At 57.7% G+C, this 86,413-nt stretch carries 78 protein-coding genes, 2 tRNA genes and 5 pseudogenes; 49 read left to right on the forward strand and 36 right to left on the reverse strand.

Features of this window, described 5'->3' with window-relative positions:
- Positions 1–62: 62 nt before the first annotated feature.
- The 9 genes from hutH (K5E40_RS25050) to hutC form a co-directional block, all read right to left on the reverse strand.
- Positions 63–1,595 (reverse strand): histidine ammonia-lyase, encoded by a 1,533-nt coding sequence (hutH, locus tag K5E40_RS25050; protein ID WP_221733117.1) that lies wholly within the window; start codon positions 1,593–1,595, stop codon positions 63–65.
- Positions 1,596–1,712: 117 nt separating this feature from the next.
- A complete protein-coding gene (hutH, locus tag K5E40_RS25055; RefSeq protein WP_221733118.1) occupies positions 1,713–3,236 on the reverse strand; it encodes a histidine ammonia-lyase in 1,524 nt (507 codons plus the stop codon).
- Positions 3,237–3,370: 134 nt separating this feature from the next.
- On the reverse strand, positions 3,371–4,201 hold the full coding sequence (locus tag K5E40_RS25060) for a glycine betaine/L-proline ABC transporter ATP-binding protein (protein ID WP_221733119.1): 831 nt from the start codon (positions 4,199–4,201) through the stop codon (positions 3,371–3,373).
- Positions 4,198–5,049 (reverse strand): proline/glycine betaine ABC transporter permease, encoded by an 852-nt coding sequence (locus tag K5E40_RS25065; RefSeq protein WP_221733120.1) that lies wholly within the window; start codon positions 5,047–5,049, stop codon positions 4,198–4,200. Before K5E40_RS25065 ends, K5E40_RS25060 begins: the two co-directional genes overlap by 4 nt.
- 70 nt (positions 5,050–5,119) lie before the next feature.
- On the reverse strand, positions 5,120–6,088 hold the full coding sequence (locus K5E40_RS25070; RefSeq protein ID WP_221733121.1) for an ABC transporter substrate-binding protein: 969 nt from the start codon (positions 6,086–6,088) through the stop codon (positions 5,120–5,122).
- Between the two features lie 70 nt (positions 6,089–6,158).
- Positions 6,159–7,631, reverse strand: coding sequence for a cytosine permease (locus K5E40_RS25075; RefSeq protein WP_221733122.1), 1,473 nt, complete (start codon positions 7,629–7,631; stop codon positions 6,159–6,161).
- Between the two features lie 174 nt (positions 7,632–7,805).
- Complete coding sequence (hutU, locus tag K5E40_RS25080; RefSeq protein WP_221733184.1) at positions 7,806–9,488, reverse strand: urocanate hydratase; 1,683 nt, start codon at positions 9,486–9,488, stop codon at positions 7,806–7,808.
- 429 nt (positions 9,489–9,917) lie between these two features.
- Positions 9,918–10,487 (reverse strand): HutD family protein, encoded by a 570-nt coding sequence (locus K5E40_RS25085; RefSeq protein ID WP_221733123.1) that lies wholly within the window; start codon positions 10,485–10,487, stop codon positions 9,918–9,920.
- Positions 10,484–11,194, reverse strand: a complete 711-nt coding sequence (gene hutC / locus K5E40_RS25090; RefSeq protein ID WP_221733185.1) for a histidine utilization repressor — start codon at positions 11,192–11,194, stop codon at positions 10,484–10,486. Before hutC ends, K5E40_RS25085 begins: the two co-directional genes overlap by 4 nt.
- Before the next feature lie 145 nt (positions 11,195–11,339).
- On the opposite strand from hutC, the gene K5E40_RS25095 reads away from it, so the two are divergent.
- Complete coding sequence (locus K5E40_RS25095) at positions 11,340–12,704, forward strand: formimidoylglutamate deiminase (RefSeq protein WP_221733124.1); 1,365 nt, start codon at positions 11,340–11,342, stop codon at positions 12,702–12,704.
- 122 nt (positions 12,705–12,826) lie between these two features.
- On the opposite strand, the gene K5E40_RS25100 is transcribed toward K5E40_RS25095, so the two are convergent.
- Entirely contained in the window at positions 12,827–13,396 is a 570-nt protein-coding gene (locus K5E40_RS25100; RefSeq protein ID WP_221733125.1) for a lipocalin family protein, read from the reverse strand.
- Between the two features lie 30 nt (positions 13,397–13,426).
- Entirely contained in the window at positions 13,427–13,681 is a 255-nt protein-coding gene (locus tag K5E40_RS25105) for a lipoprotein (protein WP_042557222.1), read from the reverse strand.
- Positions 13,682–13,963: 282 nt separating this feature from the next.
- On the opposite strand from K5E40_RS25105, the pseudogene K5E40_RS35740 reads away from it, so the two are divergent.
- Together K5E40_RS35740 and K5E40_RS35745 are read left to right on the forward strand one after the other, a co-directional pair.
- Positions 13,964–14,998: pseudogene (locus K5E40_RS35740) on the forward strand (cache domain-containing protein); the annotation flags it as partial.
- 93 nt (positions 14,999–15,091) lie between these two features.
- Positions 15,092–15,856: a methyl-accepting chemotaxis protein gene (locus K5E40_RS35745; protein WP_401139223.1), complete on the forward strand. Its 765-nt coding sequence runs from the start codon at positions 15,092–15,094 to the stop codon at positions 15,854–15,856.
- Between the two features lie 107 nt (positions 15,857–15,963).
- Here K5E40_RS35745 and K5E40_RS25115 read toward each other — a convergent pair whose 3' ends face one another.
- From K5E40_RS25115 to K5E40_RS25135, 5 genes are all read right to left on the reverse strand, one after another.
- Positions 15,964–16,566: a DUF924 family protein gene (locus K5E40_RS25115; RefSeq protein ID WP_221733127.1), complete on the reverse strand. Its 603-nt coding sequence runs from the start codon at positions 16,564–16,566 to the stop codon at positions 15,964–15,966.
- 3 nt (positions 16,567–16,569) lie between these two features.
- Positions 16,570–17,580, reverse strand: coding sequence for a class 1 fructose-bisphosphatase (locus K5E40_RS25120; protein ID WP_221733128.1), 1,011 nt, complete (start codon positions 17,578–17,580; stop codon positions 16,570–16,572).
- 323 nt (positions 17,581–17,903) lie between these two features.
- A complete protein-coding gene (locus K5E40_RS25125) occupies positions 17,904–19,268 on the reverse strand; it encodes a DUF3999 domain-containing protein (RefSeq protein ID WP_221733129.1) in 1,365 nt (454 codons plus the stop codon).
- Positions 19,265–22,849, reverse strand: coding sequence for a DUF2339 domain-containing protein (locus K5E40_RS25130; RefSeq protein WP_221733130.1), 3,585 nt, complete (start codon positions 22,847–22,849; stop codon positions 19,265–19,267). Before K5E40_RS25130 ends, K5E40_RS25125 begins: the two co-directional genes overlap by 4 nt.
- 254 nt (positions 22,850–23,103) lie before the next feature.
- Positions 23,104–25,554: a glycogen/starch/alpha-glucan phosphorylase gene (locus K5E40_RS25135; RefSeq protein WP_221733131.1), complete on the reverse strand. Its 2,451-nt coding sequence runs from the start codon at positions 25,552–25,554 to the stop codon at positions 23,104–23,106.
- A 258-nt stretch (positions 25,555–25,812) separates the two neighbouring features.
- Here K5E40_RS25135 and K5E40_RS25140 point away from each other — a divergent pair, with 258 nt between their 5' ends.
- Positions 25,813–26,250 carry a YkgJ family cysteine cluster protein gene (locus K5E40_RS25140; RefSeq protein WP_038359983.1) on the forward strand — a complete coding sequence of 146 codons (438 nt, stop codon included), beginning with the start codon at positions 25,813–25,815 and terminating at the stop codon, positions 26,248–26,250.
- Between the two features lie 193 nt (positions 26,251–26,443).
- On the opposite strand, the gene typA is transcribed toward K5E40_RS25140, so the two are convergent.
- Entirely contained in the window at positions 26,444–28,264 is a 1,821-nt protein-coding gene (gene typA / locus K5E40_RS25145; protein WP_221733132.1) for a translational GTPase TypA, read from the reverse strand.
- Positions 28,265–28,403: 139 nt separating this feature from the next.
- On the reverse strand, positions 28,404–29,858 hold the full coding sequence (gene thiI, locus K5E40_RS25150; protein WP_221733133.1) for a tRNA uracil 4-sulfurtransferase ThiI: 1,455 nt from the start codon (positions 29,856–29,858) through the stop codon (positions 28,404–28,406).
- Positions 29,859–30,185: 327 nt separating this feature from the next.
- On the opposite strand from thiI, the gene glnA reads away from it, so the two are divergent.
- The 5 genes from glnA (at position 30,186) to ntrC (ending at position 35,761) form a co-directional block, all read left to right on the forward strand.
- Complete coding sequence (gene glnA / locus K5E40_RS25155) at positions 30,186–31,592, forward strand: glutamate--ammonia ligase (protein ID WP_016985745.1); 1,407 nt, start codon at positions 30,186–30,188, stop codon at positions 31,590–31,592.
- A 286-nt stretch (positions 31,593–31,878) separates the two neighbouring features.
- The gene (locus K5E40_RS25160) at positions 31,879–32,391 is read left to right on the forward strand and encodes a DUF4124 domain-containing protein (RefSeq protein WP_221733134.1); all 513 of its coding nucleotides are present in this window, start codon (positions 31,879–31,881) and stop codon (positions 32,389–32,391) included.
- Positions 32,388–33,011, forward strand: a complete 624-nt coding sequence (locus K5E40_RS25165) for a DUF4124 domain-containing protein (RefSeq protein ID WP_221733135.1) — start codon at positions 32,388–32,390, stop codon at positions 33,009–33,011. Before K5E40_RS25160 ends, K5E40_RS25165 begins: the two co-directional genes overlap by 4 nt.
- A 231-nt stretch (positions 33,012–33,242) precedes the next feature.
- Positions 33,243–34,328, forward strand: coding sequence for a nitrogen regulation protein NR(II) (gene glnL / locus K5E40_RS25170; RefSeq protein WP_221733136.1), 1,086 nt, complete (start codon positions 33,243–33,245; stop codon positions 34,326–34,328).
- Positions 34,325–35,761 carry a nitrogen regulation protein NR(I) gene (gene ntrC, locus K5E40_RS25175; RefSeq protein WP_103485265.1) on the forward strand — a complete coding sequence of 479 codons (1,437 nt, stop codon included), beginning with the start codon at positions 34,325–34,327 and terminating at the stop codon, positions 35,759–35,761. The genes glnL and ntrC overlap by 4 nt, the downstream gene beginning before the upstream one ends.
- Positions 35,762–36,281: 520 nt before the next feature.
- Here the strand turns inward: ntrC and K5E40_RS25180 are convergent.
- Positions 36,282–36,722, reverse strand: coding sequence for a hypothetical protein (locus K5E40_RS25180; protein ID WP_221733137.1), 441 nt, complete (start codon positions 36,720–36,722; stop codon positions 36,282–36,284).
- Here K5E40_RS25180 and K5E40_RS25185 point away from each other — a divergent pair.
- On the forward strand, positions 36,721–37,176 hold the full coding sequence (locus K5E40_RS25185) for a tRNA (cytidine(34)-2'-O)-methyltransferase (protein ID WP_221733138.1): 456 nt from the start codon (positions 36,721–36,723) through the stop codon (positions 37,174–37,176). The two genes, K5E40_RS25180 and K5E40_RS25185, sit on opposite strands and share 2 nt — an antisense overlap.
- A 122-nt stretch (positions 37,177–37,298) precedes the next feature.
- Here the strand turns inward: K5E40_RS25185 and secB are convergent, their stop codons facing one another.
- Genes secB through K5E40_RS25200 form a run of 3 tightly spaced genes read right to left on the reverse strand, consistent with a single transcriptional unit; the run spans position 37,299 to position 38,510 of the window.
- Complete coding sequence (gene secB, locus K5E40_RS25190; protein ID WP_221733139.1) at positions 37,299–37,784, reverse strand: protein-export chaperone SecB; 486 nt, start codon at positions 37,782–37,784, stop codon at positions 37,299–37,301.
- A gap of 56 nt (positions 37,785–37,840) precedes the next feature.
- Positions 37,841–38,095: a glutaredoxin 3 gene (grxC, locus tag K5E40_RS25195; RefSeq protein WP_221733140.1), complete on the reverse strand. Its 255-nt coding sequence runs from the start codon at positions 38,093–38,095 to the stop codon at positions 37,841–37,843.
- A 1-nt stretch (position 38,096) separates the two neighbouring features.
- The gene (locus tag K5E40_RS25200; protein WP_221733141.1) at positions 38,097–38,510 is read right to left on the reverse strand and encodes a rhodanese-like domain-containing protein; all 414 of its coding nucleotides are present in this window, start codon (positions 38,508–38,510) and stop codon (positions 38,097–38,099) included.
- Positions 38,511–38,663: 153 nt separating this feature from the next.
- Between K5E40_RS25200 and gpmI the strand changes: the two genes are divergently transcribed.
- The 5 genes from gpmI to K5E40_RS25225 all read left to right on the forward strand — a co-directional run bounded on the left by gpmI (position 38,664) and on the right by K5E40_RS25225 (position 45,348).
- Positions 38,664–40,193, forward strand: coding sequence for a 2,3-bisphosphoglycerate-independent phosphoglycerate mutase (gene gpmI / locus K5E40_RS25205; protein ID WP_221733142.1), 1,530 nt, complete (start codon positions 38,664–38,666; stop codon positions 40,191–40,193).
- A 243-nt stretch (positions 40,194–40,436) separates the two neighbouring features.
- Positions 40,437–41,723: a murein hydrolase activator EnvC gene (locus K5E40_RS25210; protein ID WP_221733143.1), complete on the forward strand. Its 1,287-nt coding sequence runs from the start codon at positions 40,437–40,439 to the stop codon at positions 41,721–41,723.
- 34 nt (positions 41,724–41,757) lie between these two features.
- Positions 41,758–43,077: a S41 family peptidase gene (locus tag K5E40_RS25215; RefSeq protein ID WP_221733144.1), complete on the forward strand. Its 1,320-nt coding sequence runs from the start codon at positions 41,758–41,760 to the stop codon at positions 43,075–43,077.
- A 2-nt stretch (positions 43,078–43,079) separates the two neighbouring features.
- Positions 43,080–43,856 carry a divergent polysaccharide deacetylase family protein gene (locus tag K5E40_RS25220; protein ID WP_221733145.1) on the forward strand — a complete coding sequence of 259 codons (777 nt, stop codon included), beginning with the start codon at positions 43,080–43,082 and terminating at the stop codon, positions 43,854–43,856.
- 118 nt (positions 43,857–43,974) lie between these two features.
- The gene (locus K5E40_RS25225; protein WP_221733146.1) at positions 43,975–45,348 is read left to right on the forward strand and encodes a Vps62-related protein; all 1,374 of its coding nucleotides are present in this window, start codon (positions 43,975–43,977) and stop codon (positions 45,346–45,348) included.
- Here the strand turns inward: K5E40_RS25225 and K5E40_RS25230 are convergent.
- From K5E40_RS25230 to K5E40_RS25260, 7 genes are all read right to left on the reverse strand, one after another.
- A complete protein-coding gene (locus K5E40_RS25230; RefSeq protein WP_221733147.1) occupies positions 45,329–46,084 on the reverse strand; it encodes an ABC transporter substrate-binding protein in 756 nt (251 codons plus the stop codon). The two genes, K5E40_RS25225 and K5E40_RS25230, sit on opposite strands and share 20 nt — an antisense overlap.
- 73 nt (positions 46,085–46,157) lie before the next feature.
- Positions 46,158–46,928, reverse strand: coding sequence for an imidazole glycerol phosphate synthase subunit HisF (gene hisF, locus K5E40_RS25235; protein WP_090452593.1), 771 nt, complete (start codon positions 46,926–46,928; stop codon positions 46,158–46,160).
- A 9-nt stretch (positions 46,929–46,937) separates the two neighbouring features.
- Positions 46,938–47,675: a 1-(5-phosphoribosyl)-5-[(5-phosphoribosylamino)methylideneamino]imidazole-4-carboxamide isomerase gene (hisA, locus tag K5E40_RS25240; RefSeq protein ID WP_221733148.1), complete on the reverse strand. Its 738-nt coding sequence runs from the start codon at positions 47,673–47,675 to the stop codon at positions 46,938–46,940.
- Positions 47,676–47,717: 42 nt separating this feature from the next.
- Positions 47,718–47,978 (reverse strand): DUF2164 domain-containing protein, encoded by a 261-nt coding sequence (locus tag K5E40_RS25245; RefSeq protein WP_221733149.1) that lies wholly within the window; start codon positions 47,976–47,978, stop codon positions 47,718–47,720.
- A complete protein-coding gene (gene hisH / locus K5E40_RS25250; protein WP_025110934.1) occupies positions 47,979–48,617 on the reverse strand; it encodes an imidazole glycerol phosphate synthase subunit HisH in 639 nt (212 codons plus the stop codon). It lies immediately after the preceding gene.
- Positions 48,617–49,210 (reverse strand): imidazoleglycerol-phosphate dehydratase HisB, encoded by a 594-nt coding sequence (gene hisB, locus K5E40_RS25255; RefSeq protein WP_016772125.1) that lies wholly within the window; start codon positions 49,208–49,210, stop codon positions 48,617–48,619. Before hisB ends, hisH begins: the two co-directional genes overlap by 1 nt.
- 284 nt (positions 49,211–49,494) lie before the next feature.
- Positions 49,495–51,159, reverse strand: coding sequence for an OFA family MFS transporter (locus K5E40_RS25260; RefSeq protein WP_221733150.1), 1,665 nt, complete (start codon positions 51,157–51,159; stop codon positions 49,495–49,497).
- Positions 51,160–51,391: 232 nt separating this feature from the next.
- Here K5E40_RS25260 and K5E40_RS25265 point away from each other — a divergent pair.
- The 12 genes and pseudogenes from K5E40_RS25265 to K5E40_RS35165 all read left to right on the forward strand — a co-directional run bounded on the left by K5E40_RS25265 (position 51,392) and on the right by K5E40_RS35165 (position 59,879).
- Positions 51,392–51,741 (forward strand): annotated as a pseudogene (locus K5E40_RS25265) (acetyl-CoA sensor PanZ family protein).
- A gap of 132 nt (positions 51,742–51,873) precedes the next feature.
- Positions 51,874–54,099: an AsmA family protein gene (locus K5E40_RS25270; RefSeq protein ID WP_221733151.1), complete on the forward strand. Its 2,226-nt coding sequence runs from the start codon at positions 51,874–51,876 to the stop codon at positions 54,097–54,099.
- Positions 54,096–55,163: an A/G-specific adenine glycosylase gene (gene mutY / locus K5E40_RS25275; RefSeq protein ID WP_221733152.1), complete on the forward strand. Its 1,068-nt coding sequence runs from the start codon at positions 54,096–54,098 to the stop codon at positions 55,161–55,163. Before K5E40_RS25270 ends, mutY begins: the two co-directional genes overlap by 4 nt.
- Complete coding sequence (locus K5E40_RS25280) at positions 55,160–55,432, forward strand: oxidative damage protection protein (protein WP_221733153.1); 273 nt, start codon at positions 55,160–55,162, stop codon at positions 55,430–55,432. The genes mutY and K5E40_RS25280 overlap by 4 nt, the downstream gene beginning before the upstream one ends.
- A gap of 103 nt (positions 55,433–55,535) precedes the next feature.
- Positions 55,536–55,611, forward strand: a tRNA-Phe gene (locus tag K5E40_RS25285).
- A gap of 208 nt (positions 55,612–55,819) precedes the next feature.
- Complete coding sequence (locus K5E40_RS25290; protein ID WP_221733154.1) at positions 55,820–57,028, forward strand: integrase arm-type DNA-binding domain-containing protein; 1,209 nt, start codon at positions 55,820–55,822, stop codon at positions 57,026–57,028.
- Positions 57,025–57,546: a hypothetical protein gene (locus K5E40_RS25295; RefSeq protein ID WP_221733155.1), complete on the forward strand. Its 522-nt coding sequence runs from the start codon at positions 57,025–57,027 to the stop codon at positions 57,544–57,546. Before K5E40_RS25290 ends, K5E40_RS25295 begins: the two co-directional genes overlap by 4 nt.
- 70 nt (positions 57,547–57,616) lie before the next feature.
- The gene (locus K5E40_RS25300; RefSeq protein WP_221733156.1) at positions 57,617–57,847 is read left to right on the forward strand and encodes an AlpA family transcriptional regulator; all 231 of its coding nucleotides are present in this window, start codon (positions 57,617–57,619) and stop codon (positions 57,845–57,847) included.
- Positions 57,848–58,153 carry a helix-turn-helix domain-containing protein gene (locus K5E40_RS25305; protein ID WP_221733157.1) on the forward strand — a complete coding sequence of 102 codons (306 nt, stop codon included), beginning with the start codon at positions 57,848–57,850 and terminating at the stop codon, positions 58,151–58,153.
- A gap of 3 nt (positions 58,154–58,156) precedes the next feature.
- Entirely contained in the window at positions 58,157–58,297 is a 141-nt protein-coding gene (locus K5E40_RS25310) for a hypothetical protein (RefSeq protein WP_221733158.1), read from the forward strand.
- A gap of 223 nt (positions 58,298–58,520) precedes the next feature.
- Positions 58,521–58,946, forward strand: a complete 426-nt coding sequence (locus K5E40_RS25315) for a hypothetical protein (protein WP_221733159.1) — start codon at positions 58,521–58,523, stop codon at positions 58,944–58,946.
- A gap of 312 nt (positions 58,947–59,258) precedes the next feature.
- Entirely contained in the window at positions 59,259–59,879 is a 621-nt protein-coding gene (locus K5E40_RS35165; RefSeq protein ID WP_260456030.1) for a hypothetical protein, read from the forward strand.
- Positions 59,880–59,940: 61 nt separating this feature from the next.
- Here K5E40_RS35165 and K5E40_RS25325 read toward each other — a convergent pair whose 3' ends face one another.
- Positions 59,941–60,600 (reverse strand): hypothetical protein, encoded by a 660-nt coding sequence (locus tag K5E40_RS25325; protein WP_221733160.1) that lies wholly within the window; start codon positions 60,598–60,600, stop codon positions 59,941–59,943.
- 213 nt (positions 60,601–60,813) lie between these two features.
- On the opposite strand from K5E40_RS25325, the gene K5E40_RS25330 reads away from it, so the two are divergent.
- Positions 60,814–61,050 (forward strand): helix-turn-helix domain-containing protein, encoded by a 237-nt coding sequence (locus K5E40_RS25330; protein ID WP_221733161.1) that lies wholly within the window; start codon positions 60,814–60,816, stop codon positions 61,048–61,050.
- 370 nt (positions 61,051–61,420) lie between these two features.
- Positions 61,421–61,765, forward strand: a complete 345-nt coding sequence (locus K5E40_RS25335) for a hypothetical protein (protein WP_221733162.1) — start codon at positions 61,421–61,423, stop codon at positions 61,763–61,765.
- A 13-nt stretch (positions 61,766–61,778) separates the two neighbouring features.
- On the opposite strand, the gene K5E40_RS25340 is transcribed toward K5E40_RS25335, so the two are convergent.
- Complete coding sequence (locus K5E40_RS25340; RefSeq protein WP_260456031.1) at positions 61,779–62,060, reverse strand: YceK/YidQ family lipoprotein; 282 nt, start codon at positions 62,058–62,060, stop codon at positions 61,779–61,781.
- Between the two features lie 126 nt (positions 62,061–62,186).
- Here K5E40_RS25340 and K5E40_RS35170 point away from each other — a divergent pair.
- From K5E40_RS35170 to K5E40_RS25350, 3 genes and pseudogenes are all read left to right on the forward strand, one after another.
- Positions 62,187–62,619: pseudogene (locus K5E40_RS35170) on the forward strand (alpha/beta hydrolase); the annotation flags it as partial.
- A 28-nt stretch (positions 62,620–62,647) separates the two neighbouring features.
- On the forward strand, positions 62,648–63,061 hold the full coding sequence (locus tag K5E40_RS25345) for a hypothetical protein (protein WP_221733163.1): 414 nt from the start codon (positions 62,648–62,650) through the stop codon (positions 63,059–63,061).
- Between the two features lie 6 nt (positions 63,062–63,067).
- Positions 63,068–63,526, forward strand: coding sequence for a hypothetical protein (locus tag K5E40_RS25350; protein WP_221733164.1), 459 nt, complete (start codon positions 63,068–63,070; stop codon positions 63,524–63,526).
- A gap of 83 nt (positions 63,527–63,609) precedes the next feature.
- Here the strand turns inward: K5E40_RS25350 and K5E40_RS25355 are convergent, their stop codons facing one another.
- Positions 63,610–63,936, reverse strand: a complete 327-nt coding sequence (locus tag K5E40_RS25355; protein ID WP_221733165.1) for a hypothetical protein — start codon at positions 63,934–63,936, stop codon at positions 63,610–63,612.
- 339 nt (positions 63,937–64,275) lie between these two features.
- On the reverse strand, positions 64,276–65,667 hold the full coding sequence (gene gabP, locus K5E40_RS25360) for a GABA permease (protein WP_221733166.1): 1,392 nt from the start codon (positions 65,665–65,667) through the stop codon (positions 64,276–64,278).
- Between the two features lie 554 nt (positions 65,668–66,221).
- Here gabP and K5E40_RS25365 point away from each other — a divergent pair.
- The 13 genes from K5E40_RS25365 (at position 66,222) to K5E40_RS25425 (ending at position 78,184) form a co-directional block, all read left to right on the forward strand.
- Entirely contained in the window at positions 66,222–66,995 is a 774-nt protein-coding gene (locus tag K5E40_RS25365) for an ABC transporter ATP-binding protein (RefSeq protein ID WP_221733167.1), read from the forward strand.
- Positions 66,996–67,008: 13 nt separating this feature from the next.
- Entirely contained in the window at positions 67,009–67,755 is a 747-nt protein-coding gene (locus K5E40_RS25370; RefSeq protein WP_221733168.1) for an ABC transporter substrate-binding protein, read from the forward strand.
- Between the two features lie 78 nt (positions 67,756–67,833).
- On the forward strand, positions 67,834–68,529 hold the full coding sequence (locus K5E40_RS25375) for an ABC transporter permease (protein ID WP_221733169.1): 696 nt from the start codon (positions 67,834–67,836) through the stop codon (positions 68,527–68,529).
- Positions 68,526–69,215: an ABC transporter permease gene (locus tag K5E40_RS25380; protein ID WP_221733170.1), complete on the forward strand. Its 690-nt coding sequence runs from the start codon at positions 68,526–68,528 to the stop codon at positions 69,213–69,215. Before K5E40_RS25375 ends, K5E40_RS25380 begins: the two co-directional genes overlap by 4 nt.
- Positions 69,196–70,431 (forward strand): methyltransferase, encoded by a 1,236-nt coding sequence (locus K5E40_RS25385; RefSeq protein WP_221733171.1) that lies wholly within the window; start codon positions 69,196–69,198, stop codon positions 70,429–70,431. The genes K5E40_RS25380 and K5E40_RS25385 overlap by 20 nt, the downstream gene beginning before the upstream one ends.
- Positions 70,432–70,776: 345 nt before the next feature.
- On the forward strand, positions 70,777–71,613 hold the full coding sequence (locus K5E40_RS25390; protein WP_221733172.1) for an FkbM family methyltransferase: 837 nt from the start codon (positions 70,777–70,779) through the stop codon (positions 71,611–71,613).
- 75 nt (positions 71,614–71,688) lie between these two features.
- Positions 71,689–71,764 (forward strand) — tRNA-Thr (locus tag K5E40_RS25395).
- Positions 71,765–71,928: 164 nt separating this feature from the next.
- Entirely contained in the window at positions 71,929–73,257 is a 1,329-nt protein-coding gene (locus K5E40_RS25400) for a phage integrase central domain-containing protein (protein WP_221733173.1), read from the forward strand.
- A 903-nt stretch (positions 73,258–74,160) separates the two neighbouring features.
- The gene (locus K5E40_RS25405; RefSeq protein ID WP_221733174.1) at positions 74,161–75,141 is read left to right on the forward strand and encodes an integrase domain-containing protein; all 981 of its coding nucleotides are present in this window, start codon (positions 74,161–74,163) and stop codon (positions 75,139–75,141) included.
- Entirely contained in the window at positions 75,138–75,413 is a 276-nt protein-coding gene (locus K5E40_RS25410) for a hypothetical protein (RefSeq protein ID WP_221733175.1), read from the forward strand. Before K5E40_RS25405 ends, K5E40_RS25410 begins: the two co-directional genes overlap by 4 nt.
- A gap of 216 nt (positions 75,414–75,629) precedes the next feature.
- Positions 75,630–76,154: a TIR domain-containing protein gene (locus K5E40_RS25415; protein WP_221733176.1), complete on the forward strand. Its 525-nt coding sequence runs from the start codon at positions 75,630–75,632 to the stop codon at positions 76,152–76,154.
- 6 nt (positions 76,155–76,160) lie between these two features.
- Positions 76,161–77,351 carry a toll/interleukin-1 receptor domain-containing protein gene (locus K5E40_RS25420; RefSeq protein ID WP_221733177.1) on the forward strand — a complete coding sequence of 397 codons (1,191 nt, stop codon included), beginning with the start codon at positions 76,161–76,163 and terminating at the stop codon, positions 77,349–77,351.
- Positions 77,348–78,184 (forward strand): hypothetical protein, encoded by an 837-nt coding sequence (locus tag K5E40_RS25425; protein WP_221733178.1) that lies wholly within the window; start codon positions 77,348–77,350, stop codon positions 78,182–78,184. The genes K5E40_RS25420 and K5E40_RS25425 overlap by 4 nt, the downstream gene beginning before the upstream one ends.
- 130 nt (positions 78,185–78,314) lie before the next feature.
- On the opposite strand, the gene K5E40_RS25430 is transcribed toward K5E40_RS25425, so the two are convergent.
- Positions 78,315–79,220: a toll/interleukin-1 receptor domain-containing protein gene (locus tag K5E40_RS25430; protein ID WP_221733179.1), complete on the reverse strand. Its 906-nt coding sequence runs from the start codon at positions 79,218–79,220 to the stop codon at positions 78,315–78,317.
- 283 nt (positions 79,221–79,503) lie between these two features.
- On the opposite strand from K5E40_RS25430, the pseudogene K5E40_RS25435 reads away from it, so the two are divergent.
- The 4 genes and pseudogenes from K5E40_RS25435 to K5E40_RS25450 form a co-directional block, all read left to right on the forward strand.
- Positions 79,504–79,900, forward strand: a pseudogene (locus K5E40_RS25435) (integrase); the annotation flags it as partial.
- A gap of 115 nt (positions 79,901–80,015) precedes the next feature.
- The gene (locus K5E40_RS25440) at positions 80,016–81,458 is read left to right on the forward strand and encodes a caspase family protein (RefSeq protein ID WP_221733180.1); all 1,443 of its coding nucleotides are present in this window, start codon (positions 80,016–80,018) and stop codon (positions 81,456–81,458) included.
- A 108-nt stretch (positions 81,459–81,566) separates the two neighbouring features.
- A pseudogene (locus tag K5E40_RS25445) lies at positions 81,567–82,530 on the forward strand (caspase domain-containing protein).
- Positions 82,530–83,021, forward strand: a complete 492-nt coding sequence (locus K5E40_RS25450) for a toll/interleukin-1 receptor domain-containing protein (RefSeq protein WP_221733181.1) — start codon at positions 82,530–82,532, stop codon at positions 83,019–83,021. The pseudogene K5E40_RS25445 and the gene K5E40_RS25450 overlap by 1 nt, the downstream one beginning before the upstream one ends.
- A 1,182-nt stretch (positions 83,022–84,203) precedes the next feature.
- Here K5E40_RS25450 and K5E40_RS25455 read toward each other — a convergent pair.
- Positions 84,204–85,313, reverse strand: a complete 1,110-nt coding sequence (locus tag K5E40_RS25455) for a hypothetical protein (RefSeq protein WP_221733182.1) — start codon at positions 85,311–85,313, stop codon at positions 84,204–84,206.
- Positions 85,310–85,681: a DUF4365 domain-containing protein gene (locus K5E40_RS35750; protein ID WP_221733183.1), complete on the reverse strand. Its 372-nt coding sequence runs from the start codon at positions 85,679–85,681 to the stop codon at positions 85,310–85,312. The genes K5E40_RS25455 and K5E40_RS35750 overlap by 4 nt, the downstream gene beginning before the upstream one ends.
- Between the last annotated feature and the right edge of the window lie 732 nt (positions 85,682–86,413).

Genomic DNA, 86,413 nt, shown 5'->3' on the forward strand with positions numbered 1-86,413 from the left:
AGCCCGCTCCCACATTTGGAATGCGTTCCCCTGTGGGAGCGGGCTTGCTCGCGAAAAGGCCATCACAGGCTCGGCAAAAGCTTGGCTGGAACCAGCTCGCTCAAGCAACGCGATGCCAACAACTCAGTCGCGGCATTGATGTCCGGCGCAAAGAACCGATCTTTCTCATAGAACGGCACTTCCTTACGCAAAATCGCCCGGGCCTGTTCCAACTTCGCCGAGGTTTTCAGACCGTTACGCAAGTCCAGCCCCTGGGCCGCCGCCAGCCATTCCACCGCGAGAATCCCACGGGTATTCTCGGCCATTTCCCACAGACGCTTGCCGGCCGCCGGGGCCATCGAGACGTGGTCTTCCTGGTTGGCCGAAGTTGGCAGGCTGTCCACCGAGTGCGGATGGGACAGCGCCTTGTTTTCGCTGGCCAGTGCCGCCGCCGTCACTTGGGCGATCATGAAGCCAGAGTTCACGCCGCCATTGGCCACCAGGAACGGCGGCAGTTGCGACATGTGCTTGTCCATCATCAGCGAGATGCGGCGTTCGCTCAGCGAGCCGATTTCAGCGATGGCCAGGGCCATGTTGTCAGCGGCCATGGCCACCGGTTCGGCGTGGAAGTTACCGCCGGAAATCACATCGCCTTCAGCGGCGAACACCAACGGGTTATCCGACACGGCGTTGGCTTCGATCGCCAGCACTTCAGCCGCTTGACGGAACTGGGTCAGGCACGCGCCCATGACTTGCGGCTGGCAGCGCAGCGAGTAAGGGTCTTGAACCTTTTCACAGTTCTGGTGCGAGTCGGACACTTCGCTGCGCTCACCGAGCAGATCACGGTAAGCGGCAGCCGCGTCGATCTGGCCTTTCTGGCCACGGGCGGCGTGGATACGCGCGTCGAACGGCGAGCGCGAGCCGAGCACCGCTTCAACCGTCAAACCGCCCAGCGCCAGGGCGCCAGCGAACAGGTCTTCACCTTCAAACAGACCGCGCAACGCATACGCAGTAGACACCTGAGTACCGTTAAGCAGCGCCAGACCTTCCTTCGCCGCCAACGTAAGCGGTGTCAGACCGGCGACTTTCAGCGCTTCGGTCGCCTCCATCCACTCGCCCTTGTACCGTGCCTTGCCCTCGCCCAGCAGCACCAGCGACATGTGCGCCAATGGCGCCAGATCGCCTGAAGCCCCGACCGAACCTTTCAGCGGAATGTGCGGATAAACCTCGGCGTTGATCAGCGCGATCAGCGCATCGATCACCACACGGCGGATGCCGGAGAAACCACGGCTGAGGCTGTTGACCTTGAGCACCATAACCAGCCGCACCAGCGCATCGCTGATCGGCTCACCGACACCGGCGGCGTGGGACAACACCAGCGAACGCTGAAGGTTTTCCAGGTCTTCGCTGGCGATGCGGGTCGAGGCCAGCAGGCCGAAACCGGTGTTGATGCCGTAGGCCGTGCGGTTCTCGGCGAGGATCTGCTCGACGCAGGCGACGCTGGCTTCGATCTGTGCCGAGGCGCTGTTGTCGAGGCTCAGCTTGACCGGGTTTTGAAAAACGTCACGCAATTGGGCCAGGCTCAGTTGGCCGGGGATCAGGTTTAGCGCAGTCATTTAAATGCTCCTTTTGAGAGTTTGTTATTAACTACCAGTCGCTCCGGAGCATTCCGTTATCCGTCGTTTCTCGTCTTTTGGGCGATCCACGCCTTGGCACGCTGGTATGGGTAATGGTCAGTGCAAATTCGGTAATACGTTGTGCAGCAAATTCGTGTCCTTCAAAACGCTCGCAGCCGCGGCGATATCCGGCGCCAGCCAGCGGTCCTGATCGTAGGCCGGGACTTTCTCACGCAGCAGTCGCCACGCGATATCAGTGCCCGCGCCAAAGCGCTGCTCCTTGAGGAATTCAAACGCTTGCGCCGCCAGCAGATATTCGATGGCGAGGATCTGCGTGCAGTTTTCCAGGGCGCGATGCAGCTTCAGCGCAGCGTTGGTGCCCATGCTCAGGTGGTCTTCCTGCAAGCCTGAGGTGATGTAGTTGTCGAGCACCGCCGGTTGCGCCAATTGACGGTTTTCGGCGCACAGCGACGCGGCGACGTATTGCACGATCATCATCCCCGAGTTCACCCCCGGGTTGGCCACCAGAAACGCCGGCAAACCACTGACGTGCGGGTTGACCAGACGATCGAGACGACGCTCGGCAATCGAGCCGATTTCGGCCACGGCAATCGCCAGCAAATCCGCGGCCATCGCCACCGACTGACCGTGCGGGTTGGCCTGGGACATGACCCGGAAATCGTCCGGCGTACCCAGTAGCAGGGGGTTGTCGGTGCAGCCGTTGAGTTCGGCTTCGACCTGTTTGGTTGCGTGTTGCAACTGATCGCGAGCGGCGCCATGCACCTGCGGGATCGAACGGATGCTCAAGGCGTCCTGAGTGCGAATGCCTTTGTTTGAGGCGATCACTTCACTGCCATCCAGTAACGCGCGCAGATTGACGCCAACCTGCTGCATGCCCGGGTGCGGCTTGAGCGCGATGATCTCGGCATCGAACGCCGCAATCTGTCCGCGCTGGGCTTCGAAACTCATCGCGCCGATCACGTCGGCCCATTGCACCAGACGCGTGGCATCGGCAATCGCCAGGCAACTGAGGCCGGTCATGCACGGCGTGCCGTTGACCAGGCACAAACCGTCCTTCGCCCCCAGTTGCACCGGTTGCAGCCCCTCTTCAGCCAACGCCTGTTGCGCAGCAACGATCTGCCCTCGATAGCTGACATTGCCCACGCCCAGCAGCGCAATGCCGATGTGCGCCATGTGGGTCAGGTAACCCACCGAGCCTTGCGACGGCACTTGCGGGGTGATGCCGCGATTGAGCAGCGTCAGCAGTGCTTCGACCACCCGGCGATGCAGGCCGGACTTGCCTTGGCTGAAGTTGCGGACCGCCGCGCAGATGATCGCGCGGGTCTGTTCGTCAGGCAGTACCGGGCCAACGCCGCAGGCGTGGCTGAGCAAGGTGTTGCGCGACAACTGGCTGAGTTGTTCGTCTTTGAGCGAGACGTTGGACAACCCGCCCAGACCGGTATTGACGCCATAAGCGCGCTCACCGCTGACGACGATGCGCTGGACGATGGCCTGGGCGTTTTCGATGCGCGCCCAGGTCTCGCTCGACAGCTCAAGTTGTGCGCCGTGCCGGGCGACGGCGACCACGTCCTGCCAACTCAAAGGGGCGCCGGTGATAACGATTTTTTCAGCCTGGGACATCTAAAACCTCAACCGTAATATTGATGCAGCTTTACCGACGCCTTCGCGAGCAAGCCCGCTCCCACAGGGGACGCATTCCAAATGTGGGAGCGGGCTTGCTCGCGAAGGGGCCGGACCAGCCAACACAAAACTGCCTAAACCACCGCCGCCCGCCGCTGCACGAAGCGGTCGACATACTCGTCCGCCGGCGAGTGCAGGATCTCGCGTGGCGTGCCGACCTGAATCAGCTTGCCGTCCTTGAGAATTGCAATGCGATTCCCGATGCGCACGGCCTCGTCGAGGTCGTGGGTGATGAAGACGATGGTCTTGTGCAGGGTCTTTTGCAGCTCCAGCAACTGGTCCTGCATCTCGGCGCGGATCAGCGGATCGAGGGCGCTGAATGCTTCGTCCATGAGGATGATGTCGGTGTCCGCCGCCAACGCGCGGGCCAGGCCGACACGCTGACGCATGCCGCCGGAAAGCTGATGCGGGTATTTGTTTTCGTAGCCCTTGAGGCCCACGGTGTTGATCCAGTGCAGCGCGCGTTCAGAGCACATCTGCTTGCTCTCGCCGCGCACTTTCAGGCCGTAGGCGACGTTGTCGAGGACGGTCTTGTGCGGCAGCAGGCCGAAGCTCTGGAACACCATGCTGATCTTGTGCCGACGAAATTCGCGCAGGGCATCCATGTCGTATTGCAGGATGTCCACGCCGTCGACCAGGATCGCGCCACTGGTCGGGTCGATCAGGCGATTGAAGTGGCGCACCAGCGTCGATTTGCCGGAACCTGAGAGGCCCATGATCACGAAGATCTCGCCCGTGCCGATGCTCAGCGACAGGTCGTTGACCCCGACCACGCAACCGGTCTCGCTCAGCACCTGATCCTTGGTCTTGCCCTGGCCGACCATGGCCAGTGCATCCTTGGCGCGGTTGCCGAAAATCTTGAAGACGTTTTTGACTTCGATCTTGCTCACGGTTGCGTCGCTCATTTGCTCACCTCATGCCGTGGCCGCCCATACGCTTGGGTAATGCGGTCGATGACCACTGCGAGAATCACGATCGCCAGACCGGCCTCAAGACCGCGCCCGACGTTGAGGGTCTGAATGCCCACCAGTACATCTTCACCCAGACCACGGGCACCGATCATCGAGGCGATCACCACCATCGACAGGGCCATCATGGTGGTCTGGTTGATCCCGGCCATGATGCTCGGCAGGGCCAGCGGCAGTTGCACGCCGAACAGTTGCTGCCAGCGGTTGGCGCCGAAAGCATTGATGGCTTCCATCACCTCGCCGTCGACCTGGCGAATGCCCAGATCGGTCAGGCGAATCAGCGGCGGCGCGGCGTAGATGACGGTCGCGAAAATCGCCGGCACCTTGCCCAGGCCGAACAGCATCAGCACCGGGATCAGGTACACGAAGCTGGGCATGGTTTGCATGATGTCGAGCAGCGGCATCAACACCGAACGCAGGCGATTGCTGCGTGCCGAGAGAATCCCCAGCGGGATGCCGATCAGCACCGAAATGATCGTCGCGACCATCATCAGCGCCAGGGTTTGCATGAGCTTGTCCCACAGGCCGACAGCGCCCACCAGGAACAGCAAACCGACGATCACCGCGGTGGTCGCCACTTTGCGTGTTGCATGCCAGGCCACGGCACCGACGATCGCCAGCATCAACCACCACGGTGCCGCACGCAGCATGCCTTCGAGGTTGACGATGGCCCACAGCAGCGTGTCGGAGATGTGGCGGAACACATCGCCGTAATTGGTCACCAGCGAATCGACCCAACCGTTGACCCAGTCGGCGATGGAAAAGGTAAAGCTTTCGGGAAACATAAGAGACTCTCAATCAAGGGGTTGCGATCAAGCGTCCGACTGCCGATGCCGGCAGCCGGAGAAGCTCAACCTACAAGGCCGCGTCGATTTTCCTGGCGGCGTCGTCGCTCACCCACTTGTGCCAGACTTCAGGATGTTCCTTGAGGAAGATTTTCGCCAGTTTTGGCGACTCGATACGTTCCTTGGCCATGCGCCCCAGATTCTGGTTGAGCAGATCAATTGGCAGGTTGACCTTTTCCAGCACGGCCACCAGTTCCGGGGCTTCGTCGTGGAAGGTTTTCGACAGCCCGACCTTGATACTCACAGTCTTGTCGACACCCGGTTTTTCTTCGAGTTTGACCAGATCAACCTGGCCCATCAGCGGGGTGGGCGACCAGTAGTAGAACAGGATCGGCTCGCCACGCGAGTAGCTCGACAGCACCGCCGCATCCAGCGCCGGGCCGGTGCCCGGACGGAAGTTGGTGTAGCTGCTTTCCAGACCGTAGCTCTTGAGCATTTCGCTGTTGTCCAGCTCGCAGGTCCAGCCAGCCGGGCAGTTGTAGAAACGGCCTTTGGAAGGCTCTTCGGCGTCCTTGAACACGGCGGCGTATTTGCCCAGATCGGCAATGTTTTTCAGGTCAGGGGCTTTGGGCTCAAGCTTGCGCTTGGCATCGCCTTCGACCACATAGCGCGGCACGTACCAGCCTTCAACGGCGCCCACGATCGGCGCGCCGACACCGATGACCTTGCCGGCCTTCTCGGCCTTGTTCCAGACCTCGCTGCGGCCGACCCACTCTTCAGCGAACACTTGAATGTCGTTGCTGCTCAGAGCGTTTTCCATGGTGATGGAGTTGCCCGGCAAGCTATCGGTCTTGCAGTCGTAACCTTTCTCCAGCACCACTTGCAACACGTCGGTCAGCAGCATGCCGCTTTCCCAGTTCAGACCGGCGAATTTCACCGGTTTGCCCGATTCGCACCAGCCGGCCGCCTGGGTGGCGCCGGCACTGGCAAGCAGGCCCATCGAAAGCAGTGTGGTCAGCAGGGTCTTGTTCGATTTCATTGTCGTGACGCTCCTAATCATGAGTTGGGCTTACGGCAGTCAAGAGGCATCCAGCCCTGTTCACGTCCAATCAGGCCTGCGCCGCAGCGCGACTGGCCCTGTTTTTCTCAGGTTGTGCATCGCTGTCCTGCTCGACCGGCAGAATCAGGTGATCGGGCACCGTGCTGTGCCATTTTTTTGCGCACACGTAATAAACGGCGGCGGGCAGCACCAGGCCGATGATCCAGGAAATATCCACGTCGCCGAGGGCGGCCACCAGCGGGCCGGTGAAGAACTTGGTGGAAATGAACGGCAGTTGCACCAGCACACCGAACACATAGACGCTGATACCGAGGACGTTCCAGCGGCCATAGCGACCATTCGGATCGGCCAGCGCCGGCACGTCATAGCGCTCGCGAGTGATGCAGTAGTAGTCGACCAGGTTGATCGCGCTCCAAGGCGTGAAAAACGCCAGCAGGAACAGGATGAAGGACTTGAACGCACCGAGGAACGAGTGCTGACCGAGCAACGCGATCAGCGTTGCCGCACCGACGATGACCACCACGAAAACCAGACGTTGCAAGCGCGAGACCTGCAGATGACCTTTGAAACCACTGATGATGGTCGCGATGCACATGAAGCTGCCGTAGGAGTTCAGCGTCGAGATGGTGACCTTGCCGAACGCGATGCTGAAATACAGCAACGCAGCGGTGGCACCGGTTCCGCCCAGACCGACGATATAAGCCACTTCATGGCCGGCGAACTGGCCGTTGGCCGAAGCCGCAGCGAACACACCAAGGATCATCGCCACTTGTGCGCCAATCACCGAACCGGCGCCCGCAGCGAAAAAAGTTTTCACCGCTGACGTCTTGCTCGGCAGGTAGCGGGAATAGTCAGCCACATAAGGGCCGAAAGCGATCTGCCAGGACGCCGCGAGCGACACCGCCAGCAGAAAACTGCTCCAGCTAAAGTGACGGATTTGCAGGAGTGCACCGACGTCGGTCTGACTCATCAGACGCCAGAACAGAAAGACGAAAGCAATCACGCCAATGACGCTGGCGACACGGCCAATCCAGTGGATCACCCGATACCCCATCACCGTGACCAGCACGATGACACTGGCGAAGATCAGAATGCCGATGCTGTCGCTGACGCCAAACAACTGGCCCAGCGCCTGGCCGGAAAGCACCGTGCCCGTTGCGGTGAAACCCAAGTACATCAGGCACACCAGCACGATCGGGATGGCCGCACCATAAACGCCGAACTGCACGCGGCTGGAAATCATCTGCGGCAGACCCAGTTTCGGCCCTTGCGCCGCATGCAGCGCCATCACCCCGCCGCCCAGCAGTTGACCGATCAACAGACCGATCAACGACCAGAACACATCACCGCCCAGCACCACGGCCAACGCCCCGGTGACAATCGCGGTGATTTGCAGGTTGGCACCCATCCACAGGGTGAATTGGCTAAACAGACGACCGTGTCTTTCCGCTTCCGGGATGTAGTCGATCGAACGCCTTTCGATCAACGGTTTGTTGCCTGCACGATCGGGGTTAACAGCCATGATTCAACCTCTGTGGATTGTTATTCGAGTTCACTGAGCGTCTTGCGTGGGTTGCTTTTGGTGGGAACGGGCTTGCTCGCGAAGGGGTCGGCACATTCGAAACATGTGCTGATTGATCCACCGCATTCGTGAGCAAGCCCACTCCCACCCAAAGCATTTCCCACAGAGTTACGTTTATTGACCGGTAATCATCGGCAGGTTCAGCCCCTGCTCCTTCGCGCAGTCGATGGCGATCTGGTAACCGGCATCGGCATGACGCATGACACCGGTGGCCGGGTCGTTGTGCAGCACGCGGGCGATTCGCTCGGCCGCTTCGTCCGTACCGTCGCAGACAATCACCATGCCCGAGTGCTGCGAGAAGCCCATGCCGACGCCACCGCCGTGGTGCAGGGACACCCAGGTCGCGCCGCTCGCGGTGTTGAGCAGAGCGTTGAGCAGTGGCCAGTCGGACACAGCGTCGGAACCGTCCTGCATCGATTCGGTTTCGCGGTTCGGGCTGGCCACCGAGCCGGAATCGAGGTGGTCACGACCGATCACGATCGGCGCCGACAACTCACCGCTACGGACCATTTCGTTGAATGCCAGACCCAGCTTGGCGCGCAGGCCCAGGCCAACCCAGCAGATACGCGCCGGCAAGCCCTGAAAGCTGATGCGCTCGCGGGCCATGTCCAGCCAGTTGTGCAGGTGGGCGTCGTCCGGGATCAGCTCTTTGACCTTGGCGTCGGTTTTGTAGATGTCCTGCGGATCACCCGACAGGGCCGCCCAACGGAACGGGCCGATGCCACGGCAGAACAGCGGACGGATGTAGGCCGGTACGAAACCCGGGAAGTCGAACGCGTTCTCGACGCCTTCTTCCTGCGCCATCTGTCGGATGTTGTTGCCGTAGTCGAAGGTCGGGATGCCTTGCTTCTGGAATTCCAGCATCGCTTTGACGTGCACTGCCATCGACTGCTTGGCGGCTTTGATCACAGCGGCCGGTTCGGTCTTGGCGCGGGCGCGGTATTCGTCCCAGGTCCAGCCGGCCGGCAGATAGCCGTTGAGTGGATCGTGGGCGCTGGTCTGGTCAGTGACCATGTCTGGACGCACACCGCGTTTGACCAGTTCCGGCAAAATTTCAGCGGCGTTGCCCAGCAGCGCGATGGAGATTGCCTTGCCTTCTTTGGTGTACTTGGCGATGCGCGCCAGGGCGTCGTCGAGGTCAGTGGCTTGCTCGTCGACGTAACGGCTTTTCAGGCGGAAATCGATGCTGACCTGCTGGCATTCGATGTTCAGCGAGCAAGCGCCAGCCAGGGTTGCAGCCAGAGGCTGAGCGCCACCCATGCCGCCCAGACCGGCGGTCAGGACCCACTTGCCGGTGAGGTTGTCGTTGTAATGCTGACGACCGGCCTCAACGAAGGTTTCGTAGGTGCCTTGGACGATGCCTTGGCTGCCGATGTAGATCCAGCTGCCGGCGGTCATCTGGCCGTACATGGCCAGGCCTTTGGCGTCGAGTTCGTTGAAATGCTCCCAGCTCGCCCAGTGCGGGACGAGGTTGGAGTTGGCGATCAGTACGCGCGGGGCGTTGCTGTGAGTCTTGAACACGCCGACCGGCTTGCCGGATTGCACCAGCAGGGTCTCGTCGTCATTCAGGTTGGTCAGGCTCTCGACGATCTTGTCGTAGCACTCCCAGTTACGTGCCGCACGACCGATGCCACCGTAGACCACCAGTTCTTTCGGGTTTTCGGCCACTTGCGGATCAAGGTTGTTCATCAGCATGCGCAGCGGCGCTTCGGTCAGCCAGCTTTTGGCGGTCAGCTTGTTACCGCGTGCGGCACGAATTTCGACGTCACGGTGCTTTGTAAAAGGGGCAGTGGTCATTTTGTTGTCAGTCACGAAAAAGACTCCTCAGCGATCAATTCAAACCAACCCTGGTAGTGGGCAAGCAGCCTGTGCGCTTCAATGCGCGACAAGCGAATCAGTGGACGCTGCGGAGAGTCTCAAGCGACTCATACGCATACGTCTTTACTTGTACATACAAGCATATGCAATCAAGCGGCCAACTTGTTGAAGGGCCGTTCAAGAAACATAGCGGACGAGGTTGGAGGACGCCTGAATCAAGGGTTCTGGCGTGGTTTAAATTTTTTGCGGGGGGTGTTCAGGGCGTTGCGAGATTGTTACGAAAGCGTGGTTTTGCGCCACGCTGGGGCGTTCGGTAACAAGTTGGTGCGCCGGGGAAACAAGAAGTGTGAATACATGGGTGGCGAGGGGATTTATCCCCTCGCCACAGGATGTGTGACCCGATTCAGGTTAGCGTGCCGTCAGTTCGATTACGCAGCAACCGGCATTGACGGAGACTTCTACCAACCCGGTGTTACCGTCCAGTTGCAGGCAATCATGCCGGCCAAGTTGTGCCGTTTCCTCACCGACCGTCACGTGCAGCAACTCACTGACACTGAACACCAGCACCGTCCCCGCCGAGCTGAAAAACCGCTGCGCGCCGTCCAGCCATTGCAAGCGTGCGCTGTAGCGCTGCGGAGCATAGATCAGGTTGAAATCGCGAATCGCCCCACCAAGCAACGTGCAGGACACTTGGCTTTCCCCCCCGAAAGCGAACGGGTCGAGGGGTAACAGAGGCTGGGTGTCGTCACCGTCCACACACAAGGTCATGCCGTCACCCTGCAACACGGTGATCACCCGCTGATAACCGGCGAAGGTCGAAAAACCGCCCGACTCCGCGATATCGGCAATCGACAGGCGCCAGCCAAAACCATCCAGACCGGCACCCGCATCACGGGTGATTTCTTCAGTGCTGCCGCCGCCGTTCTTCCACGGCATGCGCGGGTAGCCTTCGGCGCGTAAAACTTTCAAACCATTCATTTATGAAAGCGTCCTTCCAGACGATGACGAGAACCTGGGTGAATCAGACGCGCAGCCGTCACCGGTTGACGCCCCGACCAGGTGCGGCGGCGAATCAGCAGGCACGGCTCGCCTTTTTCGATCTGCAGCAACTTGCACTCCGACGGTTCGGCAAGAATCGCTTCAACCACATGCTCGCCCTCGGTCAGCGGCGCGACCTGGTTGAGGTAGGCGTAAGGCGTTTGCAGGGTGAAGTCCTGCTTCAAGTATTGCGGGGCGACCAGCGCGTTGACGAAACGGTCTTCGATTTGCACCGGAATGTCGTTTTCGTAATGCACGATCAGCGAGTGAAAGACTTTCTGCCCTTCGCGCATGTCCAGCGCCAGCGCCCGCTCGGAACCGGCGGCCTCTTCTTCAAGGGTGATGACCTGGCAAGTATGGCGATGACCACGGGAGGCGATTTCATCAGCGATGTTGTGCACTTCGAACAGCGCGGACTGGCTCTTCGGTTCGGCGACAAAAGTGCCGACACCTTGCATGCGCACCAGCAGCCCGTCGGCGGTCATCTCGCGCAGCGCGCGGTTGATGGTCATGCGGCTGAAACCGAGCTGATTGACCAGTTCGCTTTCCGACGGCACGCGATAGTGCGGCGGCCAGTTACCGCTGTCGATTTGCTGGGTGATCATCTGTTTGACGCGGGCGTACAAGGGCGCCGGACTGTCGCCCATGTTCGCGGCCAACGGGGAAACTGGAGGCGGAGTCGGCACGGTGAATCCTTGTTCGTCGGTAGAAGTGGCTAGCTTGCCGGAGTTTACCGAGCAGGCAAACGTCTGTATATGTATATACAAATAACACACGATGGGGTGCTGAACCATGTCCGCTTTCTTTGCCGAACGCGCGCTGCTGCCTAACGGATGGGCCAATCATGTACGTCTTGAGGTCAGCGCCGATGGCGTGCTGACCCAAATCCAGGCCGATTCCACCGCAGAGGGCGCTGAACGGCTGAGCGGGCCGTTGCTGCCGGGCATGCCCAATCTGCATTCCCACGCGTTCCAGCGGGCGATGGCCGGACTGGCCGAAGTGGCGGGCAATCCCAACGACAGTTTCTGGACCTGGCGCGACCTGATGTATCGGCTCGTCGGAAAAATCAGCCCGGATCAACTCGGCGTGATCGCCCGCCAGTTGTACATCGAAATGCTCAAGGCCGGTTACACCTCGGTGGCCGAATTTCATTACGTACACCACGACAGCAAGGGTCAGCCGTACGCCGACCCGGCCGAACTGGCGTTGCGCATCAGTCAGGCCGCCAGTGACAGCGGCATCGGCCTGACGCTGCTGCCGGTGCTCTACAGCCATGCTGGTTTTGGCGGCCAGCCCCCGAATGACGGCCAACGCCGCTTCATCAACAGCACCGAAAACTACCTGAAGCTGCAATCGCGTTTGCAGCCGCTGTTGGCGCAGCAAAAGGCGCAATCGCTCGGCCTGTGCTTCCACTCGTTGCGCGCGGTCACCCCGCAGCAAATCAGCGAAGTGCTGGCAGCCAGTGACAAGCAGTGCCCGGTGCACATCCACATCGCCGAGCAGCAAAAGGAAGTCGATGACTGCCTGAGCTGGAGTGGTCGCCGCCCCCTGCAATGGCTCTATGAAAACACCGAAGTCGATCAGCGCTGGTGCCTGGTCCACGCCACTCACGCCAACCCGGAAGAAGTCACGCTGATGGCCAAGAGTCGCGCCATCGCCGGTTTGTGCCTGACCACCGAGGCCAACCTGGGCGACGGGATTTTCCCGGCCGTGGACTTCCTCGCTCAAGGTGGCCGCGTGGGTATCGGCTCTGACAGCCATGTGTCACTCAGCGTGGTGGAAGAATTGCGTTGGCTGGAATACGGTCAGCGTCTGCGTGATCAACGACGCAACCGCTTGTATGGCACGGATCAGCCGATGGTCGGGCGCACGTTGTATGACGCGGCACTGGATGGCGGTGCTCAAGCGCTGGGGCAACCGATCGGGGCGCTGGAAGTCGGTAAGCGGGCGGACTGGATTGTGCTTGATGGCAACGATCCGTACCTGGCGACGGCCAGTGGAGACGGGATTCTGAATCGCTGGTTGTTTGCCGGCGGTGATCGTCAGGTGCGTGACGTGCTGGTTAATGGCCAGTGGGTGGTGCGCGATGGACGGCATGCCGGGGAAGAGGACAGCAGTCGCGCCTTCACCCAGGTCCTGCGCGAACTCTTGGGCTGACACAACGCAAAAAATGTGGGAGCGGGCTTGCTCGCGAAAGCGATGTATCCGTCAACACTTCAGTCGACTGATACGCCCTCTTCGCGAGCAAGCCCGCTCCCACATTTGATAGACGGTGTTGGTTAATTCGAAGTCTTGGCCATCTGCCGGTCCGTGGTGCGCCAGATCAGTCGAGTGGTGTCGTAACCCTGCTGCCGCGCCTTGCTCAGCAGATCCTCACGCACCACGCCGTTGACAGTCGGCGTACGCGACAACAACCACATGTACTTGCGACTCGGGTCGCCGACGATGGCGGTCTTGTAGTCATCGCTGACGTACAACACCCAGTATTCGCCCTTCGCCACACCCGGTATCAGCCGTGAGAACCAGGTGTCGAACTCGACCCACAGCTTGTCGGTCTTGCCCGGCACCTGTGGATAAGCCGTACCCTTGACCTCTTGCCACTCCCAGTCTTTTGTCAGGCAGCGGTTGAACACCCCCATGTTGCCGTCGGGCTGAAGGGTGTAGCGAGCTTCGGATTGCGCGCAATGGCGCTGGAAATACATCGGCAAGCGCGCCAGTTCATACCAGGTGCCTTGGTAACGCTTGAGATTGACGCTGTTGACGGTTTTCGGCGCCAAAGGGTCCACGCCGGACGTGGCGCAGCCGGCCAGTACCAGGCCGGCAAAAAGGATTAGCAATAACCGCTTCATTCTTCTTCTCCGTGGGCGCGAAGCCCCGGTTTACTTCAGGCCTTGGCCGGAAAACATCAGCACTTTGTCACCGGCGTACTGCACGCTGATAAAGCTGTTCTTGTCGCCCCAGGTGCAACTGGACATGCCGAGCGCGCCCGAGCAATCGGTGGGTTTGCCGAGCAAGGTTTCAACCTCGGCCTTGGCCATGCCGGCCGAAAGCTTGGCATAGTTTTCCTGATTGACCTTGCTGCATGCGGCCAACAGCACGCAAAACGACAGCAGGGCGATAGATCGCAGCGACATGGTGTAACTCCTGAAACGAGGGGGGGATGGCAGGGTGCCAACCAGAAGCTTAGAAGAGAAAACCTGCTTCTGGTTCCGTGAGCGAACGGCTATTTATTAGCCCGCCCGTCTGGCTTTTGCCTTTAAATCAGAGACTTTGTAAGGCTATTGAGCATTTCGTCGCCTTTCATCAAAGCCGCCTAATCTTTGGCGCGCAGCGGTCGAAATAAGAGCAGCGCAAAGCCCCCAAGTGTGGCAAATTGCCGCCCTTTCTTGACCAGCCCCTTCGCGGTAGTTCATTCGATGACCAGAAACCTGAAATTCAGCCACAAAATCTTGTTGGCTGCCGCCCTCGTGGTGGCCATTGCGTTCGCCTGTTTCATCTTTTTCAATGACTATCGACAACGCGAAGCCCTGGGCAGCAGCACCGAAGCAACAATGCAGGAGCTGGGCAGCCTGACCACCAGCAACATCCAGACCTGGCTGGAAAGCCGCATTCAGTTGCTGCAATCGCTTTCCCAGCAAGTAGCCATCGACGGTAACGCCCCGGCCAGCCTGAAACGCATCATCGACCTGCCGGCCTACACCGGTAATTTCCAGCTCAGCTACTTTGGTGGTGCGGATGGCGTGATGTTCTCCGTGCCTGCCGGCAATCGCGCGCCGGATTACGACCCGCGCGCCCGTGGCTGGTACAAAGCGGCCGACAGTGCGCAGCAAACCATCGTCACCGAACCGTACATCGCCGCCTCGTCGGGCAAACTGGTCATCACTGTTGCCACCCCGGTGCAGCGCCAAGGCCAGATGATTGGCGTCGCCGGTGCCGATATCGATCTGAGCAGCGTCAGCGCAATCATCAACTCGCTGAATTTCGGCGGCCATGGTCACGCGTTTATCGTCAGCGCCGATGGCAAGATCCTGATCCACCCGGACAGCAAACTGGTGCTCAAGACCCTCGCCGAGGCCTATCCGAACGGTGCGCCAAACGTCAGCCCCGGTTTGAAGGAAGTCGAGTTCGGCGGCAAGACGCAGTTGATCTCCTTCACTCACGTCAATGGCGTGCCATCGGCTGACTGGTACGTGGCGCTGGTGCTGGATAAAGACACCGCGTTCGCGATGCTCAGCGAATTCCGCACCTCGGCACTGATCGCCATGGTCATCGCCGTGGTGATCATCATCGCGCTGCTTGGCATGCTGATCCGTGTACTGATGCAACCACTGCTGACCATGGGCCGCGCCATGCACGACATCGCCGAAGGCGAAGGCGACCTGACCAAACGTCTGGTGATCCACGGCAACGATGAGTTCGGCGCGCTGGGCACATCGTTCAACCGTTTCGTCGAACGTATCCATACTTCGATCCGCGAAGTGGCCTCCGCGACCGGCCAGGTCAATGAAGTCGCCCTGCGGGTGGTCGCCGCGTCGAACTCTTCGATGTACAACTCCGATCAGCAAGCGAGCCGTACCAACAGCGTCGCCGCCGCGATCAACCAACTCGGAGCCGCCGCCCAGGAAATCGCCCAGAATGCCGCCCTCGCCTCGCAGCACTCCAGCGATGCGCGCAGCCTGGCCGTCGACGGTCAGCAGGTGGTGGATAAAACCATCCACGCCATGCAGCAGTTGTCGGCGAAGATCAGCGACTCCTGCGGCAACATCGAAACCCTGAACAGCAATACGGTGAACATCGGCCAGATTCTGGAGGTGATCACCAGCATTTCGCAGCAGACCAACCTGCTCGCGCTCAACGCCGCGATCGAAGCGGCCCGTGCGGGTGAGGCCGGGCGTGGTTTCGCCGTGGTCGCGGATGAAGTGCGCAACCTCGCACACCGCACTCAGGATTCGGCGCAGCAAGTGCAGGGCATGATCGAAGAGCTGCAAGTCGGCGCCCGTCAGGCCGTCAACATCATGACCGAGAGCCAGCGAGAGAGCGAAAGCAGCGTCGGCATCGCCAACCAGGCCGGCGAGCGCCTGGGCAGCGTGACCCAACGCATTGGCGAGATCGACGGAATGAACCAGTCGGTGGCGACCGCGACTGAAGAGCAGACGGCTGTGGTCGAGTCGATCAACGTCGACATCAACGAGATCAACACGCTGAATCAGGAAGGAGTAGAGAACTTGCAGGCGACGTTGCGGGCGTGCTCGGATCTGGAACAGCAAGCGGCGCGTCTCAAGCAATTGGTCGGCAGCTTCCGCATTTAAAGCGCTGCCACTGGCCCCTTCGCGAGCAGGCTCGCTCCCACATTGGAATGCATTTCAACTGTGGGAGCGAGCCTGCTCGCGAAGAGGGATTGAGTCGCGATGAAGATTTAGAACCCTGACCCCGGCCCAGACAGAAACTCCAATTCTTCAGCCGTAGACGCCCTTCCCAACACCGCATTGCGATGCGGAAACCGTCCAAACCTTGCAATCACTTTCTGATGCCGCTCGGCATAATCCAGATTGTCGGCAAACACCGCACGCTCTGCCTCCGGCTGTTCAGCCACCAATTCGATAAGCCGCGAAACCGCTTCGTTCTGCACCGCGAGGTTTTCGCAGTGTTCGAACACCAGATAGATGAATACCCGTTGAATCGGCTTCAGTTGCCGGTCGAAATCCGCAGCAATGCCTTGCGCGACGAATTTCTGCGCGCGCAGATCACCAGAGAACGCTTTGGGAGAATCGCGATAGATCATTCGCGGCAGTTGATCGAGCAACAGCACCACCGCTAGCCAACCTTCGGGACATTGCGTCCACTCGGTCAGTTCGCCCGCCAGGGCCTGATCGACAAAGACCCCGAACCGCTCACGCGCTTCGAGGTCTTGACTGTCTTTCTTGCCGAACCACAGCTTGCTCTTGTCAGCCGAAACCTCGTCCGGTGATTCGGCGTGACCGAACCACCAATCGAGCAACGGCTGCCAAGGCGCGTTCATGGCTTAAGCCTTGTGGTAGGCCGTGGCGCGTGCGACTTCTTCTTTCGAACCGAGGAACACCGCAACACGCTGGTGCAGACCTTCCGGCTGAATGTCGAGGATACGCTGGTGGCCGTCGGTGGACGCGCCGCCCGCTTGTTCCACCAGGAACGACATCGGGTTGGCTTCGTACATCAGACGCAATTTGCCTGGTTTGGACGGCTCGCGGCTGTCACGCGGGTACATGAACAGACCGCCACGGGTCAGGATGCGGTGCACGTCGGCAACCATCGCCGCGACCCAACGCATGTTGTAGTTCTTTTTCAGTGGACCATCTTCGCCGGCCAGCAACTCGTCGACGTAGCGCTGCACCGGGGCTTCCCAGTGACGCTGGTTGGACATGTTGATGGCGAACTCCTGAGTAGACTCAGGAATGGTGATGTCTTCGTGGGTCAGGACGAAGCTGCCCATTTCGCGGTCCAGGGTGAAGCCTTTGACGCCGTCGCCCAGGGTCAGGACCAGCATGGTCTGCGGCCCGTAGATCGCGTAACCGGCAGCGACCTGCTCGGTGCCAGGCTGCAGGAAAGCTTTTTCGTTCAGCGCTTCGTTCTGGCTCAGGTATTCGTTCGGGCAACGCAATACCGAGAAAATGGTACCGACCGGGGCGTTGATGTCGATGTTCGACGAACCGTCCAGTGGGTCGAACACCAGCAGGTAGGCGCCTTTGGGGTACTTGCCCGGGATCTGGTAGGCGTTGTCCATTTCTTCGGACGCCATGCCGGCCAGGTGACCGCCCCATTCATTGGCTTCGAGCAGGATCTCGTTGGAGATCACATCGAGCTTCTTCTGCACTTCGCCTTGCACGTTTTCAGTGCCCATGCTGCCCAGAACACCGCCCAGGGCGCCTTTGGACACGGCGTGGCTGATTTCCTTACAGGCACGCGCCACCACTTCGATCAGGAAGCGCAGATCGGCAGGAGTGTTGTTGCTGCGGGTCTGCTCAATCAAATAGCGACTCAAGGTAACGCGGGACATGGACGGCTCCGGTGGAATGGTGGGCTGAAAACCCGCGCAGTTTACAGGGAGTCTGAAAACGTAGCGAGCAAAGACGCCCGGTAACGTGCGTTGGGGTTCAATTGCATCTATCAGACGTGATCGGGCCCGGAGAGTTCAGGCACCGGATTTAGCGTAGTTGGAAACGGGATGGATGGTAGCTCGGGATTCTTGTCGACCGATTGGCCGTCTTCGCGAGCCAGCTCGCTCCCACAAAAGATCTCCCTTGAATACGGACTTGTGTCCACTGAAGATCAACTGTGGGAGCGGGCTTGCTCGCGAATGGCGCGCAGCGCCAGCCATTCTCAGGAGTTGGCAGGAGGCTTGCGCAGCAAACTCGCCGCCATCACCCCGAGGAACACCACACTCAACAACAACACCGCCCACAGCCCCAACTTCTTCCAGTTGGTTTCAACGACTGCCGTAGTGGCTGTTGTCGAGGCGGGCGTGTTGATGGCTTCGCCCTCTACCGTCGCCTTACCCAACGTCGCCAGTTTCTGCGGTTTGAAATCGGGAATCAGCGTAGCCAGCGGCAGGTTCGCCGTTTTCACCGTCGGATTGCCCAGCGCCAGGCTGTAAGGCCCTGCGCCACGCGCCAGAAAGATCACCTGCGTCGCCCGCACTGCGTATTTCAAGCTCGGCGCCTGCTCTCCCAAGCCGCCGCCGCGCTCATCTACGGTCAGTTTCAACTGCTGAACGGTCTGCCCGTAAAGCGACATTTCGTTCTGCACCACGTCCTGATCATTCTGTGTCAGGCGATACAGCAAGCCACTGCTCAACGTCTGCCACGGCAGGCTACTCTCGCGCCGTCCCGCCAACGTCACCGGTGCCAGGCTGTTCGGCTCTTTGAGTTCAACCTGCACCCGTTCGACGTTCAGCCCCATCGGCAACTGCCAGGTGTATTCCCCGGCCTTGGTGCTGCTGCCAGCCAATGCCTGAGACCAGACCAACGGCAGCGGTAGATTGCGCGGGTCGCTGCTTTTCACTTGCGCCAACGTCAGGTTCGGCGCCGAACTCGGTGAATCCCACAGCAAGCGCACATAGCGCGCCGATTGCCCCGGCAACGTCACGTCGTGCTGTTCGATGCGCTCATCGGAAAAGGTCAGGCGCGCCACTTGGCCTTCGCCCCACGGCTGCCAGTGCTGCAAGTCGTCACTGGCCTCAATGCTGAAGCGCTGGAAGCCGTCGCGTTCGCTGGTCCAGTCGAGAATCAATTGCTGCAACGGCGCCTTGATCGCACTCGCGTCGAGCAACCACCCGCGCAGCACTTCTTCGCCCGCCTCTAATTGGCTGGACGGCTGCACCTCGACCAGCGTGCCGTTGGTGGTCGATTGCACGCGCACGTTCGGTGCGTGCTCCGAGGCGTCGGCGGCGTTGTACAGCGGGAACCACTTCACGTCATGCAACTGCCCGTCGTCGCGGGTCTGCGCCGACTCGCGGGCCAAGGCGTAAGCCTGCGGTTCGCCGGCGGCATTGAATACGCGCAGATCGCTGAGATCGGTCTGGCGCGCCTGCAATTGCACATTCAGCGGCAGTTCGAGGCGATACCACGGGCCAGCCCCAGTCACTGAGAGCGGCACCTGCGTGGTGAAGTCCGCCGGTTTTTCCTGGGCGCCGGCAGTCATCACCACGCCCAACGCCAACCAACCCAGATTCAGCATACGACTCAAGATGAAACTCCTTCGGTGTTCGGGGTCGGTTTGTCCGCCACCGGGTCAGCTTCGGTGCGTTTGGGCGGCAGCGGCGCGAAGTAGCCGACCACCAGCAGCAACACGCCAACGCCGATAAACGAGACGATCCGGGCGAGGCCGCCACGGTTGCTCAATTCGACAAAAATCAGTTTGGCCACCACCAGCGCAATCAGCGCCGCGCCGATCAGCCACACTTCGCGGCGATGACGCAGATGCCCGCCGATCATCAGTCCCAGCGCCATCAGCGTCCAGACAATGGACAACCCCGCCTGCACCAGCATCGACGCCAGCAACTGATCGAGTTCGAACGGGATCCCGGCCCAATGATGTGCGGCGCGAGTCACCAACGCGGTGCAGAAGGCGAACAGCGAAACTCCGGCGATCAGTTGCGTGGCGTAATCGGCGTAGTCCTGTCGGATCGACAACTGCGACACCGTGCTGCGCGACCAGACATAAACGCCGAACAGCGCAAACAGCAGGCCCAGTTCCAGTGGGTTGAGCAGCGGCACGTAAGGCAGCGGTTCGGCGTTGCCATCGCTGATCCCGTTGGCCAGCCAGAACCAGCCGAGCATCAACACCGCCAACGGTGCAGCGGCGTACAAGCGGTATTGACGGGCAAACGCGGCGACGGGCCACGGCCAATTGCGCGGTGCGGCCGCCAGCAACAGATACAGGCTCGGCAAAATCGCCCAGCCCAACCAACGCCAAGCGTTGTATTGCTCGGACAACAGCAGCAAGCCGTAGCGCAGTTCCAGCGCCAGCACGCCGATCAATAGCCAGCAGCCCAGCACATGCGCAGTGCTCAAGGCCCGCGCCGACAGCATCGGCGCCAAGCGCCGCAAGCTGAGGAAATGCACCGCGAACACCACAGCCCACGCCAGCCAGCCGACGTCTGCCGCCGGGTGATAACGCGAATGCCAAGCCGTGAGCAAAACCAGCCCGGCGGCCGGCATCAACAAGGTGCACAGCAAACCCAGCGCCGGCCATTTCAAGCGCAGTGACAGCAGCGTCCACAATGCCACACTCAGTGCCGCGACCAGCAACAGCAGAGAGTCTTCAAGATTCACTGGCGCAAAGCCCAGCACTTCATTGACCCACGCGAACGTCCACCAACCGGCGCCCCACACCAGCAACACCTCGGACAAACGCTGCAAACTCAACACATCAAACGCCGACGCGTGATGACCCAGTTGCAGGCGCCAAGCGCCGATCATCGCGGCCAGGCTCAGCACCAACGGCGTCCAGAATCCGCCGTGCGCCAACGGCTTGTAACCTTCACTGGCCAACGGCCCAAACCACTCGGAACCGGCGAGCAAAAACGCCGCGCCGCCGATCACCTGCAACAGCAGACCGAAGACAAAACTCACCCGCTGCTTGAGGTACAGGCTCAGCCAGATGATCAACAAACCACTGGCCGCCCACACTGCGCTCGCGGTCTGCCACGGCAGGACAAACAGCACCGCCAGATTGATCAGCACCAGACCGGCCAGCAACACCACCGACAAGCCGCGCAGCAGACGCACATCGGCGCGCACCATCTCATCGCGAGCGGCCAGCAACATGCCGGCGATCAAGGCCAGCCCGATCAAAGAGGCACTGAGCAAACCGCTCCAGCCGGCGCTGAAAACCGCGGCCGAATCTACGCCCCCGCCTTGCAAGCGCAGCAGGAACAACGCGCCGCCCAGCAGTTGCACGGCAAACGCCGTGAACAGGAACGTGCGCGATTGCAGGCGCAGACCGACGAACAACGTCGCCAGACCGGCCAGCGCCCAACTGATCGCCGTGCCCTGAATGAAGAAGTACAGCGGCGCCAGCAGGTAAAGGCACGTCAGGCCCAGGCACGCCAGCACCGGCAGGCCATGGCGCTCCCAAGGCGAGGCCTGTTCCGGCGTGGCTTTGCGCAGTTGATAGAAGCTGAACAACAACGCGACGCCGAGCATCAGCGCACCTAACGGTGCCCCATCGAGCAGACTGCTCTCGCCGATGCGCAACTGACTGAGGAACGCCAGCGCCGACCCCAGTTGCAACAGCAAAGCAAAGGCCCGGGCGAATGGGCGATGCTGACGCAAGCCGAGCCAGAAAATCCCCGCGCCCTCCACTGCCCACGCCGCAGACGTCCAACGTGCATCGAGCCCGAGCGGAATCGCCAGACTGGCAAAAATCACCCCCAGCGCCAGACAGGTTTCGCCCAGCAGCACGGCACGCCCGGCCATCAACACTTTGGCCAGGCCCATGTAGATAATGCCCAGTGCAAGGGCGCTGAATGCCGCAGCGAATTCCAGATGCTGCACCAGCGCAAACTGCAAACCAAAGCCGACAATCGGCGGGCCGAACAGCATCGTCCCATCGACGTAATCACCCTTGCGCGCCGACCAGTGCAGCAGCGCCTCACGGTCTCCGTCTGCCGGAGCATCAGGCATGTCGAGTAGTTTTCGGCGGGCGAACAACAAGCCAATGGCCAGGTACATCAAGAAGAACAGAATCAGAAACGGCTCGGTGCTCCACAAAAGCTGCGGCGCATAAGAACGCAGCCCCCAGGCGAAACCGATGCCAAAGGTGCCAACAAAGCCAATCAGGTTGAGCAGGCGCCAAGCCTTGAACCAGGCGATGGCGAGGATGCCGGCGTTGAGCAGCGCGAAATAACTGAACAGCGCGACATGGTTGCCAGCGCCGGTCGAAGTCAGAATCGGTGCAGCGAAACCGCCGAGCGCGGCGACACACGCCAGCGCCAGGGCGTCCTGGGTAATCGCCAGAATCGCCGAGAACACCGTCACCGCCACCAACAAGCCCAGCGCGGCGGACGGCTCCAGCAACGGATGCAGGCGCATCGCCGCAAACACTGTCAGGTACAACACCGCGATGCCGGTGCCTTGCAGCATCAACGCATAACTGCTGTTGCGGTGCCGCAGCCACCAGCCCAGCGCCAGCAAGCCCAGTGCCGCGGCAGCGACCCCGGCGTAACGCAGTTCGATCGGCACCACCATGCCTTCAGTGGCATAGCGCAGCAGAAACGCCAGGCCGAAGAACAACAACACCACGCCAACGCGCAGCACGGTGTTGCCACCGAACAGCCAGTTGCGTGCCGCGCTGATGCCACGCTCGATCAGGTTCGGACCACGGGGCTCGGCGGGTTGTTGAGGTTCGGTGGTAACGGCTTCGAGGCGCCAGACATCGTCCGGCAGCGGTTGATTGGTTTCGTGGGCAGCGGCGGAGATCGGTACGAGTTCGGGCGGCAGTTCCCAAACGAGTTCGGGTGCCGGCGCCTGTTCAACGATTTTTGCGGGTTCGACGACAGGTTCACTGGCCGGTGCCGCACTCGACGGCGGTGCGGCTTGCACGGGCGTGCCTTCGAGCAGGAACAGCCGCTGCTCGACCGCCTGCAAGGCGACCTTTGCCTGTTCAAGTTGACGCTGTTGTTCGGCGGCCTGTTTGCCGATCCGGGCGATGCGCAGCGTTTGCCCAATCGCAAGTCCCAGCAGCGCACCCAACAGCGCCGTGCTGAACGACTCGTCAAGCAGCCAGCCGAGCACCAGCCCGATCAACATGAACATCCATTGCATGGTCGATATCCCTAAGCGGCCCCTTAAAGGGGCAATCCCGGCAGTTGCTTCAGTCTAGGCACAATCTAACGGTGGGAGCGGGCTCGCTCGCGAAGGCGTCGTCAGTCGATATTAAAATTGACTGATCCATCGCTTTCGCGAGCAAGCCGGCTCCCACCGGGGGCTTGTGGTGACTGATACATCCGGTAACCGGCGCTCAGTATATCGATCTGGCCCAACAAACGTTGGGCCTTACGCACATTTGTTGCGCAAAGTTACTCCAGCGCTTTCCAGATATCCGTGGCGTACTCGCGAATCGTCCGGTCCGAGGAGAACCAGCCCATCCGCGCCGTGTTGAGCACCGCCGAACGCCACCAGTTATTGCTGTCGTGCCAAAGCTCTTCAACGCGCTTCTGCGCCTCCCAGTAGGAGTCGAAGTCGGCACAGACCAGGAACCGGTCGTAATCGACCAGCGAGTCGATCAGCCCGGTGTAGCGTGAGGTGTCGTCCGGCGAGAACACCCCGCTGCGGATCGCTTGCAACACATCGTTAAGGCGATGGGACGCGGCGATGTCCGGCGCGGCGCTGAACTCGTGGTTCTGTTTACGCGCTTCGACCTGCTGGGCGCTGAGGCCGAAGATGAACATGTGCTCGGCGCCAATACGCTCGCACATCTCCACGTTGGCGCCGTCCAGCGTACCGATGGTCAGCGCACCGTTGAGGCCGAACTTCATGTTGCTGGTGCCCGAAGCCTCGAAACCGGCGGTGGAAATCTGCTCTGACAAGTCCGCCGCCGGAATAATGCTCTCCGCCAGACTGACGTTGTAATTGGGCAGGAACACCACTTTCAGCAAGCCACGCACGGTCGGGTCGTTGTTAACCACCCGGGCGATGTCGTTGGTCAGTTTGATGATCAGCTTGGCTTGGTGATAACTGGCCGCCGCTTTACCGGCGAAGATTTTCACTCGCGGCACCCAGTCGATTTCAGGCTCGGCGCGAATCGCCTGATACAACGCCACGGTATGCATCAGGTTGAGCAACTGGCGTTTGTATTCGTGGATCCGTTTGACCTGCACATCGAACATCGCCGCCGGGTTGACCGCGATCCCCAGCCGTTCGTGAATCAGATAAGCCAAGGCCTTTTTGCTGTGCAACCGCTGCTCGGCGAAGGCTTTGCGAAAGGCCGGTTTTTCTGCGAACGGTTCGAGGTCGAGCAGGCGTTCTTCCGGGTTGTCCAAAATGTCCGGGCCAAGCGCATCGACCAGCATCGAGGTCAATTCGGCGTTGGCCTGGAACAGCCAGCGGCGGAAGGTGATGCCGTTGGTTTTGTTGTTGATCCGCTCCGGGTAGAGCTTGTGCAATTCGGCAAACACGGTTTTGCGCATCAGTTGCGTATGCAGCCCTGAAACGCCGTTGACGCTATGCGAACCGAGAAAGGCGAGGTTACCCATGCGCACCCGGCGGCCGTTGTCTTCCTCGATCAATGACACCGCACGCAGTACGTCGAAGTCGTGAATACCCTTGGCCCGCAATGAATCGATGTGCTGGGCATTGATCAGGTAAATGATCTGCATGTGCCGCGGCAGCATGCGCTCCATCAAACCCACCGGCCAGGTTTCCAACGCTTCGGGCAACAACGTGTGGTTGGTGTACGACAGCGTGTCCACTGTGACTTGCCACGCCGCATCCCACGCCACGTCGTAGACGTCGACCAGTTGGCGCATCAGTTCGGCCACAGCGATCGACGGGTGGGTGTCGTTAAGTTGAATGGCAGCATGATCACCCAGGGTCAACACCGAGGTGTGCATGTTGCGATGGCGACGGAGCAAGTCCTGCAAAGATGCGGCGACGAAGAAATATTCCTGGCGCAGACGCAGTTCTTGCCCCGCTTCGGTGCTGTCCGCCGGGTAGAGCACGCGGGAAATACTTTCGGCACGGGCCACTTCGGCCACGGCGCCCAAGTGGTCACCGGCGTTGAAGCGTTCCAGGTGCAGATCTTCCATGGCCCGAGCCCGCCACAGGCGCAAGGTGTTGACGCTTGCCCCGCGCCAGCCGACGACCGGCGTGTCATAGGCAATCGCCCGAACGGTTTCCGCCGGCGACCAGACCTGTCTGGTTTTACCGCTGGCATCGGTGACGGTTTCAACGCTGCCACCAAAACCGATGGAGTAGACGACTTCCGGCCGCTCGAACTCCCACGGGTTGCCGAAATCCAGCCAGTGTTCGGTCTGTTCCTGCTGCCAGCCGTCGACGATGGCCTGACGGAACAAGCCGTGTTCATAGCGAATGCCGTAGCCATGGCCGGCGATGCCGAGGGTGGACATGCTTTCCATGAAGCACGCGGCCAATCGTCCGAGACCACCGTTGCCCAGCGCTGCGTCAGGCTCCAGCAAACGGATGCGCTCCAGATCGACGCCCAGTTCGGTCAGGGCTTCACGGGCGACGTCGAGCAGGCCGAGGTTGCTCAGGCTGTCGTAGAGCAAGCGGCCGATGAGGAATTCCAGCGAGAGGTAATACACCCGCTTCTGGCCTTTGCGGTAGATCTGCCGGGTGTGATCCATCCAGTGCTCGACCATGTGATCGCGCGCCGCCAGGGCAATGGCTTCGAACCAGTCATGGTCAAAGGCGTGATCGGGGTCTTTGCCCACCGCGTAGGTGAGTTTGGTCAGGACGGCGTCGCGGAATGCGGCCACCTCTGCTTCGCGAACTAATGGTTCTTGAGTCATCGATACGACCTCGGGCGAGCGGGGAATTGTCTGAGCCTAGACGGTCTGACCGACGGTAGCGGCTCTGGTTCGGCAGTTTTTCCCGGGACTGTGAGATAGCCCGGCAATCGCTTGGCATCTACCCCAATGAATGCAGGGGCCGTGCCGATTTGTCCGGTCAAATGGCGGTATACAGAAAATATCTGGCGAAAGGTTGTTCAAAAATCCACCCGTCCCGGTATGATCGCGCGCCCTGATGCACACGCCTGGTAACTCCCGATGATGAAGCCCAACCTGATTGCCGCCGCCGAGATCGATCGTCTCGATACGTGGGCCAAATACTCGGCCCCGATGTGCGGCTCTTGTGTCTCCAGCTGCTGCACGCTGCCGGTCGAGGTGAAGATCAAGGATCTGGTGCGCATCGGCGTGGTCGACGAGTTCGAGTTGGGCGATCCGCCGAAGAACATCGCCAAGCGCCTGCAAAAGGAAGGACTGGTCGAGCGCTTCAATCAGAAGTCGGGGATCTTCACCCTGCAGCGCATGAGCAACAACGATTGCTACTACCTGGATCGTAAGTCGCGCCTGTGCACCATTTATGACAAGCGCCCGGACACCTGCCGCAATCACCCCAAGATCGGCCCGCGACCGGGGTATTGCGCTTACAAGCCGAAGGAAGTGGTGCGCGAGCAGAATTTCCGCGCGATCGAGAAGTTTTGATCCCTCCTAAGATTTTCGGTGGCTGATCGGCCGCCTTCGCGAGCAAGCCCGCACACATTTGGAATGCGTTCCCCCCTGTGGGAGCGGACTTGCTCGCGAAGAGGCCGACAAACACACCGAATAATCCCCAGACAAACAAAAACGCCCCCGGTCTCGCGACCGGGGGCGTTTTCATTCAGCCAGAACTAAATACTTAGATCTTGGCTTTCTTGGCAGCGCGGGTACGCTCGCTTTCGTCCAGGATCTTCTTGCGAAGACGGATGGACTTAGGAGTAACTTCGCACAGCTCGTCTTCCTGGATGTATTCCAGAGCCTGTTCCAGAGTGAACTTCACTGGTGGAACCAGAGCGATGGTTTCGTCTTTGCCCGAAGCACGCATGTTGTCGAGCTTCTTGCCTTTGGTTGGGTTGATACCCAGGTCGTTGTCGCGGCTGTTCTGGCCGACAATTTGACCGGTGTAGATCTCTTGACCGTGTTCAACGAACAGCTTGCCACGCGCCTGCAGGGTTTCCAGGGAGTAGGTCAGAGCCTTGCCGGTTTCAACCGAAACCAGAACGCCGTTCTGACGGCCGGACATGTGGCCCGACTTCACGGTGTCGTAGCGATCGAAGATCGAGGTCAGGATGCCAGCACCGTTGGTCAGGGTCAGGAACTGGTTACGGAAACCAATCAGACCACGAGCAGGGATGTTGTATTCCAGACGAACACGGCCCTTACCATCCGGCACCATGTTGGTCAGGTCGCCTTTACGCAGACCCATCTCTTCCATGACCTTGCCCTGCGAATCTTCAGGGATGTCGATGGTCACGTTTTCGAACGGTTCTTGCTTGACGCCGTTCACTTCACGAATGATCACTTCCGGACGGCCCAGGGCCAGTTCGAAGCCTTCGCGACGCATGGTTTCGATCAGTACCGAGAGGTGCAGTTCACCACGGCCGGAAACCTTGAACTTGTCAGCGGTGTCGCCTTCTTCAACGCGCAGAGCAACGTTGTACAGCAGCTCTTTGTCCAGACGGTCCTTGATGTTACGGGACGTCACGAACTTGCCTTCTTTACCGCAGAATGGCGAGTCGTTTACCTGGAAGGTCATCGAAACGGTTGGCTCGTCAACGGTCAGAGGCTTCATCGCCTCGACAGTGTCCGGGTGGCACAGGGTGTCGGAGATGAACAGCGAGTCCATACCGCTGACGCAAACGATATCGCCTGCAAAAGCTTCTTCAACGTCGATACGGTGCAGACCGTGGTGACCCATCAGCTTCAGGATACGACCGTTACGCTTCTTGCCGTCGGCACCGATAGCAACAACCGGGGTGTTCGGCTTGACGCTACCACGAGCGATACGGCCAACACCGATAACACCCAGGAAGCTATTGTAGTCCAGTGCCGAGATTTGCATCTGGAACGGACCTTCACGGTCAACTTTTGGCGCTGGAACGTGGTCGACGACCGCTTGGTACAGCGGGGTCATGTCTTCAGCCATGGCGGTGTGATCCAGACCGGCGATGCCGTTCAGGGCCGAGGCGTAAACAACCTGGAAGTCCAGTTGTTCTTCGGTCGCACCGAGGTTGTCGAACAGGTCGAAGATCTGGTCCAGAACCCAGTCCGGACGCGCGCCTGGACGGTCAACCTTGTTGATCACCACGATTGGACGCAGGCCGGCTTCGAAAGCCTTCTTGGTCACGAAACGGGTTTGCGGCATAGGGCCGTCTTGAGCGTCAACCAGCAGCAGAACGGAGTCAACCATCGACATTACGCGTTCAACTTCGCCGCCGAAGTCGGCGTGGCCCGGGGTGTCCACGATGTTGATGTGGTAGCCGTTCCAGTTGATGGCGGTGTTTTTCGCCAGAATGGTAATACCGCGCTCTTTTTCCTGGTCGTTGGAGTCCATCACGCGCTCGTCGTTGAGCTCGTTGCGCTCCAAAGTGCCGGATTGACGCAAGAGTTTGTCTACCAGGGTGGTCTTACCATGGTCAACGTGAGCAATGATGGCGATGTTGCGTAGATTTTCGATCACTTGTGTATCTCGATCAGAGGATTCGGTTTGCTGACAAGTCTTGGCAGCGATTAACAGTAGTGTCCGGCATGGCCGTTACAGCTTGACGGCGGTGTCGGGGGGCCGGTGACGCAGGCCACAGGCAAACAGCCCCGGGCACTTAGCTCGGTCGATAAACGCGCACATTGGCATGCCCCTCACTGAGCAAATGGTGAGCATGCAGGCGACTCATCACGCCTTTGTCGCAATACAGCAGGTACTGGCGAGTCGGATCCAGCTCCTTGAAACGAGCGTTCACTGCGTAGAACGGCATCGTCTGTACTTCTATTGCGGCGAGTTCCAGCGGGTCATCCTCGGCGGCATCCGGGTGACGGATGTCGATAACGATCTGACCAGCCAGCGCTTCGCCGACTTCTTCAACCTGCAAATCCTGGCCCAATTCGTCGATCACCCGATCGATCGGCACCAGTTTGGCGTTCTCGAGCGCTCGCTCGAGCACCGCCATGTCGAATTCTTTCTCTTCATGCTCAACGCGACCACGCTTGGCAGCGGTCTTCGGATTGACCGAAATGACACCGCAGTATTCCGGCATGTGCCGGGCGAAATCAGCGGTGCCAATCTCGTTGGCCGTGTCGATGATGTCCTGCTTGTGGGCGACGATCAGCGGACGCAAGACCAGTTTGTCGGTCACGCAGTCGATCACCGACAGGTTCGGCAGCGTCTGGCTCGACACCTGGGAGATCGCTTCACCGGTGACCAGCGCGTCGATGTGCAGGCGGTCGGCAATGGCCGTGGATGCGCGCAACATCATACGCTTCAATACGACGCCCATATGACTGTTATCGACTTTGCCGAGAATTTCTCCCAACACTTCTTCGAACGGAACACTGACAAATAGCACGCGTTGCGAGCTTCCGTACTTCTTCCAGATGAAATGCGCGACTTCCATCACGCCCAATTCGTGGGCACGACCACCGAGATTGAAGAAGCAGAAGTGCGCCATCAGGCCGCGACGCATGATCTGGTAGGCCGCAACGGTCGAGTCAAAGCCGCCGGACATCAAAACCAGGGTCTGCTCAAGTGCGCCAAGCGGATAACCGCCGATGCCGTTGTGCTGGCTGTGGATGACAAACAACCGTTTGTCGCGAATTTCCATGCGCACTTCGATTTGCGGTGCTTTGAGGTCGATTCCGGCAGCGCCGCACTCGCGACGCAGCTTGCTGCCGACGTATTTTTCAACGTCCATCGAACTGAACGCATGCTTGCCCGCGCGCTTGCAGCGCACCGAGAAAACCTTTCCGGCCAGCGCATCGCCATAGTGCTGTTTGCACTTTTCGGTGATGTCGTCGAAGTCGCCCAGCGGGTACTCGTCGATCTGCAGAAAGTGCGCGATGCCGGGCATGCAGGTCAGGCGCTCAACCATCTCTTTCAAGGCTTTGGGGTCGGTAACGCGGGTTTCCAGCTCGAGATTGTCCCACACACCGTTCACCACCACGGCCGGGTCCAGGTCACGGAGCACGGTGCGGATGTTCTTGGCCAACTGGCGGATAAATTTCGTCCGGACAGGTCGGCTTTTGATGGTGATCTCGGGGAAGACTTTTACGATTAGTTTCATGAAAACAGCGCGCGCTGGGCCAGCCGAAAAAGGGGGGCGCGGATTATAGCGGAAATTGCTCAAGGTTTAACCAGTTAATGTGCAGAAGGTTTTGCTCGCACCAAAACAGGTCGTTTTTCATTTAAGGCGCTACATTAAGGGGCAGTATTTTCGCCTTTAAGACGTTTGGAACCTTTAGAAGCGTGAATTTGGGGCAAAAAACCCATGCTGGGGCACTGGCATGCAATTTGCTCCCTTGTGAGGCAGGTTGCCTTGGCAGAGTATTCGCGCCGGCATCACCCATATTAAGGGCATCCATTACTAGCCCTAAGCCACCCGGAGGACACTATGTCGAAGTCGGTTCAACTCATCAAAGATCATGACGTCAAGTGGATTGATCTGCGCTTCACGGACACCAAAGGCACTCAGCACCACGTGACCATGCCGGCTCGCGATGCGCTGGAAGACGACTTCTTCGAAGTCGGCAAGATGTTCGACGGTTCCTCCATCGCAGGCTGGAAAGGCATCGAAGCCTCCGACATGATCCTGCTGCCGGACGACGAAACGGCCGTGCTCGACCCGTTCACCGAAGACGCGACCCTGATCCTGGTCTGCGACATCATCGAACCGTCGACCATGCAAGGTTACGATCGTGACCCGCGCGCTATCGCTCACCGCGCCGAGGAATACCTGAAGACCACCGGTATCGGTGACACCGTCTTCGCCGGTCCAGAACCAGAATTCTTCATCTTCGACGAAGTGAAGTTCAAGTCGGACATCTCCGGCTCGATGTTCAAGATCTACTCCGAACAAGGTTCGTGGATGTCCGACCAGGACATCGAAGGCGGCAACAAAGGCCACCGTCCAGGCATCAAAGGTGGTTACTTCCCGGTTCCGCCGTTCGACCACGACCACGAAATCCGTACTGCCATGTGCAACGCACTGGAAGAAATGGGTCAGACCGTTGAAGTTCACCACCACGAAGTGGCGACTGCCGGCCAGAACGAAATCGGCGTCAAGTTCAACACCCTGGTGAAGAAAGCTGACGAAGTTCAGACCCTCAAATACGTTGTCCACAACGTTGCCGACGCTTACGGTCGCACCGCGACCTTCATGCCGAAGCCACTGTACGGCGATAACGGTTCGGGTATGCACGTTCACATGTCCATCGCCAAAGATGGCAAGAACACCTTCGCTGGCGAAGGCTATGCCGGCCTGTCCGAAACCGCTCTGTACTTCATCGGCGGCATCATCAAGCACGGTAAAGCGCTGAACGGCTTCACCAACCCGGCGACCAACTCCTACAAGCGTCTGGTGCCAGGCTTCGAAGCTCCGGTCATGCTGGCCTACTCGGCTCGCAACCGTTCCGCCTCGATCCGTATTCCTTATGTCAACAGCCCACGCGGCCGTCGTATCGAAGCACGTTTCCCGGATCCGGCTGCCAACCCGTACCTGGCTTTCGCAGCACTGCTGATGGCCGGCCTGGACGGTATCCAGAACAAGATCCACCCAGGCGATGCCGCTGACAAAAACCTGTACGACCTGCCGCCTGAAGAGGCGAAAGAGATCCCACAAGTTTGCGGCAGCCTGAAAGAAGCTCTGGAAGAGCTGGACAAGGGCCGTGCGTTCCTGACCAAGGGCGGCGTGTTCTCCGACGACTTCATCGATGCTTACATCGCGCTGAAATCCGAAGAAGAAATCAAGGTCCGCACCTTCGTACACCCACTGGAATATGAGCTGTACTACAGCTGCTGATCCGGTAGCGCCGCGCTACGCGGCGTGACAAAAAGAGGCCTCCTTCGGGAGGCCTCTTTTATTGCCCGTGATTTCATTGGCGACGCACCACCCTGTGGGAGCGGGCTTGCTCGCGAAGGCGTCTTATCAGTCACCATATCCTTCAGTGACCGACCGCGTTCGCGAGCAAGCCCACTCCCACAAGGGATTTGTGGCGGGCAAATAATCTCTGGATATGTCCAGGGTTGGGCCTACCGCCGCACCTGGCCTATGCTGCAACCCATCGCGTTCATTCCCGGTCGATTTCATGGGTCGCTTCTTTCTCTCCATCCTGCTGCTGGTCGCCGTTCCCGCGGCCGCGCAGATTTACAAGTACACCGACGCCAACGGCCACACGGTTTACAGCGATCATTCGCCGGACGGTGTAAAGGCTCAGTCAGTGGAATTGCCGCCACTCAACACCGTGGAGCCGCAGACACCGAGCACACCATCCACGCCCACCGCCGAAACCAGCGAACCGCCGCGCAGCGCCTATAACATTCTCGAACTCGCCGGCCTGCCCAGCGAAGAAGCCCTGCGCGCCAACAACGGCACCTTCACGGTCAACGTGCTGATCAAGCCGCGCCTGCAAGTGCCGCATCAGTTAAGACTGGTACTGGACGATGAACCCTACGGCCAACCGAGCAACGTGCCGATCCTGCAACTGGTGAATGTCGACCGTGGCGAGCATCGTCTGGCCGTGCAGGTGATCGACGGCGAAACGATCATCCAGCAGAGCCTGCCAGTAGTCTTCACCGTGCAACGGGTGCACAAGCCATGATCCGTGCATGGCTGATCGCCGTGCTGGCCATGACGGCGCTGCACGCTTCGGCCGAGGTGTTCACTTATATCGATGCGCAGGGCAATCGTGTCTACACCGATCAGCCACGCGGCAACGCCAAGCGTGTGCCGCTGTCCACCAGTAATCGCATGCCGGCTAACCCTACGGCTGCTGCGCCGATGAGCACCGCGAAAAAATCGCCGGAACAACCACCGTTCCATTACGACATGCTGCGCGTTCTGGTGCCCGAGCCCGACGCGACAATTCGCAGCAGTGCCGGAGAGTTGATCGTCAGCGTCACCAGCGAGCCCGGCTTGCAAAAGGGCCATCTGTATCGCTTGCTGTTGGACGGCAAAGCCACTGGCGAGCCCGGCGTCAGCCCGGTTTTTCCGCTGAGCAATATCGACCGTGGCAGCCACAGCCTCTCGATAGAAATTCTTGATGCTCAGGGCCGCACCGTCGAGCGCACTGCCAACCAGCCCTTCCACATGCTGCGCATCTCGCTGGCGCAGAAACGCCAGGTCAAACCCTGCGTTACTGAGGACTACGGCGTGCGCCCGGAGTGTCCGCTGAAAGACAAACCTGAAGAACCGAAAAACCCTTTCCTGCGTTTCTTCTAACGCCGCTGCGCTTTGCGCACTATATTGGTGCAACAAACTGCACGCTTCCCACATTCCAACCCATTTTGGTTCGAAAGTACCCGCAAAAGCTGGCAAAGCGCCACGCAAACGAGCGTCAAACGCCCGTTTCAGGGGTTGAACGCTTCTTTTCGGAGCCTTGGTTTGGTTTTTGCATTTTCCATCTAAACACGCTTGTTTCTTGCGCACGCTCCGCCCCCAAAAGAGGCCTTGATGACTATTAGCGACGCAATCCCACGCTTGCTGCTCGACAACCTGACCACCGCCACCATTCTGCTCGATGCCGAATTGCGCCTTGAGTACATGAACCCGGCGGCGGAAATGCTGCTGGCTATCAGCGGTCAGCGCAGCCATGGGCAGTTCATCAGCGAGCTGTTCACCGAATCCACCGAGGCGCTGAATTCATTGCGCCAGGCGGTCGAACAAGCGCACCCGTTCACCAAGCGCGAAGCGATGCTCACTGCCCTCACCGGCCAGACGTTGACCGTGGATTATGCGGTGACGCCGATCCTCAGCAACGGCGCGACCCTTCTGCTGCTGGAAGTCCACCCGCGTGATCGCTTGCTGCGGATCACCAAGGAAGAGGCGCAAATTTCCAAGCAGGAAACCAGCAAGATGCTGGTGCGCGGCCTCGCCCACGAGATCAAGAACCCTCTGGGCGGCATCCGTGGCGCAGCGCAATTGCTGGCCCGTGAGTTGCCGGAAGACAGCCTGCGCGATTACACCAATGTGATCATTGAAGAGGCCGATCGCCTGCGCAATCTGGTCGACCGCATGCTCGGCTCCAACAAGCTGCCGTCGCTGGCCATGTGCAACGTCCACGAAGTCCTGGAGCGCGTCGGGCATTTGGTTGAAGCCGAAAGTCAGGGCTGCATCACTTTGGTGCGTGACTATGACCCAAGCATTCCGGACGTGTTGATCGACCGCGAACAAATGATTCAGGCGGTGCTGAACATTGTCCGCAACGCGATGCAGGCGATCAGCAGCCAGAACGAGTTGCGCCTGGGCCGCATCAGCCTGCGCACCCGTGCCATGCGCCAGTTCACCATCGGCCATATCCGCCATCGCCTGGTGACCAAGATCGAGATCATCGATAACGGGCCGGGCATTCCTGCGGAACTCCAGGAAACCATTTTCTTTCCCATGGTCAGCGGCCGTCCGGACGGTACCGGGCTGGGCCTGGCCATTACTCAGAACATCATCAGCCAGCACCAGGGCCTGATCGAGTGTGACAGCCATCCAGGCCACACCACGTTCTCGATCTTTCTGCCACTGGAACAAGGAGCCACATCGACATGAGCCGTAGTGAAACCGTGTGGATCGTCGATGACGACCGTTCTATCCGTTGGGTTCTGGAAAAGGCCCTGCAGCAAGAAGGCATGACCACCCAGAGTTTCGACAGCGCCGACGGCGTGATGAGTCGTCTGGCCCGTCAGCAGCCGGACGTGATCATTTCCGACATCCGCATGCCGGGTGCCAGCGGCCTTGATCTGCTGGCGCGGATTCGCGAACAGCATCCACGGTTGCCGGTCATCATCATGACCGCTCACTCCGATCTGGACAGTGCCGTCGCCTCCTATCAGGGCGGCGCGTTCGAATACTTGCCAAAGCCGTTCGACGTTGATGAAGCGGTTTCGCTGGTCAAACGTGCCAATCAGCATGCGCAGGAGCAACAAGGCCTGGAAGTGGTGCCGGCGCTGACCCGCACCCCGGAAATCATCGGCGAAGCGCCGGCGATGCAGGAAGTGTTTCGCGCCATCGGCCGCTTGAGCCACTCCAACATCACCGTGCTGATCAACGGCGAATCCGGCACCGGTAAAGAACTGGTGGCCCACGCTCTGCATCGCCACAGCCCGCGCGCGGCCTCGCCTTTCATTGCGCTGAACATGGCGGCGATCCCCAAGGATCTGATGGAGTCCGAGCTGTTCGGTCACGAGAAAGGCGCCTTCACCGGCGCGGCCAACCTGCGTCGCGGACGCTTCGAACAGGCCGACGGCGGCACGCTGTTCCTCGATGAAATCGGCGACATGCCGGCCGACACCCAGACTCGCCTGCTGCGCGTCCTGGCCGACGGCGAGTTCTATCGCGTTGGCGGGCATGTGCCAGTCAAAGTCGACGTACGGATCATCGCCGCGACGCACCAGAATCTGGAAACCCTGGTGCATGCCGGGAAATTCCGCGAGGACTTGTTCCATCGCCTCAACGTGATCCGCATCCACATTCCACGGCTGTCGGATCGTCGCGAAGACATCCCGACCCTGGCCAAGCACTTCCTCAGCCGCGCCGCGCAGGAACTGGCGGTCGAGCCGAAACTGCTCAAGAGCGAGACCGAGGAATACCTGAAAAACCTGCCGTGGGGCGGCAACGTGCGCCAGTTGGAGAACACTTGCCGCTGGATCACCGTGATGGCGTCCGGGCGCGAAGTGCACATCAGCGACTTGCCGCCGGAGCTACTGAGCTTGCCGCAGGATTCGGCGCCGGTGACTAACTGGGAGCAAGCCTTGCGTCAGTGGGCCGATCAGGCGTTGGCGCGTGGCCAGTCGAGCCTGCTCGACAGCGCGGTGCCGGCGTTCGAGCGGATCATGATCGAGACAGCGTTGAAACATACCGCCGGGCGTCGGCGTGATGCCGCGGTGTTGCTGGGTTGGGGGCGTAATACCCTGACACGCAAGATCAAGGAGTTGGGGATGAAGGTCGATGGTGGCGATGAGGATGAGGGGGATGAGGGCTGATCAGCCACGACCCAATGCGGGAGTGGGCTGGCTCACGAAAGCGGAGTTTCATTAAAAGTGATAGTGACTGACACGACGCCTTCGCGAGCAAGCCCGCTCCCACATTTAGCCCTACACGCACCAACCTAATGCACTTTGACCCGTGATCGGGCATCGCAGCCTGTTCAAAAAACATCCAGGCAAAACTCAAACCGCCAAGCTACAGAAGCGCGAAAGCCCCGAATTACGGGGCTTTCGTGTATCTGAGGATTTTTTCTATTTCCGAATACTAAAAGCTGGCACGCCCCCTGCAATACCTCTTACAGGTGATTCGATTTACCACCCGTTTCGGGGACCTTGGTACAGGCAGGCCGGGGATTCCCCTCTTTACACCGGGCTCATACCGCAAAGCGACGAGCCCACCCTTTTGGGATCCTTGGTACAGGCAGGCCGGGGGTTCCCTCTTTACACGGGGCCGCACGTGCAAGCGTCGCCCACGCTTTTGGGAACCCTGATACAGGCAGGTCAGGGATTCCCGCTTTTATTGCTCTCGGAGATGGATCTCCAGCCGCCAGCGGTCATCGACTCGGCGGCCGACCCAGTCTGCTTGCAGCGGCCGCGCCGCCAGCACTGTCAGCAACAACCCACCATCACTCGCTCGCGTACGCCAGTTCACGTCCTTGCCATTGAGCTTGAGCTGACCTTTCTGCGCGCGGCCTTCAGCCTGAAACAACAACGCCACCGCACCGTCGACGATCTCGCCGTGCAACTTGGGCTCGTTGTTGAACCACACCACCAAGCCATCGTCGGTGACGTCGACCTGCTGCAGCACGCTCGGATCCGGCGTGGTCAGGCGACCGATCATCAAACCGATCATCAAACCGACAATCGCCAGCGAACCGATCACCCGCGGGAATAGTTTCGAACGCGGGTCCGCTTGCGGCGTAGAATGCGCGTCATCTTTACCTTCGGAGCCGTGCATGTTTCACGTCATCCTTTTTCAACCAGAAATTCCGCCGAATACCGGCAACGTTATCAGGCTGTGCGCCAACAGCGGCTGCCACCTGCATTTGATCGAACCGCTGGGCTTCGAGATGGACGACAAGCGCTTGCGCCGGGCCGGTCTCGACTACCACGAATATGCCACGCTGCAACGTCACGCCGACCTTGCCAGTTGCCTGGAAAGCCTGGGCAATCCACGGCTGTTTGCATTTACCACCAAGGGCTCGCGACCGTTTCATGATGCCGCGTTCGTCCCGGGCGATGCGTTCATCTTCGGCCCGGAAAGCCGTGGCCTGCCGCCAGAAGTACTCGACGCCCTGCCGTCAGAGCAGCGCCTGCGCCTGCCGATGCGCGAAGGCTGCCGCAGCCTGAACCTGTCCAACACCGTGGCCGTCGCTGTATACGAAGCCTGGCGCCAGAACGGTTTCAAATAACACCGCAAAACAAATGTGGGAGCGGGCTTGCTCGCGAAGGGGCTGTATCAGCTGACATCAATGTCGCCTGACACACCGCTTTCGCGAGCAAGCCCGCTCCCACATGGGTGTTGCTTAACCGTTTACTGAACGGTCGGGGTCTCGCCGCTTTCCTGCATGCGCTGCAGCTCTTGCGCGTACAGGGCATCGAAGTTCACCGGAGCCAGCATCAGTGCCGGGAACGAACCACGGGTCACCAGGCTGTCCAGGGTTTCACGGGCGTACGGGAACAGGATGTTCGGGCAGAACGCACCCAGGGTGTGGCTCATCGACGATGGGTCGAGGTTCTTGATCAGGAAGATACCGGCCTGTTGCACTTCAGCGATGAAGGCCACTTCGTCGCCGTTTTTCACGGTCACGGACAGGGTCAGCACGACTTCAAAGAAATCGCCTTCCAGCTCTTTCTGGCGAGTGTTCAGATCCAGACCGACGCTCGGATCCCACTGCTGGCGGAAGATCGCCGGGCTTTTCGGGGCTTCGAAGGACAAGTCGCGTACGTAGATGCGCTGCAAGGAGAATTGCGGTGCGGTTTCTTCTTCGCTGGCTGCAGTGTTCTGTTGGTCAGTCATCTCAGATCCTTTCTGATCTTGGGTCTTTAGGGAGTGCTGTACGTGGGTGCAGCCGTTCAGGCCTTAAGCAGCGCGTCGAGCTTGCCCGCGCGCTCCAAGGCATACAAATCGTCACAACCGCCGATGTGCTTGCTGCCGATCCAGATCTGCGGCACGGACGTGCGTCCGGCTTTCTGGGTCATTTCGGCGCGCACCTGCGGCTTGCCATCGACCTTGATCTCTTTGAAGGCCACGCCTTTGTTCGCCAGCAGGTACTTGGCTCGCGAGCAGTAAGGGCAGTAATCGCTGGAGTAGACGATGACTTCGCTCATATCACTTCACCAGCGGCAGGTTGTCGCCTTTCCAGCTGGAAATCCCGCCGGACAGCTTGGCGGCGGTGAAGCCGGACTTCAGCAGCTCGCGGGCGTGGGTGCCAGCGGTCTGGCCCTGGGCGTCGACCAGAATGATGGTCTTGGCCTTGTGTTTTTCCAACTCGCCGATACGAGCAACCAGCTTGTCCTGGGGAATGTTGATCGCGCCAACGATATGGCCAGCGGCGTAATCTTTCGCCGGACGGATGTCCACCACCACGCCTGCATCTTTATTGACCAGCGCGGTCAGCTCGCCGGTGCTCAGGCTTTTACCGCCGCCCTGCATCGTGTGCGCCAGCAGCAGAGCCAGCAGTACGACGAAGATACCGACAAGAATGTAGTGGTTAGTGGCAAATTCAATCAGGTGAGCAACCATCGAAGGAGGTTCCAGGGCGTTAAAATGTCGGCCAGTATACACAGCCACTATGGTGGGCCAAACCCCGTCCGGCGGTGACGCCGTCGGAACTTCGCTTTAAACTCCTACTCCCTTTTCCATCTCCCCCTTCTTTATTAGCCACGAGTGGATTCCATGACTACCACGCCTAAACCTTTGGTTCTGATGATTCTCGACGGCTTCGGTCACAGTGACAGCCACGAATCCAATGCCGTTTATGCGGCGAAAAAGCCTGTACTCGATCACCTTTGGGCCACCGTACCAAACGGTTTGATCTCGGGCAGCGGCATGGACGTCGGCCTGCCGGACGGTCAGATGGGCAACTCCGAAGTCGGCCACATGAACCTCGGCGCCGGTCGCGTGGTGTATCAGGACTTCACCCGAGTGACCAAATCGATCCGCGACGGCGAGTTCTTCGAGAACCCGACCCTCTGCGCCGCAGTGGATAAAGCCGTGGCCGCCGGCAAAGCCGTGCATTTCATGGGCCTGCTGTCCGATGGCGGCGTACACAGCCATCAGGATCACCTGATCGCCATGGCCGAACTGGCCTTCAAGCGCGGCGCTGAAAAAATCTACCTGCACGCCTTCCTCGACGGCCGCGACACCCCACCAAAAAGCGCCGCTTCGTCGATCGAACTGCTCGATGCGACGTTCAAAGCGCTCGGCAAGGGACGCATCGCCAGCATCGTCGGCCGCTACTTCGCCATGGACCGTGACAACCGCTGGGATCGTGTATCCCAGGCCTACAACCTGATCGTCGACGGCCACAGCGAATTCAACGCTGCGACCGCTCAGCAAGGCCTGGAAGCGGCTTATACACGCGGCGAGAGCGACGAATTCGTCAAAGCCACCACCATTGGCGAGCCGGTGAAGGTCGAAGACGGCGACGCGATGGTGTTCATGAACTTCCGCGCCGACCGCGCCCGCGAGCTGACTCGCGTGTTCGTTGAAGACGACTTCAAGGAATTCGAGCGCGCCCGCCAACCCAAACTGGCCGGTTTCGTGATGCTGACCCAGTACGCCGCGAGCATTCCGGCACCATCGGCTTTCGCCCCCGGCAGCCTGGAAAACGTGCTAGGCGACTATCTGGCGAAAAACGGTAAAACCCAACTGCGCATCGCTGAAACCGAAAAATACGCGCACGTGACCTTCTTCTTCTCCGGCGGTCGCGAAGAACCGTTTCCCGGCGAAGAGCGCATCCTGATCCCGTCGCCGAAAGTCGCCACGTACGACCTGCAGCCGGAAATGAGCGCGCCTGAGGTGACCGATCGCATCGTCGACGCCATCGAAAACCAGCGTTACGACGTGATCGTGGTCAACTACGCCAACGGCGACATGGTCGGCCACAGTGGCGTGTTCGACGCGGCGGTGAAGGCAGTTGAATGCCTCGACACCTGCGTCGGCCGCATCGTCGAAGCACTGGAAAAGGTCGGCGGCGAAGCACTGATCACTGCCGACCACGGCAACTGCGAAAAAATGTCCGACGAAGAAACCCACCAGGCGCACACCGCGCACACCACCGAGCCAGTGCCGTTCATTTATGTCGGCAAGCGCCACCTCACGGTCCGTGAAGGCGGCGTGCTGGCGGATGTGGCGCCGACCATGCTGAAACTGCTGGGCCTGGAAAAACCCGCTGAAATGACGGGGACGTCGATTCTGGTATAAGCCACGAATAGCCAAGGCACCGCAAAACCCTGTGGGAGCGAGCCTGCTCGCGAATGCGCAGTGTCAGTCAACATCAACGCTGCTGACACACCGTATTCGCGAGCAAGCCCGCTCCCACATTGGTTTTGCGCTATTTTCAATAGCGAATCGGCTCCAGTTATCACACAGCCCCAATTGGGCGTTTTTTTTGCAGCGTCGGGCGGGCATACTAGGCCGTCCCTTACCCTGGTACCGCCCGCCCCTATGCTTCGCGTCCTGATCGCCCTTGCTCTGACATGCCTGCTCCAAACGGCCTTCGCTGACGAGCGCGCGCAAACTCAACAGCAACTGGACGCCACGCGTCAGGACATTGCCGAGCTGAAAAAGCTGCTGGGCAAACTCCAGGAAGAAAAATCCGGCGTGCAGAAGGAGCTCAAGGGCACCGAAACCGAGATGGGCAAGCTGCAGAAGCAAGTCGATGCCCTGCAGAAAGAACTGCGCAAGAGCGAATCCGAGCTGCAGCGGCTCGATGAGGAGAAAAAAAAACTCCAGAGCGCGCGCACTGAACAGCAGCGACTGATCGCGATCCAGGCCCGAGCGGCCTACCAGAACGGTCGCCAGGAATATCTCAAACTGCTGCTCAACCAGCAGAATCCCGAAAAATTCGCCCGTACCCTCACCTATTACGATTATCTGAGCCAGGCCCGCCTGGAGCAGTTGAAGAACTTCAACGAAACCCTGCGCCAACTGGCCAGTGTCGAAAAAGACATCGCCATGCAACAAGCGCAGTTGCTGGTACAGAAAAGCAGCCTGGACACCCAGCGCGAAGAGCTGGAAAAAGTCCGCAATGAACGCCAGCAAGTCCTCGCCAAACTCAACGAAGACGTGAAAGCACGCGATCAGAAACTCGCCGCTCGCGAGCAAGATCAGGCAGACCTGTCTAAAGTCCTTAAAACCATTGAAGAAACTCTGGCCCGCCAGGCCCGTGAGGCAGAAGAGGCGCGTCACAAAGCGCTGATCGCCCAGCAGGAAGCAGAAAAAAAGCGTTTGCGTGAGGCGCAAGCTGAAAACAGCGATGCCCCACGCAAACCCGCCAGATCAACCTCCGGCCCTTTGGTGTCCAGCCGCGGCGAGACCTTCGGTGGCCCTTTTGCTGCAACCCGGGGAAAACTTCCTTGGCCGGTTGATGGTCGACTGCTGGCACGCTTCGGTGAAAGCCGTGGCGATGATGCCCGCACCAAATGGGACGGCGTGATGATCAGCGCCTCCGCCGGCAGCCAAGTGCATGCCGTGCATGGCGGGCGCGTGGTATTCGCCGACTGGTTGCGCGGTGCCGGGCTGCTGGTGATCCTCGATCATGGCAACGGGTTTCTGAGTCTTTACGGTCACAACCAGACGCTGCTCAAGTCAGCCGGTGACGTGGTAAAAGCCGGTGAGTCCATCTCCACTGTGGGTAATAGTGGCGGCCAGGACACACCCGCACTGTATTTCGCAATTCGTCAGCAGGGTCACCCGAGTGATCCGGCGCAATGGTGCCGCGCGCAAGGATAGGCGTTGAGTCACCAACTTTAGGAGTTCGTTCGACATGCTGCATTTGTCCCGTCTTACCTCGCTGGCCCTGACGATCGCCCTGGTGATCGGCGCGCCTCTGGCGTTCGCCGCTCAGCCGGCCCCGGTCATCGCTCCGGCAGGCACTGCCGCGACCTCCAAGGCCCCGCTGCCGCTGGAAGAGTTGCGCACCTTTGCCGAGGTCATGGACCGGATCAAAGCCGCTTATGTCGAGCCGGTGGACGACAAGACGCTGCTGGAAAACGCCATCAAGGGCATGCTCAGCAATCTTGATCCGCACTCCGCCTATCTGGGTCCTGAAGACTTTACGGAATTGCAGGAAAGCACCAGCGGTGAGTTCGGCGGTCTGGGTATCGAAGTCGGCTCCGAAGACGGTTTCATCAAAGTCGTCTCGCCTATCGACGACACGCCCGCATCGAAGGCCGGTATCAAGGCCGGTGACTTCATCGTCAAGATCAACGGCCAGCCGACTCGCGGCCAGACCATGACCGAAGCCGTGGACAAGATGCGCGGCAAGATCGGCCAGAAAATCACCCTGACCCTGGTGCGCGACGGCGGGACGCCGTTCGACGTGACCCTGGCGCGCGCGGTGATTCAAGTGAAGAGCGTCAAGGCGCAGTTGCTGGAATCGGGTTATGGCTACATTCGCATCACCCAGTTCCAGGTCAAGACCGGCGAAGAGGTTTCCAAGGCCCTGATCAAGATGCGCAAGGACAATGGCAAGAAGCTCAGCGGTATCGTTCTTGACCTGCGTAACAACCCAGGTGGCGTGCTGCAGGCGGCGGTGGAAGTGGTCGACCACTTCATCACCAAAGGCCTGATCGTCTACACCAAAGGCCGGATCGCCAACTCCGAACTGCGCTTCTCCGCCACAGGCAAGGACGAAAGCGAAGCGGTGCCGATGGTCGTGCTGATCAACGGTGGCAGCGCCTCGGCCTCGGAAATCGTCGCCGGCGCCCTGCAGGATCAGAAACGCGCCGTGATCATGGGCACCACCAGTTTCGGCAAAGGTTCGGTTCAGACCGTACTGCCGCTGAACAACGACCGCGCGCTGAAGATCACCACTGCCCTGTACTACACGCCAAACGGCCGCTCGATCCAGGCTCAGGGCATCGTCCCGGACATCGAAGTGCGCAAGGCGAAGATCACCAATGAGGCGGATGGCGATTACTTCAAGGAAGCCGATCTGCAAGGCCACTTGAGCAACGGTAACGGCGGCGCCGACAAACCGACCAAATCCGGCACAAAAGCCAAGGCCATGCCGCAGGATGACGATTATCAGTTGGCCCAGGCCCTGAGCCTGCTCAAAGGCCTGAGCATTACGTCCGGCCGTTGAGGATGTCTTTGCGTTTCGTCTTCGTCCTGTTGTGCTGTCTGGCGGGCGCTGTGCAAGCAGAGCCCGCCAGCTCAACGCCTCACAAAGCCTACCTGACACTGATCATCGACGATCTGGGGCAAAACCTGCCCCGGGATCGCCGTGTGCTTGCGCTACCCGGCCCGGTGACCACCGCGATCATGCCCGACACGCCGCATGCCACCGAGTTTGCCCGCGAAGCCCATCGCGCTGGCAAGATCGTTATCCTGCACATGCCCATGGATCCCGCGACCGGACCCTACGCCTGGCTTCCGGAACTGCCTATCGAAGAACTTGAGAAACGCCTGAACGCCGCCTTCAAAAAGGTCCCTTACGCGGTCGGCATCAATAACCACATGGGTAGCCGCATGACATCCCAACCGGCGGCGATGGCGTGGCTGATGGGCGAGTTGCAGCGCCGGCACAAATTCTTCGTCGACAGTCGCACCAGCGCGCAGACAGTGGCCGCACAACAAGCACAGAAGATTGATCTGGCGAGTGTTTCGCGGGATGTATTCCTTGATGACGAACGTACTGAAGCGGCGATCTTCACGCAGTTGCAGACTGCGATCACCCTGGCCCGCAAGCAGGGTTCGGCGGTCATGATCGGCCACCCTTATCCACAGACCCTCGCCGTGCTGGAGCGCGAACTGCCCAAACTCAGAGCCCAGGGCATCGAGTGGATCGACATCAAGCAGATGATCAGTGTGCGCAGTAACCGCGCCATGGTTGGCCATGGCAAAGACGGTATTTATCGGTAACACCCTGATACGTTGCTCAATACATAGTTACCGCCAGACACCTGGCCCAATTCCCGATAGTGAGACCTGCAACAGGTCGCGACTCCGCTGAGTCGCCTTTCTACTTTCAGGATTGACTATGACGACCCACGAACCAATCCCCTCGCCCGCAGGGCAGGTTGACTCCATAAAGATCGATAACCTTCTGATCAACTTCACGACGGAGTTTCTCCGGGTCTGGGATACCGCCGGCCTGCGTACAAAACCGGCCGCGTTCTGGCACCCCACTCCTGCCCCCGACCTACTGCCAGGCTATTTCCCCTTGGGCGATGTTGCCGCTGTCGGCCATGGCAATATCAACGGAAAAAGGGTGGTGGTTGTGGCTCGCGAAGCTGACACACCCAGCGCTGACCCCAGCAAAGGCAAGGCACTGCGCCGCCCCGACGATTTCGAGTTGATCTGGAAAGATGCAGGTTCGAGATCGAAGAGAGACCTCTCGATTTGGCGGCCGATCCCCCCCGAAGGCTACGTGGCGCTGGGTTCGGTCTGTTCAAACGACCACGAAAAACCTTCGTTCAACGCTGTTCGTTGCGTCCGCGCCGATCTGGTGATCGCGTCAGCGACCAGCGAACCGGCATGGAACGACAAGGGGAGCGGTGCACGACAAAGCATCAGCGCCTGGCATGCCGTTCCGCCAACCGCCGCAACAGGTGAAATCCACCTGGCCCCCAGCACCTTTGTGGGATTTTCCGGTTACACAAAACCCGAGAGTTTCCTCGTCTACTCGCTACGCATGCAGATCCCGATCACGGTCAATCCGAAGCCTGCGGCCCCCCTGCTTTGCGGGGAAGTACCGACCCAGCCAGAGGCACCGGATCAGCCTACCTATATCGCCAGACTTCCGTGGTTCACGATAAAAGACCCTCTGCTGTCGCCACTCGAGCAGCTAAGTAGATCGCCCTTCTATCTTCTGGAGCGCACGGATCAGTATTTGCTCGTCGGCCATGCCCACAACACCGAAAACGAGAGCAGGACGTTCAGGTGGGTAGCGCCTCGTGCGCAGCGAGCTGGAAGCCTGCGGTCATTCACCCACAACACCTCTGTCGAATTTGGTGCTCAATGGCAAACCAACTTGCCCAACCCATTCCTGTTTTCGGCAAGGCTGAACCATGATTTCACCCAGTGCGAAATACACTCGAACGAATGGCTCAACGCAGTTGCCATTGACGTTGTAGCGGTCGTGGACAAACAAAAGTCCGTGGCGATTTACCTGATTCAGAGCGATTACAGACTGCTGCGTACCGATGGCACACCGGTGACCAGTGGTTTCAGTTACACCGATGGCAACAGCTTGCACATCAGCCAGTACGTACCTGAAAAGCCTGAAGTCATTGTCGTTCCCGAGCAGGAACCAGAAGCGGAAATGACCATCGACACTCAGGCAACAAACGACGAACCCGCCGCCCCGTTACCCGAGCCAGAATTGCCGACGGCTACAGATACCGCGCCATGATGTCGTCCACCACGCCTTCTTTGCGCAGTTGGTCCAGTGCGGCCTGAAGCCTGGCAACGACTTCGTCCGAGACATCTTTGTTCAATGCCAGATACAACTGCGCACTGTTGAAGCGCAGCACGGTCTTGAGTCCGCTCACACCATCCTGCCGCGCCAGATAACGCCCGGCAGGATCACCCGTAGCCCATAGGTCGATCTGGCCGCTGACCAGCTTCTTGGCGTTGTCCTGATCGCGCAGTACGACCACCGGCTTCAAGCCTTGTTTGGTCAGCGTCTCGGCAATCGCGTCGCCCTTGTAGGCGCCGATCTTGTACTTGCGTGCGTCATTGAGCGTTTCGAGGGTGATCTTGCTGTCAGCCTTGGCCAACATGATCCAGTCGTCGGGGCCGATCGGGCCGACCCATTTGAAGAGCCTCTCGCGATCCGGCAGTCGCGCCATCACGAAGGCACCGTATCCGGGATTTTCCAGCGCCAGTTTGTACACTCGCTCCCAAGGGAAGCGCAGGGTCAGGCTGTAAGTAATGCCGGCACGCTGGAACATCTCGCGCACGATATCGGTAGCGATACCGTTGATGTTCTCGCCCTGGGCGAAGTTCTTGCCGTTCTTCGCCATGTTGTAAGGCGGGAAGTTTTCGGTGAGAAGCACCAGATCGGTGTCGGGACTGGTTTCGGCCCGGGCCGAGTTGAGCAACAACACAGAGGCACTGGCGAGAACAAGAAGCAGGCGTTTGATCATGTCGGGCTACCGGAATCCATGGCGTGCCCAAGAGTGCCTTGGGTACGCCATGCTGTCCACTGGCCTGTACGGTTTAGCGCATCACAATGCCGCGTTTGGCCATATACGCTTTCGCTTCCTGCACGGTGTATTCGCCGAAGTGGAAAATACTCGCCGCCAACACAGCGCTGGCGTGGCCTTCAATAATGCCGTCGGCCAGATGCTGCAAGTTGCCGACGCCGCCAGAAGCGATCACCGGAATACCCAGTGCATCGCTGATGGCACGGGTCACGCCGAGGTCGAAACCGTTTTTCATGCCGTCCTGATCCATGCTGGTCAGCAGGATCTCGCCGGCACCCAGGCCTTCCATTTTCTTCGCCCACTCGACCGCGTCGAGACCGGTCGGCTTGCGACCGCCGTGGGTGAAGATCTCCCAGCGCGGGGTTTCACCCGGGCCCGAGACCTTCTTCGCGTCAATGGCGACGACGATGCACTGCGAGCCGAAATGCTGCGCGGCTTCGCCGACGAACTCCGGGTTGAACACCGCCGCGGTGTTGATCGATACCTTGTCGGCACCGGCGTTGAGCAGGTTGCGGATGTCCTGCACGGTACGCACGCCACCACCGACGGTCAGCGGAATGAACACTTGGCTGGCCATGCGCTCGACGGTATGCAGCGTGGTGTCGCGGCCATCGACGCTGGCGGTGATGTCGAGAAAGGTAATCTCGTCGGCACCCTGCTCGTCATAGCGACGGGCAATTTCCACCGGGTCACCGGCATCGCGGATGTTTTCGAACTTCACACCTTTGACGACCCGGCCGTTGTCCACGTCCAGGCAAGGGATGATGCGTTTGGCCAGCGCCATGGTCAGTCCTCAGCCTTGATACGAATCGCAGAAAGCTTGCGCTTCAGCGACGTCGAGGGTGCCTTCGTAGATCGCCCGGCCAGTGATTGCACCGATGATGCCCGGCGCTTTGGCGTCGAGCAGCGACTTGATGTCACCCAGATTGTGGATACCGCCGGAAGCGATCACCGGGATCTTGGTTGCGGCAGCCAGCGCGGCAGTAAACGGTACGTTGCAGCCCTGCATCATGCCGTCTTTGGCGATGTCGGTATAAACGATCGAGGACACGCCGTCGGCTTCAAACTGCTTGGCCAGATCGATGACCTGGACGGTGCTGATTTCAGCCCAGCCATCAGTGGCGACGAAACCGTCTTTGGCGTCGAGGCCAACGATGATCTTGCCCGGGAACGCGCGGCAGGCTTCAGCGACGAACGCCGGATCTTTAACGGCTTTGGTGCCGATGATCACGTAGCTCACGCCCGCCTTGACGTAGTGCTCGATGGTTTCCAGCGAACGAATGCCGCCGCCGATCTGGATCGGCAGGTTCGGGTAGCGCTTGGCGATGGCGGTGACCACTTCGCCATTGACTGGCTGGCCTTCGAACGCGCCATTGAGATCGACCAGATGCAGACGGCGGCAACCGCCATCCACCCACTTGGCAGCCATGCTCACCGGGTCATCGGAGAACACTGTGGAATCTTCCATGCGGCCCTGGCGCAGACGTACGCAGGCACCGTCTTTAAGATCGATAGCGGGAATAATCAGCATCTGGCAAACCTTCAAATTTGAATGTTCAGCTTGGCTCGGAAATCAGTTTTTCTCGAGCGCCCACAGGTCGCTTTCGATGCTTTCAAACCGCTCCTTGAGGTGGGTCTGCACATCGAAAATCGCCCTGTTGTAATAGTGCGGAGCGATTTCACGGGTAAACAGCTCAAGAATCTCCGCCGCTTCGAATGACCCGAGGTCAAGTTCGAAACGATCCTCCATGAACCGCTTGATCTTGTGACTGGCCTCGCTCTCCTGCTCGGGAGTGAGGGTCAGGATCGGCGGTTTGGATTTCTTGACGGCCATTTACCAGCGACCATCCCACGCGGCGAAGTTCTGCAGCAATTGCAGGCCATGGGTATGGCTCTTCTCCGGGTGGAACTGCACGGCGAAACGCGAGCCATCGGCCAGCGCCGCAGCGAAATCAACGCCGTAATGACCGCCACCGACCACCTGCCGCGCATTGGCGGCGGCGATGTAGTAGCTGTGCACGAAGTAGAAACGCGCCATGTCCGGAATGTCATGCCACAGGGGGTGGCTGACCTTCTGCTTCACTTCGTTCCAGCCCATGTGTGGGACTTTCAGGTGCTCGCCGTCTTCATGCAGGTCTTTGCCGAAGAACTTCACCGCGCCCGGAAACAGGCCGATGCAGTCGACGCCGTCGTTCTCTTCGCTGGTGTCGAGCAAGGCTTGCATGCCGACACAGATGCCGAGGAACGGACGATCCTGGCTTACTTCACGCACCAGCGAATCGAAGCCGAGGCGACGGATCTCCGCCATGCAATCGCGAATCGCGCCGACGCCGGGGAACACCACGCGGTCGGCTTCGCGGATCACATCCGCATCGCTGGTGATCAGCACTTTGCCGGCACCGACGTGCTCGAGGGCCTTGGCCACCGAGTGCAGGTTACCCATGCCGTAATCGATCACTGCAACCGTCTGCATTACAGAACGCCTTTGGTCGATGGCATCTGCCCGGCCATGCGCTCATCCAGCTCGACGGCCATGCGCAGCGCGCGGCCGAAAGCCTTGAACACGGTTTCGATCTGGTGGTGAGTGTTGGTGCCACGCAGGTTGTCGATGTGCACACTGACCAATGCGTGATTGACGAAGCCCTGGAAGAACTCCTGAAACAGGTCAACGTCGAAGCCGCCGACGGTGGCGCGGGTGTATGGCACATGCATCTGCAAGCCTGGACGGCCGGAGAAGTCGATCACCACACGCGACAGCGCTTCATCGAGCGGCACGTAGGCATGGCCGTAACGACGGATGCCTTTTTTGTCGCCGATGGCTTTGGCGAAGGCCTGGCCGAGGGTGATACCGACGTCTTCCACCGTATGGTGGTCGTCGATATGCAGATCGCCCTTGCATTCAATATCCAGGTCAATCAACCCGTGACGGGCGATCTGATCCAGCATGTGCTCAAGAAAAGGAACACCGATATCAAATCGGGCCTTTCCGGTGCCATCAAGGTTGATCGAGGCTTTGATCTGGGTTTCCAGAGTGTCGCGCTCGACAGAAGCCTTACGTTCGGCCATCACCAGCTCCGCAAAATCATTGGGCGAAAAAGGCAGCCATTATAGGGGCGCGGGGCCGAAACAGAAACACGAGACGCAATATGGCTGACGGATAGAACCCCCGGCTGTCGCGGGTAGACATGTCCATACAAGCCATTACAGGCACCCCAAAACAACTGTGGGAGCGGGCTTGCTCGCGAAAGCGCTGGATCAGCCGACATTGATGTCGACGGACAGAACGCCTTCGCGAGCAAGCCCGCTCCCACAGAAGTAAGTGCTGGCCTGAGAGATCTCAGGCCATTGACTCAGTGAAACAGTACCGCTGTCTTTTGCAGGGTCACCCACACACCCCACGCCAACGGAATACCTACCGCCAGCCACGCAGCAATCGCCAGCGGCTTGCTGCCCGGTGCGGCCTTCCACTCCAGAACGGTGGTCCCATCAGCACCTTTGTCGTGCCCCAGAGCCTGTTCGGCAGCCAGTTCGGCGTCGGTCATGAAGTACTTGTCGGCCACCGGGCGCACCATCAGGTTGCACAGGAAGCCCAAGACCAACAGGCCGGCGAGGATGTACAGAGTGATGTCGTAAGCGGCGGCGCGTTCAACGCCGATGCTCAACTGATACTCACGCAGGTAGTTCACCAGCACCGGGCCGAGTACGCCGGCCGCGGCCCAGGCAGTCAGCAGACGACCGTGGATCGCACCGACCATCTGCGTACCGAACAGGTCGGCCAGATACGCGGGAACGGTCGCGAAGCCGCCGCCGTACATCGACAGAATGATGCAGAACGCCGCCACGAACAGCGCAACGTTGCCCAGGTGGCCGAGGTTGGGGATCAGTGCGTACAGCGCAAAACCGAGGGCGAAGAACACGAAGTAAGTGTTTTTGCGACCCAGGTAGTCCGAGAACGAGGCCCAGAAGAACCGTCCGCCGATGTTGAACAGGCTCAGCAGACCGGTGAAACCGGCAGCAATCGCGGCAATCGAAGCCAGTTGCCCGGCGTCCAGTTGACCAAACGGCACGTCAACACCCAGCAGCTTGCCGCCGAATACTTCCTGCAGCAGCGGCGAAGCCATGCCGAGAATGCCGATACCCGCCGACACGTTCAGGCACAGCACCAGCCACACCAGACGGAATTGCGGGGTTTTCCACGCCACATTCACGTGTACATGACGGTGGGTGATCATCGAGTTGGAGGCTTTTTTCGCCGGAGCGGTCCAGCCTTCAGGCTTCCAGCCAGTTGGCGGTACGCGGTAGGCCAGGGCGCCACCGATCATGAACACGAAGTAGATCGCTGCCATGACCGCAAAGCTTTGCCACACACCGACACTTTCAGGCGAGGCGAAGTGACTCATCAGTGCCGTTGCCAACGGTGCCCCCACCATCGCGCCACCACCGAAACCCATGATCGCCATGCCAGTCGCCATGCCGCGCTTGTCCGGGAACCACTTGATCAGGGTCGACACTGGCGAGATATAGCCCAGACCCAGGCCGATACCACCGATCACACCGGAGCCGATCCACATCAGCCAGATCTGGTGGGTATAAATACCCAGCGCCGAAATCAGCAGACCACCGCACCAGCACAACGCCGATACAACACCAGCCTTGCGCGGCCCGGCGTGTTCAAGCCAGCCACCCCAGATCGCTGCCGAGCAGCCGAGGAAGATGAAGAACAGGGTGTAGATCCAGCCGAGCATCGAGATCGGCCAGTCGCATTGCGAGGAAAAAACTTGTGCGATAAAGCTCATGTCCGGCGCGCAAGCCACCGGAGCGGTAATGCCCAGCGCCTTGGACAGCGGCAACCAGAACACCGAAAAGCCGTAGGCCATGCCGATGCACAGGTGGATGGCCAATGCGGCCGGTGGAACCAGCCAGCGGTTGAAACCCGGCTTGGCGATGATGCGTTCCTTGGACAGGAACGCGGGCTGGTCGGCTTTGAAGCCGTCCGCCGTTATGCTCGTGCTCATTGTGTATCCCCCAATTATTAGAATGGTTCGTCAGCCACTGCTCACCCTCGGCCTTATGCACGCAGGCACGACCTTTTTTAAGGTGAAGCTCCTTGAAGGCGCGACGTTAAGTCGCAGAAGGACGGACGAACGCGCGAAGGTTACCATTTGCAGATGACAGAAAAACCAAACTGATATCACCTTTTTTCAGTCTTCTGATGTCCTGCACAAAGCATTTCTCACGGGTAACGCCATGCCGGTCATCCTTCAAACGCTTGAAAACCCCAGCTATCAGGGTCAGCAGGACTTGCAGAAAATCTACCGCGATGCTCCCGCATGGCTGTTCGCGCCGTTTTCCGGGAGAGCTCATCTGATCGAAAGCGCCTGGCTGGTGGTTCATTTATTGCCGGACGTTTCAATGACCGCTTACTCGGCACGGGACGCCTGCAGAGCCACGGCAGCGCCTTGTATCTGTCCCATTTGTGCGTGCGAAAAGTTACCCGACGCCGTGGCGTCGCTGAACGATGGGTGAACCAAGCGCAGAAAATGGCGTCGCAAACGGGGGCCGGACTGCGCCTGCCGGCACCCGCCGAACACCTTTAAGCTCAGGCCATCGCCGCCACGCTGCCTGTGCCGCTGGAGGTGTTGGCAACATAGCTTCACACCGAACCGGGCAGATGCGGCGCTATACTCCCCGGCTAAATTACGAATTCGACTAACTACAAGGACTCGCCCATGAAAGCGTTCGGCAAAATCCTGGGTCTGGTACTTCTCGGGCTGTTGCTGATCATTGTGGCGGCAGGTTTTGCCCTGACCCACCTCTTTGATCCCAATGACTACAAAGACGAGATCCGCCAGATAGCCCGCGACAAGGCCCACATCGAGCTGACGCTCAATGGCGATATCGGCTGGAGCCTGTTCCCGTGGCTCGGGCTGGAATTGCACGACGCCAGCGTTGCGACCTTAATCAAACCTGCCGAACCGTTTGCTGACCTGCAGATGCTCGGCCTGTCCGTGCGCGTGCTGCCGCTGCTGCGCCGCGAAGTGCAGATGAGCGATGTACGCGTCGAAGGCCTGAACCTGCGCCTGAACCGCGACAAGAACGGCCACGGCAACTGGGAAGACATCGGCAAGCTGCCGACTGCCGCCGCACCTGCCGGTAGCCCGCCGCCTGCCAGCGAACCCGCTGCCGAGACAACCGCCAAAGCGGAAAAACCGCCGCAGCCGATCCGGCTCGACATCGACAGCCTGACCGTCAATAACGCCCGCGTTGAGTACAACGACGAGCAGACCGGCAAGCAGTTCAGCGCCGAAAGCATCCAGTTGAGCACCGGCGCGGTGCACGATTCGACCAATATTCCGCTGAAGGCCACCGCATTTCTCAGCACCAATCAGCCCGTGCTGCGGATACGCACCGAGCTCAATGGCGAACTGCGCATCGAACGTGCCCTGCAACGCTACAAGTTCGAAGACCTGAAGCTCTCTGGCGAACTGACCGGCGATCCGCTGCAAGGCAAAGCCATGACCTTCGCCGCTCAGGGCCAGATGTTGCTCGATAAAGCAGCAAACGTCGCCGAATGGACCGGGATCAAAATCTCCGCCAACCAGTTGCGCGCCTTGGGCGAACTGAAAGCCAACGACCTCGACAAGACCCCACAGATCACTGGCGGCCTCTCGATCGCCCAGTTCGATCTGGCAAAATTCGTCGACAGCATCGGCCAGACACTGCCAGCCATGGCCGAAGGCAGCCTGAGCAAGGTCGAACTGGTCAGCCGCGTGTCCGCTACGCCAACCAGCGTCGCGTTCGACAACATCAACCTGAAACTCGACGACAGCAGCTTCAGCGGCCGAATCGCCGTCGACGACTTTGCCAAGCAATCGCTGCGGGCGACGCTCAAGGCTGACACCTTCAACGTTGACCGCTACCTGCCGCCGAAATCGGCTCAGGCCAATAGCGCCACGCAAGTGCGTCAGGCTGAAGTCGCCAGTACCGAAGCCAATGCCGTGGCCGGCGCCGGCACGACGCCACTGCCGGACAAACCGAGCAAAAGCGCCTGGAGCACCGAGCGCCTGCTGCCGGTGGAACGTCTGGCCAAGCTCGACGTGGATGCCGACCTGATCTTCGGCCAACTGACGCTCGACAAACTGCCCATCCAGAACGCTGCGCTCAAGGCCACCGGCCAAGGCGGCTTGCTGACCCTGAACAATCTGAGCGGCGAACTGTACAACGGCACTTTCGAAGCCAAAGGCACACTCGACGTCCGTCCGAGCACGCCAGTGCTGAACATGCAGACCAAAATCAACCGTGTCCCGGTGGAAAAAATCCTTGAGAGCCAAGGCAAGACCCCCCCGGTCAAAGGTCTCGTGACCCTCAACAGCAACGTCACTGGCAGCGGCAACAGCCAACAGGCGCTGATTGACTCACTCAACGGCAACGCCAGTTTCGTGATCAACAACGGCGTGCTGCTCAACGCCAACCTTGAACAACAACTGTGCAAAGGCATCGCCACCCTCAACCGCAAAACCCTCAGCGGCGAGCCACGGGGCAAGGACACACCGTTCCAGGAGCTCAAAGGCAACCTGACGTTGCGCAACGGCATCGCCAGCAACCCCGACCTGAAAGTGCGCATCCCCGGCATGACCGTCAACGGCGACGGCGACATCGACCTGCGCGTACTGGGCATGGATTACCGCGTCGGCATCATCGTCGAGGGCGACACCAGCGCCATGCCCGACCCGGCCTGTCAGGTTGGTGACAAATTCGTCGGTATCGAGTGGCCGCTGCGCTGCCGTGGCCCTCTGGAACTGGGCGCCAAGGCTTGTCGCATCGACAACGAACGACTCGGCCAGGTCGCGACCAAACTGGCCGGCGACAAGCTCAGCGAGAAAATTGAAGAGAAACTGGGCGACAAGGTCAGTCCGGAATTGAAAAACGCATTGAAGGGGCTGTTCAAGCGATGAAAGCGGAGCAGTTTTCCACGGCGGTGCTGGATTGGTTCGACCGCCAAGGCCGCCACGATCTGCCCTGGCAGCAAGACATCAACCCGTATCGGGTGTGGGTGTCGGAGATCATGCTGCAGCAGACGCAGGTCAGCACCGTGCTCAATTACTTCGACCGTTTCATGGCCTCGCTGCCGACCGTCGAAGCCCTGGCCGAAGCGCCGGAAGACGAAGTGCTGCACCTGTGGACGGGCCTGGGTTACTACACCCGCGCGCGCAATTTGCAGAAGACCGCAAAAATCGTTGTCAGCCAGTACGGTGGCGAATTTCCGCGCGACATCGAAAAGCTCACGGATTTGCCGGGCATCGGTCTGTCTACCGCCGGTGCGATTGCGAGCATCAGCATGGGCCTGCGCGCGCCGATCCTCGATGGCAACGTCAAACGCGTGCTGGCGCGCTTTACCGCGCAAGAGGGTTACCCGGGCGAGCCGAAGGTCGCCAAACAGCTGTGGGCCAACGCTGAGCGCTTTACGCCGCACGATCGGGTCAACGCCTACACTCAGGCAATGATGGATCTCGGTGCGACGCTATGTACGCGCAGCAAGCCGAGTTGCCTGCTGTGCCCGCTGGAACGTGGCTGCGAGGCGCACATGCTGGGTCTGGAGACGCGCTATCCGATTCCCAAGCCACGCAAAGCCATCCCGCAGAAACGCACGCTGATGCCGATGCTCGCCAATGGCGACGGTGCGATTCTGCTTTATCGCCGTCCGTCCACAGGCTTGTGGGGCGGTTTGTGGAGCCTGCCGGAACTCGATAACCTCGACGACCTGCAACATCTGGCCGATCAACACTCACTGGCGCTGGGCGAGCAACAAGCATTGCCCGATCTTGTCCACACGTTCAGCCACTTCCAGTTATCCATCGAACCCTGGCTGGTTCAGGTACAGGAGGCCAGCCATCACGTGGCCGAGGCCGACTGGCTCTGGTATAACCTCGCCACCCCGCCGCGCCTGGGCCTCGCCGCCCCGGTCAAAACCTTGCTCGAACGCGCGGCCGCCGTATTGAATGCAGGAGAGTCGCCATGACCCGCACCGTAATGTGCCGCAAGTACAAACAAGAATTACCCGCTCAGGAGCGCCCTCCGTTTCCGGGCGCCAAAGGTCAGGATATTTTTGACCACGTCTCGGCCAAGGCCTGGACTGACTGGCAAAAACACCAAACCCTGCTGATCAACGAAAAACGCCTGAACATGATGAACGCCGAAGACCGCAAATATCTTCAGGGCGAAATGGACAAGTACTTCTCCGGCGAGGAATACGCCCAAGCCGAAGGCTACGTTCCGCCAGCCGAGTAATCCCGCAAAATCGGGGGTCGGATCGTAAGCAACGGAATTAATTTAAGAAATTTTAAAAAAGTCGTTGACGAGAATCCGAAAAAACCTTTTAATGCGCCCCGTTGCCCAGATAGCTCAGTCGGTAGAGCAGGGGATTGAAAATCCCCGTGTCGGCGGTTCGATTCCGTCTCTGGGCACCATTGATTAATTTCAGGTGGTGCCAAAACCACCCGAAAGCCCCAAAGAACCCGCCTAGTGCGGGTTTTTTGTTTTCTACGGTTCCCATACCTTCCCTTGTAAGCCCAAACGTATGTGCGTAGATTTGTGAGTAGAGCCGGTTCGGTCTAAAAATCTACTCACACCTCGCGAGCCAAGCCCTTGCCAGGTGGGGCCTGCGAGGGAGCTGCTATGCCGCTATCAGATACCACCATCCGCACCGCCAAACCGACCGAGAAGCTTTATCGCCTCACGGACGCCAACGGGCTGTGCCTGGAAGTGGCGCCGACCGGCTCCAAGTTGTGGCGCTATCGCTACCGCTTCAACGGCAAGGCCAAGATGCTTGCACTTGGCACCTACCCCGCCGTCACCCTGCTAAAAGCTCGCCAGCGCCGCGACGAGGCCCGCCAACTGCTAGTTGATGGCATTGATCCAGGCGAACAGAAAAAAGCCACCAGGCAAGCGCAGAAGGCCGAAGGGCTGACTTTCGAGACAATGGCCCGCGAATGGTTTGCCTACAACGCCCCGCGCTGGGCAGAAAGCACCACCTACAAAGCCAAGCTATATCTGGAAAACGACTTAATCCCCAATATCGGCTCGCGACCACTGAAAGCCATCACCCGCCCGGAGCTGGTGGAACTGGTGCGCACGGTCGAAGCCCGCGGCACCCTCAACGCCGCCGGCAAGATTCGCCAATGGCTACATCAGATATTCCGCTTTGCACTGGCCAAAGGGGCCGTAGACGCCAATCCTGCCACTGACTTGAGTGTGGTTGCAGCACCCGCAAAGGCCGCTCGCCATCATCCGCACGTCACCTTTGCCGAACTTCCCGAACTGCTGGGCAAAATCGACACCACCAACATCAACATCCTGACCCGCTGCGCCATTCGCTTGCTGACGCTAACCGCTGTGCGCCCCGGCGAACTACGCGCCGCGCCCTGGTCTGAGTTCGACTTAAACGCCGCCACCTGGACAATCCCAAAAGAGCGCATGAAAGCGCGCCGCCCGCATGCGGTGCCCCTGCCCCGCCAAGCCATTTCCATCCTGCGCCAGCTCCAAGAAATCACCGGGCATTACCCGCTGGTGTTCGCCGGCCAGCAAAATCCGGCCCGTCCAATGAGTGAAAACACTGTCAACAAGGCATTGCGCCTAATGGGCTACGAAGGCCGCCAGACCGGCCACGGTTTTCGTCATCTGCTGAGCACAGAATTAAACGGGCGCGGGTACAACAAAGACTGGATAGAGCGCCAACTGGCCCATGGCGATAGCGACGAAATACGCGCCACCTACAACCACGCCGCCTACTTGGAGCAACGCCGAGAAATGATGCAAGCCTGGGCTGATTCGATAGATGCCCTGTGTGCCGGTGCCAATGTGGTGAACATCAAGCGGAAAGCATGACCGGGGTAATGCCAATGACAGAGCGGTTTGATGCAAATGATCTGCTGACACCGGCACAGGCAACAGAACTACTAGCACACCGAGCTATGAAAAATGGCGAGGATCTGGCAGACGCGAAAGGTCGCTGGCGCAAGCGCATAGAAGCGGCCTATGGACAGGGCAAGTTAGAGCAGATCAACCGCAAATATCGTTGTGGTGATTTGCTGGAGTGGGCAAGGGGCCTAAAACGATCAGTCCCAGCAAATTGGCTGAGCCGCCTTAACGACCTTCCACTTCCAACTCTATCTGGAGAGGCAAAAATACAGATCCGAGCGGAGGGTGAAGGTCTTGTTATCCCTGCTTTACCCCAAACGCTTGAAGAAGCACACGCCCGAATCATTCATCTCCACGGGGTAATAGAATCGAAACAGCTTGAGATAGATGGGCTGAAACCAGACGCTGATCGCTATAGAGCGAACTGCGCAACAAATACGAATAACGCTCGCCGAAAGAGGAAATTGGCGGAGGACAAAAACTAGCGTTGTAGATCCTGAACCTCCACCAATAATGACGAAGCCATGACCCAACACCTCCCAAGGAGACGACATCATGGCCGCACCAACCCAAGCAGTTCTCGCAGAACAGTCCCGCCGCTTCATCAAACTGCGCGAAGTCAAAGCGCTGACCACTCTATCCACATCTGAGCTTTACCGGCGCATTGCCGCTGGAACTTTCCCTGCGCAAATCATGCTTGGGCCTAAGTCTGTTGTTTGGATCGAAGCTGAGGTGCTGGCGTGGTGCGATGAACGCATTGCCGCCAGCCGTGGGGAGGTCGCATAAATGGACGCAAAAAAAAGCGCCAACCAAACGGCCAGCCCTATCAAATCACCCAACAATGATACCAGCACCAGCGCACAACGCGCCCGCCTGCTGAGCCGCCTACAAGTCGAACCAATAGACACAATCGCAGCTCGTGGCGAGTTGAACGTGATGTCTCCAGCACCACGAATCAAAGAGCTACGCGAGCAAGGGCATCCCATCAAAACCCACCGAATCACCCGAATGGATGAGCACGGACGCACGCACCGACGCGTGGCCCTGTACTACCTAAGCACCAGCACCGCCCCCGTCCAAGCCGAGGTTTAACCCATGCAAATTCAAAACGGCGCTAACCCGCCGACGCCGAAGGCTTGCCCAAATTTGGCTTACCGCTACCTGTTCACCCTGGCACCGGCTGGTGCTGAGCTGGTGTTATTGATCGCTATCGAGGTGGCCTTATGGATTGTGTGACTCAGCTCCGCGACGCGCTACAGGCCGCGCTCGGGCCGCTTGATTGGCTGCCAGAGCCAGACGGCGATATCCATCGCCTCCACGTCCCGAGCGATAAGCAAGGCACCTGCAATGGCTGGTATTTGTTATCCGCTGGCTCGCCCCCTGCTGGCTGCTTTGACAGTTGGCGTAAGTCGGGATTATTTACGGCTGGTACGGCCCATCTCTTCGGCTGGACTTAATCATGGCCAAGTCCTACGGGAAATCCAAAGGCCGTAAGGAAGCCGGTGGGTTCTCGATGTTCCTGCACGTTGTCGAGGATCACCCGGACTTTCAAAGTTTGTCCGGTAGCGCGCTCAAGGTGTTGCACAGCCTTGTTCGTCAATACAACGGCAGAAACAACGGCAACTTATCCGCGACGATAACGCAGCTCAAGCCACGCGGCATTGCATCAACCGCAACGCTCACAAAGGTGCTTAGCGAACTACAAGATAAAAACCTAATCGTCCGCACCCGCCAAGGGCGCTTTATCAACCCAGGGGGGCGCTGCGCTCTTTATGCCGTCACCTGGTATGCAATCGACGACTGCCCCGGCGCAGACCTAGAGATCAAATCGACCAACGCGCCACCACGATGTTTTGCCACCAAAAGAGCAGAACGCCCGCTTTAACTATTGAAGCGAGTCGATTCACTTATTGAAGCTGGCAGCGGGAAAAAAGGCTTAAAAGCAGCGAAATACAGACGAAATACGGAACCACCTGCTTTAGATATTGAACCGATGGTGGGGGTTAGCCTGCTTTAAAAAGTGAAGCCCTTTATAGATATACCAATGGGTGTTGTCTGTGCCGGTGCAAAGCATCACGCAATGAGCAGGCAAGTCAGCTTTGCCGCAGCCAGTGCGTGACCATTCCCTGAACCTCAATTTGAGGGGGCGCAGGACGAAAACACCTTTTCAATTTCCCAATTGATTTAGGTTCACTAAATGAGCAGACGTAAGGAAAAAGACGCGACCGAGGATTACCGAGCGCTCGACGTTCGAGCACTGCATCGTGCCGGTGTGCTGGTGGCTGGCTGGAGCGGTAATTGGCAATGGTCACGCAACGGCGGAGTGCGGGCGAAAATTGGCGTCACTGTCGAAAGCTTGACCCGGCTGCACCTGTGCTATCAGGCCACGAGCAGGGGCCAAGTAGAGGCGAAGGACTACGTTGTGCCGGTAGTCTGGACGTCTTGTCACCTAGGCGGCAGTCGCCCATGGTTTAGCTGCCCAAGCTGTGGCCGCCGAGTAGCAAAATTGTACGGTGGCGTCGTGTTTGCCTGCCGCCACTGCTGGCGCTTGAACTATGCGAGCCAGCAGGTCAGTACGCGCGACCGAGCTGCCGATCGCTCGTGGAGTCTGCGCCGCCGCCTCGGTTGTGATGAGGGATTTTTATCCATGCCAGCCGAGTACATATGTAAGCCAAAGGGCATGCACTGGCGGACGTTCAATCGCAAAATTGCACTACTCAAGCAAGTGGATGCCGGCGCCCTGGCAGACGCAGAGGCCATGCTCGCCAGCATCGACCGCAGATTGGGCACGTTGGGTGCGGCACTATTTCAACGCTGACTCACCCACACCGAATGAGTCAGCCGCCAATGGGCGATCGCAGCGTTCACGACCAGTAGGCTTAGTGGCAATTTGTCTGGACCATCGACCCGTAAGAAGAGCTTGTACAACTTATGTTCTTGCTGGCTGCATTATTCATCCGATCAAGGTTTTGATTATTGCTGTCGTTGATCATCTGGATGGCTCCCATGGCATTTTTATCTGAAGCCTCTCGCCGCTGTTGAGCCAAAGCAGCCTCTGTACGCTCATCACTTGCGGCACTGGACAACTCTTCGCGCTTATCTTCAGCACTCTGCTGCTGCAGCTGAAGCAAGCAATTGCCAAATTCAGGGGTGTTTGGCGTGAACCCGAAGTCCTGCTGACATGTTGCTTTGGCGTTCTGAATATTCGCCTTCATTTGCTGCCTTTTGGTGTCGGCCATTTGCTGTTGTTTTAGCTCTTCATCCTTCGCGCTGATGCACTGGAAATTCAAATCAGCCTTTGCGTAACGAGCCATTCCAGATGGCTCAGACGTTACTTTACCAATTACGGGTGGGGCGCCATTGTCTTGACAGAATTGGTCGATTTTTCTACGGCAAGTTTCGATCGCATTATCCGCTGAGAAATCAAAAAAACTCCCGATGGCACTGCATTCGTAACGATCTGCACTTAGCGTGTTAATCGTGCCGGAGGCACAGCCAGCCAAAAGCGCAAATGCTCCAGCAGCAAAAATAATCTTCATTTCTTTCTTCCTGAATGATCGGACAACTGAAAACGCGCAGTGAGCTTGTCGCTGCCTACCATGGAGGAGAACGATTAGCACTCACCAAGAACATACTAGGGGTGCCATGGGAGCAGCGGCGTTGCCGCTCAAATGGCACAAGCAAAAGAGATTCAAAAGCGGTAGATCGATACTCTGTAGATGCTAACACGAGGGGCAGGCACCCTATCAAGCATGACATCTGCCTCCCCCACCTCCGCTCGGCATCGCATATCTGGCAACCTCAAGCGCCTGCGCCTTGAGCGCGGACTAAGCCAGGAAAAAGCTGCAGAGCTTGCCGACTTTCACCGCACCTACGTTTCTCAACTAGAACGCTGCGTCACCAACATCAGCATTGATGGTTTGGAACGTTTGGCTTTCGCACTCGACGTGGATGTTGTGGACTTGCTACAGCCTACTGACGATCAATAACGTAACCGGTGACAGCCTTCCTCTGGAGTTGGCCAGTCAACTATGGCTGATGCCCCTCCGGCAATCGATTAAGCCTGACGCTGATCGGAAGAAAAGCCGCCCATGAGCGAGAGGGAGAAAACGACCGACTGAGGGGCAGCAAAGTAAAAAGCGAGTAGATTTGTGAGTAGATAGAAACAAAATCCACTAACAACTCCAGATAATACGCAGCCCACAGCCAACAGTTCGATTCTGTCTCTGGCACCAAATACCGAAAACCCTGAATCGCAAGATTCAGGGTTTTTTTATGCCTGCGATTTGATGAGGACTGTTATCGACCTCTGGATTCGCGATAACTTGCCCCCCCTTACGGAAGAGGGTCACCCCGTCGATGAACCAGAAACGAACGCGCATCCCACTGCCCCATCCGCCGCCGTATCGCCCAAGCCGCGCAACTTACTGGCTGACAGTGTTCGTTGCCGTGATGATTGCTTTCGCCATCGGCGCATCGATCTACATGCTGATCGACAGCTGGGTCACTGGCTCCATCACCACCAACAATCGCGGCCCGCGCAGCACCTACACCCTGGCCCTGCAACCTCGGCGGTTTTGGTTCGAGTTCGTTTGGCAAAGCATCGGTACTGTATTTCTGCTGGTTATCGGGGTGTTCGGGCTGTGGATTTATCGCAAAGTGCAGGAGCCTGTGGAAAAACCCAAAGGCAAGCGCCAACGCTAAGCACAGGTCGCATTCAAAGAGTGTTGACGTAATCGACCGGCAGCAAGACCGTGTCCAAAGCCGCGTCTACCGGCAGAGATACGACCGTAATCAGCGGGCAGACGATCATGAAGTAGCAGATGACAGCATGTGGCATGCCGTCCCCTCCTCTCACGCCAAGCAAGTGCAAGTTGCCATCGACGCCTTTGTAGTAAGGCTCTGCAGAGTCACCGTTCAATCGCCCGATCATCGTTCCACAACCGGCCAACATCAAAACCAGACTGGCTACTGAGCCAATACGCAAAATCCCTTTCAAACCAGCGCTTCCTTACGTCACAAAACATGAGGCGCGGGATTGTACCTGCGTCCATTTCTTGCGAATGGATTATCGCTATAGCTCTTCATGACCGCGCTGCCCACGCCTGCGTCACGCAACTCTGTTTTTGGTGGCTGCGCAGCGGGACTCGGTGAATCCGGGCTGGTTATCCGACGACTGGAAGACACGCCGGCGAGTGTCGTGCGCGACTGGAGCACGCTTGCCCCGCGCTATGAACGACGCCCAAGCGGCCGGGCGATGCAGGCAAAAACTGGCCACATGCCCTTCGCCAACGTCCGTGCTAAAACCCTGGCGATCAGCATCAGCGACGACCCTTACGGCACGGTTGCGTGCCATCGAACGCCTGCTCGACTGCTTCAGCAACGCGCCAAAAACCCACTTGCGCATCGAGCCGCAGGACATCGGCGAACAACAAGTCGGACATTTCGCCTTTTTTCGCAGCGCATACCAAGCCACACTATGGCCCATCGCTCTGACCTGGCTGCAAACCGGCGAACTGGCCCCCGACACACCCGGACGGCAACTCCCGCGCAGCTGAGCCCCTCCAACGCACGATGGAACACATCATGGCCTCCGCCAACAAGCAGCAAAAACGCGCCGCCCGGGCCAAGACCAAGGCCAAGCAGAACCGCACCAAACGCGCCGAGGCGCCGGTTGAGCTCGATCCGAACGATGACCGCATTGATTTCGAGTCGGTGGACCTGACCGAGCTGTTCAAGAAAATGATCGACGCCGAGAAGATCAGCCAGCAAGCCCTGTGCACCGCGTTCCTCGAAGACCCGCTGCTGGAACTGGTCTACGAGCAGGAAGGCGAAGAAGGCTCGATGGACTTCATCCTCGCCGCGCTGATCGAGTATCGCCAGTGGTCGCAGGACACCGACGAAGCCGGCGCGCTGGCGTGGATCGAATCGCCGGCCTTCCAGGCCGACTATGTGGCAGCGTCCGACGCGATCGCTGCACAAACCCAACAGAAGAACTGAGTTCCCATGGCATCCCTGAACAAGCAACACAAACGCGCCAAACGCGCCAAGGCCAAAGCCAAGCAAATCCGTATGGTCGGCCGCAAGCCGCTGGATCAGGACGACGACCTCGGCCACCTCGCCGAGCCGATCCCGGAATACACCCTGGCGATGTTCAGCAAAATGCGCGACGCCGAAGCGGTCAGCCGTAACGAGATGCTGCTGACGCTGCTCAGGGAACTGGCGTTCATCATCGTCGACCACCCCGACCTGCTGGACATGGAAAACGCCGAAAACGAAGGCATGGCCGCCACCCACCTGGCCGCCGACATGTTGATCGACTACCGCATGTGGGCCGATGGCATGGACATCGAGACAGCCCAGGCCTGGTTGACCGAGCCACAGTTCATCACCGACTTCGGGATTGCGCTGGATACTTACGGCAAGTCGCTCGATACCGCCGAAGCGAAAGACGAGCCAGTCTGAAACGCTGAAATCTCAGGCAAAAAAAACGGGCGCAATCAGTCATGATTGCGCCCGTTTTTTTTGCCTGATCGAAGCGTTGAACCTTAGGCTGCGGCAGCGCTCAAGCGCGGGATTTCAATCCCCAGCTTGGCCGCGGCGTAATCCAGTTCACCCTTGGCGATGGATTGAGCCTTGTAGCCTGCAGCGATCAAGTCCTGCACGTACAGCTTGTTGTAGATGAACATGAACACGATATTGCTCAAGCCCAGAGTGAAGCTCGCCGCGAGAAACATGATCGCAGCCCACTTGATATCACCACGGAACAATGGCGGAAAAAAACCAAAGAAAAACACGGTCCACGAGAAGCCGATTGGCGCTTCTTTCATGGCACCGGTGTTAGGGTTTTTGAACACAACCGATGTAAACGCCATGCTTATCTCCTTGAAGCCCCAATGAGTTGGCTGAACGGCCGGGCTAACTCCATGCAGCTCTTTTTAACGGCAAGCACGCAAAATCGCATCTGTACGTAGCGTCAGATGAGGGAGCAGGCAAGGAAGAATCGTAAGCTTGAGCCAGGAAGGCTAAAGGCGTCGAACAATCCATGTCCTGAAACTCCATCGCATCCCGCAACAGCGGGATACATATTCGTCGCGCAGGCTACTATTTAGCCACCACTGTGTCCATCAAATTGCCAAGTAAAAACGACCGCGATCATCTCTGATGGCGGTCGTCTCTGTGGGTGAGCAACGTTTGGAGTGGAGTCAGAACATTCAGCGAGCCACGGCTGCGCTCAACTTCTCGTTACGACGCCGACGCGCCACCAGCAGCCCGGTAGCCACCACCAGCAGGCTCAGCAGGCCGGTCGCAAGGATTTCCACGCGGTGCGCTTCCTGGAACAGCATGATGGTCAAAGCCGCGACAATGAAGATGATCACCGCGTAGGTCAGGCCCGGGAACAGCCACATGCTGAAGACGATTTTCTCGCCGCGAGCCATGCGCTGTTTGCGCATACGCAGTTGCGAGAACGCGATGACCAGGTACACCAGCAGTGCGATCGCGCCGGAGCTGGCCAGCAGGAACTCGAACACGGCCGCCGGCGCCACATAGTTGGCGAAGGTGCACAGGAACGCCGCGCCGGTCGACAGCATCACCGCCCAGTAAGGCGTACCGCTTTTGTTGACGCGAGTCGACATGGCCGGTGCATCACCGCGCTTACCCAGGGAGAACAGCATACGCGACGAGGTGTAGAGGGCCGAGTTCAGGCAACTGGTGACAGCGACCAGCACCACGATGTCGACGATCATTTTCGCGTTCGGGATGCCCATGCGTTCAAGCACGGTCTGGTAGGAACCGAGGTTGGCCAGGGTCGGATCGTTCCATGGCACCAGAGCCACAACGATGAAGATCGATACGAGGTAGAACAGGCCGATCCGCCAGATCACCGAGTTGGTAGCCTTGGAGATTTGTTTACCCGGGTTCTTCGATTCCGCGGCCGCAATGGTCACGATTTCGGTACCCATGAACGAGAACATGGTAGTCAGGATCGCGCCCAACACCGCACCCATGCCGTTGGGCAGGAAGCCGCCGCTGTCGAACAGGTGCGAAACGCCGCTGACCTGGCTGTTTGGCAGGTAGCCAAAGATCGCTGCGAGACCGAGGGCGATGAAGCCAATGATCGCCAGCACTTTGATCAGGGCGAACCAGAATTCGAACTCGCCGTAATTCTTCACGCTGAACAGGTTGGTCACCGTCAGCAGCATGGTGATGATCAGCGCGAAAGCCCAAATCCCCACGCCTGGAAACCACGCGTGCAGGATGGTCGCGGCGGCGTTGGCTTCCAGCGGAATCACCAGCACCCAGAACCACCAGTACAACCAGCCAATGGTGAAACCGGCCCAATGCCCGATGGCACGGTCGGCGTACGTCGAGAACGAGCCGGTGTCAGGCGATGCAACCGCCATCTCACCGAGCATGCGCATCACCAGCACCACCAGGGTGCCGGCGGCGGCATAAGCCAACAGCACGGCAGGGCCGGCGGCGGCGATGGCGTGGCCGGAGCCAACGAACAGACCGGCGCCGATAACACCGGCGATCGACAACATGGTCACATGACGCGGTTTGAGCCCCTGTTCGAGGCCGTTGGAGCTTGGGGTACTGCTCATCGGAACTACCTTTGCGAGGAAAGCGATTGCGTCCGGCCCGTCTGGTTTTTTCTTTCTCGTAAAAAGAAACCAACGGGGCGTTCCTTATTCTGCACGCAATATTTGCGCCAAAATGTTTCAACCTCTTTGCTGCCGCGGCTTTGCGCGCGACCGGACGGTCATCGCAAGTCATTGAGAACAATGGCAATTCGCCAGAACGTTACCCTGCGACTCACTTTCAAGACGAATCCGCGCACCAAAAACACACTTAAAAAGTGTGGGATGCACAATAAAATGGCGAATCAGGAACGTTCGGCCGGATAGCGCTTCCAACACCCCGTCAAAGCTGGCAACATCGCGCCTTTTTTTACGCGACACCCACGGGAATCCACGTTTAAACACCCGTTCGGTTGTTGATGGGGCGACAGTCTGCTGCGCCAATGCGACAACCTGTCACATGCCACCCGTTAACCGCTCGTAGCGCTGTTGGCTGCTATTGAAACGCTATGCTAGCTTGGCCGCCTCGCCAGGAAGGCCAACCAACAGCAGGAGCGCAACATATATGAGGAACGCACATGGCTGAGGCCACGCCCGCGCTTGAAATCCGTAACTTGCACAAACGCTACGGAAAGCTTGAGGTGCTCAAAGGCATCTCGCTGACCGCCCGCGACGGCGATGTGATCTCGATCCTCGGTTCCTCCGGTTCCGGCAAGTCCACGTTCCTGCGTTGCATCAACCTGTTGGAAAACCCGCATCAGGGCCAGATTCTGGTGGCCGGTGAAGAACTCAAGCTCAAGGCCGCCAAGAATGGCGAACTGGTTGCCGCTGACGGCAAGCAGATCAACCGCCTGCGCTCAGAGATTGGTTTTGTGTTTCAAAACTTTAATCTGTGGCCGCACATGAGCGTGCTCGACAACATCATCGAAGCCCCGCGCCGTGTACTCGGCCAGAGCAAAGCCGAGGCGATCGAAGTCGCCGAAGCACTGCTGGCCAAGGTCGGCATCGCCGACAAGCGCCACGCCTACCCGGCGCAATTGTCCGGCGGTCAGCAACAACGCGCGGCCATCGCCCGCACGCTGGCGATGCAGCCTAAGGTGATCCTGTTCGACGAGCCCACCTCCGCCCTTGACCCGGAAATGGTTCAGGAAGTACTTAGTGTCATCCGCGCATTGGCCGAAGAAGGCCGCACCATGCTGCTCGTGACCCACGAAATGGGCTTCGCCCGTCAGGTCTCCAGCGAAGTGGTGTTCCTTCACCAAGGCTTGGTAGAAGAGCAAGGATCGCCACAGCAGGTGTTCGAAAACCCGCTTTCGGCGCGCTGCAAACAATTCATGTCCAGCAACCGCTAACGGAGCAACATGCATGCAGAACTATAAAAAGGTCTTCCTGGCTGCGGCCGTCACCCTCGCATTCAGCGCCGGTGCCATGGCTGAAACCCTGAAGATGGGCATCGAAGCGGCTTACCCGCCGTTCAACAACAAAGACGCCAGCGGCAACGTGGTCGGCTTCGACAAAGACATCGGCGACGCCCTGTGCGCGAAGATGAAAGTCGAGTGCACTGTGATCACTTCCGACTGGGACGGCATCATCCCGGCCCTGAACGCCAAGAAGTTCGACTTCCTGATCTCATCGATGTCGATCACCGACGAGCGCAAAGGCGCGGTGGACTTCACCGACCCGTACTACTCCAACAAACTGCAATTCATCGCGCCGAAAGATAAAGAGTTCAAGACCGACAAGGACTCCCTGAAAGGCAAAGTGATCGGCGCCCAACGCGCGACCCTGGCCGGCACCTTCATGGAAGACAACATGCCGGACGTCGAGCTGAAACTTTACGACACTCAGGAAAACGCCTACCTGGACCTGACGTCCGGTCGTCTGGACGGCATCCTCGCTGACAAGTACGTCAACTACGAGTGGCTGAAAAGCGAAGCCGGCAAAGCCTACGAATTCAAAGGTGACCCGGTGGAAGAAAGCGACAAGATCGGTATCGCTGTGCGTAAAGGCGACCCGATCCGCGAGAAACTGAACGCTGCGTTGAAGGAAATCGTCGCTGACGGTACCTACAAGAAGATCAACGACAAGTACTTCCCGTTCAGCATCTACTGATCCTGACCTGCCGGACTGACGCCGTGATCCGACGGCGTCGGCTCCCGGCCCTGCCTGCCGCGATTTGAACAGAAATCCATGATTATCGACCTCTACGGATTCGGCCCGGCGCTCGCCGCTGGCGCGCTGATGACCGTCAAACTGGCACTCTCGGCCCTGTGCCTTGGGCTGGTGCTCGGTCTGCTCGGCGCCTTGGCCAAGACTTCCCCGTACAAGCCGCTGCAATGGCTTGGCGGCTTTTATTCAACGCTGGTGCGTGGCGTCCCGGAATTGCTCTGGGTGCTATTGATCTACTTCGGTACGGTCAATCTGATGCGCGCCCTCGGCGAGTTCTTCGGCAATCCCGACCTGGAACTCAGTGCCTTCGCCGCCGGTGTGATTGCGCTGGGCCTGTGTTTCGGCGCCTACGCCACGGAAGTGTTTCGTGGCGCGATTCTCGCCATTCCCAAAGGTCACCGTGAGGCCGGCGTGGCCCTGGGCCTGTCGAAATGGCGGATCTTCACCCGGCTGATCATGCCGCAGATGTGGCGCATCGCCCTGCCGGGCCTGGGCAACCTGTTCATGATCCTGATGAAAGACACCGCACTGGTGTCGGTGATTGGCCTGGAAGAAATCATGCGTCACGCGCAGATCGGTGTGACCGTATCCAAACAGCCCTTCACCTTCTATATGGTCGCCGCGCTCATGTATCTGGGCCTGACCGTGTTGGCAATGACCGGCATGCACTTGCTGGAAAAACGCGCCGCTCGCGGCTTCGCGAGGAGCACCCAATGAACTGGGAAGTCATCATCAAATGGCTGCCGAAGCTGGCGCAGGGCGCGACCCTGACCCTGGAACTGGTGGCCATCGCCGTGATCGCCGGTCTGCTGCTGGCCATTCCGCTGGGCATCGCCCGCTCTTCGAAGCTGTGGTACGTGCGCGCGCTGCCCTACGCCTACATCTTCTTTTTCCGTGGCACACCGTTGCTGGTTCAGTTGTTCCTGGTCTACTACGGACTGGCGCAGTTCGACGCCGTCCGTAACAGCCCGATGTGGCCGTACCTGCGCGATCCATTCTGGTGCGCCACAGCGACCATGACCCTGCACACCGCCGCGTACATCGCCGAGATCCTGCGCGGCGCGATTCAGGCGATTCCACCGGGCGAAATCGAAGCGGCGCGGGCCTTGGGCATGTCCAAACCCAAGGCGATGTTCTACATCATCCTCCCGCGCGCAGCGCGCATTGGCCTGCCGGCCTACAGCAACGAAGTGATCCTGATGCTCAAGGCCAGCGCCCTGGCCAGCACCGTGACCTTGCTGGAATTGACCGGCATGGCCCGCACGATCATTGCCCGCACCTACCTGCCGGTGGAAATCTTCTTCGCCGCGGGCGTGTTCTATCTGCTGATGTCCTACGTGCTGGTGCGCGGCTTCAAGCTGCTGGAGCGCTGGCTGCGCGTCGATGCCTGCCAAGGGCGCTGACACTTCCCACGTGCTGACGGGCGAGGACCTACTCGCCCGCTTCACGGCACTGGATGCTTTTTTGATTGAGCATCAGGCACTGTGGAAACCTCGCCCCTTCACCCATCTTTCGCTCCCATGGGAAACCACCTACCCCCAATTGTCTTCGTGGCTACGCGCACGATCACTGGACGATGCAGAGCGCGCGCATAACCGGCCTGCCGATCTCGCCGAAGCCCCGGAGCCGTTCGCTGCGTTGGCAGCGTTGTCGGCTCAATTGAGTGCAGTCGGTGAGTTGCCGGGGCATACGCTGGAAGCCGCGGGGCATCGACTGAATGTCGATGTGCCGGGACGCAAGTGGCAGCAGATTGAAGCGTTTGCCAGTCGTTTGTCTTTTACCGCGCAGCCCACGCACTGGCTCGATTGGTGTTCCGGCAAGGGACACCTGGGTCGGCGCCTGCTGCGCGAAGGGCAACAACTGACCTGCGTTGAATACGATCCCTTGCTGGTCGCCAGCGGTCAGGCGTTGAGCAACCGTCATCATCTGCACGCCCTGCACATTGAACAGGATGTATTGGCGGCGGATGCAGTAACGTTATTGAACGCCGCACACACGCCCGTTGCCCTCCACGCCTGTGGCGATCTGCATGTGCGCCTGATGCAACTCGCCAGCGCCAGCGGTTGCCGACAACTCGCCATCGCGCCGTGCTGCTACAACCGGATCAGCCGCACTGCGTATCAGGCAGTGTCCTGCGCTGGTTTGGAAACCGCCCTACAGCTATCGCTGGAAGATCTGGCGCTGCCAATGAGCGAAACCGTCACCGCCGGAGCACGAGTCCGACGTCAACGCGACGCATCGATGGCTCGACGCCTGGCCTTCGACCTTTGGCAACGACAGCTACGCGGCGTCGACGAATACTTGCCAACCCCCTCACTGCCCAGTACTTGGCTGGACAAACCGTTCGCTGATTACTGCTGCGACCTGGCCTCCCTCAAAGCGTTATCCACAGTCGGTGCGCAAGACTGGCAGGCGCTCGAATCCGCCGGATGGCAGCGGTTGGCCGAAGTGCGCAATCTCGAATTGCTTCGAGGACTTTTCCGACGTCCGCTTGAGCTTTGGCTGAATCTTGATAGAGCACTTTTCCTCGTCGAGCAGGGATATGTCGTACGCCTCGGGACTTTTTGCAAGGCACCGCTTACCCCACGCAATTTCCTACTGCTCGCCGAACGCGCTTAAAAACGCCTCAGCCTGTGGATAACTCTGTTGATGGAATTCTAACGGATCCAATATCCATAGCTGTTTCGAGGCTTAAACCCTGCTGGTCATTTTTTGTTCACATTGATAAAAAACCGAGAAAACAGGGGTTTGCGCACAAAATGAGAACACCTTCACAAAAACCGACCTAAGCCGGGTACTGGGCCGCTCAGTTGTGCATAAGCCGCCAATCAAAACGACATAACTGCCGAATAACGGGCCAGCGAAGTGAATAATTGCGACCTCTCGCCAGCCTTGCTATACAAGGCCACAGCGTGCCGGTAGCGCACGGACAAAGAACAATAATCCGACGGACAGGAAGCGCCCGTGACGTTCATTTCCTACGCGCAGAATTTCGAAGACATCCGCCTATGGCGTGCACTCAAGTCGTTCGAACAGGGTTTCTATATCGATGTCGGCGCCAATGACCCGAGCCATGACTCGGTCACCAAAGCCTTCTACGACCACGGCTGGCACGGCGTTAACGTCGAACCGATGCAGAACTACTACGACGCCCTCTGCCAACAACGCCCACGCGACGCGACCGTACAATGCATCGCCAGCGACCAACCCGGCGAAGTGACCTTTTACGGTATCCCCGGCACAGGCCTCTCCACCGCAGACCCGGCCGTTGCCCAGCAGCGCAAGGACCTCGGCATGGACGTGCGCAGCCTGACCGTCGAAGCCCGTACGCTGACGTCAATCTGCGAACAGTACGTCAGCGACCGACCGATCCACTTTCTTAAAATCGACGTCGAAGGCCACGAAGAAACCGTCCTGCGTGGCATGGACTTCAACCGCTTCCGCCCGTGGATCATCGTCATCGAAACCCCATGGCAACGCGACCACACCTGGGAACACCTGGTGACCGAGGCCGGCTATCAAGCGATCCTGTTCGACGGACTTAACACTTGGTTCCTGGCCGACGAACACCTCAACCTAAAACCCGCCTTCGATATCCCGCCCTGCAACCTCGATAACTTCCAACTCTGCCAGGGCCACGCCCTCGCCCACCCTCTGAGCCCCGGCGAACTCCAAACCTCGCAACAACTCGCCGACGCTCTGCACCGCGCCGAACAAGCCGAAGCGCAACTGCTCACCCTGCAAAACAGCCGCACCGTGCGGGCGCTAAAAACGCTGCGTAATGCACTGCGCAGGGCTTGATTCGACCGAATGCAAAAATAGTCTGAATTCAGGGGTTTACAGAATTAACCCAGTCGCTATAATCGTCGCCCACACGCCGGTATAGCTCAGTTGGTAGAGCAACTGACTTGTAATCAGTAGGTCCCGGGTTCGACTCCTGGTGCCGGCACCACATTAGGCTCCATTGTATTCTACTGAATGCTCTGGAAGCCCCGAAAACCCGCCATTTGGCGGGTTTTTTCGTTCCAGGACCCTCTGTCGGGATCCAACAAAATCCCCCTTCCCCGAGGGTATGTTAGGGGTACTGCGATTTCCCGGTCAGGAGCGCGTACCCCTATGCCACGTCTTGCGATCCCCCTCAGCGACCTGCAATGCCGCACCGCCAAAACCCGCGAACGCGCCTACAAACTGTTCGACGGCGGAGGCATGTACCTTTTCGTCAAACCCAATGGCGTGAAGACCTGGCGCTTGAAGTACACCAAGCCCAACGGCAAGGAAGGTACGCTCATCATCGGCAATTACCCCATCGTTACCCTTTCCGTCGCACGACGTAAGCGAGACGAAGCCAAGGCGTTGCTGCTCGACAACCTCGACCCAATGGAAGAAAAGAAGAAGGCCAAGATCGTAGCCCAGCGGGCGGCACTGCTTTTCGAAACCGTTGCCCTGGAGTGGCACGCCGATATGTCCCGCCGCTGGACCGAAGGACACGCAAAAACCGTGATGAGTCGACTGCGTACCCACGTCTTCCCGCTGATCGGCCAACGACCCATCGCTGAACTCGATACCCATGACCTGCTAGAGATCACCCAGCGCATCAAGGAACGCGGCACCATGGACGTGGCGTTACGGGTACAGAACTACTTATCCACCATCATGCGCGGGGCCAAAAGGGCTCGGCAGATCACCATGAATCCTGCACTGGATCTGGCAGGCTCGATTCACGCGCCGCACACAGTCCATCGCCCGGCCCTCTCCCTCAACCGCCTACCCGAACTGCTGCACCGTATCGACAACTACAACGGCCGCGAGCTGACGCGCCTTGCCGTGCTGCTGACTCTGCATGTGTTCGTCCGCTCCAGCGAGTTGCGCTTCGCTCGATGGAGTGAGTTCGACTTCCAACGCGCCATGTGGGAAATTCCCGATACGCGCACACCGATTGAAGGGGTACGCAACTCCACACGCGGGACCAAGATGAACGGCGACATTCAAATGGTTCCGCTATCGCCGCAGGTCATCGAAATACTGGAGCGCCTGCGCAGCCTCAGTCGCTTTTCAGAGTTGGTGCTACCGGGCGACCACAAATACTGGAAGCCCATGTCCGAGAACACGGTGAACACCATGCTCCGCAACGTCGGCTATGACACCAGCAAGGACGTGTGCGGCCACGGCTTCAGGACCATGGCCTGTAGCGCCCTGCTGGAGTCCGGGTTATGGACCGACGCAGCCATCGAAAGACAAATGAGCCACAAGGAACGCAACCGCGTGCGCGCCGCGTATATCCACAAGGCCGAATTCCTCGAACAACGCAGGCTGATCATGGCGTGGTGGAGCAACTACATCGACGCCAACCGCCAAGGGCATGTGACACCCCACGAATTCGCTCACCCTGTCGGCGACAACATCACGGCCCTACAAAATAGCCGTGGCGCATCCAAACGTGGGTAAGCCTATGAGATCACCGTTGTCCGCCCTTCCACGCGGGTCCATCCAAGCGGGGCTGCAAAGCCGCCCTGCTTGGATGGACCTCATTTAAAAAATCTAAAGCCCACGCAATTGTCTGTGGAAAACCATAGATTTCCACCGGTGGATAATTTCATCCACAGCCGCAGAATTCCCGAAAATTCGAGCCTTGACCCAAATTATCCACAGGCGTAGAAAAGATCGGGCAAAGCGCTGTCTTTGACAGCAACCCAGGTAGCCAGAACCTTTAAGGCTACGCCACACCGTGGTGGTTCTCCCAAAGTGCGATTAGCGTCCGGCGGCTCGCACGGTCACAGCGATGTGATGGATGCCTACTTTTACCAGTGTGCCCACTGCGGCAACTCATCCCCTTTCATAGCTGCCCTGCAGCAACCTATCCGCTTGGCCATTTCCTTGCGCCAACCTGCGCCCGTCTCTTTCTCCCGGAAAGAGACGGGCGCTCCTACCGCTGCTGCAGCCCAACTCGTACAAGGCTTTTCGGCATTTCCCCTCGTGACAATCGGCGTGACAAACACCGAAGTCACCAGCAACAGCGATGCAGATGATGGTGCCGCAGCCCGAGGAATGGACTGCACCTGACTGACAGTCAGGCATGCCCCGGTCATCGCATCACTGCCTTCACCTGACTCAAGATCTCGCGGCGTCGGTCTCGTCAGCCAGCGCAGCCTCCACCCGCCCACTTCCTCGGAAGTGCTCAGGAGGCCAGATCATGAGATGCCCAAGCTCCCGGTCGTAAAGAGCCGCCAATCCCGCGTTAGTGGACAACCCTCACAGGTCGCAGGGGCCTTGATCCCTGATAACACTCAACATCCTTGGCGGGATGACGTGGGGAAAGTCTCAAGGTTTGGCTTCGAGAGGAGTTTGATCATGGCACTGGTAGGTAGACGGGACGGGCGGAATTTTGGCTATGGTCGGCAACTGAGCTATGCCGGGCCGCAAGCGCTAAAAGATCTGTTTGGCGGCGGGCACTATGGGACCGTTAAAGCGCACAGTGATCGCTGGCAGGCGTTTGTGCGTTGGTGTCGGTCGGAGGATGGACCAGGATTTAACGATGCGCGGCAGATTAATTGGCAGACCTTGCTGGACTACGCCGGACATCTGCGCCAACAAGTTGAACGAGGTGAGCTGGCCATCGCGACTGCGCAAAACCGGTTGTCCAGTGTGAATCGGACCCTGGCCGCGCTTCGCGGTGATCAGTATGTGAAAGTGCCGAGCCCGAGTAAGGCGTTGGGAATGCAGCGCACCAGTGTTCGTCAATCGGTGCCGCAAGGCCAAGACCCCGAACACGTGAAGCAGATCGTCGACGCGCTCTGCGAACACCAAATGTCGCGCCCCGTGGCCATCGTGCAGTTGGCGCGAGCCACTGGCATGCGATTGCGCGAGACCATTTTGGCCAACCTTCCGCGCCTAAAGCGTGAAGCTGAACAATTCGGCAAGATCAATATCCAGGACGGCACCAAAGGTGGCCGCTCAGGTGCCTCGGCACCTCGCTGGATTGCGGTGGATGATCATATTCGCGAAGCGCTGAGATTTGCGGAACAGGTCTCACTCGACGGTAGCCACAACCTGCTTGCGCCAAACGAAAGCTACTTCGATTTCCAACGGGAAATCGTCCGCGCCGCACGAGACCTCCTCCATAAGCACAACCTCAAAGGCTTTCATGAATTACGGGCGGCCTTTGCATGCGAACGCTATGAGCAAATCACACAGCATCCCGCGCCTATCAACAATGGCCATTGCCACCAACTCGACCGACGCCTCGATCAGAAGGCCCGAGTGCAAATCAGCTATGAACTCGGACACGGCCGTATCGACGTGGTGTCGGCTTACATTGGTGGTCGAGCATGAGCACGGCATTCGATATGGAGCTGTTCCTATCAGGTGTCCTGACCGGGTCGCATACCACACGCCAACGCCACCTTCGTCAGGCAAAGACTATCCAAGCAGCAATCGCTGATCGCTGGCAACGCGACAATCCATGGACTTGGCAGAGAAAACACCTTGCGTGGTTTTTGAATCGCCACCTAAACCAGCACACTGAATCGACGCGCTATTACTATTTGCTGACCATGCATTTACTTACTTATCGCTTAGGAAAACCCTGGCAGTTCAACCGCTAAACGAAGTCAGAAAACGGCCAAAAGCAGCCAGCCAAATACGTTTAGGAAATTAAGGGCGATTCAGACTGACCGTTGCCAAGCGGGGGGGAAAATGACAATAACAGCGGCAGCACCTGCGCAGAAACGACATAAGCTCTCATGCTGGACAACCTGAACACGGGGGAATAACGTGCGAAATCGCATTTCACCATCGACGGCAATTGCCAAGGAAAGCTAATGAGTTATGGGATTTTCGGTGCACCGGTGAAACACAAAGTATTCGTCAGTTACCATCACCACGGTGATCAGGCCTACTACAACGCTTTTTCAAACGCGTTTCACGATACCTACGACGTTATTTACGACAACTCCCTTGAACGCAGCATCGATAGCGATGACGTCAATTACGTGATGCGCCGTATTCGGGAAAATCATATCACCGGCACCTCTTGTACAATTGTGCTCGTTGGGGCAGAAAGCCCAAAGCGGAAGTACATCGATTGGGAAATCGCGGCAACGCTGGAAAAAAAACACGCCCTTATTGGTGTGCGTTTGCCGACCGCTCGAATGACTACGGACAATCAGCATGTCATTGTCCCTGATCGGCTTCACGACAATATCCGGTCCGGCTTCGCATCGTGGCTTACATGGGCACAGATTACGGCCAGCACGGCGAATCTGGAGGGCTACATTGCCGAGGCAAAAAACCGAAGTCTTACGCTCATCGATAACACTCGAACGCGCCGTGTTCGCAATGGGTGAGTTCAAATGACTGAATCGACCCGTCCTTTCCTGGTGGTGTATGTCGTCTGGCACCCGACTTTTGCCGACGGCCCTGTCATTGCTGAGATCCTTCGACAACATTTTCGTCGAAAGCTGTACGAGAATATCGCGGGAGGTACTGGGCTCAGCGTTATTTACCGATATGTTGTGGCACCGGAATCCAGCCAACCTCTGCCGATTGACCTCGCGGATTCGAACACTGCGGCCATTGTAGTCCTCGCAGACAACAACCTCGTCGGCGATGTTGCTTGGACCGATTATGTCCAAGAACTCTGTAATCGTACTGAGGAAGCAGGGTTAGGAACGAGGGTCTTTCCCGTCGAAATTGATAACGGTGTGCTAGGGCGCCTAGGAACTGATGAACAAGCGTTGCTTTGGGCGCGCTGGGAGGGGGAACTTGCCGAACGTGGCCGTCGATTGACTGCTACATTGACATACGCATTTTGCCGTTTGTTACGGCATTACCTGGAGCACCTCACGCGTCCCGAAGAGGAAGAGGAGGCACTTGAGGCCTACCTAAAGAAGGTACAAATATTCCTTAGCCATTCAAAACACGACCAGCATGGCGAGAAGATTGCCCAAAACATCCGAAGCAGGCTCTACAACACACCAGGAATGGACAGCTTCTTCGATGTCTACGACATTCCAGCAGGCCTTCATTTTCAGAAAGTACTGCTCCACAAGGTACGCGTGAGCGCGATGGTCGCCATCCACACTGATTCGTACTCGTCACGTGAATGGTGTCGCAAAGAAATTATTGAGGCAAAGCGCTGGCACGTACCTCTTGTTGTAGCCAATAGCATTAGCGACATCGACGAGCGCGGCTTCCCCTATATGGGCAACGTCCCGGTGGTCCGACTGGAACCAGGCGGTGCCGATCGCATTGACTTCGTAATTGCCCGGCTGCTTGACGAGGTTCTGAAAAACTTCCTATGGCGTTGCCGTATTGCGCTTGAGCTAGCGGACGAACACCTCGATCCCGCAGTCATTTTCGTGCCCAGACCACCAGAGCTTATTTCACTTGCGAGCCTGCCATCCGAGGCGGATGTAACAAATCCGATGATTGTTTATCCGGATCCACCACTCAGTGCAGAAGAAGAGCGGCTGTTCGCAGAGATATCTCCACGGGTTCAGCTACGAAGCCTGACGGAATGGAAAGCGGGGGCTGTGCGATGAGCTACCAAGAGGTTCTTGGGCAGAAGACCATTGCGATCTCCATTTCGGAAAGCCCAGACATGCCCGCCTTAGGCCTGGGTGACGAACATCTGCGAGATGCCATGGCCGAAATAGCTCGTCATTTGCTCGCGCTCGGGGCGAGGCTGATCTATGGAGGGGATCTACGACAGCATGGATTCAGCGACCTACTATTCGAACTTGTTGCCCGGCATCGTCGAGACGCTGACGAGGGCGATAGCCGTACCGGAGTCACGAACTATCTCGCTTGGCCAGTCCACATCCTTCAACCAGTTGCCGAACTGGAAACGCAAATCGCTGAAGTTGAAGATTCTGCTGAACTCGCTTGCCTTCGAATTGACGGTAGCGGGCTACCCATTGAGGAGCGTCGCGGCCTTCCGTCTCAAGTACCCACAGAGCAAGAGTGGGCAGATGGGCTTACGTCTATGCGTATCACCATGATGTCGGACTCCGACGCAAGAATCGTTGTTGGTGGTCGGGTAGAGGACTACAAGGGGACCATGCCGGGTATTGCCGAAGAGGCGCTTCTTTCGTTGAAGGCTGGCAAGGCGATTTTCCTGATCGGTGGTTTTGGAGGGTGCACTCGCGATATCGCCGAGACCTTAGGTCTAATACAACCTCGCCCCACATCCAATCCTGCATGGGCTCATCGCCCTGAGTTCGCAGCGTTCACTGCTGCGAACCTTAACAACGGATTGACCGACGAGGAAAATGCAACGCTCGCATATACCCCGCACATCGACCAAGCAATAACGCTCATCCTGCGTGGGATGATGCAATTGGTCAAAACAGAAGGTTCAGAGATTGCAACCTAGAGCGCAACTGAATCAGCGCACTTTAGCTACGCTACGAGTCGAACCGTCATTGTCGACTGCGGTTCATCGATCGTTGAGGCGTGACGTTTAAAGCGTCATGAGTACCCCGCCATATGACCCAAGAGCAAGGTTAAATCGGAGTAACTTGGATAGACTTAAATTTCTCCAGTTCTTCTTTTGTAGGTTTTTTTTCTGTTTGGGCGACATAGCTAAAGAAGCGTCTAAAATAGTCAGTGATATTGATAAGCTGATCTTTACCGTTATCGTTCCCCATTTTGCGAGACTTGACTAAGACCTCCGTGCTCGCACCTGTTTTGGCGTCTGAGAATGTAAAATTTTTGGTTTGAGGTGCAGGGCTGTCGAGAATCAAAAACATTTCACTCTCTGCTTTTTCAGCGAAGTCCAGCAACATAATTGCATTTGTTGTACGCCCCATCCAACCCACATCTGCATCTACGTAGCGCATTTGACGACGGGTAGAGATCTCGTTATATATGCATTGAATTTCAGTGATAAACGACATTTCCAAGTGTTCCGAACTTTGCATCAAATAATAATTAACGAAGTATTTTCCATTCAGGACGCCGTAATCACAAGACCAATCTAAGAAACCTTCAGCATCCTCCAATCGACTTTGGTCGGGATTGGAGTGTTGAGCTACAGACTCAAGAAGCGCATACATTCCCGAGTCGAAGTCAGCTCTAAAGTCCGCATGTAGCTTGTCGCGCAAAAATAAGGGTATCTTGCAATCATCTAAAAGAACAGGAATCGTTACTACACGCTTCTCATCGAGCTCCCTAAACAAACCTGCCGTTAGTTCTCTTTTGCACCACTCTGACTCAACTGATGCTTTAGACAAAATTATCAAAAGAGCACTTGCCCCCTCGATTGCTTCTTGAACTCTGCTAATTATCGAATCGCCAGCCTTGAGCTCCCACCTGTCGATCCACACGTTTGTTCGTTTCCTGAGCAGGTGCCCTGCTATTAAATCTACTTTTTCTTTATCTACGTGTGAGTAGCTTACAAAAATAGGCATATCTGCTCCATCCCTTGATCCGGCATCATGCGGGTTTCTCGTAATACCTGACTCCAACAAATTTTGCTAGCGGCACCTGTCTCGTGCGCAATCTGATTAGTCCCTGTTTTCGTACGCACATTGAATTACGGCTTTTAGCTGTGGATTCAACCGGTCGTAAGGAACCACCAGTCCAGCGTTAGCGGACAACCCTCACAGGTCGCAGGGGCCTTGATCCCTGACAACACTCAGCATTCTTGGCGGGATAACGTGGGGGAAAGGCTTTAACGAGAGGAGTTGGATCATGGCATTGGTCGACAGGCGAGATGGCGGCAATTTTAGCTATGGTCGACAACTGAGCTATGCCGGGCCGCAAGCGCTGAAAGGTCTATTTGGCGGCGGACATTACGGCACGGTCAAGACGTACAGTGACCGCTGGGAGGCGTTTGTACCCTGGTGTCGGTCGGAGGATGGGCCAGGCGCCAACGATGCGCGACAGATTGATCGGCAGACGTTGTTGGACTTCGCCGAGCATCTGCGCCAGCTAGTTGAACAAGGTGCTATCGGCATCCACTGCGCAAAACCGGTTATCCCGTGTGAGTCGGACTATGGCCACGCTTCACGGTGATCTGTATGTGAAAGTACCGAGCCCGGGTAAGACGCTGGGAATGCGGCGCAACAGTGTCCACTGCTCAGTGCCATAAGGTCAAAATCACGAACACGTGAAGCGGATGAGCTTATCAATTCGTTGTACACAATGATGTCAAAATAGTAGCATTTCGCAGAGCGGCTCCACCCAATCAAGGAAGAATCTGGATGAAACGGCGTTTGACGGCACTTGTAATTGGAATTTCAAACTACCCTAACGGTGGAGCTTTAGCTAACGCTACGCATGACGCCATCGATATGGCCTCAGCACTTGAAACTCTGGATTTTTCAGTAATATTAAAGACCGATTGCACAGCTGAAGATATAGATAGATCCATACAAAACTTTAAGGATAATCTTAATAGTAATGATGTAGGGCTATTTTATTTTGCAGGTCACGGCATTCAGATAAAAGGCGAAAACTACCTAATTACTACCGATACAAGCTTCTCGGATGAAATTTCAGTAAAACACACATCGTTTGCTTTGAATCGGCTTATAGAAGTTATGGATGACTGTTCAAATCCAACAAATTTTATAATTTTGGATGCATGTCGCAACAACCCTTTTGTGCGAGCTTGGAATCGTGGGCCTGAATTGTCTGGGCTGGCCTCGGTATATACTCCGAAAGGAACGCTGATCGCATTTGCCACGTCGCCAGGCGAAGTGGCGGCAGACGGTCCAAATCGTAATGGGAGTTACACCGAGGCGCTCCTTAAGCACATCAACACCCTAGATATTTCCGTTGAAGATCTTTTCAAACGAGTTCGAAATACGCTAAGCGTCACCACGACCAACAAACAGACATCATGGGAGCACACTTCCCTTTCTGGTGATTTTTTCTTTAACATTAGCGCTGGGCGACGACTTACAATCTATAGCGCAGCAGCTATCGCGGACTCAACGTTCACTCCTCAGGCTGGAACATTAATTGCCGAATGTATTCGCGACTTAAAATCCAGGAATTGGTATACTCAAAATCCTGCCATTGCCAAGCTCACTAAGGAAAGGCTTGAATCATCGGATATAAACACGCTGTTCGTTTTGGGCAGAAACATCTATCAAGCCGCATGTGGCTCGGCGAACGACGCAATCAATTACATAGTTGATTTTAATAACAAAACTTCGGAACTTTCCCAGGAAAACAGAAAAGCCATATTGGACGGGATGCTATTTGAAGTGTTTTTCAATTCAAAAGGTGAGATCAGAGAAGCATTTAAGACATCAAAGTTCGATCAGCTTTTTGAGTTGCGAAAAATTGAGTCTCTTGCCTCTAGCTTTGAGCTTATATCAGACGTGCTAATTACGTACCAAAATCGATTTTATGTCATACCTGGAAAGCCCAGACAGATCAGCATCGACATTAAATCGAAGCAGCTCGACTCAGGCGAACAACTGATCACTGGGATTTTTTTCGAAGGCACCAACATCATTAATCTCACTTTCAACAAAAGCTACGAAGATATTACTGCTCACCCAATCAGATACGACAACCTAGTAAAAATGATTACCACGCAGATGATGATCCCAAAGTCACAGCTAACCATTACTAGCGACTTTGATGAAGCATCCAATATCTTAATACCATTTGGCACTAATCTCGCAAAATAAACTTTCTTCTAAGAGAAGCTGCTTCTAGGTTTGTAAAGCGACCTTTAATAAGCTATCGATAGCTTAGGTTACTTTAGATTCCATTTGTACGCACAAGGAGGGCGAGCTATGCGTAAAGGCCTGTTTGTCGGAATAAATAACTACAGCCATGTTTCCAAACTCAGCGGCTGTAACAACGATGCCATGGCGATGGCTTCTGTACTGGAGCGTCATTCCAGTGGGCGACCAAACTTCAGCAATAAAATTTTGACCTCGGCTGAAGAAGACGTGAGTCTGACGTTACTCAAAGACAATATTCGTAGTCTATTTTCTGGAAAATGCGATGTCGCGTTATTGTATTTCGCCGGGCATGGTCAATTTGATACGGATATTGATGAGGGGATGCTTATACCGCAGGACTACAAAATAGGAGGTGACGGTCTACGAGTCAGCGACATTTTGAATGTGGGCACATGATGCCACGCAGATTGAAAACAAAATAATCATACTGGACTGTTGCGAGGCCGGTGGTGCAGGAGATAGTCGCGCTCTAAGGGGCGGAGCTAGCATGTTGAGCGAAGGAATCACTATCCTCACAGCCTGCAAAAAAACAGAGCCTGCGCTGGAGAAAAACAGCCATGGCGTATTCACCGGCCTACTTCTGCAGGCGTTACACGGGGGAGCTGCTAACGTTCTCGGCAAGGTCACACCTGGTAGCGTCTACTCGTTTGTCGACAATGCACTTGGAGCTTGGGAACAGCGGCCCGTCTTCAAAACCAACGTATCGCAATTTATTGCGTTGCGAGAAGTCGCACCTCTAATTTCCGAGGAAATACTGCGCAAACTACCCGACTGGTTTCCCGATGCAAGCTTTGAGTTTCCCTTAGACCCTAGTTACGAACCTACTGAAACCGCAGTGTTCGACTCTGACAAAGGCGACGTCTTCGCTCAGTTGCAAAAGTGTAATCGCCACAGCTTGATAGAGCCAGTGAGCGCTGAGCACATGTATTACGCCGCAATCAACTCCACCGGCTGTCGTCTTACTGCCCTAGGAGCCTATTACCGAGAACTTGCAATCAAAGGACATTTCTGATGCCTGTATTTATCAGCTACCGCCACACCGACCGTGACCAAGCCATAGAAATAAATAGTCGACTGAAAAAAGCAAACATCAATACCTACTTAGACGTATTGGATGCTGAATCTCAATCCACCGAAGACATCACAGCTGTTATTACCCGTAACATCACCCAATGCACACATTTGCTCGCCGTCGTTTCGGAGAGAACCGCACTGTCGTGGTGGGTGCCATTTGAAATTGGTGAGGCTACAATCAGCAATCGACGAATCTGCTCCTTCAAAACTGGAGGAACTGAGCTTCCCGAGTACCTTGAAAAGTGGCCAAAAATGACCAAGGCCACAGATATCGACTTATTCATCGAATCCTATAAAAGCGAACTCAACTCCGAACGCTCGATAAGCCTTGAATCGATCACGGGCAGCGAATCACTCCATAAAACAAACAAGAGCAACGCTGACAAATTTCACTCGGAACTCAAGACGAAGATTCGTCGAGGGTATTAAAAAAAGCGAATATTTTAATAGCGACAAGGCCAGGATGATCCCGGCCTTGTTGTTTTTGTTATTTGGTTCGCCCACCCTGCGAGGTTAATTGTACCGCCGAAATAACGAGCAAGATCAGGTTTCGAACGTCGAACCGCTGCAGCCAGCGTGAAACGAATCAGACCTCCCAAAAAGTCTTTCGCTAATGACCGGCAATAAGTTTTACCACCTACTCAGCGTAGAACTCATCTGTAATGAATAGTTAGCCCGTTACCACAGTAATTTGTCCACGATTCGTGGTATTCCGGTCGTCCCACGCGTAGAGTCTAGTGCCAGAAAATCCCACAGATTTGGATTATGGTTGTTACTTCGCCAAATCTCATAAATATGCTGATTAATACCTATAGCCGCAACGAATCTTGCAGAGTCCCAATTTGCTCGCCCGGCTCCCCGCGGGCTCGGATTTGGTATGCCAAGAAGCAAAGTGCCATTCCATTGGTCCCACGTACGCAAACCGAGTGGAGGTAAATATGTAGCTCGGGATATGTGAAAGTACGAGAGCCCGGAGTGTCTCCCATCAATCATAGGGGCCAAATCTGGAAACAAGCAATGTAATGTCTTGCTCGCTGCAACAAAGCCGCCACTCAAGGTCACTGAGCCCGGCGCGGCCAATACGTTAAAGAGGTCCTGCAACTCCACTGATAAAGTAGAATGTGTCGAGGAGTTGATAATGGTGCAAGGCGATGTTGGCAGTGGAAGTGAGATATTTTGTATCCAGTTTAGGATCCCAGCAGGAAGTCCATTTAGAACCCCATGTAGCACTGGAAGAGTGACGAGAATCGAACGTTGTGCGCTCATGCCAAAGGCGGTCAGTAGATTATGAATTTCCGCAGCGGCGCTCCCATTTTTAATCCAGTTTGCGAGGTTTCCATGGGTAGCAATCCCTTGTGTTCTGCCAACTATAAAGTTTCCATATGTAATATTATAGTTAGCAGTACGTGAGTTCGGTGTGTTGTACGCCGCGATCATCGCTGGAAGCATCGCCGGCAGCGCCGCCAATTGCGTATTCACTGGTACAGGCATCTATCTCACCAAATAAAATATTTTTAAATGTAATGATTAATTATAAATAGATTACCAGAGGCATAACATATAACGGCTTGCGGCTAAATTTTTGAAGTCAGCACAGCCTCAGCTTAACCGCTATGCAGTAAAATCCGCTACATTCGTAATGCGAATCTGAGTTTTCAATCGCATTCCGTTACCGCGAATGGTCACCGATCGCTTGGTACGGTGGGCATCTACAGCACGTTGATACTGTTCATTAGTCAATATCGCAGACATAAAAGTTTGTTCTCCCTGGAAGTCTGTGACTACCCGAATATAGTTCCTATTACCTTCAGGATCGCGCGAGCGAAGCTCGACTATGGAGCCAGTCACCGTTATATTATCTTCCCCCCGGAAGTGCTTCTTGATAAAGGCGACATAGTCCTTTAACCGTGTAATCTTATCTTCGGTGATACAACCGGTAGAAGAGGTCCGTATAGAAGCTCCTGTTTCTAAAGAAAACTCAATGGTATCCATACCAGGCCCTAAAATCATCTTCGATAAGGCTTCCAACAGTTCCACATCAAATAGTGAAATGGCATCCGCCAGTGACTCTTCGGTGTATAAGGACTCTGTATCGTTGAGTACTCGAGCATTCAGGAATTCAATAGCCGAAAATAATGACGAACAAACTTTATTCGAGTCAATCGCCTCGTGCCCGAATAAATCTGCCTGCCGGAGCGTTGTTCGCGGCACCTCGATGCTAGCAATGAAACTACCGACTTTAGTTTTAAGCAAAAGACATTCGTTTGCGAAAGTATTGGCTGTTACTCGATTAGAGTTATTATCCCCACCCAGCTTAAATTTGGCGCCTTCATATAACCCTGCTCCCATATGATTCAAAAACTCCCCAAACGCCAAAAGCGGCATCGCACCCCACCGAGTAGACGAATCCACGAATCGTGTTGAGATACGAGCAGGACTTGAATCTGCATTTGAAGCGGCGCTCTCAACCATTTCGCCGAAGCGGCTGTAACCATACAAATCCAGTAGAGAGTCAGCAGCTGCATGCAAAAGAGTATCAACACCAGGCTTGGATGAGTCATCGGGTAGCGCGATGGAATACTTCCCCTCGATCCCAAGGGCAGCCGGTGGATAAAAAAAACGAAGTCCCTTGGCTTGGCGCCCTTCTACCCATCCTGAGGCGGTGAGAAAAGTCTGGAGCTTTTCGGCGAGGATAGACAGGTCTTCAGATCTATGACTCATACCTCTATCCCCAGCTGTTCGTAGCAAGATCGGACGAAACCGAGCCCAAGACGATTGGCCTTCGGAATCGAAATCCTAATTTGGTGCGTGTTCTCGGTCTCAGTAACCCCCTCATCTGGTAGGTACCAGTATGCGCTTCCAGCAACAGACAATTGGAACTCGTCTATAGCTATACAGTCCGGTGGGGCTGAATCGAGCACTACGAGGATTAGGTGCATAGGCAAAAACTGAGGTCGTCGGGCGACGAGATCATTGTAGGTCTTGGATTCGAGATCAAACCTGATCTGATCGCCATCGTCCGTGACTCCAGCAGATGTAGTTGCCTTGAGCTGAAAATCTAGCTTGTAGGGGGAGTCAAGATAACGCATCCCCCCTGGGGAGTGCGCCGCACTGTAACAGGGCAGACAACCATGTCTACTCCATGGTCAAGCGGGGGCTCCGTAACCTTAAATCCGTGCCCGTTAGCGAGGATTCGAAGAAATTCCTTCGAGATCGCTTCCTTGATCTGAGCCTCCGTCATATCCCCGCCGTACCAAATTTTTTGACAGCATAACGTATGAAAATGCTGAACGTTAGTCATGAACGGCATAAGGCCATCATCACTCCAAGTAACGTTCGACACTGGAGCAAGCGTAGCGACACTTCCTTCATTAGCGAGGAAGGCGGGTTACACAGCGATTTGGCCATCTCGGGGCAGAAGAACACGCCCCCCTTCATGGGAAGCCGGTGGAGCCTCGGACGCCATAGAAGTTAGAAAACTTGATTTACATAGTCGACGTTGAACGACTTGCGTACAAATTGCACAAATGTCCCGAAAGTTGCTGAATCCGGATTCGATTCCACTGAATGCCATAACTAGCTGATTTATTTATAGTTACTAGTTGGGGTACGCCGAATTTTCCAGCGAACTCCAGACACCCAGAAAACCTAGGGAAGGTCTGAAGTAAGACCTTCTTTTTCCAGCAAATCGGGCGTCAGGCTGTAAAAAAGAGAGCACTTCGCTGAAACTCTAGAAATATCGACTTTTTTCGATGAATAAGCCTGTTTTAAGCACTTATTAATCCTTAATTTCCATACTGCGGACGCACCTGTCCTATAGG

The organism is Pseudomonas baetica (assembly GCF_019733355.1).
Classification (GTDB): domain Bacteria; phylum Pseudomonadota; class Gammaproteobacteria; order Pseudomonadales; family Pseudomonadaceae; genus Aquipseudomonas; species Aquipseudomonas baetica_A.

What these genes read in the sequence shown, in the direction of transcription:
- K5E40_RS25160 (WP_221733134.1), top strand. Translation starts at nt 31,879, where the DNA reads ATGGGTCGCTTCTTTCTCTCCATCCTGCTGCTGGTCGCCGTTCCCGCG.
- K5E40_RS25135 (WP_221733131.1), bottom strand. Translation starts at nt 25,554, where the DNA reads ATGACTCAAGAACCATTAGTTCGCGAAGCAGAGGTGGCCGCATTCCGC.
- K5E40_RS25400 (WP_221733173.1), top strand. Translation starts at nt 71,929, where the DNA reads ATGCCACGTCTTGCGATCCCCCTCAGCGACCTGCAATGCCGCACCGCC.
- secB (WP_221733139.1), bottom strand. Translation starts at nt 37,784, where the DNA reads ATGACTGACCAACAGAACACTGCAGCCAGCGAAGAAGAAACCGCACCG.
- K5E40_RS25230 (WP_221733147.1), bottom strand. Translation starts at nt 46,084, where the DNA reads ATGATCAAACGCCTGCTTCTTGTTCTCGCCAGTGCCTCTGTGTTGTTG.
- hisB (WP_016772125.1), bottom strand. Translation starts at nt 49,210, where the DNA reads ATGGCCGAACGTAAGGCTTCTGTCGAGCGCGACACTCTGGAAACCCAG.
- gpmI (WP_221733142.1), top strand. Translation starts at nt 38,664, where the DNA reads ATGACTACCACGCCTAAACCTTTGGTTCTGATGATTCTCGACGGCTTC.
- K5E40_RS25290 (WP_221733154.1), top strand. Translation starts at nt 55,820, where the DNA reads ATGCCGCTATCAGATACCACCATCCGCACCGCCAAACCGACCGAGAAG.
- K5E40_RS25140 (WP_038359983.1), top strand. Translation starts at nt 25,813, where the DNA reads ATGATGAAGCCCAACCTGATTGCCGCCGCCGAGATCGATCGTCTCGAT.
- K5E40_RS25260 (WP_221733150.1), bottom strand. Translation starts at nt 51,159, where the DNA reads ATGAGCACGAGCATAACGGCGGACGGCTTCAAAGCCGACCAGCCCGCG.
- K5E40_RS35745 (WP_401139223.1), top strand. Translation starts at nt 15,092, where the DNA reads ATGTACAACTCCGATCAGCAAGCGAGCCGTACCAACAGCGTCGCCGCC.
- K5E40_RS25245 (WP_221733149.1), bottom strand. Translation starts at nt 47,978, where the DNA reads ATGGCCGTCAAGAAATCCAAACCGCCGATCCTGACCCTCACTCCCGAG.
- hutH (WP_221733118.1), bottom strand. Translation starts at nt 3,236, where the DNA reads ATGTCCCAGGCTGAAAAAATCGTTATCACCGGCGCCCCTTTGAGTTGG.
- K5E40_RS25385 (WP_221733171.1), top strand. Translation starts at nt 69,196, where the DNA reads ATGCCTGCCAAGGGCGCTGACACTTCCCACGTGCTGACGGGCGAGGAC.
- K5E40_RS25200 (WP_221733141.1), bottom strand. Translation starts at nt 38,510, where the DNA reads ATGGTTGCTCACCTGATTGAATTTGCCACTAACCACTACATTCTTGTC.
- K5E40_RS25350 (WP_221733164.1), top strand. Translation starts at nt 63,068, where the DNA reads ATGGCATCCCTGAACAAGCAACACAAACGCGCCAAACGCGCCAAGGCC.
- K5E40_RS25130 (WP_221733130.1), bottom strand. Translation starts at nt 22,849, where the DNA reads ATGCAATGGATGTTCATGTTGATCGGGCTGGTGCTCGGCTGGCTGCTT.
- K5E40_RS25325 (WP_221733160.1), bottom strand. Translation starts at nt 60,600, where the DNA reads ATGAAGATTATTTTTGCTGCTGGAGCATTTGCGCTTTTGGCTGGCTGT.
- K5E40_RS25330 (WP_221733161.1), top strand. Translation starts at nt 60,814, where the DNA reads ATGACATCTGCCTCCCCCACCTCCGCTCGGCATCGCATATCTGGCAAC.
- K5E40_RS25075 (WP_221733122.1), bottom strand. Translation starts at nt 7,631, where the DNA reads ATGGCTGTTAACCCCGATCGTGCAGGCAACAAACCGTTGATCGAAAGG.
- K5E40_RS35165 (WP_260456030.1), top strand. Translation starts at nt 59,259, where the DNA reads ATGAGCAGACGTAAGGAAAAAGACGCGACCGAGGATTACCGAGCGCTC.
- hisF (WP_090452593.1), bottom strand. Translation starts at nt 46,928, where the DNA reads ATGGCGCTGGCCAAACGCATCATCCCTTGCCTGGACGTGGACAACGGC.
- K5E40_RS25345 (WP_221733163.1), top strand. Translation starts at nt 62,648, where the DNA reads ATGGCCTCCGCCAACAAGCAGCAAAAACGCGCCGCCCGGGCCAAGACC.
- K5E40_RS25315 (WP_221733159.1), top strand. Translation starts at nt 58,521, where the DNA reads ATGGCCAAGTCCTACGGGAAATCCAAAGGCCGTAAGGAAGCCGGTGGG.
- ntrC (WP_103485265.1), top strand. Translation starts at nt 34,325, where the DNA reads ATGAGCCGTAGTGAAACCGTGTGGATCGTCGATGACGACCGTTCTATC.
- K5E40_RS25065 (WP_221733120.1), bottom strand. Translation starts at nt 5,049, where the DNA reads ATGTTTCCCGAAAGCTTTACCTTTTCCATCGCCGACTGGGTCAACGGT.
- hisA (WP_221733148.1), bottom strand. Translation starts at nt 47,675, where the DNA reads ATGCTGATTATTCCCGCTATCGATCTTAAAGACGGTGCCTGCGTACGT.
- K5E40_RS25440 (WP_221733180.1), top strand. Translation starts at nt 80,016, where the DNA reads ATGAAACGGCGTTTGACGGCACTTGTAATTGGAATTTCAAACTACCCT.
- K5E40_RS25105 (WP_042557222.1), bottom strand. Translation starts at nt 13,681, where the DNA reads ATGTCGCTGCGATCTATCGCCCTGCTGTCGTTTTGCGTGCTGTTGGCC.
- K5E40_RS25215 (WP_221733144.1), top strand. Translation starts at nt 41,758, where the DNA reads ATGCTGCATTTGTCCCGTCTTACCTCGCTGGCCCTGACGATCGCCCTG.
- K5E40_RS25115 (WP_221733127.1), bottom strand. Translation starts at nt 16,566, where the DNA reads ATGAACGCGCCTTGGCAGCCGTTGCTCGATTGGTGGTTCGGTCACGCC.
- K5E40_RS25165 (WP_221733135.1), top strand. Translation starts at nt 32,388, where the DNA reads ATGATCCGTGCATGGCTGATCGCCGTGCTGGCCATGACGGCGCTGCAC.
- K5E40_RS25380 (WP_221733170.1), top strand. Translation starts at nt 68,526, where the DNA reads ATGAACTGGGAAGTCATCATCAAATGGCTGCCGAAGCTGGCGCAGGGC.
- K5E40_RS25095 (WP_221733124.1), top strand. Translation starts at nt 11,340, where the DNA reads ATGTCCGCTTTCTTTGCCGAACGCGCGCTGCTGCCTAACGGATGGGCC.
- K5E40_RS25415 (WP_221733176.1), top strand. Translation starts at nt 75,630, where the DNA reads ATGAGTTATGGGATTTTCGGTGCACCGGTGAAACACAAAGTATTCGTC.
- K5E40_RS25070 (WP_221733121.1), bottom strand. Translation starts at nt 6,088, where the DNA reads ATGAAATCGAACAAGACCCTGCTGACCACACTGCTTTCGATGGGCCTG.
- K5E40_RS25410 (WP_221733175.1), top strand. Translation starts at nt 75,138, where the DNA reads ATGAGCACGGCATTCGATATGGAGCTGTTCCTATCAGGTGTCCTGACC.
- K5E40_RS35750 (WP_221733183.1), bottom strand. Translation starts at nt 85,681, where the DNA reads ATGCGTTATCTTGACTCCCCCTACAAGCTAGATTTTCAGCTCAAGGCA.
- glnA (WP_016985745.1), top strand. Translation starts at nt 30,186, where the DNA reads ATGTCGAAGTCGGTTCAACTCATCAAAGATCATGACGTCAAGTGGATT.
- K5E40_RS25085 (WP_221733123.1), bottom strand. Translation starts at nt 10,487, where the DNA reads ATGAATGGTTTGAAAGTTTTACGCGCCGAAGGCTACCCGCGCATGCCG.
- K5E40_RS25335 (WP_221733162.1), top strand. Translation starts at nt 61,421, where the DNA reads ATGAACCAGAAACGAACGCGCATCCCACTGCCCCATCCGCCGCCGTAT.
- thiI (WP_221733133.1), bottom strand. Translation starts at nt 29,858, where the DNA reads ATGAAACTAATCGTAAAAGTCTTCCCCGAGATCACCATCAAAAGCCGA.
- K5E40_RS25370 (WP_221733168.1), top strand. Translation starts at nt 67,009, where the DNA reads ATGCAGAACTATAAAAAGGTCTTCCTGGCTGCGGCCGTCACCCTCGCA.
- K5E40_RS25405 (WP_221733174.1), top strand. Translation starts at nt 74,161, where the DNA reads ATGGCACTGGTAGGTAGACGGGACGGGCGGAATTTTGGCTATGGTCGG.
- gabP (WP_221733166.1), bottom strand. Translation starts at nt 65,667, where the DNA reads ATGAGCAGTACCCCAAGCTCCAACGGCCTCGAACAGGGGCTCAAACCG.
- K5E40_RS25280 (WP_221733153.1), top strand. Translation starts at nt 55,160, where the DNA reads ATGACCCGCACCGTAATGTGCCGCAAGTACAAACAAGAATTACCCGCT.
- K5E40_RS25210 (WP_221733143.1), top strand. Translation starts at nt 40,437, where the DNA reads ATGCTTCGCGTCCTGATCGCCCTTGCTCTGACATGCCTGCTCCAAACG.
- hutC (WP_221733185.1), bottom strand. Translation starts at nt 11,194, where the DNA reads ATGGGCGACAGTCCGGCGCCCTTGTACGCCCGCGTCAAACAGATGATC.
- K5E40_RS25295 (WP_221733155.1), top strand. Translation starts at nt 57,025, where the DNA reads ATGACCGGGGTAATGCCAATGACAGAGCGGTTTGATGCAAATGATCTG.
- K5E40_RS25365 (WP_221733167.1), top strand. Translation starts at nt 66,222, where the DNA reads ATGGCTGAGGCCACGCCCGCGCTTGAAATCCGTAACTTGCACAAACGC.
- K5E40_RS25270 (WP_221733151.1), top strand. Translation starts at nt 51,874, where the DNA reads ATGAAAGCGTTCGGCAAAATCCTGGGTCTGGTACTTCTCGGGCTGTTG.
- hutU (WP_221733184.1), bottom strand. Translation starts at nt 9,488, where the DNA reads ATGACCACTGCCCCTTTTACAAAGCACCGTGACGTCGAAATTCGTGCC.
- K5E40_RS25375 (WP_221733169.1), top strand. Translation starts at nt 67,834, where the DNA reads ATGATTATCGACCTCTACGGATTCGGCCCGGCGCTCGCCGCTGGCGCG.
- K5E40_RS25305 (WP_221733157.1), top strand. Translation starts at nt 57,848, where the DNA reads ATGGACGCAAAAAAAAGCGCCAACCAAACGGCCAGCCCTATCAAATCA.
- mutY (WP_221733152.1), top strand. Translation starts at nt 54,096, where the DNA reads ATGAAAGCGGAGCAGTTTTCCACGGCGGTGCTGGATTGGTTCGACCGC.
- K5E40_RS25450 (WP_221733181.1), top strand. Translation starts at nt 82,530, where the DNA reads ATGCCTGTATTTATCAGCTACCGCCACACCGACCGTGACCAAGCCATA.
- K5E40_RS25355 (WP_221733165.1), bottom strand. Translation starts at nt 63,936, where the DNA reads ATGGCGTTTACATCGGTTGTGTTCAAAAACCCTAACACCGGTGCCATG.
- K5E40_RS25185 (WP_221733138.1), top strand. Translation starts at nt 36,721, where the DNA reads ATGTTTCACGTCATCCTTTTTCAACCAGAAATTCCGCCGAATACCGGC.
- K5E40_RS25120 (WP_221733128.1), bottom strand. Translation starts at nt 17,580, where the DNA reads ATGTCCCGCGTTACCTTGAGTCGCTATTTGATTGAGCAGACCCGCAGC.
- grxC (WP_221733140.1), bottom strand. Translation starts at nt 38,095, where the DNA reads ATGAGCGAAGTCATCGTCTACTCCAGCGATTACTGCCCTTACTGCTCG.
- glnL (WP_221733136.1), top strand. Translation starts at nt 33,243, where the DNA reads ATGACTATTAGCGACGCAATCCCACGCTTGCTGCTCGACAACCTGACC.
- K5E40_RS25225 (WP_221733146.1), top strand. Translation starts at nt 43,975, where the DNA reads ATGACGACCCACGAACCAATCCCCTCGCCCGCAGGGCAGGTTGACTCC.
- K5E40_RS25300 (WP_221733156.1), top strand. Translation starts at nt 57,617, where the DNA reads ATGGCCGCACCAACCCAAGCAGTTCTCGCAGAACAGTCCCGCCGCTTC.
- K5E40_RS25430 (WP_221733179.1), bottom strand. Translation starts at nt 79,220, where the DNA reads ATGCCTATTTTTGTAAGCTACTCACACGTAGATAAAGAAAAAGTAGAT.
- K5E40_RS25425 (WP_221733178.1), top strand. Translation starts at nt 77,348, where the DNA reads ATGAGCTACCAAGAGGTTCTTGGGCAGAAGACCATTGCGATCTCCATT.
- K5E40_RS25180 (WP_221733137.1), bottom strand. Translation starts at nt 36,722, where the DNA reads ATGCACGGCTCCGAAGGTAAAGATGACGCGCATTCTACGCCGCAAGCG.
- K5E40_RS25420 (WP_221733177.1), top strand. Translation starts at nt 76,161, where the DNA reads ATGACTGAATCGACCCGTCCTTTCCTGGTGGTGTATGTCGTCTGGCAC.
- hutH (WP_221733117.1), bottom strand. Translation starts at nt 1,595, where the DNA reads ATGACTGCGCTAAACCTGATCCCCGGCCAACTGAGCCTGGCCCAATTG.
- hisH (WP_025110934.1), bottom strand. Translation starts at nt 48,617, where the DNA reads ATGCAGACGGTTGCAGTGATCGATTACGGCATGGGTAACCTGCACTCG.
- K5E40_RS25060 (WP_221733119.1), bottom strand. Translation starts at nt 4,201, where the DNA reads ATGAGCGACGCAACCGTGAGCAAGATCGAAGTCAAAAACGTCTTCAAG.
- K5E40_RS25220 (WP_221733145.1), top strand. Translation starts at nt 43,080, where the DNA reads ATGTCTTTGCGTTTCGTCTTCGTCCTGTTGTGCTGTCTGGCGGGCGCT.
- K5E40_RS25100 (WP_221733125.1), bottom strand. Translation starts at nt 13,396, where the DNA reads ATGAAGCGGTTATTGCTAATCCTTTTTGCCGGCCTGGTACTGGCCGGC.
- K5E40_RS25455 (WP_221733182.1), bottom strand. Translation starts at nt 85,313, where the DNA reads ATGAGTCATAGATCTGAAGACCTGTCTATCCTCGCCGAAAAGCTCCAG.
- K5E40_RS25310 (WP_221733158.1), top strand. Translation starts at nt 58,157, where the DNA reads ATGCAAATTCAAAACGGCGCTAACCCGCCGACGCCGAAGGCTTGCCCA.